Raw genomic sequence first — 89,222 nt, forward strand, 5'->3', positions numbered from 1 at the left:
CCCCTGTTCGTCCCGAACCTGTGGTGGGTTTGGGTCCTTCCGGAGCCCCCCCCCCCCCCCCCCCCGCTCCGGCTCCGGCTCCGGCTCCGGCTCCGGCTCCGGCTCCGGCTCCGGCTCCGGCTCCGGGGCAGGGTCGGTCAGAAGAAGACCGAGCGCCGCTGCACCAGCAGCTTGTAGAGCGTGTGCTGGATGGTCTCGCGGACCTGGTCGGTGAGGTCGAAGACCAGCATCGGGTCGTCCGCGGCCTCCTTGGGGTAGCCGTCGGTCGGGATCGGCTCGCCGAACTGGATGGTCCACTTGGTCGGCAGCGGGACCGCCCCGAGCGGGCCGAGCCAGGGGAAGGTCGGCGTGATCGGCAGGTACGGCAGGCCGAGCAGCCGGGCCAGCGTCTTGAAGTTGCCGATCATCGGGTAGGTCTCCTCGGCCCCGACGATCGAGCAGGGCACGATCGGCACCTGGGCCCGCAGCGCCGAGGCGACGAACCCGCCGCGGCCGAAGCGCTGCAGCTTGTACCGGTCGGCGAAGGGCTTGCCGATGCCCTTGAAGCCCTCGGGCCAGACCCCGACCACCTCGCCGCGTTCCAGCAGGGTCTGCGCGTCCTCGTTGCAGGCGAGGGTGTGGCCGGCCTTGCGGGCCAGCTCCCCGACCACCGGGAGGACGAAGACCAGGTCGGCGGCGAGCATCCGCAGGTGGCGCCGGGACGGGTGGTGGTCGTGCACCGCGACCTGGGTCATCAGGGCGTCCAGCGGGACGGTGCCGGAGTGGTTGGCGACGATCAGCACGCCGCCCTCGGCGGGGACGTTCTCGATGCCCCGGACCTCGATCCGGAAGTACTTCTCGGCGAGCGGCCGCAGCAGCGAGAGGAAGACCTGCTCGGTGAGCTCCTCGTCGAAGCCGAAGTCGTCCACCTCGTAGTCGCCGGTGATCCGGCGCCGCAGGAAGGACAGGCCGTCGGCGGCCCGGCCCTCCCAGCCCTTGCCGAGCAGCCGGGTGGCGGTGTCGCCGAGCGGTCCGGCCAGCGCGCCGCCGACGGCGTCGGCGAGCCGGTCGGCCAGCGCGGGGCGGCCGGCCTGCCAGCTGGGTGCGGACTCGATCGGGATGACCTTGGCCTCGCCGACGGCGTGGTTCCTGGCGGCAGTCATCGCGGCATCGGCTCCTCGGTGTGGTGGCCCGTGGTGGGGTGGTGGCCGTCCGGGCCGAGCAGGGCGGCCAGCCGGTCGGTGACGGCGGTCAGGCGTTCGGGCGGCAGCAGGCCGGCCGACTGGGCGGCGGCGAAGTCGGCGAAGGCCTGCGGGGTGGTCCGGCCGGGGGTGAAGCCGAAGGTCTCCCGGAGCTTGGCGGTGTCGACCACCCGCCCGTGGCTGAGCAGCTGGATCTGCTCGGGCGACATGTCGGCGAGCCTGGTCTGCCGGACCAGGCCGGCCACCAGGTTGAGGGCGGGCCGCAGCAGCGGCACGGTCGGCCGGCCGAGCCGGCGGGCGCACTGGGAGAGCAGCAGCACGCCGTCCCCGGCGACGTTGAAGGTGCCGGTGTTGGTGGTGCCCGGCCGGGGTTCGGCCGCGGCCAGCCGCAGGACCTCGATCGCGTCGTCCTCGTGGACGAACTGCAGCCGGGGGTCGCGGCCGAGCACGGTCGGCAGCAGCGGGAGCGCGAAGTAGGCGCTGAGCGGGGTGTCGCCGGCCGGGCCGACGATGTTCGCGAACCGCAGCACGGTGACGGCGACGTCGGGCCGGCGCCGGGAGAAGCCCCGGACGTAGCCCTCGACCTCGGCGGCGTCCCGGGCGAAGCCGCCCGGCGGCAGCTCCTTGGGCTGCATGCCCTCGGCGAAGACGGCCGGGTCGCGGGGTGCGGACCCGTACACGGCGGTGGTGGACTTCACCACCAGCCGGCGCAGGCCCGGTGCCTTCTGGCAGGCGCCGAGCAGCTGCATGGTGCCGATGACGTTGGTCTCCTTGACGGCGCTGCGGCCGCCCCCGCCCGTCGCGCTGACGTTGAGGTGGACCACCGTGTCGACCTGGTGCTCGGCGATTACCCGGGCGACCGCGGGCCGGCGCAGGTCCAGCCGGGTGAAGGCGACCCCGGGCGGCAGCTCGCCGGGCGGTGGCTGGACGTCGACCCCGACGACCCGGTCGACCCCGGGCGCGGCGGCGATCCCGGCGGCGAACCGGGCACCCAGATGGCGGGCGACTCCCGTGACGAGCACGACCTTGCCCACGTGTCCGTGTCCTCCTTCGTCCCGTCCCTGTCCGAAACCGTACCGTGCCGGGATTTCCCGGACGCCGACACGCCCGAGGGGCGAGAAGCGGCGGACCGGAAACACGACTGCCCGCCCCGGCGGAGCCGGGACGGGCAGTGCACACACCTGGTACGCGAGAGCGACCGTGGGCGGGCTGACTCCCGCGCGAAACGGGGCAAGCGCCAGCCGAGGTGTTACTTCTTGTTGCGACGCTGAACGCGAGTCCTCTTCAGAAGCTTGCGGTGCTTCTTCTTGGCCATACGCTTGCGACGCTTCTTGATGACAGAGCCCACGGAACAACCCTCGCTCACTCGGACCCACGCCCGTGAGAGACGGGAGTCCATACGACTGACGGAGGGCCTAGCCTACCCCCCGCTTCGCGTAAGCCGTAATCGTGCCCCGACCGAGGCCCTGAGCCGTGTCCGGGCTACGCGCTCTGCAGCCGGACGTAGGACTCCTTGAGGTAGTCGTGGACCTCCTTCTCGGGGACCCGGAAGGAGCGGCCGACCCTGATGGCCGGAAGCTCTCCGCTGTGCACCAGGCGGTACACCGTCATCTTCGACACCCGCATGACCGCGGCCACCTCGGCCACGGTCAGGAAGACGACATCCTGGAGGGGGCGTTCGCCGGAACTCATGACCTCACCCGACCCTTACCCGTGTGCAAGGCACCGGCTTCCCCTCCGGTGACTCCACCGGCACACGTGTATCCCCAGAGTAGTTATGGGTGGTACCAGTGGGAAGAGGGGGAAGCTCACTCCTTGTACGGTGCGAGATCCGCCCGTTGCAGTACGTAGTCGCTCAGCGGTCTGTAGCACTCGGGGGGAGATCCGTCGTCCACCGGGACCACCACCGCGACCTCGCGCTCGGCCTCGGCGACGAACGGCGCCGGGTCGTTGGAGTCGGCGATCCCGGCGGCCGGGACGCCGAGCCGGCCGGCCCCGCAGAGCCAGCCGTGGTCGCCCAGTACCAGGCCCGGCAAGGGGTGTCCGGCCCTGGCGAGTTCGTCGAGGACCAGCCGGACCGGCTGCGCGGAGTGGGTGTGCAGCAGCTCCCCGCGGCCGCGGTCGAGTCTGCCACCACGCGCCGATCCCCCGTCAAGACCCCGGACCACGGCGACCGGTCCGCGGTAGTCGAGCACGCAGCTGCGCTCGCCGTCGGGGGTGGGCTCACGGAAGCGCGTACCGCGCGCGGGAGTGAGCAGAGTGCAGCCGGCTGCTTCGAGCGCCCTGGCGATGGAGGTGTGAAACTCCGTCAGCCTGGTCGGGTGGCCGGTGCCGGCCAGGACGGTGGCCCGGCGGCGGACGGCGGTGCGCAGCAGCGCGGCCATCCGGTCGAGGGCGTCCAGGGTGAGGTCCGGGTCGATGGTGTCGGGCCCCTGGCCGCGGCCGAAGTCCGGGTCGACGCCGCACCGCTCGGCCATCAGGGCGAGCACGGCGCCGGGACCCCAGCGTCCCTGCGGGGCCAGTCCCATCAGGGCCGCGGGGTCGCCCTGGCCGAACAGCCGGTAGCTGCGGAGGTTCTTCTGCCGGCTGGTCGGGATGTTCCCGCCGGCCAGCCGGCGGTGCAGCAGGTGGGCGCGCAGCGCCGCACGGGCGGGGTCGCCGGGTGCGGGGTCGCCGGGTGCGGGGCGGGGGTTCACGGGATCAGGCCGTGGTGCGGGAGGACGGCGCGGCGGGCCGCCAGGATGGCTTGGTCGAGGCGGTCCCCGGGGTCGTAGCCGTGGTCGTGGAAGTCCCGCCAGTGCGGTTCGACGCCGTCGGTCATCCGCAGCGGGGCCTGCTGCCGGGTGCGCCGGTAGACCTCGGCGCGCCACTGCGGCGGGGTCTTTGCGGCCGGGTCGACGGGGCGGCCGGCGGCGGTGGCGACCAGGTGGGTCCAGGCCCTCGGGACCACGTCGACGACGGCGTACCCGCCGCCGCCGAGCGCCAGCCAGCGGCCGTCGGCGTGCTCGTGGGCCAGTCGGTGCAGGGCCTCGGTGACCAGGCGCTGGGCGTCCAGCGAGACCGCGAGGTGGGCGAGCGGGTCCTCGACGTGGGTGTCGGCGCCGTGCTGGGTCACCAGGACCTGCGGGCGGAAGGCGGCCAGCAGTTCGGGCACCAGGGCGTGGAAGGCGCGCAGCCAGCCGGCGTCCCCGGTGCCGGCTGGCAGCGGCAGGTTGGCGGCGGAGCCGGGGGCGTCGGGGCCGCCGGTCTCGGTGGACCAGCCGGTCTCCGGGAAGAGCGTCGCCGGGGACTCGTGCAGCGAGACGGTCAGCACCCGGGGGTCGTTCCAGAACGCGGCCTGGACGCCGTCGCCGTGGTGGACGTCGACGTCCACGTAGGCGACCCGTTCGGCGCCGAGCTCCAGCAGCCGGGCGATGGCGAGGGCCGGGTCGTTGTAGACGCAGAAGCCGGCGGCCTTGGCGGGCATGGCGTGGTGCAGGCCGCCGGCGAAGTTGACGGCGTGCGGGGTCTCGCCGCGCCAGACGGCCTCGGCGCCGGCCACCGACTGGCCGGCGATCAGCGCGGACGCCGTGTGCAGGCCGGGGAAGGCCCAGTTGTCCTCGGTGCCGAGGCCGTGCGCGGGGTCCGCGGTGCCGGGGTCGGCGGCGACCCGGCGGACCGCCTCGACGTACCCGGCGGTGTGCACCAGGCGCAGCGTGGAGTCGCCGGCGGACGGCGCGGAGCGCAGGGCGACACCCGGTCCGGCGTGCAGGCCGAAGGCCTCGACCAGGCGCATGGTGAGCGCGAGGCGGGTCGGGTCCATCGGGTGTCCCGGGCCGAAGTCGTAGCCGGTCTCGGCCTCGTCCCAGAACAACTGCAGGCCGCAAGGGGTCTCACGCTCGGCTTCGGGCATGGCCCCACGGTAGTGGGTGCGGCGGGGCGGGTCCCGGACGGCCCCCGGCCGCCGCGGGCGGGGTGTCCGGCGGGCGGGTCAGCTGTGGACGGGCTCGCTCCGGCGGGCCGCGGCCGGGGCGAAGTGGCCGGAGAGCGGGAGGATCAGCAGCACCAGGAGCATCGGCGCGAGCAGCGCCCAGCGGTAGGAGGAGGCGTCGGCGATGGCGCCGACCAGCGGGGAGCCGATCAGGAAGCCCACGTAGTTGAACAGGTTGAGCCGGGCCACCGCGGCGTCCGAGTCGTCCGGGAAGAGCCTCCCGCCGGCCGCGAAGACCTGCGGGATGATCGCGCAGATGCCGAAGCCGAGCACGGTGAAGCCGGCGATGGCCGCCCACGGTCCGGGCGAGACGGCGGCCAGCAGGAAGCCGAGCGCGGCCAGCGCGGAGCCGGCCCGGACCACCGGGACGGCGCCGAAGTGCTGCACGGCGCGGTCGCCGACGGTGCGTCCGACCAGCATCGCCAGCATGTAGCCGAGGTAGGAGAGTTTGGCGACGTCGTCGGGGCTGTCCAGGCCGTCGGTGAGGTACTTGACGCTGTAGTTGGAGACCGAGGCGTCGGCGATGTACGCGACGGCCATGGCGAGGCACAGCGGCAGCAGCGGCTTCCAGGGGATCGAGCGGGCGGCGGCCTCGGCGGCCTCCCGGACGGCGTCGCCGAGTTCGGCCCGGCCGGCGAAGCGGGTGCCGGCCAGCAGGGCGAGCGGGATCAGCACCGCGGCGGCGCCGCCGAACAGCGCGGGCAGGCCCAGGTGGTAGTGCGCGCCGAGGCCGGCGACGGCGGCGCCGATGATGCCGCCGAGGCTGAACGCGGCGTGGAACCCGATCATGATGCTGCGGCCGTAGCGGTGCTGGAGGCCGACGCCGAGCATGTTCATCGAGGCGTCCAGTGCGCCGACCAGCAGGCCGAACGCGCCGAGCGCGAGGCCCAGTTCCCACAGCGAGTCGCCGAAGCCGGTCAGTCCGAGGGTGAGGCAGACGGCGGGCTGGACGACCCGCAGCACGGCCCGCGCGCTGGTGCGCTTGACCAGGTGCTCGGAGGTGATCGAGCCGACCCCGGCGAGGATCGGGACGGCCGCCAGGAAGACCGGCAGCAGGCTGTCGCTGAGCCCGTAGCGGTCCTGGATCTCCGGGATGCAGGTGACCAGCAGGGCGAAGGTGACGCCCTGCAGCAGGAAGGCGGCGGCGAGCGCCACCCGGGCCTGCCGGAGCCGTTCGGTGACGACCGTGTCCTGCATCTGCCGACCTCGCTCAGCCTCCGGCGCTACCGGCCGGTACGACGATGTTGGCGAGAGCGTAGGTGCTGCGGGGGCTTTCCGGGAGGGGTGCGACGCGAACGGGTCCGGATCCGCCGGAACGGGTCAGGCCGGCCGGTCGAGTACCAGGCCGGGCACCCGGCCGAGGTCGGTCAGCAGACCGGTCGCCCCGGCGGCGGTGAGCCGGGCGGGGTCGGTGAGCGCCGCGTAGCCGTACACGTCCATGCCGGCGGCGCGGGCGGCGAGCACCCCGTTGGGGCTGTCCTCGATCACCAGGCAGCGGGCGGGCGCCACCCCGAGGGTCCGGGCGGCGTGCAGGAAGAGGTCGGGGGCGGGCTTGCCGACGCCGACGTCCTGGGCGCTGAAGATCCGCTCCTCGGCCAGCAGCGGGCGCAGGCCGGTGAGGTCGAGTGCGGTCCTGATCCAGGTGTGGTGGGCGGAGGAGGCCAGGCAGTACGGGACCTCGTGCTGCTGGAGGGTCTTCAGCAGCTGTTCGGCGCCGCGCACCGCGGTCAGTTCGGCGGTGAAGGCGTCGAAGACCCGGGCGTGGAACAGCTCGTCGAAACCCTCGGGGAGGGTGGCGCCGTACCGTTCGCCGATCACGTCGTGGATCTTGTGCGCGGCGCAGCCCATGTAGTCCCGGTAGGAGTCCTCGACGGTGGTGGGGAAGCCGAGTCCGGTCAGGTACTCGGCGAGCACCCGGTTGGAGATCGGCTCGCTGTCCACCAGGACGCCGTCGTTGTCGAAGATCACCAGGTCGTAGCTCACCCGCCCGAGCCTACTTGCCGCCGGAGGCCAGCTCGCGGGAGCGGTCCCGGGCGGCCTCCAGGGCGCCCAGCATGGCGGCGCGCACGCCGTGGTTCTCCAGCTCGCGGATGGCGGCGATGGTGGTGCCGGCCGGGGAGGTGACCGCCTCGCGCAGCTTGACCGGGTGCTCGCCGGAGTCCCGCAGCATGATCGAGGCGCCGATCGCGGACTGCACGATCAGGTCGTGCGCGACCGTGCGGGGCAGACCGAGCAGGATGCCGGCGTCGATCATGGCCTCGACCAGGAAGTAGAAGTACGCCGGTCCGGAGCCGGACAGCGCGGTGGCCGCGTCCTGCTGGGACTCCGGCACCCGCAGCGCCTTGCCGACCGAGCGGAAGATCTCCTCGGTGCGGGCCAGGTGCGCCTCGGTGGCGTGCGAGCCGCCGGAGATCACGCTCATCCCCTCGTCCACCAGGACGGGCGTGTTGGGCATCACCCGCACCACCGGCGTCCCGGCGGCGAGGCGGTCCTCGAACCAGGTGGTCGGGATGCCCGCCGCGGCCGACACCACCAGCCGGTCGGTGGCGACGTGCGGCGCCAGGTCGTGCAGGAGCACCCCCATGTCCTGCGGCTTGACCGCCAGGATCAGGGTGTCGGCCAGCTTGGCGGCGTCCGCGTTGGAGACGGCGGTGATGCCGTAGCGGGCGGTCAGCTCCTCGGCGCGCTCGGGGCGGCGGGCGGTCACCAGGACGTCGCCCGGGTCCTTGCCGGCCCGCAGCAGACCGGAGAGCAGGGCCTCGCCGATCTTGCCGGTGCCCAGGAAGGCGATCTTCTGTCCGGGTGCGCTGCTGCTCATGGCCGCTCCTTCGTACGGTGCTGCCGCCATCCTCGCACCGGGGCGGGCCCCGGCGGGGCGGCCGTCCACGGTGCGGATGCGCCGGGGCGTCGGGGCTCGGGCGTCGGGGGCTCAGGCGTCCGGGGTTGCGCCCGGGGGTACCGCGGTGTCGACGGTGACGCCCAGCCAGGCCAGCAGCGGACGGCACGGGCGGCAGGGGAGGTGGGCGGTGGTCCGCGGCGGCGCGCCGGTGACGTGGAGCAGGGCGAGGGTGGCGCCGGCGAGCTCCTGCGGGAGCCGTTCGGCCCGGCGGTCGGCCAGGTCCAGCCAGCCGGTGAGGACGGTCAGTTCGGGGCAGGAGCCGGCGGCGGGGCCGAGCAGCTCGACCAGCAGCGGGTGCGGCGGCGGGTGGCCGGCGGCGGACACCCAGCGGACCACCTGCGGCAGACTGCCCGGGACCCGCAGGGTGGCGATGAAGGCGGGCAGCAGGCCGCCCTCGCCGGGCCTGCGGGTGCCCGGCACCCCGGTGCGGACCGCGCGGGCCTCCCTGATCGCGGCGGACACCTCCAACGCGTTCAGTCCCCGGTTGCGGGCCACGGTTCCTCCGTCTCGGCGCGGTTCGCCCTGCTCAACTGCGCCGGCCCGGCCGAGGTCACCGTCCCGGTGCGGCCCGCGGGACTACCGTGGGGAGGATGAACCGGACCTGGGACCCCGATGCCCCCGGCGTGCTGGAGTTGCCCTCCGGACGGCTGGTGCGGGGGCGGGCGCTGAGCCGGCCGCTGCCGGGCGGCCCGGCGCCCGAGTTCGCCGTGTACCTGCTCGGCAAGCCGCCGCCGGAGGTCGTCTGGGAGGCCCGGTGGCTGCGCTGGCCGGACTTCTGGGTCCCCGCCGACCGGGCGGCGGCCCGCGCCGTCCTGCGTGAGGCGTGGGAGCGGGCCCGGGACGAACGGGTGGAGCTGGCCTGCGCGGGCGGGCACGGCCGGACCGGTACGGCGCTGGCCTGCCTGGCCGTCCTCGACGGCGTGCCCGCGGACCGGGCGGTCGCCTTCGTCCGGGAGCACTTCGACCCCCGGGCGGTCGAGACGCCGTGGCAGCGGCGCTACGTCCGCGGGTTCCCGGGCGGCCCCGCCGAGGGTGCGGCGGGCGGCCCGGCGGGCGGTGTCCCGTAGGGGGAATCTCAGGGGCCGCGGCTCTGGCGTCCGGGGGCCGGCAGGCGCACCGTGGGGGGTATGGGACACGAGGAGTTGTCGCGGCGCGAGAGCCGCCAGATCGCAGTCGCCTCGGCGACGCTGGGCCCGTGGCGGACCGCCTCGGCGGTCGGCGTCGTGGTCGCCGGGGCCGCGCTCACGGTGGATCTGATCACCGGGAGCTGGTCGTCGGACATCCTGGCCGGGCCGGTGGGGCTGGGCCTGTTCTTCTTCTTCCTGGTCGGGACGGTCGGCGGGAAGCTGCGGCGGGACACCGGGGACCGCCGGCTGCGCCGCTGGGCGGACGAGCACCCGTGGAAGTCGGCGCTGCCGGCGGCGGGTGCGCTGCTGGTGCTGAACACGCTGGCGCTGACCCTGCTGGGCAGCTGGGGTCTGATCGGGGCGGTGTTCAGCTCGCTGCTGCCGGCCGGACTGCTACTGCTGGCGGCCGGGGTGGTCGGCTCGGTGAAGCAGGCCCGCGCCAAGGGCTGACGGCCCGCCACCCCGCCCGTACGGGCCCGTCCGGAGCACCGGGCGGGCCCGGCGAAACGGCGGAAACCGGCACCGAACGCGCACCGTCGCCGCACACCGCCCCCACCCTCTCGCAAGGGTGTCCGAGGGCGTCGGCATACTGACCGCGTGCCGATAGCCGAAGACCCCTCCCAGCGCCCCGCCGGCGACTCCCCTGACGACCCGTTCGACGGTCTCGTGCTCGACGAGGACTTCGTCAAGGGCGCGACCGTGAAGGAGGCTTCGGGCCGGGCCCGGATGCTCGGCGCGAAGTGGAAGCAGCAGCCGCCGGAGGCCGTGCCGTTCCGGCACGAGGCCCAGCGGGTGCCGCAGATCCGCCGGCGCCGGTTCGGCCGCCGGGCCACCCGGGTGGACCCGTGGGGCCGCCGGCGCCGTACCGGCACCTGGCAGGCGCCGCTGTTCGTCGCCCTGGCGGTCGCGCTGACCCTGGCGGCGGTCAACACCGACCGGCTGCGCGACTGGTACCACCACGGGCAGGACGGTTCGACGGCCGACGGCCCCGCGGTGGCGACCCCGCTGCCGACGCTGCCGCCGGAGACCGCCGCCCCCACGGCCGCACCGCCCGCCGTCGACCCCGACACCCCGACCGTCGAGAACCCGTGGGCCGGCTCCCCGGCCGGGCAGTGGCCGGTCGGGGCCACGGCGTTCGCCCTGCCCGAGCCGAGCGCGGTGGGCGCCTTCAGCGCGAAGCAGGTCGGCACCCAGCTGGAGCAGGTCCGCACCTACCTCACGTACCGCAACCTGGACCCGAAGGTGATCTCCGGCGGCCGGCCGGACGCCGCGCTGGCCATGCTGAGCAAGGAGGACCGGAGCCGGCTGGAGGAGCGGCTGGCGCACCCCACCCAGGAGGAGAGCCCGGCCTGGGACTTCCCCCGCTTCGACCCGCAGAGCGCGGTGCCGGCCACCGAGGAGGTCCGGGTCCAGGGACGGATGACCTTCGAGGGTGACGGCGAGAACGGCGTCCTGGTCCACACCGACTTCACCTTCGTCTACGCACTCCGGCCCGGCCCCCACCCGGACAAGGGCGTCGGCGCGCAGGGCGGCGGCGCCAACCCCGTCTCCTGGCAGGCCGCACCGGCCGACGCCCCGGGCGCTTCCGGCCCGGTGGCCCGGACGATCGTCCGCAGCGCGGTGGACTTCCGGTTCCCCGACCCCCGGCGGTTCCGGGTCGAGGCCGGGAAGCTCTATCTGAACGGCTCCAAGGGCGAGGGCGGCAACAGCGGCTGCGACCAGTCGGACGGCTTCTTCCACCCGATGTTCCCCGTGCTGCGCAACGACGCCGGAGCGTCCCCGTCGGCGGGCGCGCCGACGGTCGACCCGTACGACCGCAGCCGGCAGCTGGACGGCGGCGACGGGCAGTGCCGGAACTCCTCCCGCACCTGACCCCGGCCGCCGGGCGTCAGCCGCGCCGCTTGCGGCCGGGGCGCCCGGCGGGGGCGGCGTCCCGGCGGCGGGCGTGCCGGGCGAGGGCGCGCTCGTACTCGGCCCGCCGCAGGCTCTCGCCCGGGGCCTCGACCAGGCTGCGGACGAAGTAGGCGGCCAGCGCGCCGACGCCGCCGATCATCCAGACCGCGCCGAGCGACCGGTCCTCGGTCATCCAGCCGGTCAGCGCGGCGCGGCCCTCGGTGAGCACCTTCCAGGTGCGGACCGCGGCCAGCGCGGAGCAGATCGCGATGGCGCCGGTCAGCAGCACGTTCACGAAGCCGCCGGCGTCGGACATGGCGACCCCGGACACGGCCAGCCGCAGCACCAGCGCGCCGGCCGCCACGCACAGCAGCGCGCCGAGCGGGACCAGCACCCGGCGCACCCGGTAGCCGGCGCCGCGCTCGACCCAGCTGGTGCCGTACCAGCGGATCGGCTCGGGTCGGGGGCCGTCGGTGCCTGGGGTGCTCCGGGTGTCGTCCACGGCTCCGATTATGGCCCGACGACGCGGCCGGACCACGAACGGAGCCGCCCCCGGTCCGGGGACGGCTCCGTCACACCGCGCGGGTGAGGGTCAGCCGAGCTTGCTGACGTCGCGGACGGCGCCCTTGTCCGCCGAGGTGGCCATCGCGGCGTACGCCTTCAGGGCCGCGCTGACCGGGCGGACCCGGCTCTTCGGGCGGTAGCCGCCCTCGGCCTCCAGCTTGAGCCGCCGCTCGTGCAGCTCCTCGAAGGAGACCTTCAGCTCGACCGAGCGGCCGGGGATGTCGATGGCGATGAGGTCGCCGTCCTCGACCAGCGCGATTGTGCCGCCGGAGGCCGCCTCGGGCGAGGCGTGGCCGATCGACAGGCCCGAGGTGCCGCCGGAGAACCGGCCGTCGGTGATCAGCGCGCAGGCCTTGCCCAGTCCCCGGCCCTTGAGGAAGGAGGTCGGGTAGAGCATCTCCTGCATACCGGGGCCGCCCTTGGGGCCCTCGTAGCGGATGACCACCACGTCGCCCTCCTTGACCCGCTTGGTGAGGATCGCGTCGACCGCGTCCTCCTGCGACTCCAGCACCACCGCCGGGCCGCTGAAGGTCCAGATCGACTCGTCGACGCCGGCGGTCTTCACGATGCAGCCGTCCTCGGCCAGGTTGCCGTACAGCACGGCCAGGCCGCCCTCGACCGAGTAGGCGTGCTCGACGCTGCGGATGCAGCCGCCGGCGGCGTCGGTGTCCAGGCTGTCCCAGCGCTCGGACTGCGAGAAGGCGGTCGCCGAGCGGACGCAGCCGGGGGCGGCGTGGAAGAGCTCGACGGCGGTCGGCGACGGCGAGCCGCCGCGGATGTCCCAGGTCTTCAGCCACTCGGCGAGCGAGTCGGAGTGCACGGTGTGCACGCCCTCGTTGAGCAGCCCGCCGCGGTACAGCTCGCCGAGGATGGCGGGGATGCCGCCGGCCCGGTGCACGTCCTCCATGTAGTAGCTGCCGTTGGGCGCCACCTTGGACAGGCACGGCACCCGGCGCGAGATGGCGTCGATGTCGCGCATGTCGAAGTCCAGCTCGGCCTCCTGGGCGGCGGCGAGCAGGTGCAGGATGGTGTTGGTCGAGCCGCCCATCGCGATGTCCAGCGCCATGGCGTTCTCGAACGCGGCGCGGGAGGCGATCGAGCGCGGCAGGACGGTGTAGTCGTCCTGGTGGTAGTGGCGCTCGGTGATGTCGACGATGGTGCGGCCGGCGTCCTCGTACAGCGCCCGGCGGGCGGTGTGGGTGGCCAGGGTCGAGCCGTTGCCGGGCAGCGACAGGCCGATCGCCTCGGTGAGGCAGTTCATCGAGTTGGCGGTGAACATGCCCGAGCAGGACCCGCAGGTCGGGCAGGCGTTCTCCTCGATGATCGCGATGTCCTCGTCCGAGACGTTCTCGTTGACGGCGTCGGAGATCGCGTTGACCAGGTCCAGCTTGCGCACGGTGCCGTCGACCAGGACCGCCTGGCCGGCCTCCATCGGGCCGCCGGAGACGAACACGGTCGGGATGTTGAGGCGCAGCGCGGCCATCAGCATGCCGGGGGTGATCTTGTCGCAGTTGGAGATGCAGATCAGCGCGTCCGCGCAGTGCGCGGAGACCATGTACTCGACCGAGTCGGCGATCAGGTCGCGCGAGGGCAGCGAGTAGAGCATGCCGTGGTGGCCCATGGCGATGCCGTCGTCGACCGCGATGGTGTTGAACTCGCGCGGGATGCCGCCCGCCTCCTTGATCGCCTCGGAGACGATCCGGCCGACCGGCTGGAGGTGGGTGTGGCCGGGGACGAACTCGGTGAACGAGTTGGCCACTGCGATGATCGGCTTCCCGAAGTCCTCGCGGGCTACGCCGGCGGCCCGAAGGAGCGCGCGGGCGCCCGCCATGTTGCGACCGTGGGTGACCGTACGGGACTTCAGCTCGGGCATTCGCGCCACTCCTTCGGAGGCTGCTGGCGGCCGCTGCTCTGGTGGGAGGGCGCAGGGCCGCTGTGGCTATCGAGCCTACGCTCCGGGCCCAGCCGGCGGACGGAGCGTCCGCGATCCGGTCAGCCGGCGGTGACGCCGACCGAGAGGGTGAGCCGCCAGGGCTGGAGCAGCGAACCGTCCGGGAACTCGGCCAGCAGCGCGGCCCGCTCGGCGGCCAGGATCCGGTCCCTGACCTCGGCCGGCAGCACCGCGAAGTGCGAGCGGGAGCCGAACTCGGCGACCAGGCCGTCCACGGTGGTGCGGCGCTCCCAGGCCAGCTCGGTCCCGGTCAGCCGCAGGCCGTGCTCGGCCAGCGGCTCGGCGGTGCTCTCGCCACGGGGCACCGGGTGGTACGGGGTGAGCGCGGCCACCAGCCGGTCGCGCGAGGCAGCCAGCCACGGGACGCTGCTGTCGGGGTGGTTCCACCACACGGCCAGCGCACCGCCGGGACGCAGCACCCGGACCGCCTCCGGGACGGCGCGGGCCGGGTCGGTCCAGTGGAAGGCCTGGGCGTAGGTGATCAGGTCGGCGGTCGAGTCGTGGAACGGCAGCTCCTCGCCGCCCGCCCGCACCAGCGGGGTGCCGGGCGCCGCCGCGAGCAGCTCGGCGGCCATCCCGGCGCTCGGTTCGACGGCCGTCACCCGGGCGCCGCGGGCCTGCAGCAGCCGGGTGGCGATGCCGGTCCCGGCACCGACGTCCAGCACGTCCGCGCCGCGCAGCGGGCGGCCGGTCAGGCGTTCCAGCTCGTCGAACAGCTCCGGCGGGTACGAGGGCCGGTGGGCCTGGTACTGGGCGGCCACCGGGCCGAAGGACATGGCGTAGTCGCGGTGCTGAAGACCTGTCATGGAACTCCCCCTCCGTATCCGGACAGCCTACGGCGCGGGCCGGTGCGGCGGGCCCGGCCGCGGGAGCCGGCCCGGGCGGGGCGGCTCAGGGACGGCGGGCCGGGGTGGCCAGGTGCAGGCGGGTGAAGGCGAGCGCCTCGGCCAGGTCGGCCTCGCGCTCGGCGGGCGAGGCGGAGCGGCGGGTGTTGACCTCCAGCACCACGTGGCCGTCGAAGCCGGTGCGGGCGAGCTGCTCCAGCAGGGCCGCGCAGGGCTGCTTGCCGCGCCCGGGGATCAGGTGCTCGTCCTTGCCGGAGCCGGCGCCGTCGGCGAGGTGGACGTGGGCCAGCCGGTCGCCCATCCGGCCCGCCATCTCCAGGGCGTCGATCCGGGAGGTGGCGGCGTGCGAGAGGTCGATGGTGAAGTGCCGGTACTCCTCCTCGGTGACGTCCCAGCCCGGCGCGTAGGCGAGCATCTCGCGGTCCCGGTAGCGCCACGGGTACATGTTCTCCACCGCGAACCTGACCTCGGTCTCGCCCGCCATCCGGTGGATGCCCTCGACGAACTCCCGGGCGTACTGGCGCTGCCAGCGGAACGGCGGGTGCACCACCACGGCGTCCGCGCCGAGCTTCTCGGCGGCCGCCCGGGCCCGGACCAGCTTGGTCCACGGGTCGGAGGTCCAGACCCGCTGGGTGATCAGCAGGCAGGGCGCGTGCACCGCCAGGATCGGGATCCGGTGGGCGTCGGAGAGCCGGCGCAGCGCCTCGACGTCCTGGCTGATCGGGTCGTTCCAGACCATCACCTCGACGCCGTCGTAGCCGAGCCGGGCGGCCAGCTCGAAGGCGGTGGCGGTGTTGGCGGGGTACACCGAGGCGGTGGACAGGGCGACCTTGGTGTCCGGGATGTGCAGGCCGGGGTGGGGCGGCAGCACCAGGCGGTCGGTGGTGCGCAGCAGCGGGGCCCGGCGGGCGGCGGCCTTGGCGGCCCGGGCGCTCTTGACGGCCTTGGCCGCCTTGGCGACCTGCGCGGCCTTGGCGGTCTTCACCGCCTTGACGGCCTTCGCGGCCCGGGCGGCGCGGGCCCCGCGGGGGCCGGGTGCGGCGCTGCCGGGCCCGCCGGCGTCGGCGGTGCCGGGGTCGGCGGGCGGTGCGGGGTCGGCGGCCGGGCGGCGGCGCGGGCGCCGTTCGGGTGCCGGCTCGGCGGTGGCCTTCGCGCGCCGCGGTCGGCCCGCCCCCGGCTGCCGCTTCCCGGCAGCGCGGTCCGGCCGGGCCCCGTCCTGGTCCGCTGGTTCCGCCACGGGCAACAGCGTAAGCGGCGGGCGGACCAAATGGGACGTGCCGGGCGTCACGCCGTCGGCCCGCGGGCGCGGCCGGCCGGCGCCCCGGCCGGGGGTCAGCCGGTCAGGGCGGTGGAGTGGAAGGGGGCGCCGTCCATCGCGTCCAGGCGGCGCAGGATGATCCCCTCGCGCAGCGCCCAGGGGCAGATGTCCAGCTCGTCGAGGCCGAACAGGTCCATCGCGGCGTCCGCGACCAGGGCGCCGGCCAGCAGCTGTCTCGCCCGGCCCTCGGACACGCCGGGGATCTGCGCCCGCTGGGCGACCGTCATCGCGCCGAGCCGCGGCAGCCACGCGGCCAGGCCAGCCCGGGTGAGCCGGCGCGGCACCCGGACGCCGGCGTCGGTGGGGGCGGCGCCGGTCATCCGGGCGAGCTGCTTGAAGGTCTTGGAGGTGGCCACCGCGTGGTCGGGCGCGCCGATCCGGGCGAACTCGCCGACCACCCGGGCGATCTCGGTGCGGATGTGGCGGCGCAGGTCCCGCAGGTCGTCCGGGTCGGCGACGTCGCCGGGCAGCCGGGCGGTCAGCCGGCCGGCGCCGAGCGGCAGCGAGCAGGCGACGTCGGGCTGCTCGTCGATGCCGCAGGCGATCTCCAGCGAACCGCCGCCGATGTCCAGGTTGAGCAGCCGGCCGGAGGACCAGCCGAACCAGCGGCGGACCGCGAGGAAGGTGAGCCGGGCCTCGTCCTGGCCGGAGAGCACCTGCAGTTCGACCCCGGTCTCGGCGGCGATCCTGGCGAGCACCTCCTCGCCGTTGGCGGCCTCCCGGACGGCGGAGGTGGCGAACGGCAGCAGGTCCACCACGCCCTTGTCCTCGGCCACCGCGAGCGAGGACGCCACCATGGCGGTCAGGCGCTCGACGCCCTCCGCGCCGATCGCCCCGTCCGCGTCCAGCAGCTCGGCCAGCCGCAGCTCCGCCTTGTGCGAGTAGGCGGGCAGCGGGGCAGCACCGGGGTGGGCGTCCACCACGAGGAAGTGGACGGTGTTGGAACCTACGTCGAGCACACCGAGTCGCATAACCGACCACGCTACGCGATCCGGCCCGCTCACCTGCCCGATTGTGCGGGTCCTCCGTTCGGACGGCCCGGGGGCGCGCGGCCCGCGGGCGGTGCCGGCGACGGTTGGCGGCCGTCCGCCCGGGGATGAATAACGATCGGACGGGGACCCATCTCTGCTCAGGGGACGTTGATATGACGATCAGTCATCGCATGGTCGGCACCGGCGGGCACCGGGTGGTGGTGCTGCACGACTGGTTCGGCACCACCCGCGGCTGGGGCCCGTTCCTCGACCACCTGGACGGCGACACCTTCAGCTACGCGCTGCTCGACTACCGCGGCTACGGCGACCGCATCGACGTGCCCGGCGACCACACCCTGGCCGAGATCGCCGGGGACGTGCTGGCGCTGGCCGACCAGCTCGGCTGGGAGCGGTTCTCGCTGGTCGGCCACTCGATGGGCGGCAAGGCGGCCCAGCGGGTGCTGGCCGAGGCCCCGCACCGGGTCGACCGGCTGGCCGGGATCACCCCGGTGCCGGCCTCCGCCTACCCGCTGGACGCCGACGCGCACGCGCTGTTCCACGGCGCGGCCCGGCGCCCGGCCAACCGCCGGGCCATCCTCGACCTGGTCACCGGGCAGCGGGCCAACGCGGTCTGGCTGGACCGGATGACCGAGCGGTCGCTCACCGACTCCCGCCCGGAGGCCTTCGCGGCCTACCTGACCGACTGGACCACCCAGGACTTCGCCGCCGAGGTCGCCGGGAACCGGCTGCCGGTGAAGGTCTTCATCGGCGAGCACGACCTCGCCCTGACCGAACCGGTCATGCAGGCCACCTGGCTCTCCCACTACCCGCAGGCGTCGCTGGAGGTGCTGGCCGGCACCGGGCACTACCCGATGCACGAGATCCCGGTCGCCTTCGCCAGCGCGCTGGAGGGCTTCCTGCGGCCGTGAGGCCCGCGCCTGCCCGCTGCCGGGCCGGGCTCGGGCCGGGCACGGCCTCGCCGGGCCGTCAGAGCTGGCCGTGCCAGAGCTGCTCGACGATCACCGACCACCAGTTCTCGGGGTCGTCGAAGACGGTCCGGTCCAGGGTGGCCAGCGCCCACTGGAACTCGGCGACGGCCGGCCCCGCGCTCTGCGGGTCGAGGCCGTGCAGCCGCGGCAGCCGGTCGGCGAGCAGGGCGAGGCAGCGGGTGAAGGCGGTCAGGTCGGCGTTGCAGTACCGGGCGGTGGCCAGGTCGGGGTCGACCGCCCTGACCCGGCCCTGGGCGGTGTCGACCGTGATCAGCGCCCAGCCGTCGGTGCCGATCAGCACCTGGCCCAGCAGCCCCTGCCGGGCGGCCGCGGTGGCCCGCGCGCCGCGGCCGAGCGCGGCCAGCCAGCCGGTCAGCTCGGGCAGCACCGGCGCGGTCCGCCCGCCGTCCTCGATCCCGTCCGGCTCGGGGTGGTGCAGGGCGAAGAACCCCTCCACCACCCTGGGCAGGCCGACCTCGGTGAGCGGCCGGGCCACCGACTCCGGCAGGTCGGCCGCGAGGACCGCGGCCGGCTCGAACCGCCGGACGCCCTCCGGGCCGAACACCGACGCCAGCCGGGCCGCCAGGTCCGCCGCCGGCTCGGGCACGGCCGGCGGCACGGCGACCGGGAAGGGCACCCGGTTCGGCCGGGGCGCGCCGGACCGGGCCGGTCCGGCGGCCGCCGCCCGGGCGCCCTCGGCGCGGTGGTCGAACCAGGGCCCGTTGGCGTGGTCGTAGCCGATCGGGGTGTCCGGCAGCTGGACGCCCAGCACGTACGCCCAGTAGCCGCCGGGCAGCATCCCGGGCCGCAGGTCGCAGTGGAGCGAGACCAGGTCGGCGGGCTGCACGCCCTGCCGGCGCAGCTGCTGCCAGCCGCGCAGCAGCGGGTGCGCGAGGCCGTGCGCGGAGTCGACCACCAGGGTGTGCTCCACCCCCTCGGCGTCCCGGTGGACCAGGGTGGCCCGCACTCCCGGGCCGGTCACCGGCGGCAGCACCGGGTCGAAGCCGCCCGCGCCGAGCCGGTCCCGGTAGCGCCGGACGACCGAGGCCACCGGGACCGACGGCCAGACGGTCAGCGCACCGGTCACCCGGTCGACCACCCCGCAGGCGGCGCCGATCTCCTCGGGGGCCCGGCGGGCGCCGGTCAGCGGGTCCACCTGGACCGGGGACGGCTCCGGCCAGACCACCCAGCCCTGCTCGAACTCGTGCGAGCGCACCGCCCGGGCGGCCTCGTCCGGGAGTTCGCCGTTGATCCAGCGGTGGGCCGTCCGGACGGCCTGCTCACGGGTGATCATCGGCGGGTGCTCCTCGGGCCTGCGGCGGGGCTGTGGTGGGCGGTGAGCCGCGAACGCGGCGGGGCGGGGGCGGGCGCGGGTGCCGGGGCGGCCACCGGCGGGGCGGCCACCGGCGCGGGGGCGGGCCCGGCGGGCGCCGGGACGGGCGCGGGCGGCGGGGTGGCGGCGGGGACCGCGACGGTGGCGGCGGACCGGACCTCGGCGAGGTCCAGCGGGCGGCCGTCCACGTCCAGCGCGATGGCCCACAGGCCCTGGTCGACGCGGTGCAGCGGCTCGGCGGACCGGCGGGCCTCCTGGTGGTCCAGGTAGTGCACCGCGCCGCCGTGGTTGACCGCGTTCCAGGTGTGCGAGCGGCCGAACTCGTCCAGCGTCAGCAGCACCGCCTGCGCGCCCGCCCCCGAGGCGAGCAGGACCTGCGCGAGGCGGGCCGCCCCGTCCGGTCCGGTGCCGAGGTCGTGGAAGCGGGTCCCGAGCTGCTGCTCCGCGCGGTCGCGGCCGCCGCGCTCCCCGGCCGGGCCATCCGGCAGCCGCGGCGCCGAGCAGGTGGGGTGGCCGAGGTAGGTGTCGACCGCCGAGAGCGCCACGTCGACGCAGTTGTTGGCGCGGCCCGGCTCGCGCGGCCCGCCGCCGTTCAGCGACTCGGTCCAGTCGTCGCGCAGGTCGAGCGCGCCGTCCTCGGGCACGGTGGTGCGGCGGACCACCTCGGCCTGGTGCGCCGGGTCGACCGGGCCGAGCCCGCCCGGCAGGCCGTACGGACGGCTGTCGGCGACGGTCCGCTCCGGCGCGGGCGCGGCCACCGTCTGCTCGGGCGCCGGGCGTCCGTAGCGGGCCAGCAGGAACACCGCGCCGATCTGACCGGGGACCACGGCCCCGAGCGGGGAGGCGCCGGACGTCCCGCTGTCCTGCCCCTCGGGGCGCCGGCGCAGCTCGTAGCCGCCCTCCGGCCCGATCCGGATCGGCGCCGCGGCACCCGGCTGGCCGGCCGGCCCGCCCGGCGCGGTACCGCTGCCGACGGCGGCGCCCGGGAGCGGCGCACCGGCCGAGGCACGCGCCCCGGTCGCGCCGCCGCCCGGTACCTGGCCGCCGACCACGGCGGCCGCGGCCCCCGGCTGTCCGGCCGCCCCGGGCTGACCGGCGGCACCCGGCTGAGCGGCGCCCGGCTGGCCCGCTCCGGGCTGGCCGGCCACCGGCTGGGTGGTCAGGGCGCCGCCCGCCGGCGCACCCGCCGCCGGGGCGCCGACCGCACCGCCGGCGGCGGCACCGGTGCCACCGGCGGGGCCGCCGATGCCGCCCGACGGCGCGCCGGGGAGCGGGCCCGCGGTGGCGGCGGACGGGGTGGGCGGGAGCGGCGCCGGGGCGGACGGCGTCCCGCCCACCGGGCCGAGCTGGAAACCGCCGCCGCCCCCGGACAGCGAGCCGCCCGCGGACAGCGGCGGCTCCGCACCGCGGTGGCCGCCACCGCCGTAACCGCCCGGGTAGCCCCCGGAGGAGTCCGGCGTGCTCAGTGGGACCACCGGCGGGTCGACCAGGACCGAGTCGGTGCGCACCGACGGCACCGCGTGGTGCACCGGCGCGGCGGACGGCCGCAGGTCGTAGCCGTCCGGCTCGGCGGCCGGCGCCGCGTACGCCTGCTGGTAGCTCTGGTGGTGCGACCCGGCGGAGGTGCGCGGGGTGAGCGGCTCGTCCCGGTAGCCGTCGAGGCCGTCGTCCGGGACGGCCGGACCGCCGCCGGCGGCCGCCGTGACGGACAGGCCGCCGGCCGCGGCGGTGACCGTCAGCGGGCCGGTGCCGGAGAGCGGTCCGGTGCCGCTGAGCGGGCCGGTGTCGGCGGTCAGCAGCGGGCGGCCGTCCCGGCCGAGCGGGCCGGCCCGGTCGTCGGCGCCCACCAGCGGGCGGCCGTCCTTCCCGAGCCGCGGGTCCCCGTCGGTGCCGGGCCCGCCGGGGAGTTCGCCGTCCGGCCCGGGCTCGACGGGCCTGCCGTCGGGCCCGAGTTCGACCGGCTTGCCGTCGGGCCCGGTCAGCAGGTGGCCGTGCCGGTCGGTGGCCAGGTCGCCGACCGGGTGGCCGTCGGGGCCGGTCACCACGGGCTTGCCGGCGGCGTCCAGCACCGGGTTCCCGTCCCGGTCGACGGCCAGGGTCAGCCCGCTGGCGCCGAGGTGGCCGTCGGCGGCCACCGTCAGGGGGCGGCCCTCGGAGTCGGTCAGCGGGCGGCCGTCCGCACCGGTGGCCAGACCGGTGACGGGCTGCCCGTCGGCGCCCAGCAGCACCGGCCGGCCGTCGTCGCCGAGGACCGGACGGCCCTGCTCGTCCGTCGCCACCGAGACGCCCTCGACGCCGGTGACCCGCTTGCCCTCGGAGTCGAGCAGCACCGGGTTGCCCGCCCGGTCGGTGAGCACCCGGCCGTCGGCGTCGACCGCCGCGGACAGCCCGCGCACCCCCGCGACCGCGGCCGCACCGCCGACCGCACCCCCGGCGGCCTTGCCGAGCGGCCCGGTGAACTGGCCCGACTCGCGGGCCGCGCTGTGCTCCCTGGCCTCACCGTGCAGACCGCGGCCGTCGGCCTGGGCGATCCGCTCCAGCGCGGTGACGGCCGGCTCCCCGATCGCGGCCCGGACGGCGTCGCGCAGTTGGCGGCCGAGCTCCTCCAGCAGTCCGGCGACCCGCCGGGCCGCCGACTCCACCGCCGCGTCCTCGCCGGCCTCGGCGAGCGCGCCCTTGACCGCGCCGACCAACTTGCCGACCATGCCTTCGAGTCCGGGACCGGCCTGCTCGACGCTCGCGGCGGCCTTCGCCTCCGCGGCGTCGGCCCGCTCGATCTGCTCGGCCAGCTCGGTCAGCACCGTGATCAGCTCGGCCTTGCAGTGCTCGGCCGCGCCGGCCGCCTTGTCGAGCGCCCCGGCCATCGCCTCGGCGGCGGCGTGCGCGTCGTCCAGGTGACCGCGGCCACCGCCGCTGAAACCACGCCAGTGCTCGGCGAACGCGTCCACCGCGGCGCCCTCGTTCTCCCCGGTGACCCGGTGCGCGGAGTCGGCACCGCGGCGGCCGAGCCGCTCGGACTCCGCGCCGAACTCCCGCCACAGGCCCGCCGCCCGGCGCAGCCCGTCCTCGTCGGCCTCGGGCCACTGGTGGCCGGTCCTCGCCAGCGCCGGGGCGAGTTCCTCCGGAAGCTTCCTGGACACGCGTGCGTCCCCCTCTGCGGTCGTGTCTCTACGGGTCGTCGGTGGCCCGGCTGTTCAGGCTCAGACCGGGTGCGGCCCGGCCGTGGTTCCCGGCCGGGTGAAGTCCGCCCGGACACCGGCCTCGTTGCGGTCCGCGTTGTCGGCCATCGCGTGCAACCCGCCGCCGACCGCGCCGAGCCGCTCGGCGAGCCCCTGCAGCCCGGCCAGCACGCCCTCGCGCGCCTCGCCGTACGCCGTGCCGAACCCGCTGCCCGGCCCGTCCTGGCCCCACGGGGTACCGAGCGCGGCCAGCCCGTCCTCCAGCTCGGCCGCGGCGCGCCCGAACTCGGCCGAGATCGACTCGAACTCCCGCCCCTCGCCGTGGACTTCCCACGGCTTGATCACTACCCTGTCCGCCATCCGACCGTCTCCCCCGTCCCCGCTGGCGCGTCGTCGCCGTTCCCCCGGCGGCCGCCATCCTAGGCCCCGGGCCCGGGGGCACCGCAGCGACGGGGCGCCGTTTTCACAGCCGTTTCACGAGCCGGGGGCGGCGAACGGCGGTGCGGCAGGCGGGCGGGCGGCGGCGTACACGGCCGGGGAGCGCCCTCGGACCGGCCGGTCCCCGCTGTTCGAGGGCCTACCCTTGCAAGGTGGCAGCAGAGACCGTGAAGAGCGCGAAGTCCGACAAGAAGTCCAAGAAGGACAGGGACAAGGACAAGCCGAAGGCCGTCAAGGCCCAGGCCGGGCCGGTCCTGGTCGACCTCGCCCCGCCGACGGTCCGGCCCGAGGTGCCGCTCGACTTCGCCCGGGCCTGGGTCGAGTTCGCCGACCCGGCCGACGAGGAGCAGGTCTTCCGCTGCGACCTCACCTGGCTGACCAGCCGCTGGGGCTGCATCTTCGGCAAGGGCTGCCACGGCATCCGGCCGGGCCGCGGCGCCTCCGACGGCTGCTGCACGCTCGGCGCGCACTACTCGGACGAGGACGACGAGCAGCGGGTCATCGGCCACGCGGCCCGGCTGACCCCCGAGACCTGGGAGAACTTCGAGCACGGCACCGACGCCAAGGGCCGGCTCAAGGTCGACGGCGGCATCACCATGCTCGACGAGGACGGCGACCGGCAGACCCGCCGGGTCAACGGTGCCTGCCTGTTCCTCAACAGCCCCGGCTTCGCCGGCGGGGCCGGCTGCGCGCTGCACACCCTCGCGCTCAAGGAGGGCAAGGAGCCGCTGGAGACCAAGCCCGACGTCTGCTGGCAGCTGCCGGTGCGGCGCACCTACGACTGGATCGACCGCCCGGACGACACCCGGTACCTCCAGGTCACCATCAGTGAGTACGACCGCCGCGGCTGGGGGCCGGGCGGGCACGACCTGCACTGGTGGTGCACCGGCAGCCCGGAGGCGCACAACGCCCCGGACCCGGTGTACGTCAGCTACCGGCCCGAGCTCACCGAGCTGATGGGGCCGGCCGGCTACCGGGAACTGGTCCGGCTCTGCGAGCAGCGGATCGCGGCCGGCGCCGACCGCAACCTGGCGCCGCACCCGGCGGACCTGGCGTAGGGGGCGCCACCGGCGGGGCGCCCTTGCGGGGTGACCCGGCGGGGGTGGCCCGGAGGAGGTGCCGCGGACCGGTGGTGGGTAGGTGCGGCACCCGGGCTTCCGAGTTCGCGCAGTTCCCCGCGCCCCTGGGGGGTGCACCAGCAGGGCGGTGCCCCGGCGCACTTGGGGTGCGTCCGGGGTTACTTGTCGATGTCGCCGACGACGAAGAACATCGAGCCGAGGATGGCGACCATGTCGGCGACCAGGGTGCCCGGGAGGAGTTCGGTGAGGGCCTGGATGTTGTTGTAGGAGGCGGAGCGGAGCTTGAGGCGCCAGGGGGTCTTGTCGCCGCGGGAGACCAGGTAGTAGCCGTTGATGCCGAGCGGGTTCTCGGTCCAGGCGTAGGTCTCGCCCTCGGGGGCCTTGAGGACCTTGGGGAGCCGCAGGTTGACCGGCCCCGGGGGCAGCTGGGCGAGCCGGTCGAGGCAGGCGTCGGCGAGGTCGAGGGAGTTGGCGGTCTGCTCCAGCAGGCACTCGAACCGGGCCAGGCAGTCGCCCTCCTCGCGGGTGACCACGGTGAGGACGTCGGCGAGCTCCCCGTACGCCAGGTACGGCTCGTCGCGCCGCAGGTCGAAGTCGACACCGCTGGCCCGGGCGATCGGCCCGCTGACGCCGTAGGCGTGCACGTGCTCGGCGGACAGCACGCCGACCCCGGCGGTGCGGCCGCGGAAGATCTCGTTGCCGAGCACCAGGTCCTCGAAGACCGGCAGCTGCGAGCGGACGGTGGCGACGGCGGCCCGGACCCGGCCGAGCCAGCCGGCCGGGAGGTCCTCCTTGAGGCCGCCGACCCGGTTGAACATGTAGTGCATCCGGCCGCCGGAGGCCTCCTCCAGCACGTGCTGGAGCTCCTCGCGGCCGTGGAAGGCGTGGAAGACCGGGGTGATCCCGCCCAGCTCCAGCGGGTACGAGCCGAGGAACATCAGGTGGTTGAGGACCCGGTTGAGCTCGGCCAGCATGGTGCGGACCCAGACCGCGCGCTCGGGCACCTCCATGCCGAGCATCCGCTCGACGGCGAGCACCACGCCGAGTTCGTTGGCGAAGGCGGAGAGCCAGTCGTGCCGGTTGGCCAGCATGATGATCTGCCGGTAGTCCCGGGCCTCGAAGAGCTTCTCGGCGCCGCGGTGCATGTAGCCGATCACCGGTTCGGCGGCGACGATCCGCTCGCCGTCCAGCACCAGCTTCAGCCGCAGCACGCCGTGCGTGGACGGGTGCTGCGGTCCGATGTTGAGCACCATGTCGCTGGTGCCCAGCTCGCTGGTGAGCTCTTGCGCGCCTGCGCCGATGCCGACCGTGGTCTCCCTCATGGGGTGAGAGTCTGCCATCCCGGCAGCCCGGCCAGGCTCTGCGGTACCGGCATCCGGACGGCCTGCGCCAGCCACCCGAAGCCGCCCAGCCCGGCGGGGTCGGTCAGCTCGGCGGCCTCGCCCGCACCGGACAGGGCGCGCAGGTAGCCGGCCGGATCGCTGGAGGCGAGCGCGAGCGGGGGGCGTGCGCCGTGCACGCCGAGCGCGTGGAGGGCTTCGCGCTGGGTCGTCCACAGGCTGTGGACACCCGGCACGGCCGCCGAGTCCAGCGCGACGTGCGCGGTCAGGTCGCAGCCGCCGTCCGGCACCGGCCGCACCTCCCGCCCGCCGCGGAACCCGGCCAGCGTGCCGAACGGCGGCCGCGCGGCCCTGGAGTGCGCGTAGTCGACGGCGACCGCCAGCCCGCGCTCCAGCCCGCCGACGGCTTCCGCCCAGGCCCGGTCCCTGGGCCCGCCCAGCTCCACCCGGTCCCCCTCGGGCCACCAGCGCGCGGCCCAGTCGGCGTCCTGCGGTGTCACCGGCGCGCCCGGCCGCTCCTCGCCCGCGGCGGAGACCTCGACGTAGCGGAGCACGCCGTCCTCGCCGCGCTCGGCGATGTCCAGCGGCACGTTGTCCAGCCACTCGTTGGCGAACAGCAGCCCCCGCACCCCCTGCGGGACCCGGTCCGTCCACACCACCGCCTCGCTCAGCCCGGCGGGGCGGCCGGCCAGCTCCACCGCGTACGGGCGCAGCCGGGACGCCAGGTCCGGCCCGGCGGCCGCCAGCACACCGGCGGTCAGCTCGCCCCGCCCGGCGCCGACGTCGACGAAGGCGAGCTCCGCGGGGTGGCCGAGCGCCTCGTCCACCCCCGCCAGCAGACGGGCCACCGCCGCGGCGTACCGGGGTGATGCGTGCACGGAGGTCCGGAAGTGGCCCGCCGGGCCCTCCGGCCTGCGGTAGAAGCCGCCGTCCACCCCGTACAGGGCCTGTTCCATGGCGGGCCGCCAGCACATCCAGTCCATGTCCGGGGACGTTACCGAAGCCGGGGGCGTCTCCACCCTGCGGAGTAGAGCGGATCGCCCTCCCGGCGGACCTGGAGCGGCCGGGCGACTCCCTAGGCTGGAATCGTGCATCGACTCAACGCCTGGCTCCGCCGACACCCCATGGTGGTGGACTCCGCCTGGGCGCTGCCGGTTCTCTTCTTCGGCGTCCTGGCGGCGGTCGAACAGGACGGTCAGGAGCTCCTGGGCGTGCTGGTCGCCCTCGCGATCCCGCTGCTGATGGTGTTCCGGCGGCGCAACCCGGACGCCACCTCGGCGCTGGCCGTCCTGCTGGGTCTGTCACAGATCGCGTTCAACATCAGTCCGAGCTTCTCCAGCATCGGCTACCTGATCTTCGCGTACACCGGCGCCGCCTTCGGCACCCCGTGGACGTCCCGGCTGATGCTGGCGGCCGGGGTCGCCGCCGGGCCGCTGACGGTGTGGCGGTTCGCCTCCGGGGCCGACCACAGCGACTCGCCGCAGGACTTCCCGCGGGCGCTGTTCCTGGCCGCGCTGATGACCACCCCGTTCATCCTGTGCTGGGCCTGGGGCCGGCTGACCCGGGTGCGGCGGGCGTACCTGATCGAGCTGGAGGACCGGGCCTCGCGGCTGGAGCGCGAGCGCGACGCCCAGTCCAAGGTGGCGGTCGCGGCGGAGCGCGCCCGGATCGCCCGCGAACTGCACGACGTGGTCGCGCACAACGTCTCGGTGATGATCGTCCAGGCCGACGGCGCCGCCTACGTGCTGGACAACTCCCCGCAGCAGGCCAAGGAGGCGCTCGGCACGATCGCCGCCACCGGCCGGCAGGCGCTGGTGGAGATGCGCCGCCTGCTGGGGGTGCTGCGCACCGCCGACACCACCGAGGAGTACGTGCCGCAGCCCGGCGTCGAGGAGCTGCCGGAGCTGCTGGAGCAGGTCAGGACCGCCGGTCTGCCGGTCGAGTTCACCGCCACCGGCGACCAGCGGGGGCTGCCGCGCGGCCTGGAGCTGACGGTGTACCGCATCGTGCAGGAGGCGCTGACCAATGTCCGCAAGCACGGCGGCCCCGGGGCCAGGGCCCGGGTGGCGGTCGACTTCCGCGAGCGGGACCTGGAGGTCCTGATCGAGGACGACGGCCGGGGGTCGACCGCCGAGCAGCTGGTCGACGGTGGTGCCGACGGCCACGGCCATGGTCTGATCGGCATGCGCGAACGGGTCGGCATGGTCAGCGGCAGCCTCGACATCGGCCCCCGGCCCGGCGGCGGCTTCCGGATCCGGGCGGTCCTCCCCCTCAAGCCGGCCAAGTAGCGTCAGGCCGGCGCAGCAGCGACGGCGACCGAGCGACAAGGAGTCTCACGTGACCATCCGGGTGATGCTGGTGGACGATCAGGAACTGCTCCGCACGGGCTTCCGGATGGTGCTCCAGTCGCAGGGCGACATCGAGATCGCGGCCGAGGCCGGCGACGGCGCCCAGGCCCTGGAGCTGCTGCGGACCACCCAGGTGGACGTGATCCTGATGGACGTCCGGATGCCCCGGCTGGACGGTGTCCAGGCGACCCGCCGGATCTGCCTGGGCGAGGACGGCACGCCGGTCGAGGGCGCCCCGCACGTGCTCATCCTGACCACCTTCGACCTGGACGAGTACGCCTTCGCCGCGCTCAAGGCCGGGGCCAGCGGCTTCCTGCTCAAGGACGTCCCGCCGACCGAGCTGGTGGCGGCGATCCGGTCGGTGCACGCCGGTGACGCGGTGGTCGCGCCGACCACCACCCGGCGCATGATCGACCGCTTCGCGGAGGTGCTCCCCACCCCGGCCTCCGCGCCCGGCCCCACCACGCTCGGCCCGCTCACCGAGCGCGAGCGCGAGGTCTTCCTGCTGGTCGCCCAGGGCCTGTCCAACGGCGAGATCGCCGCCCGGCTGGTGCTGTCCGAGGCCACCGTGAAGACCCACGTCGGCCGGATCCTCGCCAAGCTCGGCCTGCGCGACCGCGTCCAGGCCGTCGTCCTCGCCTACGAGGCCGGCCTGATCCGGGCGGGCGCCACCGACTGAGCCGCCACCGACCGAGCCACCGACCGCGCCGCCACCGACCGCGCCGAGGTCGCGCGGCGCACCCGACGGAACGGCTCCCGCCCTGCCCCGCCACGCTCCCGGGAACGGCCCGGACACCGGGTCCCCGAGTGGTTCCGCCGCCCTCGGCCCATCGTGGCAGCGGCCGCCGCGGCGGGGAAGGGCCGGCGCCACGAGCCACCGCTCCGGGTGACCGGGCAGTGCCCGGGCGGTCGCCGGGGCGGCCGTAGAATGACGCGGTACGTCTGGTACCCGCAGAGGACCGGAACGGAAGTTAAGGACGAGGGCCGAGCCGTGAGCACGTCCGACCACGCAGGTTTCCCCGCCGCGGCCGACCCGTTCGGCGACCCGCTGGACCCGGGGAACCGCCCCGCCCGCCTCGCCGTAGGCGTGGTCGGGACGGGCCGGGTCGGTCCCGCACTGGGTGCGGCGCTCCAGCTGGCGGGCCACCGGGTGGTGGCCGCGTCCGGGGTGTCGGCGGCCTCGCGGCGCCGGGCCGAGGCGCTGCTGCCGGGGGTCCGGCTGGTCTCCCCGCCGCAGGTGCTGGCCGCCGCCGACCTGGTCCTGCTGACGGTGCCGGACGACGCGCTCGCGGACCTGGTGGCCGGGCTGGCCGCCACCGGCGCGGTGCGGCCCGGGCAGATCGTGGTGCACACCTCGGGCGCGCACGGGGTCGCCGTCCTGGAGCCGGCCACCCGGGCCGGCGGGCTGCCGCTGGCGCTGCACCCGGCGATGACCTTCACCGGCACCTCGGTGGACGTGGCCCGGCTGGCCGGCTGCCCGTTCGGGGTGACCGCGCCCGAGGAGCTGCGGCCGGTGGCCGAGGCCCTGGTGGTGGAGATGGGCGGCGAGCCGGAGTGGGTGCCGGAGCAGGTCCGGGCGCTCTACCACACGGCGCTCGCGCACGGGGCGAACCACCTGGTCACCCTGGTCGCGCAGGCGATGGAGCTGCTGCGCTCGGCCGGGGTGGCCGAGCCCGGGCAGTTGCTGGGCCCGCTGCTCGGCGCGGCCCTGGACAACACCCTGCGGGCCGGCGACGCGGCCCTGACCGGCCCGGTCGCCCGCGGTGACGTCGGCACCGTGCGCCGGCACCTGGACCAGCTCGCTACGGTGGCCCCGGACATCGGGCAGGCGTACCGCGCGATGGCCCGGGCCACCGCGCAGCGGGCGGTCCGCGGCGGGTCTCTGGCAGCAGAGCCGGCGGCGGCCCTGCTGGACGTACTGAACGAGGAGAAGCACTGATGGCGGGCAAGAACCAGCGCGGCGGCAAGCCGGCGCCCAAGGTCCACAAGGCCGAGCTCACGCACACCGTGGCGGACTTCGAGGCGGCCTTCTGGCCGGACGAGCAGCCGGTGGACAACGCGGTGGTGATGACCATGGGCGCACTGCACGAGGGCCACGCCGCGCTGATCCGGGCCGCCCGCAAGCAGGTCGGCCGGGACGGCCGGGTCGCGGTGACGGTCTTCGTCAACCCGCTCCAGTTCGGCGCCGGCGAGGACCTGGAGCGCTATCCGCGCAACCTGGCCGCCGACCTGCGGCTGGCCGAACAGGCGGGCGCGGACGTGGTGTTCGCGCCGACCACCGAGGAGATGTACCCGAACGGCGAGCCGCTGGTGCGGCTGGCCGCGGGCCCGATGGGCGAGCGGTTCGAGGGCGCGTCCCGCCCCGGGCACTTCGACGGCATGCTGACCGTGGTCGCCAAGCTGCTGCACATCACCGACCCGGACTTCGCGTTCTTCGGCGAGAAGGACGCACAGCAGCTGGCGATCGTCCAGCGGATGGTGGCCGACCTGGACTTCGACGTGGAGATCGTCGGCGTGCCGACCGTCCGGGAGGAGGACGGCCTGGCACTGTCCTCGCGCAACCGGTTCCTGTCCGAGTCCGAGCGCGGGCAGGCGCTGGCGCTGTCCCGGGCGCTGTTCGCCGGGCGGGACGCCGGTGCGCAGGGCCCGAAGGCCGTCCGCGAGGCCGCGGCGGCCGCCCTCGACACCGCCGACGGTGTCGACCTCGACTACCTCGCCCTGATCGACCCGGACACCTTCACCGAGGCGCCGGACGACTTCCAGGGCGAGGCGGTGCTGGCCGTGGCCGCGAAGGTGGGGTCCACCCGCCTGATCGACAACGTCCGCATCATCGTCCGCTAGGACCCCGCCAGCAGTCCCCGACTGCGGCTCCCCCACCCCGTAGCCGAAGTAGGCATGCACTCACAGGAGGCGTGACCAGATGCTCCGCACCATGCTCAAGTCCAAGATCCACCGGGCCACCGTGACCCAGGCCGACCTGCACTACGTCGGCTCGGTCACGGTGGACGAGGACCTGCTCGACGCGGCCGACCTGCTGCCCGGCGAGCTGGTCCACATCGTCGACGTGACCAACGGCGCCCGGCTGGAGACGTACACCATCGCCGGCCCGCGCGGCTCCGGCGTCATAGGCATCAACGGCGCCGCCGCCCACCTGGTGCACCCCGGCGACCTGGTGATCCTGATCGCCTACGGGCAGATGGACACCGCCGAGGCCAAGGCGTACCTGCCGAAGGTGGTGTTCGTGGACGCCGCCAACCGGGTCACCTCCATCGGGCCGGACGCCGCCGACGCCCCCGAGGGCAGCGGCCTGCTGCGCGGGGACCTGGGGGCCCCCGCGTCGCCGGGCCCGGGCGCGTACCGTGATGCCGACGGCGCGGCCCCGACCGCCGCGCACTGAAGGAGCAAGTGAAGCCATGTCGTCGTACCGCCTGACCGCTCCCGCCCCCGGCTGGACCACGACCACCGACGTCGTCGTGGTCGGCTCCGGGGTGGCCGGCCTCACCGTCGCGCTCAACGCCCGCAAGGCCGGCCTGCGGGCCATGGTGGTCACCAAGGCGATGCTCGACGACGGCTCCACCCGCTGGGCCCAGGGCGGCATCGCCGCCGCCCTGGGGCCCGGCGACACCCCCGAGCAGCACCTCGCCGACACCCTGGTGGCCGGTGCCGGGCTCTGCAACGAGGAGGCCGTGCGCACCCTGGTCACCGAGGGCCCGGACGCGGTCCGGCACCTGATCGCCACCGGTGCGGCCTTCGACAAGGACGACGAGGGCGAGATCCTGCTGACCCGCGAGGGCGGCCACCACCGCCGCCGGATCGCGCACGCCGGCGGCGACGCCACCGGCGCGGAGATATCGCGGGCGCTGGTCGAGGCGGTGCGCTCCGACCCGGGCGTCGAGCTGATCGAGCACGCGCTGGTGCTCGACCTGCTGACCGACGCGGCGGGCCACGCGGCCGGCCTGACCCTGCACGTGATGGGCGAGGGCCAGCGCGACGGCGTCGGCGCGATCCGCGCCCGGGCGGTGGTGCTGGCCACCGGCGGCATGGGCCAGGTGTTCTCCGCCACCACCAACCCGGCCGTCTCCACCGGGGACGGCGTGGCGCTGGCGCTGCGCGCCGGGGCCGAGGTGACCGACCTGGAGTTCGTCCAGTTCCACCCGACCGTGCTGTGGCTGGGCCCGGACGCCGAGGGCCAGCAGCCGCTGGTCTCCGAGGCGGTCCGCGGCGAGGGCGCGTACCTGGTGGACGCCGACGGCGTGCGCTTCATGGTCGGGCAGCACGAGCTGAACGAGCTGGCGCCCCGGGACATCGTCGCCAAGGCGATCACCCGGCGGATGGAGCTCACCGGTGCCGAGCACATGTACCTGGACGGGCGCCACTTCGGCGCCGCGATGTGGGCCGAGCGCTTCCCGACCATCCTGGCGTCCTGCCGCTCGCACGGCATCGACCCGGTCACCGACCTGATCCCGGTCGCACCCGCCGCGCACTACGCCTCCGGCGGCATCCGCACCGACCTGCACGGCCGCACCACCGTCCCGGGCCTGTACGCCTGCGGCGAGGTGGCCTGCACCGGCGTTCACGGCGCCAACCGGCTGGCCTCCAACTCACTGCTGGAGGGCCTGGTCTTCGCCGAGCGGATCGCCGCCGACCTGGCCGCCCGGCACCACGCCGGCGAGCTGCCCGAGCGGGCCGTCGACGTGGCGGGCGCCCGCGCCGCGCACCCGGTGCCGCTGCTCGCGCCCGAGGCGCGGGCCGACATCCAGCGGCTGATGTCCCGGGGCGCCGGCGTGCTGCGCTCGGCCGCCTCGATGGCTGCCACCGCCGCCGGGCTGACCGCCCTGGCCGGGGCCGCCCTGGCGCACGCCGCCGAGGAGAAGCCCGCCGACCCGCGGGTGGAGACCTGGGAGGCCACCAACCTGCACCTGGTCGCGACCGCCCTGGTCGCCGCCGCCGCGCAGCGCGCGGAGACCCGCGGCTGCCACTGGCGGGAGGACTTCCCCGAGCGCGACGACGCGCACTGGCAGCGCCACCTGGTGACCGTCCTCGCCGCCGACGGCACCCCCGTCAGCACCGTCGAGCCCCAGTAACCCCCTCGCCTTCCGCCCGGCCGCCGCCGGCGAACCCCCGCAAGGAGCACCCGATGACCCACGACCACGACCACGAGCACGCCGACCTCCCGCTGGCCGACCAGGGCTGCGGCGACGGCTGCGCCTGCGGCGACGGCGAGGCGTACGAGACCGGGCTGGACCCGGCGCTGGCCGAGCTGCTGGAGGAGGCCGGCCTGGACCCGGTCGAGGTGGAGGACATCGCCTCGCTGGCGCTGGCCGAGGACCTGGCCGGCGGCGAGGACGTCACCTCGGTCGCCACCGTGCCCGCCGACGCGGTCGCCACCGCCGACTTCACGGCCCGTCAGGCCGGTGTGGTGGCGGGCCTGCGGGTCGCCGAGGCCGTGGTCTCGCTGGTCTGCGAGGAGGAGTTCGAGGTCGAGCGGCACGTCGAGGACGGCGCCGCCGTCGAGGCCGGCCAGGTGCTGCTCTCGGTACGCAGCCGCACCCGCGACCTGCTCACCGCCGAGCGCTCGGCGCTCAACCTGCTCTGCCACCTGTCCGGCATCGCCACCGCCACCCGGGCCTGGGCCGACGCCCTGGAGGGCACCTCGGCGGTGGTCCGCGACACCCGCAAGACCACCCCGGGCCTGCGCTCGCTGGAGAAGTACGCGGTGCGCTGCGGCGGCGGGGCCAACCACCGGATGGCGCTCTCGGACGCGGCGCTGGTCAAGGACAACCACGTGGTGGCGGCCGGCGGGGTGGCCGAGGCGTTCAAGGCCGTCAAGGCGCTCTACCCGGAGCTGCCGGTCGAGGTGGAGGTCGACACCGTCGAGCAGATCCAGCCGGTGCTGGACGCCGGGGCGGAGCTGATCCTGCTGGACAACTTCACCGTGGCGCAGCTGAAGCAGGCCGTCGCACTGGTGGCCGGCAAGGCGAAGCTGGAAGCCTCCGGCGGTCTGACCCTGGCCACCGCGCGCGAGGTCGCCGACACTGGTGTCGACTACCTCGCCGTCGGCGCCCTGACCCACTCCTCGCCGATCCTGGACATCGGCCTGGACCTCCGCGCCTGACCTTTCGCCCGAGCCAGAAAGCACCCCATGCTCCTCACGATCGACGTCGGAAACACCCAGACCACGCTCGGCCTGTTCGACGGTGAGGAGATCGTCGAGCACTGGCGGATCTCGACCGACCCGCGCCGCACCGCGGACGAACTCGCGGTGCTGATGCAGGGCCTGATGGGTGCGCACCCCATCGTCTCCGCCTCGGACCGGGTGGAGGGGCTGGCGATCTGCTCCTCGGTGCCCGCCGTGCTCCACGAGCTCCGCGAGGTGACCCGCCGGTACTACGGCGACGTCCCCGCGGTGATCGTGGAGCCGGGGGTGAAGACCGGGGTGCACGTGCTGATGGACAACCCCAAGGAGGTCGGCGCGGACCGGATCGTCAACGCGCTGGCGGCCAACCACCTCTACGGCGGCCCGTGCATCGTGGTCGACTTCGGCACCGCGACCACCTTCGACGCCGTCAACGAGCGCGGCGACTACGTCGGCGGGGCGATCGCCCCCGGGATCGAGATCTCGGTCGAGGCGCTCGGCATGCGCGGTGCCCAGCTGCGCAAGATCGAGCTGGCCCGGCCGCGCAACGTGATCGGCAAGAACACCGTCGAGGGGATGCAGTCGGGCATCCTCTACGGCTTCGCCGGCCAGGTCGACGGCCTGGTCAACCGGATGGCCCGGGAGCTGTCCAAGGACCCGGACGACGTCCAGGTGATCGCCACCGGCGGGCTGGCCCCGCTGGTGCTCGGCGAGGCCGAGACCATCGACGTGCACGAGCCCTGGCTCACCCTGATCGGCCTGCGGCTGATCTTCGAGCGCAACCGCCCGGCCACCGCGGCCTGACGGCGCTCCGGCGTCCGCTCCGGCCGCGGGCCGCCGGGCCGGTGGTTCGGAGGCTGCCGGTCCGGACGGGAGCGGCCGTCCGCCGGGCTGCGGGGCCCCGGGACGGGCACCCGGGCGGACGTCGGGCCAAACGTGGGTTCTTGATCCGACACTCCCGACAAATCGGATATTCGTCACGTAGGGTCAGCGCATGCCTACGCCTCACGGATCGCGCGGCGGCATGGCGTTCAGCGCCGACGAAGTCCGCGTGCTGCGCCGCGCCCTCGCCCAAGCCCTCCACCCGGCCATGCCCGACCGCCTCCGGCCGCCCGCGCCGGTGCCCGAACTCTGGGCCGAGGACGTCCAGGAGGCCCTGCACCTCACCGAGGCGATCGACGAGGCCGTCGCGGAGGGCGGCCGGCTGCGGGCGTTCCTGCTCGCGGACCTCGCCCGCTACCGGGCCGCCCTGCCCGGCAGCGCGGCCGGCTACCTGGAACGGCTGGAGGAGGCCGTCGCGGACGGCTACCTGCCGTCCCCCGACGACCTCGCGGCGCTGCGCTCCCTCACCCGCAGGCCCTGCGGTCCGGCCGAGCGCTCCCGCCGGTCCCGGCTGGCCGGGCGCTGCCACGCGCTCGCCGAGGCCGAGGTCCGCGAGCGGCTCTCGCTCGGCACCGGTGCGCGCCACCTGACGGCGGTGCCCGACCAGGCCGCCGCACCCTTCGTCGCACCCACCTTCGCCGCGGCCCCCGACACCGCGGACCACCCAGTTGGAGGACGGATCCCGATGAGCAACTCCGCCCAGTCCGCCCGGATCACCACCGCCGGCCGCCCCCAGCCGGGCCGGCCCGCCGCCCAGGGCAAGCCGGGTCCGCACGACAAGCAGACCCACCAGCCGCGCCGGATGCCCACCCCCGCCGAACTGTTCGGCCGCCGCCCGCGCCCGGCGGACCGGACCGCGCCGCAGGAGGAGACCGAGCTGGCCACCGGCACCGGCTGAGCCGCCCGCACCCGGCCGCCCGGGGAGGTCCGGTCCACCGGGCCTCCCCCGCGCACGTCCGGGGCCGCCCGGCCGGCCCCGGGCCCCGCCCGCCGGGCCGGTGCGACGCGGCCGGGGCGGTGCCCCATCCCCTGACGGGAGCGGCCGTTCGGCTGGCTACCCTTGTGGGGTGACCGATCAGAGCACTGTCCCCGCGACCGACGACCTTCCCGAGCAGATGCGCGTCCGGCGCGAAAAGCTGGAGCGGCTCCGGGCGGCCGGCGTCGACCCGTACCCGGTCGGCTTCCCCCGCACCACCACCATCGCGGACCTCCGCGCCGCCCACCCCGACCTGGAGCCGGACACCGCGACCGGCGAGCGGGCCGGCGTGACCGGCCGGGTGGTCCTGGCCCGCACCGGCGGCAAGCTCTGCTTCGCCACCCTGCGGGACGGCTCCGGCGACCTCCAGGTGATGTTCTCCCTGGACAAGCTGGGCCCGGAGCGGCTGGCGGCCTGGAAGTCCGACATCGACCTGGGCGACCAGGTGGGCGTCGAGGGCGAGGTGATCACCTCCAAGCGCGGCGAGCTGTCCGTGATGGTCGACCGCTGGGAGCTCACCGCCAAGTGCCTGCGTCCGCTGCCGGACAAGCACAAGGGCCTGACCGACCCGGAGGCCCGGGTCCGCCAGCGGTACGTCGACCTGATCGTCAACCCCGAGGCGCGCGAGATCCTCCACCTGCGCAGCAAGGTGGTCCGCTCGATCCGCCGCACCTACGAGGAGCGCGGCTACATCGAGGTCGAGACCCCGATGCTGCAGCCGGTGCACGGCGGCGCCAACGCCCGCCCGTTCACCACCCACATCAACGCGTACGACATCGACCTCTTCCTGCGGATCGCCCCCGAGCTGTACCTCAAGCGGCTGGTGGTCGGCGGCGCCGAGAAGGTCTTCGAGATCAACCGCAACTTCCGCAACGAGGGCGCGGACTCCACCCACAACCCGGAGTTCACCTCGCTGGAGTCGTACGAGGCCTACGGCGACTACGACACCCAGGCCGAGCTGATCCGGGCGACCATCGTGAACGCCGCCCGCGACGCCCTCGGCACCACCGTGGTCCGGGGCATCGGCCCCGACGGCACCGAGCACGAGATCGACCTGGCCGAGCCGTGGGCCGAGGTCAGCGTCTACCCCGGCATCTCGGCCCGCCTGGGCAGCGAGATCACCCCCGACACCTCCGTCGAGGAGCTGCGCAAGCTCGCCGACGAGGCCGGCGTGCCCTACGAGAAGGAGTGGGGCCACGGCCAGATCGTGCTGGAGATGATCGAGCGGCTGCTGGAGCACAACGCGATCAAGCCGACCTTCATCCGGGACTACCCCACCGAGGTCTCGCCGCTGACCCGCCAGCACCGCTCGATCCCGGGCGTGGCCGAGAAGTGGGACCTGGTGATCTTCGGTACCGAGATCGGCACCGCCTACTCCGAGCTGATCGACCCGGTCGAGCAGCGGGCCCGGCTGACCGCCCAGTCCCTGCTGGCGGCCGGCGGCGACGTCGAGGCGATGCAGGTGGACGAGGACTTCCTGCGCGCCCTGGAGTACGCGATGCCCCCCACCGGCGGCCTGGGCCTCGGGGTGGACCGCCTGATCATGCTGCTCACCGGCAAGAACATCCGGGAGACGGTGCTCTTCCCGATCGTGAAGCCCGAAGCCAAGCAGGCGGCCGCGGCCGCCGCCGAGGAGGAGTGACCTGATGGACTACGTCAGCGCGATCGTGCCGCCGCTGGTCATGGCGATCGGCTTCGGCTTCCTGGTGCGGGCGATCATCCGCAGCCAGGGCGGGGCCCAGCGGGCCAAGGAGGACGCCGCCGCCGACGCCCTCGCCGCCCGTTCCACCGCGGGCGAATAGCAGCCGCGACCGGCGCGCCGTCACCCCAGCGGGTGGCGGCGCGCCGGTGTCGTTTCCGCCGGGGCCGATTCTGTCCGAAACACCCCTATCCTGGCCGGACTATGGTGCGGCAACTCGGAGAACTCGAGAACGACATCATGACCAGGGTGTGGCAGTGGAACCGCCCGGTCACGGTTCGCGAGGTTCTGCTGGATCTGCAGGCGGAACGCGAAATCGCGTACACGACGGTGATGACCGTGCTCGACAAGCTGTACCGAAAGGGCTGGCTGCGGCGGGAGCAGGCGGGCCGGGCGTATCGATATGAGCCGGTCTCGTCCCGCGAGGCATACACCGCCGCGCTGATGAACGACGCGTGGGCGACCAGTGACAATCCGGCCGCGGCGCTGGTGCACTTCTTCGGCCTGATGTCGCCCGAGCAGCGCGACGCCCTCCGGGACGCGCTGCGGGTGGCGGGCCCGTTCCCGGATACCGCGCCGGTCGATACGCCCCCGACCGATAGCCCGCCGAGCGATACGCCGCCGCCCGATACCGCGCCGGCCGATACGCCGGTGGCCGATACCGGGCGCCCCGATACGCCGCCGGGCGATACCGGGGAGACCCCTCGGCCGCCCGCACGATAACGTCCCGCCATGGAGGTCACCATCCGCCGGGCGCGGACCACCGATGTGCGGGCCGTGCGAGGGCTCATCGACGCCTACTCGCGGGACGGGATTCTGCTGGACAAGCCCACAGTCACATTGTTCGAATCGGTGCAGGAGTTCTGGGTCGCCGAACGCGACGACACCGGCACGGTGGTCGCCTGCGGCGCCCTGCACGTGATGTGGGAGGACCTGGCCGAGGTGCGCACCCTGGCGGTGGACCCGGCCTGCAAGGGCCACGGCCTCGGCCACCTGGTGCTGGACAAGCTGCTGCAGACCGCACGCTGGCTGGGAGTCCGTCGGATTTTCTGCTTGACGTTCGAGGTCGACTTCTTCGCGAAACACGGTTTCGTCGAGATCGGTGAAACCGACGATCGTACGTCAGACCCGACCGCCGTCGCCACGGAAGTCTATGAAGAACTCCTGCGCTCGTACGATGAAGGTGTCGCGGAGTTCCTGGACCTGGAGCGGGTGAAGCCGAACACCCTCGGCAACTCCCGCATGCTGCTGCGACTCTACTGAGTCCGGGCGCGCGCCGAGTGCCTTGTCGCGCATGTCGCACACCCCCGGGGCCGCCCGGGGGTTTGTGTTTTCCGGGAAAAGGCGGTTTCCTTTCTCCAGGCAATGAGTTGTTGACACGGAAAGGGAAGCCCGTGGCACAGAGGGTTCAGGTCATTCTGGAAGACGATCTCGACGGCGGCTCGGCGGACGAGACGGTCACGTTCGCGCTGGACGGTGTTGCCTACGAGATCGACCTGAAGAGCGACAACGCGGAGAAGCTGCGCGGCCTGCTGGCCCCGTACGTCGAGAAGGGCCGCAAGCAGAGCGGGCGGCTCAGCGCCCCCCGCCGCAGCAGCGGCCGGGCGGCCGGCCGGTCCTCCGCGGGCCAGCCGGACACCGCGAAGATCCGGAACTGGGCGAAGGAGAACGGCTACCAGGTCAACGACCGCGGCCGGGTGCCCAGCAACGTGCGCGAGGACTACGAGAAGGCGCACGCCTCCTGACCCCACCGGGGTCATCCAGGGCGTCGGCGCCGGGACCGGCAGGTCACGGGCGCGGGCGTCCGCCAGGCCGTCGCACAGCCGCCGCAGACCGGGCGGGCCCAGGTTCAGGGCCGGGCCGCCCGTTCCCGGCCGCGGCCGGACCGCAGCGCGGCCCGGCGCCGTCGGGCGCCCGCACGGCGGCGGCCGCAGTTCCGCCCGGGCACGGCCCGCCGGGGCGCGGGCCGGAGCGTCCGCCGTCCGGACCGGGACGGTCCACGAGCGGCGGGACGGTCCCGGGCTGTGCAACGCTGTAAGGGCGAAGCGGTCACGCGGACGGCACCTGATCGGGTGGCCGGCCGATCCGGCGCCGGTCGTCCGGCCGCCGCGGCGGACCCCACCCGGGTCGAGTGCGGCTCGCGGGCCGGCCGAGCCGTCGTCAGCTCGGCGGCCGGGCCGGACGGATCGGCCGCCGGACTTCTCGCCAGGCGAACACCGCCACCCGGGAAACTGCGCGAAACTCGCCGGAATACCGGGTATGAATGCAGGCGGGAGGGGTCGAACGGCCCCGACCGCTGGCAGGATGCGAGACCGGCCGCCCCGCCCTCGGCAGTGCTTGTTCGCCGATGGCGTAGCGGTATCGGGTGCATCGGGCCCACCTGTGGGAACACCGTCTCCCAGCATCAGGTTGGGACTGGTGTCGGCTGGTCGCGCTGCATGATTCCCCACGCGAGTGGGGTTGACTCTTCTCGTCCGGCGACGGGCGGGAGAGGCCCATGGCCGCGCCGCTGAGCGGGACTAGCATGCGGAAGGACAGGGCGGGGACGGACCCCGAACTGACCGACCGCTCTGAGGAGCGATTAACGATGTTCGAGAGGTTCACCGACCGCGCGCGGCGGGTTGTCGTCCTGGCTCAGGAAGAAGCCCGGATGCTCAACCACAACTACATCGGCACCGAGCACATTCTCCTGGGCCTGATCCACGAGGGCGAGGGTGTCGCCGCCAAGGCGCTGGAGAGCCTCGGGATCTCGCTCGAGGCGGTCCGCCAGCAGGTCGAGGAGATCATCGGGCAGGGCCAGCAGGCACCGTCCGGTCACATTCCCTTCACCCCCCGGGCGAAGAAGGTCCTGGAGCTGTCGCTCCGCGAGGCCCTCCAGCTCGGCCACAACTACATCGGCACCGAGCACATCCTGCTCGGCCTGATCCGCGAGGGCGAGGGCGTCGCCGCCCAGGTCCTGGTGAAGCTGGGCGCCGACCTCAACCGGGTGCGCCAGCAGGTCATCCAGCTGCTCTCGGGTTACCAGGGCAGCAAGGAGTCGGCCCCGGCCGGCGGCCCCGCCGAGGGCACCCCCTCCACCTCGCTGGTCCTCGACCAGTTCGGGCGCAACCTCACCCAGGCCGCCCGCGAGGCCAAGCTCGACCCGGTGATCGGGCGCGAGAAGGAGATCGAGCGGGTCATGCAGGTGCTGTCCCGCCGCACCAAGAACAACCCCGTGCTGATCGGTGAGCCCGGCGTCGGCAAGACCGCCGTCGTCGAGGGCCTGGCCCAGGCGATCGTCAAGGGCGAGGTCCCGGAGACGCTCAAGGACAAGCAGCTGTACACGCTGGACCTGGGCGCCCTGGTGGCCGGTTCGCGGTACCGCGGTGACTTCGAGGAGCGCCTGAAGAAGGTGCTCAAGGAGATCCGCACCCGCGGCGACATCATCCTGTTCATCGACGAGCTGCACACCCTGGTCGGCGCGGGCGCCGCCGAGGGCGCGATCGACGCCGCGTCGATCCTCAAGCCGATGCTGGCCCGCGGTGAGCTCCAGACCATCGGTGCCACCACGCTCGACGAGTACCGCAAGCACCTGGAGAAGGACGCCGCGCTGGAGCGCCGCTTCCAGCCGATCCAGGTCGCGGAGCCGTCTCTGCCGCACACCATCGAGATCCTCAAGGGCCTGCGGGACCGCTACGAGGCGCACCACCGGGTGTCCATCACGGACGCCGCGCTGGTGGCCGCCGCGACCCTGGCCGACCGGTACATCTCGGACCGCTTCCTGCCGGACAAGGCGATCGACCTGATCGACGAGGCCGGCTCCCGGATGCGCATCCGCCGGATGACCGCGCCGCCGGACCTCCGCGAGTTCGACGAGAAGATCGCCGACGTGCGCCGCGAGAAGGAGAGCGCGATCGACGCGCAGGACTTCGAGAAGGCCGCGTCCCTGCGCGACAACGAGAAGCAGCTCCTGCAGGCCAAGGCCAAGCGGGAGAAGGAGTGGAAGGCCGGCGACATGGACGTCGTCGCCGAGGTGGACGAGGAGCTGATCGCCGAGGTGCTGGCGACGGCCACCGGCATCCCGGTCTTCAAGCTCACCGAGGAGGAGTCCTCCCGGCTGCTGCGCATGGAGGACGAGCTGCACAAGCGCGTCATCGGCCAGAAGGACGCCATCAAGGCGCTCTCGCAGGCCATCCGGCGCACCCGGGCGGGCCTCAAGGACCCGAAGCGCCCCGGTGGCTCGTTCATCTTCGCCGGCCCGTCCGGTGTCGGTAAGACCGAGCTGTCCAAGACGCTGGCGGAGTTCCTGTTCGGCGACGAGGACGCGCTGATCGCGCTCGACATGTCCGAGTTCTCCGAGAAGCACACGGTCTCCCGGCTGTTCGGCTCCCCGCCCGGCTACGTGGGCTACGAGGAGGGCGGCCAGCTGACCGAGAAGGTCCGCCGCAAGCCGTTCTCGGTGGTGCTGTTCGACGAGGTCGAGAAGGCGCACCCGGACATCTTCAACTCGCTGCTGCAGATCCTGGAGGACGGTCGCCTGACCGACTCCCAGGGCCGGGTGGTCGACTTCAAGAACACGGTCATCATCATGACCACCAACCTCGGCACCCGGGACATCTCCAAGGGCTTCAACCTCGGCTTCGCGGCCACGGGTGACGCCCAGACCGGGTACGAGCGGATGAAGGCCAAGGTCAGCGAGGAGCTCAAGCAGCACTTCCGGCCCGAGTTCCTGAACCGTGTCGACGACATCGTGGTCTTCCACCAGCTGTCCGAGGAAGACATCATCCAGATCGTCGACCTGATGATCGACAAGGTGGACGGCCGGCTGAAGGACCGCGACATGGGCCTGGAGCTCAGCGTCGAGGCCAAGAAGCTGCTCGCCAAGCGCGGCTACGACCCGCTGCTCGGTGCCCGTCCGCTGCGCCGGACCATCCAGCGCGAGATCGAGGACCACCTCTCCGAGAAGATCCTCTTCGGTGAGCTGCGGGCCGGTCAGATCGTGGTGGTCGGCACGGAGGGTGAGGGCAAGGAGGCCAAGTTCACCTTCCGCGGCGAGGAGAAGTCGGCGGTGGCCGACACCCCGGCCGCGGTGAGCACCGCGGGTCCGGATCTCACCAAGTAGTAACCTCGACCGAATAGCGCCGCGGCCCCGACCCAGTGTCGGGGCCGCGGCGTTTTCAGTTGCAAAACTGTTTACGGATCCAATTGCTGTGAAAATCCAGACTTTTCACCCTTGGAGCACGATCCGGGCGGTCCTACGGATACGAACGGGGCCCTGACGGCGGGGCTTAGCAACCGATTTGACTGACTATCAGCTGATCCGGGCGGCCGGGAGGATAGCGGCGTGGCCATGCCATGGTCAAGGTCTTTCTTTTTTACTAGCTCTTGGATCAAATGTCGTCCACCTGTCTTTCATTGGTTCACCGGCTGGCCAAGAGCTGTGCCGGTAAGGGGAGGACGTCACCACGTTGAAGATATCCAGGAAGGCCGCCGCGGCCGCCGCTGCCGTCGCGGCCGTCGCCGCGCTCGGCGCGGGGATGCTCCCGGGAACGGCCGTCGCCGCCCCGAACGCTGTCCCCCGTGACCCGGCCGACGCAGCCCTGAGCACCAAGCTCGACGACTCGCTTCCCGGCCCGCTCTCCGGGAAGGTCGAGGCCGAGCAGAAGGCGGCCGTCGACCAGCTGGTCAACGGCACCGCCACCATCGAGTCGCACGGCGGTGGCACCAGCATCAAGCTGGGCCGTGACAAGTACGTGGAGCTCGGTCGCGAGCGCACGGACAAGATTTTCACCATCCTCGTCGACTTCAGCGACCAGGTGGACAACACCACCAAGCTGCCCGACGGCACCGTCAAGTACGGCGGCACCCCCGGCCCGGCGCACAACCAGATCGCCGCGCCGGACCGGGCGACCAACAACTCGACCGCCTGGCAGGCTGATTACAACCAGCAGCACTACCAGGACCTGTACTTCTCGAAGACCGGCGACTCGCTGAAGACCTTCTACGAGCGTCAGTCCTCGGGCCGGTACTCGGTCGACGGCCAGGTCACCGACTGGGTCAAGGTGCCGTGGAACGAGGCCCGTTACGGCTCGGACTACTGCGGCCAGCACGTCTGCAACAACGCGCAGGACCTGATCCGCGACGGCATCAACGCCTGGGTCGCCGACCAGAAGGCCAAGGGCCAGACGGACGCGCAGATCAAGGCCACGATCGCCGGCTACGACCAGTGGGACCGGTACGACTACGACCACGACGGCAACTTCAACGAGCCCGACGGTTACATCGACCACTTCCAGATCGTGCACGCCGGTGAGGACCAGTCGGCCGGCGGCGGCGCCCAGGGCACCAACGCCCTGTGGGCCCACCGCTCGTACGTCTACGGCGCGCTGTCCGGCCAGGCCGGCCCGGACAACAACAAGCTCGGCGGCACCCCGGTCGGCACCTCCGGCATCTGGGTCGGCGACTACACCATGCAGCCCGAGAACGGCGGCCTCGGTGTCTTCGCGCACGAGTACGGCCACGACCTCGGTCTGCCGGACCTCTACGACACCTCCGGCTCCGGCAACGACAACTCGGTCGGCTTCTGGTCGCTGATGTCGTCCGGTTCCTGGCTCGGCACCGGCAAGAACGAGATCGGCGACAAGCCCGCCGACCTCGACGTCTGGAGCAAGCTGCAGCTCGGCTGGCTGAAGTTCGACAAGGCCCAGGCCGGCAAGGACTCGCTGCACTGGCTCGGCCCGGTGGAGTACAACACGAAGCGGCCGCAGGCCATCGTGATGGACCTGCCGAAGAAGACCGTCACCACCGAGATCAACACCCCGTTCGCGGGCGGCAACGAGTGGTGGAGCGGTAGCGCGGACGACCTGAACGTCTCGCTGACCCGCACCATCGACCTCACCGGCAAGACCTCGGCCAGCCTGTCGGCCAAGGCCTGGTACGAGCTCGAGACCGACTACGACTACGCCTACGGCGAGGTCTCCACCGACGGCGGCAAGAACTGGACCGCCGTCGCCGGTACCTTCAACGGCGCGGCGCTGCCGGTCGACGGTGCGAACCACCCGGCGATCAACGGCACCACCAACAACACCTGGGGCGACCTGGTCTTCCCGCTCGACGCCTACGCGGGCAAGAGCATCCAGTTCCGCTTCCACAACGTCACCGACGGCGGTGTCCACCTCAAGGGCCTCGCGATCGACGACGTGAAGGTCACCGCCGACAACGCGGCCGTCTTCACCGACGGTGCCGAGAACGGCGACAACGGCTGGACCGCGGCCGGCTTCTCCCGCATCACGGGCAAGTTCTCCAAGGACTACGCCCAGCACTACCTGGTGGAGAACCGTCAGTACGTCTCGTACGACACCATGCTGAAGACCGGCCCGTACGTCTTCGGTTCGGCCGCCAAGCCGAACATGGTCGAGCACTACGCCAACCAGAACGGTGTTCTGATCTGGCTGTGGGACGAGTCGCAGTCCGACAACAACGTCACCAACCACCCGGGCCAGGGTCTGATCCTCCCGATCGACTCGCACCCGGCCCCGCTGAAGTGGGCCGACGGCACCTACATGCGTCCGCGCCTGCAGGGCTACGACTCCACCTTCGGCTTCGAGCGCACCGACGGCCTGAAGCTCGACAAGGCCGACGTGCTCACGAAGATCCCGTCGTCGAAGGCCGTCAGCTCCTTCAACGACCACACCACCAAGTACTACGACCCTGCTACGCCGTTCAGCAGCGTCCAGGTTCCGGACACCCACACCCGGATCGACGTGCTGTGGCAGAGCTGGAACAACCTGGAGACCATCATCCGGGTCCACCCGGTGAAGTGACCTCGGGTCAGCTGATGCTGATGCAGTGAACAGCTGCGGCCCCGGCGGGTTCCCCCCGCCGGGGCCGCGGTGCGTTCCGGGCGAACGGTGGGACCGGCCCCCGGGACCGGCCCTAGACCTGGGCGAGTTCCAGGAAGAGGGCGACCGCCTCGGTGATCTCCCTGGGCGTCCAGTCCAGCGCGGCCGCGGAGGCCGTGATCTCGGTCATCGAGAAGCCCGGCAGCACCCCCGGCTCGTCCCAGCCGCCGAACAGGCCGACCCCCTGCAGCTCGGCGAGCCGGATGTTGGCCCGGTTCAGCGCGTGCGCCGGGTACGGCAGCCAGAACTGGAACTGGTGGGTGTGCGGCGGATCCGGGTTGACCCGGCCCCCGGGCGTCGCCGCCAGCGCCGCGGCCACCTCCTTGGCGTTGGCCACGTAGGCGTCCAGCCGCGGCAGTTCGGTGTCCAGCCCGGACAGCGCGGTGAGCACCGCGGGCCACTGCTGGAACAGCCGGCCCCCGTACCGGTGCCGCCAGACCCGCACGCCCCGCGCGAACTCCTCGTCGCCCGCCACCAGCGCGCCACTGGTCGCACCGAGCGTCTTGTAGCAGGAGACGTAGACCGAGTTGGCGAGCGCGGCGATCTCCGGCAGCGTCCGGCCGAAGTGCGGCCCCGTCTCCCAGAGCCGGGCGCCGTCCAGGTGGACGTACGCGCCCAGCTCCCGGGCCGCCTCGACCAGCGCGGTCAGCTCCGGCCAGCTGGGCAGCACGAACCCGGCGTCCCGCAGCGGCAGTTCGAGCATCAGCGTGGTGAAGGGCTCGCCGAGCGCCCGCAGCTCCGCCGGGGTGGGCAGCCGCGGCGCCCGGGTCGGCCAGACCGTCCGCAGCCCGCTCAGCACCGAGTACGCGCGCTGCTCGTGCACCTCGGGGTGGGCCAGCGGGTGCATGGCGACCGTCCGGCCCTCGCCGTCCGCCCAGTACTGCAGGGCCGCCTGCTGGGCCATCGTGCCGGTCGGGAAGTAGACGGCGTCCGCCAGTCCGAGCAGGCCCGCCACCCGCCCCTCCAGGGCCCGTACGATGCCGCTGCCGTAGAAGTCCACGGCCTCGTCCAGGTCGTACAGCTCCTCCGCGCCCGCCGGGCCCTCCCCGCCGCCGGACAGGGCGGCCAGTGCGGCCAGCCGCTCCCGGATGGTCCGCGGCCGGGCCCCGGACAGGATCCGGTCGCACCCGCGCAGGGCCGCGAACCTGCGGGCGGGGTCGGTGGGCGGGGGGACGTCACCGGGCGGGCGGGCAGCTGCGCTCATGCCCCGATCATCGCCGATCCGCTGCCGCCCGGGCCGCTGTGACGCAGGCCCCTTGCCCGCGACGAGCGGGGGCGGGGCGCGCGAGCGGGCGGGTGAGTGGGCGCGTGAGCGGGCGCGCGAGCGGGTGGGTGAACCGCCGAGGGCGGGCGAGATCGGCCGAGATTCTCTGATTTGAGGTGGTTTGGCGGGGCCCCGCCGGTGGTACTGGTCACAGCCTGTCACCTCGGTACGAGGGCGGGTAGTAGGTCGTGCGGAGCGCGACCGGCCGGTGACCGCAGCTTCCCGCCGCCCCGCCCGCGGAACGATCGGGCCCCCGGCCCGGCGGCCCGCGCCGAAGATCGTCGCCCGCCCGGAGGGCCGCCGGAGCGCCGTCGGAGCGCCCCGCTCACTAGCGGCCGTAGTACGTCACACCGTTTGGGGCTGCTCAGGGTGACGGTTACACCTGAGTGGTCCCCACCGGTACGCCGGGCCGACCCGGCCCTGCCGCGTGCTGCTCCCCCCGACCGCGAGGTACGTCACCGATGCTTTCCTTCCCCCGCACCGGCCGCAAGCTGCTCACCGCCGTCGGGTCCGCCGCGGCCCAGCGCGGTATCCCCGCCATCCAGTCCCTGAACGGCATCAAGGGCCTCGACGGCCTCAAGGGCCTGAACGGACTGAACGGCGGCGCGGTGCTCGGCCGGCTGCAGGACCGCCGCGCAAGCGTGGCGTGGGGCGGCGCCGCCGTACTGGCCGTCAGCGCGATGCTGATCCCGGCGGGCTCCGCACACGCCATGACCGTGCACCCGACCACCCCGGGCAGCTCGGCGTTCACCGCGGCCGCCGCACCGGCCGACCCGGCCGCGGTCGTCCAGATCTCCGCCCCGGCCGCCTACAAGGTGCCGAAGTCGGCCTCCTCCCAGGCCGCCGTGGCGGTGGCGAGCAACCTCGACGCCACCCCGGCCCCGGAGGCCGCCCCGGCCGCCCCCGCTGCCCCCGCCGAGGCGCCCCCCGCCGAGGCCCCGGCTGCCGAGGCGCCCGCCGCAGCTCCCGCCCCGGAGGCGGCCCCGGCCCCGGCCCCGGCGCCCGCTCCGGCTCCGGCTCCGGCTCCCGAGTGGTCCGTCCCGGTGGCGAGCGGCGCGCACAGCAACCCGTTCGGCAAGATCAACCACTCCTACGCCGCCGGGTACCACACCGGCGAGGACTACGCCGTGAAGGTCGGCACCCCGCTGCTGGCGGTCGGCAACGCCACCGTCGTCTCGGCCAAGCTCGACGGCGCGTACGGCAACGAGATCGTGCTGAAGCTCGCGGACGGCAAGTTCGCCCAGTACGCCCACATGTCCAAGCTCGGCGTGCACGCCGGCCAGAAGGTGTCCGCGGGCCAGCAGATCGGCCTGTCCGGCAACACCGGCAACTCCACCGGCCCGCACCTGCACTTCGAGATCCGCACCGCCAACAAGTACGGCGCCGTGATCGACCCGGTCCAGTACCTGCGCTCGCACGGTGCCGCCGGGGCCTGAGCCCCGTAGCGGGCGGGGTCAGGGGCGGCCCCCGGAGGGGTCAGCCCCGGGCCGGGGTCGGAGCAGTCAGCCCTGGGCCGGGATCGGCTCGCCCGGCCCGGTCGGCTCGATCCGCCCGGAGATCTCCAGGGCGACCTCCAGGGCCGCCGCCATGGCCTCCTCCAGCGTCCCGGCGCGGGGGTGGCCGGAGCCGCCCGGACCGCACTGCTCGCCGTCGTCCTGCTTGAGCAGGAACAGCGCCGAGTTGATCGAGAACAGCGCCATGGTGGCGCGCAGCCGGTCGTGGAAGGTGGCGTCCGGGCCGTGCACCAGCCGGATCATCGCGACCATCCGCTCCTTGAACTCCAGCCCGGCCTCCGACTCCCGGAGGGCGGGCTGGTTCTCGTGGAAGAACCGCAGCAGCGGCGCCCGCTCGACCATCCCGGCGGCGAACCTGCGGACCAGCTCGTCCCGCAGCTCCGGCGACCACGGCTTGCCCTCGCCGAAGGCGATGGCCTCGTCGATCGGCGCCGCCATGCTCCGGACGATGCCGCGGACGATGTCGTCCTTGGTCTTGAAGTGGTAGTAGAGCGCGGCCTTCGTGACGCCGAGGCGGTCCGCGATCTCCCGCAGCGAGGTCTTCTCGTACCCCTGTGCCGCGAAGAGCTCCAACGCCACGTCGAGGATCCGCGCACGGGTGTCGCTGCGGGGGCTCTGGGTCGTGCTCATGACTGGCGGCCTGCCTCGTGACGGCGGTGGTGGGCGGCTCGCTCCGGTGTTCGGGCGGCCTCGTGGTGCATTCTCCCTGCCCACGGGGTTCGCGCCGAAACTGGCTTGACGCCCGGCTGGGGAACAACTTACCGTGCGAGCCGACGATTCACTAGCCGGTCGTCAAGTAAGTGAGCCGCGGGAGACGCGGCCCAGCCACGTTTCCGGGAGTCACACCATGTCACAACAGCAGGTCGAGGCCGCGGCGGACCAACCGCCGGCCGCGGGGGCGACCGAGCCCGCGCCGAAGTCGGCACGCGAGATCCGCGTGGTGATGATCGGCCTGGTGATCGCCATGCTGCTGGCGATGCTCGACAACCTGATCATCGGAACGGCGATGCCGACCATCGTCGGCGAGCTCGGCGGCTCGGAGCACCTCGCCTGGGTGGTCACCGCGTACACCCTGGCGACCGCCGTCTCCACCCCGATCTGGGGCAAGCTCGGCGACCTCTACGGCCGCAAGGGCACCTTCCTCACGTCGATCGTGATCTTCCTGGTCGGCTCGGCGCTGTGCGGCGTGTCCGACTCGATGACCCAGCTGATCGCCTTCCGCGCCCTCCAGGGCCTCGGCGCCGGCGGTCTGATGGTCGGCGTGATGTCGATCATGGGTGCGCTGGTCCCGCCGCGTGACCGCGGCAAGTACCAGGGCATGTTCGCCGCCGTCATGGCCCTCGCCACCGTCGGCGGCCCGCTGATCGGCGGGTTCCTCACCGACCACCTGAGCTGGCGCTGGACGTTCTACGTCAACCTGCCGCTCGGCGCGGTGGCGCTGGCCTTCATCGTGCTCACCCTGCACCTGCCGAAGATGCGCTCCAAGGCGAAGATCGACTACCTGGGTGCGCTGCTGCTCACCGCGGGCATCACCTCGATGGTCCTGATCACCACCTGGGGCGGCCAGCAGTACGACTGGGGCTCGAAGCAGATCCTGGGCCTCGCCGCGCTCGGCGCCGCCTCGCTGATCGGCTTCTGCTACGTCGAGCAGCGCGCCGAGGAGCCGGTGATCCCGCTCGCCCTGTTCAAGATCCGCAACTTCACGATGGTCTCGATCATCGGCTTCATCGTCGGCTTCGCGATGTTCGGTGCGGTCGCCTACCTGCCGCTGTACCAGCAGATCGTGCAGGGCGCCTCGGCGACCAACTCCGGCCTGCTGCTGATGCCGATGATGTTCGGCATGCTCGCCGTCTCGCTGGTGGTCGGCCAGGCCGTCTCCAAGACCGGCAAGTACCGGATCTACCCGATCATCGGAACGGCCGTGATGGCGGGTGGCTCGCTGCTGCTCTCCACCCTCGGCACCGACACCGGCCGGTTCGCCTCCTCCTGCTACATGGTGGTGCTCGGCGCCGGCATGGGCTTCCTGATGCAGATCACCATGCTGGTCGCCCAGAACAGCGTGGAGCTCAAGGACATGGGCGTCGCGAGCTCCTCCGCGACCCTGTTCCGCACCATCGGCGGCTCCTTCGGCGTGGCCCTGTTCGGCGCCCTGTTCAACAACCGGGTCAAGGACACCCTGACCGAGGCGGCCGCCAAGTCCGGCCAGGCCGGCCAGGGCGCGGGTGGCGGCGCTGCCGCCGACAGCGGGCAGCAGGCGCTCGACCCGGCCACCCTGAAGTCGGCTCCGGCCGCCGTCCAGGACCTGGCGCACCACGCCGTCTCCAACGGCATGCACACCGTGTTCCTCTGGGGTGCCGTGGTCAGCCTGATCGCCGTCGCCGCGGCGATCTTCCTGCGGGAGATCCCGCTGCGCGGCGCCGGGCAGAAGCCCGAGGCGCAGCTCGAGGCGGTCTGACCACGCAGTCCGACCACTGCCGGCGGCGGTACCCGCGCACCGTCTCGCGCGGGTACCTGAGCACCGAGCCGGTCCCGTTCAACGCCCGAAGGGCCCGTCCGGATCTCCGGGCGGGCCCTTCGGGCGTCGGGCGGGACGTTCAGGCGTCGGGCGGAGTCGGGGTCCGCTCAGGGTCAGGGCCGGAGAGGCCGGAATCGGCTCGACCCGGATGCTGGTCGGCCCGGAGCCCGGCGGGGCCGGCGGGGCCGGGGTCGGACGGTGGTCAGACCGGCAGTCGGTAGATACCGGGGGCCACCGGCTCCACCAGCCCGTCCGCGACCAATCCGTCCAAGGCCCGGGCCCGCTGCACGGGTTCGGGCCACACCGCGTCCAGCCGCGCCTGCGGCACCTCGCCGTGCGCCTCGCGGAGCACGGCCAGCAGCTTGCCGCGCACCTGCCGGTCGGTGCCCTCGTACGTCTGCCCGCGCCGGGCCGGGCCCTCGTACGGCGGGCGGCCGGCCCGCTGCCATGCGCACTGCCTGAGCAACGGGCACTCGGTGCACTCCGGGCTTCTGGCGGTGCAGACCAGTGCGCCGAGTTCCATGACTGCGACGGCCCAGGTGGCGGCGGTCTCGGCGGTGTGCGGCAGCAGTTCGGTGGCGGTCCGGCGTTCGGCGGCCGTGGTCGCCTGCGCCGGGTACTCGACCCCGGTCACCGCGCGGGCGAACACCCGGCGCACGTTGGTGTCCAGCACCGCATGCCGCTGCCGGAAGGCGAAGGAGGCCACCGCAGCGGCCGTGTACTCGCCCACCCCGGGCAGGGCCAGCAGCGCGGAGTGGTCCTGCGGCACGCGGCCGCCGTGCTGTTCGGTGATCGCCACCGCGGCGGCGTGCAGCCGCAGCGCCCGGCGCGGGTAGCCGAGGCGCCCCCACATCCGGACGGCCTCGCCGGGTGCGTCCGCGGCCAGGTCGGCAGGGGTGGGCCAGCGTTCCAGCCAGGCCGCGTAGGCGGGGAGCACCCGCTTGACCGGAGTCTGCTGGAGCATGAACTCGCTGACCATGACGGCCCACGGTGAGGCGTCCGGGGTCCGCCAGGGCAGGTCGCGGGCGTTGGCCTCGTACCAGTCGATGACGGTGGTGTGGAGCAGCGGGGCCGGGATGACGGCGGTGATGGCAACCATGGCCCTTCGATCCTCCCACGGCCGGGCGGGGCGCCGAACCGGACGGTGCTCGCTCGGGCGCCGGGGTCGCCGGGGGCGCCGGGGCGCTCGGCCCCTCGGGCGCTGGGGTCGCTCGGGTGCCCGGCTACGGGGGCGCTCGGCCACCGGGGCGCGAGCGCGTCCGGGGGGCAAGCGCGTCCGGGGTCAGAGGCCGAGGTCGTCCAGTTCCTTGAGCAGGGCGGCGCGGGGGCTGGGGGCAGCCTGGGCCGGTGCACCGGCGCCGGTCCCGGGCGTCGTCGTACCGGGAGCGGTGACGGTGGCTGCGGCCGTGGCCGTCGGGTCCGCCGGTGACACCGTGGCCGCGCGGCGGGCGCGGTCACGGACAAGGACACGGTCGCGGAAGATCCACGCGCCGGCCAACCCGCCGAGCAGGCCGCCGAGATGGCCCAGCCAGCTGACCCCGGGGGTACAGGGTACCGCGTTGAGGAGGAGGTACGCGAAGGAGGCGCCCATCACGAGGCCGATCAGGCTGTCGATCAGGTTGCGGTCGAACACCCCGCGCAGCACGACGTACCCGAAGTAGCCGTACACCAGCCCGCTGGCGCCGACGGTGTAGACGTGATCACGCTCGAAGAACCAGATCATCGCGCCGCCGGTCAGCACGATCAGCACGGTCAGTCCGAGGAACTTCTTCACTCCCCGGTACGCGGCGAGGAAGCCGAAGACGAAGAGCGGGCCGGAGTTGGCCTCGATGTGCTGCCAGTTGAGGTGGAGGAACTGCGCGGTGAAGATGTCGGGCAGCCGGTCGGTCTCGCGCGGGACGATCGCGTAGTCGCGTGCGAGCTGGTTGTCGTCGGCCCAGTTGGCCAGTTGTAGCAGCCAGATGACAGCCAGGAAGGCGAACATCACGAAGAACGCCCGGCGCGCTTCGGCGATCATGCGGGCCGGATCGAGTGCGGGGCGTGGGTCCGTGGCCATGGGGCCGACTATAGGACCAGCACCCGGGCGCCGTCCGCCCCCTTTCGGCGGCGGCTTCCGGCCCCTCGCGGGCCGCCCCGCCGAACCAACTCGGCCCTCCTCGGCCCTCCTCGGCCGTCCGCGACTCTCCTTGAGTCCCTTCTGCCCTCCTCGGCCCGCCCGGGCGTACCCGGCGTTGCCGTACGGATCCGTTCCCCCGACCGGAGCAAATGGCGGATCATGTGAAGGAAGTGACCCCGGTGCAGTGTTGATGCGTCAACGGGTGCACACAGTCTCGTAGAGTTTGCCCGTGCCCTCTCTGCGTCAACCCGTGGGACCGCTGCCGGCGTCGATCTACTGGCGGCGGCGACTTGTCGTCTTCGCCGCGCTGATCGGTGTCCTCGCACTGATCTTCTGGCTGACCTCCGGCTCGGACGGCGGCAAGCAGCCCGCCCACAACGCACACCCGGCGCCCGCTCAGTCGATCACGCCCGGCGCCTCACCGACGGGTTCCGCCAACACCGGCCGCCCGGGCGGCAGCGGCGGTTCCGGTACCGGCGGCGCCGGTGGCACCGGCTCCGGCAGCGTCTCCGGCGGCAGCGGCGGCGACGTGAGCCTGACCGGCGGCGGCACCGGCAGCGGGGACACCACCGGTACGGGCGGCGCGGGCACCACGGGCGCGGGCGCGGGTGCCGGTTCGGGCGGCAGCGCAGGCGGTACGGGCGGCACGGGTACCGGCAGCGGCGGTTCCGGTACGGGCGGCGCCGGTGGCGCTGGTGGCACCGGCGGACCGCAGGTAAACACCGCCGAGGTGCTCGCCCTGCCGGTCTGCACCGCCTCGCAGATCACCCTGGAACTGGCCAGCGCGCAGCCCTCGTACCAGCCGAAGGACAAGCCGCGGGTCACCCTGACCGTCCGCAACACCTCCGGTCCGAACTGCCGCGTCGACCTCGGCCGGGCCGCCTCGACCATCACCGTGACGGCCAGCAGTGGCGAGCGGTTCTGGTCGTCCGGCGACTGCCCGACAGACCGTCAGAGCACCTGGGTGCAGGTGTCCTCGGGCAGCGGCCTGACCGAGACCTTCAGCTGGGACCGCAGCCGCAGCAAGCCGCAGTGCGCCTCCACCGACGGCGGGGCGGCCACCCCGGACACCTACCGGGTCCAGGCCGACCTGACCGGTCCGGCCGGCGGCCCCTTGGTGGCCCGTACCTCGATCCGCCTGGACGCCTCCTGACGGTCGGCCCCGTGCCCGTCCCCGGGTGCAGGGCGCGAACCGGGCTACCGGGTCGCTGTCGCTGACAGCCGCCGGCCGCCCGGAGCCCCCGCCGTTCAGATGGTGAGGACGAGCTTGCCGCGGACCCGGCCGCCCGCGCTGATCCGGTGCGCGTCGGCCGCCCGGTCGAGCGACAGCACCTGCTGGACCTCCACCCGGACCGCCCCGGCCGCGATCAGCTCGCCGATGCGGGACAGCGCCGCGCCGTCCGGGGACACCACCACCCGGCGCGCGTCGATGCCGGGCCGACGGTGGGTCTCGTCGAGCGGTTCGGGCAGCGTGATCAGCGTCCCGCCGGCCCGCAACAGCCCCCAGGAGTCCCGCTGGACCCGCCCGCCCACGGCGTCGATCACCACGTCGACCGGGTCGATCGCGGCGAGGTCACCTCCGGTGTGGTCGATCGCCTCGTCCACGCCCAGATCGCGCAGGAATTCGAGGTTGCGGCCGGAGGCCGTGGCCAGCACCCGGGCCCCGCGCGCCTTGGCCAGCTGAACGGCGAAGTGGCCGACCCCGCCGGCACCACCCTGGACCAGGACCCGCTCGCCGCCCTTCACCCCCGCCGCGTCCAGCGCCTGCCAGGCGGTCAGCGCCGCCAGCGGCACGGCCGCCGCCTGCTCGAAGGTCAGCCCCGCGGGCTTCGGCGCCAGCGCGGCCGCCGGAACGGTGGTGAACTCCTGGTAGGCCGAGCCGTACGGGAGCGGCAGCATGCCGTACACCTCGTCCCCGACCGCCGGGCCCTCCGGCGCAGCGGAGTCGACGACCACGCCCGCCACGTCCCAGCCGAGGCCCAGCGGGAACGGCCGTCCGGTGCCCACCCAGCCCTCACGGGCCTTCCAGTCCACCGGGTTGACCCCGGCGGCACGGACCTGCACCAGCACCTCACCCTGCGCCGGACGAGGCACCGGCAACTCGGCCGACTCCAACACGCTCTCATCACCGAACCGCGAGAACACCACTGCACGCATCGCCAACACTCCTGAACCTCAACGCACTTCGAACCCCGCCCGGCCAGGGGCAGCCGGACGCACGGACGGACAGACGGCGGTGCAGGCCGCCGGACTGCCGAGCCGCGCTCGGACGACGCCGGCGGTCCACACCGGGCCTTGCACCCGGCCCTGCACCGGGAACCACCTTCGTCCTCCGCCCGGCGGCCGGCCATTCCCCTGCCAGTACCACCCGGGGCCGGGTGGGTGGTACTGACAGGGACAGTCGGAGGCCCTGCCATCCGGGGCCCGGCCTGCTCATACTTGACCGACATGGACAGCACCCACGAGCTCGGCTCGTTCCTGCGCTCCCGGCGGGCCCGGCTGACACCGGAGGACGTCGGCCTGCCCGAGTACGGCCCGCGCCGCGTACCGGGGTTGCGCCGGGAAGAGGTGGCCGCCCTCGCCGGGGTCAGCGCCGTCTACTACATGCGTCTGGAGCAGGGCCGGGCGGCCAACCCGTCCGAGGCCGTACTCGACGCCCTGGCCCGGGTCCTGCGGCTGGACCGTACCGAGCGCACCCACCTCTACGACCTCGCCCGGCCCCCGGCCCGCCCGGCCGGCCAACCCCGTTCGGGCACCGGGCCGTACGGCGTCGCACCGCGGGTGCGGCCCGGCCTGCTCAGGCTGCTCGACGCGGTGGGGGCGGTACCGGCGTACGTGATGAGCCCGGACATGGAGGTCCTGGCCGCCAACCACCTCGCCGTCGCGATCATCATGAACGCGGCCGAGTCGCCCGACCAGAACGACCCGACCGACCCGGCTGGCCCGGCTGGCCCGGCTGGCCGGACCACCCCGTCACCTCCGGCCTCCGGCCTGCCCGGTGGGCGGCTCAACCTGGCCCGGCACATCCTGCTCGATCCGGTGGCACGCGAGCTGTACCCGGAGTGGGAACAGGTCGCCCGGCAGACCGTCGGCTACCTGCGGTTCACGGCCGGCCGGTTCGGTGACCTCCCGCGCTTCGCCGCCCTGATCGCCGAACTCGAAGCCGGTTGCGACGAGTTCCCCGCACTCTGGGCCGAACGCCAGGTCCGGGACAAGACGTACGGCACCAAGCGCTTCAGGCACCGCCTGGTCGGCGAGTTCGAACTGCACTACGAGACCGTGGCCCTACCCGGCGACGAGGGCCAGGCCTTGGTCGTCCTCGCCGCCGACGCCGGCACCCCGGACGACACCGCCCTCCGGCTCCTGGGCAGTTGGACCGCAGCCACCCCGACCACCCCGCCCCGGGGCGCGGACTCCGGCGCCGGTACGGCCTGACGGGCCTTCGAGCACGTGGACCTTCCGGTGCCGCACCGGACGGCACTCACCCCTGCAGTCGGTGGGCCCTTCGGGCGGTGAGAGGATCGCCGGTGATCGGGAGGGCCGAGGCGGTGCGCTTCCGGCAGTGGCCAAGCCGACGGGGGGTCGATGCTGATGTCCGATGGGCCTTGGACGGGTGACGACGGACGCCACAACGCCGCGTGCCATACGCGCTGGAGAGCGTCGTTCAACCGGTCGACCGGCGACGCGGACTACCGGGACGAGTGGTACGACACCCAGTGCGGGGGATGCCGGTTCTGGGTCGCGCTCACCGGCGAGTTCGGACGCGACTACGGAGCCTGCACCAACCCGAGGTCACCGCTCGACGGACGGGTGCGCTTCGAGTACGACGGCTGCGAATGCTTCACCGCCCGCGAGGACGGCTCGTTCGGATAACTGATGGCCGGGCGGCGCCGGCTCGGGGTCCTGGTACCCGATCCCCGGGTCGGGCAGCCCGGTGCCCCGATCCCCGGGTCGGGGCAGCTCGGTGCCCCGTCAGGCGGGCCACTGCGCCGCGCGCAGGGCGCGGCTGCAGGTGGGCGCCACCAGCGCGACGGCCAGCAGAGCGGCGAACAGGTACAGCGTGGCGCCGGGCGCGAGGTGGTCGAGCAGCACACCGGACCCGAAGGTCCCGGCCGGGATGCCGAGCATGAAGACCGTCATGGTGGCCGCGATCACCCGGCCGCGCAGCTCCTCGGGAACCTGCTGGAAGATCAGCACGTCGACCATCACCCGTAGCGACGGCACCCCGAGCATGATCGCGGCGAGCGTCCCGAACACCGCCACCGGCCCGCCCAGCACGGCGGGGACGATGAAGAGCGGCACGGACACCCAGGCAACCGAGAGCAGCAACCGCCCCGGCCCCATCAGCCCGTGCAGCCGCCGCACCAGCAGCGCGCCGAGCAGCCCGCCCACCGCCTCACCGGCGATCGCGAACCCGATCCCGCCGCTCGACGTCCCCCCGTCGCGCAGCAGCACCATGACCGGCAGCACCATCGCGGACCCCGCCAGGTTGAGCAGGAACGGCACCAGCAGGGTCATCCGCAACTGCTGGTCGGCGAGCAGGTGGCGCAGACCGTCCAGCGCCCCACCGGAACGGCCGGTCCCGGCGGCATCCGGCTTCGGGCGGCTGTCGAAGCGGACGCTCCACGCCGCGGTCAGCGCGAGCAGCGAGGCCACCACGGTGCCGAGGAACGGGACCGACCGGCCGAGTCCGAGCAGGAAGCCGGCCAGCGGCGGCCCGATCAGGCTCGCCCCACCGACCCGCAACTCGTCCTGCGCGAGCGCCTGCCGCAACTGCTCCGGCGGCACCACCGCCCTGAGCACCAGCATCCGGACCGGGCCGGAGTACGCCATGGTGGCCCCCAGCACCGCACCGACCAGCAGGGTGTGCACCACCGTCAGGCGATGCAGGTGGAGCGCGACCGGGATGCTCAGCGCCGCGAGCAACCGCGCCGAGTCGGCCACCAGCAGGATCCGGCGGCGGTCGTAGCGGTCGGCAACCGCGCCGCCGTGGATGCCGAGCAACAGCGAGGCGGTGAACTGGACCGCCCCGAAGGCCCCCGCCGTCGAAGCCGACCCGGTCATCGCCAGCAGGAGAAGCGGGTACGCGGTGTCCGCGATGCAGGTACCGAGCATCGCGGAGGCCGCACCGCCCCAGAGCACCTGGAAGCGCCAGTTACGGCGCAGCGGTACGGGCGCGGCGGGCGCTGACCCGGGCGCTGACCCGGATCCGGACCCGGAGGCGGCCTTCGACCCGGGCTCGGGGTTGGGCCCGGACTCGGCGTTGGGCGCCGGCGGTGTCGACGACGGCTCTGCGGCGGCGGACACCGTACGGGCGGACGCCGTGAGTGCGGACACCGCGGGGGCGGATGGTTGGTCGGCGGGGGCGTGCGTCGGGTCGGCGAGCGCTTCCCAGCGGTCTGCGGCTGCGGCTGCGGCTGCGGGGTGGGAGTCGGCCGGTGGGGACTGTTGCGGTCCCTCCCTCCGCTCAATCGGCCGTACCGGAGGAGCGGCGTGCGGGCCGCCCGCACCCCTCGGCCCGGTCGGCGTCGTCCCGTGTGCCTGGTCCGTCTTCATGGCCCCCGCCTTTCACCCGAACGTAGATGCTCACGCGATCGTGGATGCTCACGCATCTGCAACCATTCACGCTTGCGTGAATGGTTGCAGATGCGAGAATAATTGCGCAAGCGTTGACGTTCTGAGAAGGTGACAACGTGTCTGATCAGGTGAAAGAGCGCGAGGTCAAGGACGTCCAGACCCTGAAGGCCCTGGCGGACCCGGTCCGGTTGGCCATCCTGAACGCCCTCTACAAGCGCGACCCCGGGGCGCTCTCCGTCAAGGAGATCGCCACGGAGCTCGGCGACACCCCGACCAAGCTGTACCGGCACATCAAGCAGCTGGAGCAGGCCGGCCTGATCATGGTCGCCGAGACCCGGCTCGTCTCCGGCATCGTCGAGAGCCGGTACCGGACCGCCCAGCGCTGGCTCCGGCTGTCACCCGAGGTCTTCGCCTCCGGCAGCTCGGAACGTCCGGAGGCACTCGCCGCACTCCTCGCCGCGATGGACATGGTCCGGTCCGACTTCCAGAGCAAGTACCTCAGCCAGGAGCTGGAGCCGATCTTCGCCCCGGACGGGACGCCCCGGTACTCGAAGTTCAGCCACTTCGGCATGCGGATCCGCCCCGAGCGGCTGGTCCGGCTGCGGAACCAGCTCGGCGGGATCCTGGACGAACTGGCGGAGGAGGGTGACTGCACGGACGAGGACGCCGTCGACATCACCCTGTTCACCCTGCTCTACGCCGCCCGTCCGGCCGGGGACAGCACCCCCACCCGCCGGACCACCTGAGCGGCCCACACGACCCGGGCGCCCCCACTCACACCCACCGGCCGTCCGGCCCGCAGCCCCACCGGTCCGCGCAACCCACCGGGCCCGCAGCCCCGCCCGGCCATCCAGTCGTCGAGCCCGCGCCCCATCAGCCCTCCGGCCACCCACCCGGCCCGCCGGCTACCCGGCCCGCCGACCGTCGAGCCGTCCGGCCCGCCGGATCAGACGTAGCGCTCGAGGATGGACGATTCTGCGAGCCGGGACAGCCCCTCGCGTACGGAGCGCGCCCGGGTCTCGCCGACGCCCTCCACCGTCTGCAGGTCGTCGATGCTGGCCGCGAGCAGCTTCTGCAGGCCGCCGAAGTGCTCGACCAGCCGCTCGATGACGGTGTTGGGCAGCCGGGGAACCTTGGCCAGCAGGCGGTACCCGCGCGGCGAGACGGCCGAGTCCAGCGACTCCGGCGTGCCGGTGTACCCGAGCGCCTTGGCCACGGTCTGCAGGTCGAGCAGCTCGGCGTGGGTGAGCGCCTCCAGGTCGGCCAGCACCTCGGTGACGGTGCGGCCCTTCTTGGCGGCGCGCTCGGGGAAGTAGTCCCGGGCGACCAGTTCGCGCTCCGGCTCGACACCCGCAATCAGCTCGTCCAGCTGGAGCGAGAGCAGGCGGCCGTCGGTACCGAGCTCGAGCACGTAGCCGGCGATCTCGGCCGCGATCAGGCGGACCATCTCCAGCCGCTGGACCACCGCGGAGACGTCCCGCACGGTCACCAGGTCCTCGATCTCCAGCGCGGAGAGCGTGCCGGCCACCTCGTCGAGGCGCAGCTTGTAGCGCTCCAGCGTGGCCAGCGCCTGGTTGGCGCGGGACAGCACGGTGGTGGAGTCCTCCAGCACGCGGCGGCTGCCGTTGACGTACATCGCGATCAGCCGCATCGAGTGCGAGACGGCGACCACCGGGTAGCCGGTCTGGCGGTTGACGCGCTCCGCGGTGCGGTGGCGGGTGCCGGTCTCGTCGGTGGGGATGTTGGCGTCCGGCATCAGGTGGACGCCGGCCCGGACGATCTTGGTGCTGTCCTTGTCGAGGATCACCGCGCCGTCGAGCTTGCACAGCTCGCGCAGGCGGGTGGCGGTGAACTCGACGTCGAGCACGAACCCGCCCGTGCTCAGGGCTTCGACGCTCTTGTCGAAGCCGAGTACCACCAGTCCGCCGGTGTTGGCGCGCAGGACCCGCTCCAGGCCGTCCCGCAGCGCCGTGCCCGGCGCGATCGCGCTGAGGGAGGCCCGCAGCAGGGTCTCCTCGCGGGAGGACTTGTCCGCCCGGTCGCTGCCTGCCACGTGACTCCTCCGGCCGCCCCGGACCGTGTGGCACGGCGCCCGACGGTCTGTCGCTTGGTCTTCGCTCGGTCTTCGCTGGTCTGTCTGCACGGCTCGCCGTACCGCGCGCCCTCGGGCCCGCCGTACCGCTCGTCACCGCTCGTCGATTCCGGAAATAGGCGCAGTACTGCACTTATTGCCAATTAGACAGGGCAAAGTCTAACTGCGTGCGGCATTAACGGGGCATGAGTCAGCGCAGTTCGTCGGAGTCGACCGGCTCCCAGCCCTCCATCAGCTCCTCCGGATAGGCCGGAACGACCGCCGGCACCCCGGCCGGGGACCCCGCCGAGCGGCCCGTCCGGGACACCCCGGCGGCCGTGCGGGAGCCTGCGGCGGCGGTCCGCGCGGCCCCGGTGGCGGTCGCGCCGGCGGGTGCCTTGGCGTCCTCGGTGCGCGGCTTGGCCGGTCCCCGGCGGCGGCCCGGGATGGCGCGCAGGGCCTCGCCGATGTCCGCGACCTCGACCACCGTCATCCCCGGCGGCACCTTGCCCGGGTCCGGCGGGACGAGCGCGTGGGTGAAGCCGAGCCGGTGAGCCTCCGCCAGCCGCCGCTGCACCCCGGTGACCCGGCGGACCTCGCCGGCCAGGCCGACCTCGCCGATCGCGACCAGGTTGCTCGGCAGCGGGGTGTCGGAGGAGGAGCTGGCAACCGCGAGCGCGATGGCCAGGTCGGCGGACGGCTCGCTGAGCTTCACGCCGCCGACCGTCGCCGTGTAGATGTCCTGCTTGCCGAGCTTGACGCCGCCGTGCCGCTCGACGACGGCGAGGATCATCGCGATCCGGGGCGACTCCAGCCCGGAGGTGGTCCGCCGGGGCGAGGGGATCTGCGAGTCCACCATCAGGGCCTGCACCTCGGCGACCAGCGGCCGCCGTCCCTCCAGGGTGACGGTCAGGCAGGTGCCGGGCACCGGCTTGTCACGCCTGGTCAGGAACAGGCCGGACGGGTCGGCCAGCCCCTCGATCCCCTCGTCGTGCAGCTCGAAGCAGCCGACCTCGTCGGTGGCGCCGTAGCGGTTCTTGACGCCGCGGATGATGCGCAGCCGGGCGTGCCGGTCGCCCTCGAAGCTGAGCACCACGTCGACCAGGTGCTCCAGCAGGCGGGGGCCGGCGATCTGGCCGTCCTTGGTGACGTGGCCGACCAGCAGCGTGGCCATGCCGCGCTCCTTGGACGCCCGGATCAGCGCCCCCGCCACCTCTCGGACCTGGGCCGGGCCGCCGGGGGCACCGTCGAGTTCGGCGGAGGCGATGGTCTGCACCGAGTCGAGGATCAGCAGTCCGGGGTTGACGGCCTCGATGTGCCCGAGCACCGCGCCGAGGTCGGACTCGGCGGCCAGGTAGAGGTGGTCGGAGAGCGCGTTGATCCGGTCGGCCCGGAGCCGGACCTGCCCGGCCGACTCCTCGCCGGTGACGTACAGGGTGCGGTGCCGGTCGCTGGCGGCCTTGGCGGCGACGTCCAGCAGGAGTGTCGACTTGCCGACACCGGGCTCGCCCGCGAGCAGCACCACCGCGCCGGGGACGATGCCGCCGCCGAGCACCCGGTCCAGCTCGGGCACCCCGGTGGTCCTGGCCGTGGCGACCTGGCCGTCGACCTGCCCGATCGGCTTGGCCGGGGAGCTGACCGGTCCGGCGGCGGTGGTCCGGATCGGGACGGCGCCGTACTCCTCGACGGTGCCCCAGGCGTTGCACTCGGGGCACCGGCCGACCCATTTCGGGAGCTGGTTGCCGCACTCGGTGCAGCGGTACGCCGGGCGGGGCTTGGCGGTGGTCTTGGTGCGGGCAGCCATGCGGCCAACCGTAGCGGGTGGGTACGACAACCCGGCCCGGTCCGGCCCGGCCCGCGGGCCCGTCCGCACCGCCCGTCCTCCTTCCCGCGCCGCCGGTCCTCCCGCACCGCCCGCGGGCCCGGCGGGTCCCGCTGCCGGGCGTCCCGCGGCCCCGGCGCCGGAGCGGGCCGGGCCCCGGACGCACGGTGCGGCGTGCGCACGACAGCCGTCGGGAGCGGACCGGCCGGTGTCCCGTACACGGCGATCCTGTTACCCGAAAGAAGTACAAGCGCCGGGATTCCGGGGGCCGGCCGGGCTGCTCTCTCTACCGTCGGAACGTGACCACCAGGTTTGCCTCCCCCACCTCCGCCGGTTCCCCGGCGGCCGGCAGCTCCCCCACCCTGCGGGCCTACGGGCGCTGTGTCGACGGGCTTTTCACCTACTGCCTGTCCGTCCTGTGCGACCACGACGCCGCGCTCGCCGCCGTCGCCGAGGTCCGGGACCTCGCGCTGCGGCACGACGGCCGCCTGGCCGACCCCGACCTCGGGCGGGCCTGGCTGTACGCGCTGGCCCGGCACTGCTGCCTGGAACAGCTGGAACGCGGATCCGGCTCGCCCGCCGAGCCGCCCGGCACCGAACTGGCCGAGCGGCGACGCCGGGAACTGGCCTCACTCGCCTGGCCCGAGGCGGCCGGTACCGAACCGGAGCAGCGCGAGGCGCTGGAACTGGCCGTCCGGCACAAGCTCTCCCCCGAGGAGGTGGCGGCGGTGCTCGGACGGTCCGGTGCCGCCGTGGCAGAACTGCTGGCCACGGCCGGTGCCGAGGTGGGCAGGACCAGGACGGCGCTGCTGGTGCTCGGCGTGGGCAGCTGTCCGGTGCTGGCGCGGCTCGGCGGGGTCGGCGCGGAGAGCTGGCGCGGCTGGGTGCTGGGCCCCGCGCTGCGCCGGGAGCTGGTGCAGCACGTGGTGGACTGCCCGACCTGCCGGGGTACCGCCGAACGGGTGGCCGGGGAGCTGGGTACCGGACTGGCCGGGCTGCCGGGCCTGCCCCTGCTGACCGCGCCGGTGCCGGTGCGGCTGGGCGGCACGGCGGCGCAGCTGCCGGACGGGGCGGCGGGGGCGGCGTTCCTCGCGGGCGCGGCGGCCGGGCGTCGGGCGACGGCGCCGTTCCGCGGCGGTGCCCGCCAAGGCGCGGGAGCGCGTACGGGCGGGCGCGGCGGGGGAAGCGGGCGCGGCGGGGGCGCGGACTGCGGCGACGCGGCGGATTATCTGGAGCCGCGCTTCGACCATCAGGGCTTCCCGCGCCACCGGGCGCCGGCCGCCGGCCGTTCGCTGGCGGTGCGTCAGCGGGTGGTGACCACAGGCGTGCTGGCGGCCGTACTGACTGCCCCGGTGGTGGCGCTCTGGGCCGCCCAGCGGGACGGCGGCGGCACGGACTCCGCAGCGGCGATCTCGTCGGTACGGGTCGGCTCCTCGCCCGTCGGGGGTGCGGCGCTGCCCGCGGTGCCGGTACCACCGGTGGTGGTGCCCGCCGTCCCGGGCTCGGTGGCCGCTGAGCTGCAGTTGGCCGGTGTGGTGACTGCAGAAACGTCCCTCCCCACGGTTCGGGGAGTCGCGGTGCCCGTACCGCCCAGGGTCCCCGCGACGGGTGCCTTGACGCCCTGGTCGGCCGTCACCGACGCCTCCGACGCCTCCGGCACCGCCGACCAGCAGCAGACCGGCCGGCTCACCGTGGACGCCCGGGAGTACGGCAGCCGGACCGTCCTCACCCTGACCAACTCGGGCAGCAGCACGATCACCTGGCACGCCGTGCTGGACGCGGACTGGCTGCGCCTCAGCCGCGACTCGGGCACGCTGGCGCCCGGCCAGCGGATCACGGTGACGGTCACGGTCGACGAGGCCCGGGTGCCGGCCGGGCCGTGGACGGCGCGGATCGCGCTGCCGCCCTCCGAGGCGGTGGTCACCCTGGAGGGCGGCCCGCGGAGCCCCGGCGGGGACGGGCAGGCCACTGATCCCGCTCCCACGGATCCGTCCCCGACCACCCCCACCGACGGCCCGTCGCCCGATCCTTCCTCCCCCGCGACCCCGGCCCCCACGTCGACGCCGAACCCGACGCCCACACCGACACCCACCCCGTCCGGTCCGTCCGGTCCCGCCACCACGCCGTCCTCGCCACCCCCGGCCACGTCGCCGCCACCCGGGCAGCACGCCCCGGGCCCGGCCGGGCCGTCCCAGGCGGGCGGCGGGACGCCCGGGCCCTGACGGCGGCCCGCTGCCTGGAATGCGGCTGCCCCAGCGAGGCCACCAGCACGGGCGACAAGGCCTGGCGGACGTCATCGGGGTGAAACGGTCGAGGGCCTGCATCCATCCGGTGGCACGGTGACGTCCCGGGGCGTGGCCGCGCATGCGACTGGCGGACACCGAACAGCCCGAACAGCACGCCGGCGGCCGGCCTGACCCACCTCGGCCGCAGTGCCTCGGGCCGACGGGCCGGACAGGTCAGCTGGGCCGGACAGGTCAGCTGGGCCCGGTGGGCCGATCCGGGTCGCTGTGGTTGGTGCGGCCCGCAGCGTCGGTGGGGTCCGTGGGGTCCGTGGGGTCTGCCGTTTCCGTCGGGTCCGTGGGGCGGATGGGTGGCAGTCGGTACGAGCCGTCGAGGACGGCCGGGCCCGGCTGGTACATCCGGAGCATCGGCCGGAACTCGCCCTCCGGGGTGGGCAGCCAGTTCGCGGCGTCGGCGGGGTCGGTCGGCCGTTCGTGCTGCAGCGTCAGGGTCAGCGAGCCGTCCGCGCCGTGGACCAGCCCGGGGGTGCGGTCCCCCACCGAGTACCGCCCGGCCGGGTTGCGGACCAGGTAGTAGTCCTGGGCGTCGTACATGGTGACCGACCAGAACGCGTCCACCGGCGGCGGCGCGTCGAACCTCAGGGTGTACGAGCGGGCGCCGGTCAGCAGCACGCCCTCGGCATCGTGGTGGACGGACGAGTACGCGGCCTCGTAGGCGTGGTTGCCCCAGAGCCCGATCCTGGCCGCCACGGCCCGGGTCAGGTAGGCGGCCCGGCGGTCGGGGATCCGCCACTGCGGGTCGTCGAGGGTGCCGGGGCCGAAGTGGTCCAGGTTGTAGTCGAAGAGGTGCAGGTTCCCGGTCCACTCACCGGTGTTGTGGCTCTCCGGCGGGCGGCTGGCCGCCTCCAGCCTGGCCCTGCCCGCCGCCAGCCCCTTGATCAGGGCCTGGGTCCATCCGGGGGCCGCGGCGAGGTACGGCGAGTGTCCTTCGTCCAGCAGCCCCAGCGCGGCGAACCGCTGCTGGTACTCGACGTCCGGTGCGGCCGGTGGGAAGGCCGCCATCCAGACCCGCAGCTGTTCGAGGAAGCGCAGCTCGTCCGGTACGCCGGGATCCGGGGCGGGGAGGCCTGCGTACACGCCGCCGGGCTCCAGGGGAGTGAGCGTCAGCTGCTGCTGGAGGGCGCGCACACGCGGCATGTCGTCCTCGCCGGCGCAGGCGTTGCGGCCGACGATGGTGGCGACCATGGTCGGGGAGACCACCGCGCGGACGCCCTCCGGCGGGGTCCCGTGCCAGCCGGGCGGGGTGATCAACCAGGTCCGGGCGGCGGTGCCGGTGGCCCGTCGTCCGAGGTAGGCGAAGTTGTTGGTCCATGCGTCGACGAACTGCAGCACGTAGTAGGCGCCGTCGGTGTCGGGCACCTGCAGCACCAGCGGACCACCGGAGAGGTCCAGCTGGGCGATCGAGTACACGGTGTCGTTGTTGACGGAGACGAACTCGGCATCGGGACCCGCCAGCACATCGGCGTGGCCGAACCGGTTGAACCCGGTGGCGGGCAGCGAGGCCATGCCGGCGGTCAGGAAGGCGTCGACCTTGGCGAGGGAGGCGACCAGCGGGTAGCCGTAGATGAAGGCATCGGCGGCCAGGGTCTCCGGGGCCGGCTGGGACATGGCGTTCCTCTCCTTCGGGGCGTCGGGTGGGACAGCGGGTCGGGGCGGCAGATCGCGGGTACTGGGGGGCGGCGGGCGGTCAGGGCCGGACGGTCAGCCGCGGGGGTCTCCAGCGGCCGGCCGGTACGGCGGGGTCCGGGCCGTACAGCCGGAGCACCGCCGCGAACGGCCCGTCCGGCACGGGCAGCCAGTTGGCGGCGGCCGCCGCGTCGGCCGGACGGTCCCGCCGGAGGTGCAGGGTCAGGCCGCCATCGGGGTCCCGGACCAGGCCGGGGGTTCGGTCGCCGATCGCGTACCGGTCGATCGGGTTGGCGACCGGCAGCCGGGTGGGCACCCCGTGGACGGCCACCGACCAGAAGTGCCGGACCGGCGGGAGCTCGCCCGGCGCGAAGCGGAGAGCGAAGTCACGTCCGCGCACGTCGGCCGTCCGCCCACTCCCACCGACCGTGCCGGGGTCCACGTCGAGGTCCACGCACCAGGCCTGGTCGGGCGGCAGCGCGTACGGGTCGCGGAGCACCGCGGCCGCCCAGGACGACGGGTCACCGCGGCCGGCGCGCGACGCGTCGCCGTCGGCGCGGGCTTGGGCGTTGGCGTGGGCGTCGGCGCGGACGTCACCGCGGGCGCCCAGTGGGCCGGTGGCCCTCGCCCCGGCCAGCTCCGCGCGGCCGTCCCCGATGCCCAGCGTCATCGCCTCGCGCAGCTGGACAGGGAGGGCGGCCGGTTCGAAGTCGCCTGCGCCGACGCCCAGTTCGGCCAGCCTGCCACGCAGCTCGGCCTCGGCCGGGCGCAGCGGCAGGAAACCGAGCAGGAAGTCGAGGTACGAGAAGAAGTCCAGGCCCTCGCGGGCCTCCTCGCGCCAGACCGGCCAGTGCGGCTCGGGCGGGCTGCTCGGCGGCTGTCCGCCGAGGTAGGCGCTGAGCGGCGTCAGCCGGTACCCGTTCTGGCTCTCCCGCAGCGCCGCCAGGTCCTGCGGTCCCGCCAGGTGCGTGCGGGCGACGACGGCGACCAGGTCGCTCCCCGCCCGCAGGATCCCGCCGAAGCCGGGCGGGACGGCGCCGGTGAACCCTGGGCCGCCCACCAGGCGACGGCCGGCGCTCTCGGTCGCGGATCCCGGGCCGTCGGTGGGGCCCGGCTCGGCGGAACCGATGCAGTCGATGCAGCCGATGCAGCGGGTGTCCAGATCGTGCAGCGAGACCACCCGGTAGCGGCGGTCAGGGCCGGTCGGCTCCGGCACCTCGACAACCCACGGTTCGGCCCTCAGGTCCAGCCAGGCCCGGGAACAGAGGATGTCGGGGTCGCCACCCGGGGTGACCTGGTCCGGGTCGGCCGGGGTGATCGGCCGCGCCCGGTGGCCGAAGACGCCGAACCCGCCGACGTACCGCGGGTCCGCGTCATCGACGGCCCGGGGGTACAGCGTCCGGTAGTTCTCGGTGAGCGGGAGGCCCCAGATCCAGGCATCGGCCGCGGTCCTGCGCACGGTGTCCGGGTCGACCAGCACCGGGTTGCCCATGCCGAGCACTCCTCTGGGTGGCGGGCCGAACCAACGAACTAGACATACCAGGACATACCAGACGTCGGTGGCCATCGGCCCGGACGGCGTGTCGACCCGCCCCGCCACGCCGCGGCTAACGGGGGCCACCCCACCCCACCCCGCAGCGGGGACGGCGAGGCTATGCGGTCGCGCAGTCCAGGACCCGGCCGCCCGCTATCCGCCTCTCACGCTCAGCCAGGAGTGAACGCAGGGGTAGCGCCGCCACTCCTCGGAGAGGCTCACCACATGAAGATCCTCATACTCGGCGGCTCGAAGTTCCTCGGTCGGGCCTACGTCCTGGAGGCGCTCGCCCGCGGCCACGAGGTCACCACCTTCAACCGCGGCGTCAGCCGGGCCGACCAGCCCGGTGTCGAGGCCGTGCACGGCGACCGCACCAGCCAGGCCGACCTCGAGAAGCTGGTCGCCGGACGCCGCTGGGACGCGGTGGTGGACACCTCCGGCCAGCAGCCGCACGACGTGGCCCGGGCCGCCGGGCTGCTGCGCGACCACGCCGACCACTACACGTTCGTCTCCTCGATCCATGCCTTCTCCGACTGGCCCGCCGCGCCGGTCGACGAATCCTCCCCGACCCACCCCTGCCCCGCGGACACCCCGCCCGACCAGCCGCCCGGCAACCCCCTCAAGGCCGGTTGCGAACGTGCCCTGCTCACCGAGTTCGGCGCCCGGACCCTGCTGCTCAACTGCGGTCTGCTGATCGGCCCGCACGAGCCCGTCGGCCGACTGCCCTGGTGGCTGGAACGGATCGCCGCCGGCGGCCGGGTGCTGGCCCCCGGCAACCCGGACCGCCCGATGCAGCTGATCGACGTCCGGGACTTCGCCGCCTTCGGCCTCGACCTGTTGGAACGCGGCGAGACCGGCCGCTACATCACCACCGGCCCGACAGGACGTGACACCTACGGCGACTTCCTCGGCCACTGCATCCGCGCCACCGGCTCCGACGCCGAACTGGTCTGGACGGACGACAACACCCTGCTCGCCTCCGACGTCGGCCCCTGGGTCGAGCTCCCGCTCTGGACACCCGACCTGCCCGACTGGCACGGCACCTGGCAGGCCGACAGCTCCCGCGCCCTCGCGGCGGGCCTGACCAGCCGCCCGCTCGCCGAGACCGTCCGCGACACCTGGGCCTGGCTCCAGGAGACCGGTCCCGACGAGGAGTCCTGGGCCCAGGGCGACCTCCCGCTCGGGATCGCCCCCGACAAGGAGCGGAAGATCCTCGACCAGGCCGGGTGACACCGGGATCCGGCCGCCGCGACCGACGGACCGCTCCGACAGGCCGCTCCGACCGGTTGGCGGACCGATGTCCGTCGGCCGGTCGGCCCGCTCTCGGCGGGCGCGCCCCGAGGCCCGCGCGCCCTGTGTCTCCCGCGGCCCGCGCACCGCGCGTACACCCCGCACCGCGCCGGGCAAGGTGGCTGTGCGCTGTACGCCGCCCGGAACCTAGTGCGACCGCCGGGTGACCAGTTCCGCCAGTGCCAGCAACTCGTCGGCCGCGGCCGGCGCCGACACCGCCGTCGCCAGGTGGCCGATCGCCGCGGCCATCCGCTCGCAGGACTCGCCCTGCGCCCAACTGCGGCCGCCTGCCCGCTCCACCGCCTGCGCCGCGCGTTCCAGCTCGGCCGGGGTCAGCGGGCGGTCGATGGCGTAGAGCGCGGCCAGTTCCTCCCCCGCTTCCGTGCCGGAGCCGAGCGCGAACACCACCGGAAGGGACTTCTTGCGGGCGACGAGGTCGGCGCCGACCGGCTTGCCGGTCACCGCCGGATCGCCCCAGATCCCGATCAGGTCGTCGATCAGCTGGAAGGCCAACCCGATCTCCCGGCCGAAGGCGTCCATCGCGTCGACGGCCGGCTGCCCGGCCCCCGCGTACAGCGCGCCGACCGCGCAGGCGCAGCCCAGCAGGGCACCCGTCTTGGCCTCGGCCATGGTCAGGCACTCGGCCAGCGAAACGTCACTGCGCTGCTCGAAGGCGCAGTCCGCCTGCTGGCCGGCGCACAGCTCGACCACGCAGTCGGCGAGCCGGCGCACGGCGCCCGGCGCGGCGGGGTGCACGTCCTCGGCGAGGATCCGCAGGGCCAGTGAGTGCATGGCGTCGCCGGCGAGGATCGCCTCGGTCGTCCCGAAGACCCGCCAGGCCGTCGGCCGGTGACGCCTGGTCTGGTCGCGGTCGATCACGTCGTCGTGCAGCAGGGTGAAGTTGTGCACCAGCTCCACCGCGGCGGCGGGCCGGACCGCCGCCGCTGCCGGACCGCCGACGGCCTGGGTGGCGGCCAGCACCAGGGCGGGCCGGATGGCCTTGCCCGAGCCGGCGGCCAGCGCCGGTGCGCCGTCCGGTTCCCACCAGCCGAAGTGGTAGCCGGCGATCCTGCGCATCGACTCCGGCAGGGTGTCGACAGCCGCCCGCAGGGCCGGGTCCACCATGGCCTTGGTCCTCGACAGGACCTCGGCGGCCTCGTTGCCCTCCCTGTGATCACGCTCCAGCGCGAAGATACTCATCCTGGTCCCTCCCCCAACTCGGGCCGGCGGCACACCGGACCTCCGGCTGCACCGCCGGGAGCCCCACCGCACCGCCGTACGGCCGACCCGGGCCGGGTCGGCATGGCTCCGGACGGGACCACGCTCTCCCGCCGGCACATTCGCTCTGCCGTTCGCTCTGCTGCTCCTGCTGCCGTTCGTGCTGCCGCTCTGCCGCTCCTGCTGTCACGCCCGTGCTGCCGCGCCTGTGCTAATGCTCCTGCGCTACTGCTCCTGCCACTCGCCACCGGGCTGCCGCTCCGGCCGCAGGTCAGCCCCTTCCACCAGCCCCGGGGGCGGCCTGCTGCCCGCCGGCCGGGCTGCCTCCCCGCGCCGGAACGGCGATATCGTTCTCGGCCGACATCCGGGCCCGCCCCCTCCCCCTCAAACCCTTTTCGAAGCACGCACGCAATGCGGCATCCCGCCGCACCACTCATGCTGAGGCCATTAGAGGGAAGTCCGCAATCACTCATACGAGTGATCAATAGGTCTGGATAAATAGGACGACAAGCACATTCAGCCGATTACCATTCGATCATTCACTCGAATCCGGATCCGGCCACTTCCGCCATAGTCATGCCCACATCAGCTCGCCGCCCGCGGCACCCCGAACGGGCCTTCGCCACACCCCGCCACCGCTCGCCGCGGCACGAGCGACGGCGTGCGGGCCACGCCCCGCGCAGCCCCCGCACTCCGGCCGCCGGAAATTCACACCCCCGCAACCTTCGCCCCTGCCCGCCACGCGCTCGTAACACATCCAGAACTCAAGCTTCCCCCAGGCGAGTTGACACCCCATCCGAAGTGATCCAGGCGCTCCGGACGCCGCCCCGCCGACGCTCCGCCCCCGCCGTCCCGAACAGCCCCCGACCCCCCGTTCACCGGGGGCCGCGCGCCCGCTAAGGTGCCACCTCAAGGGCCCGGCAGAGGCGAACGGCCGGCCGGTGCCCTGCTGCCTCCCCTCCCCCCTGCTGTGCCCTTGTCCAGGGAGATCCCCGTGAGTGCCCCCGTACGCGTCTGGCTGAACCGCACCTACTCCGAGAACGTCTTCTTCATCGATCAGCTGCGCTCCGCGCCGCGCCCGATCGAGATCCATGCCACGCATACGGACCCGGACTCACCGGTACTGGCCGCCGCCGACTTCGGCTCTCTCGAACCGGACCGCCTCACCCCCGAGGCTTATGTGGAATTCGCGCTCGAATTCTGCGCCCGGCGCCGGATCGACGTCTTCGTCCCGCGCCTCGGCCAGCTCGCCGTGGCGGTCCGCCGACGCGACTTCGAGGCGGTCGGCACCGCCCTGGTCTGCCCCTCCGCCGCCGCCATCGCGGTCTTCGAGAGCAAGACCGACGGCTACGCCGCGATGGACACGCTGGGACTGCCCACCCCGATGTGGCGTCATGTCCGCACCGCCGAGGAGCTGCTGGCCGCGGTCGAGGAGATCGAGGCGGACGGCGGACGCGCCTGCCTCAAGCCCGCCACCGGCGCCGGCGGCGAAGGCTTCCGGATACTCACCCGCGAGCCGTTCGCCCTGCGCCGGCTGGCCGGGTTCCCGGACGGCACGATCCAGCTCGACCAGGTGCTGGCCGCGCTGGCCGCCGCCGCCGAACCGGCCGACCTGCTGGTGATGCCGTACCTGGAAGGCCCCGAGGTCTCGGTCGACTGCCTCGCCGCGCCGGACGGCCGGCTGCTGACCGCCGTCGGCCGGGCCAAGCAGGGCCGCCGCCGCTACTTCACCACCGACCCGGCCTACCTGGAGCCGACCCGCCGGCTGGTGGAGAACTTCGGCGTCTCGTACCTGTCCAACGTGCAGTTCCGCCACCACCGCGGCCGCCCGGTCGTGCTGGACGTCAACACCCGGCCGTCCGGCGGCCTGCACCAGCTCCGGCTGTGCGGGCTGAACCTGCCCTGGGCCGCCGTCCAGCTGGCCCTCGGCGAGGCCCCCTCGCACGCGGCCGAGCTCGAACTCCTCGGGGCGGACTACACCCTGGTGTCCGGCGTGCAGCCGGTCCTGCCGCGCCAGAGCCTGCTGCCCCGCCAGGCTGCGGCTCCCGTCCTGGAGCACACGCCGGCACCGGTCCTCGGCCTGGTCTGAGCCCCACGGCCCCGGCCACGCCGACGCCCGCCCCCCTGCCGAACCAGGCCACTCCGAGTCCGGCAGTCCGGAGACCGGCAGTCCGGAGCCCGGCAGCGGGCGGACCGGCGCGACGGATCGAGCCGGCCGAGGATCAGTCCCCGGTCGGCCCGTTCCAGTCGAGCGTCGGTGGCAGGACGCCCTCCAGCGTCAGCAGCCAGCGTTTGGTCTCCATCCCGGACGGTCCGCCGCCGAACCCGCCGAGCCCGTCCGCCGCCACCACCCGGTGGCACGGGACGAGCAGCGCCAGCGGGTTGGCGCCCATCATCTGGCCGACCGTCCGGGCGGCCAGCCCCGGTTCCGCCACGTCCTCGAACACGCCACTGCGGGAGGCGAGTTCGCCGTACGTGATGGTGCGCCCGTAGCCGACGTCCGACAGCAGCCGCTGCAGCACGGTCCGGTGCGGCCCGGAGGCGAACCGCCAGTCGATCGGCAGCCCGAACTCCCGGCACCGACCGGCGAAGTACTCCGCCAGCCGGCCCTGGACGGCCTCGACCTTGCGCGGGTCGGTGCAGCGCGGCACCCCGATCGGCAGCCCGGCGAACGACTCACCGGCGTACGAGGCCGCCGCCACCCCGAGCGGGGTCACCGCCAGCTGCATCGGTCCGGTCGGCAGCGGCGTCGCGACGGCCACCCAGGAGATCTCCATACCCGCAAACTACTCCCGGGGACCGACGGCCACGGCCGCAGCCGGAACACTCCGCGAACCGGACAGGCCGACGGCCGGGGCCGCAGACTCCGATCGGACCGCGGCCCCGGCCGAACCCGCCGCAGCGACCGGCACCGCCGGCCGCCTTCGCGCCGAAGGGGCGCGCGTGCAGCAGTGGGCGTTCAGCAGTGCGCGTTCAACAGTGGGCGTTCAGAGATGCGCGTTCAGGTACTGCGACAGGTTCCGGCACCACTCGGTGAGCTCGCCGCGGTTCTCCATCCGCCCCTCGCAGAGCTCCGTCACCTGCGCCTCGGTGAGCCGGTTGGGACCGGACGCCTCCAGCATCGACGACATCTGCCGCAGCATCGTGGTCAGCCGCTCCGCGTCCGGGTGGCTGAGCAGTACCAGTGCCTCGGCGTGGCCGATCGTGACAGATCCAGGCATAGCGACCTCCTCCTCAGGGGCCCCCGGTCCACCGTACGACCGCCCCCGGCGGCCCGCCCCTCCACACCCCGTGCCCCAGGCCGGCGCCCGCTACAGGCCGGGGACCAGCTGCCGGCGGCCGGCGATCTGCTCGAAGATCAGGTTGGTGCGGGTCTGCGCCACCGCGGGATGGGTGGTGAGGTGGTCCACCACGAAGTCGCGCAGCGCGTCGGGGTGGGCGAGCGCGACATGGAGCAGGTAGTCGTCGGACCCGGCCATGTGGAACACGGCGACGACGCCGGGCATGTCGGGGGCGGTGTCGCGGAAGCTCTCGTTCTGCTCCCGGGTGTGGGCCCGGAGCCGGACCGAGATCATCGCCTGCAGGGGCAGCCCGATCGCGGCGGGGGCGATCTCCGCGCGGAAGGCGCGGATGACCCCGCGCTCGCGCAGCGACCGCACCCGGGCCAGGCAGGTCGAAGGGGCGATGCCCACCGCGTCCGCCAGAGCGTTGTTCGGGGTGCGGGCGTTGTCGGCGAGGATCCGCAGGATCGCCCGGTCCACGTCGTCGATGGGCGCCTGGCGGGCGTGAGGATTATTCGGCACGCTCCCCAGCGTCCCGCTCCGAACCGATGATTCGCAAGGTTTTCGGAGGTGATTCCGAATCTTCTGCGGATTGCTTCCCCTCGGGGAGTCACAGGTTCCATTCTGGCTCCCGATCGGATCGGCCATCGCCAACCCCCGGACGCAGCCGGCGGGACCTCCGACCCCAGCGACCCGGGAGAGCCCTGCCATGCGCCGAACCGACACCCTGACCCTTGACCTGGGCCACGGCCACGGCGCCCCTGCCCGGTCGGACGCCCGGACGTCCCCCCTCGGCGTGCCCGCGCAGGCGTCCGCCTCCGTCGCCGCACCCGCCCTCGCGCCCGCCACCGGCGGCCCGCAGGCACCGGCCGAGGAGCCGGCCCTGTGCGACTTCCTGCTCCCGGCCGACGGCCTGGACGACGAGCAGCGCCTGCGCGCCCTGGACACGATGGACGCCTACCTGACGGGCAAGCGCCGCTACCTGCTCGGGTACCAGGCCACCCAGGAGATGGGCGGCAGCGCCTTCGACCTCGGCCGGTTCATGCACCACAACATCAACAACCTCGGCGACCCGTTCCAGAGCGGCGGCTACAAGCCCAACACCAAGGTCGTCGAGCGCGCGGTGCTCGACTACTACGCCGCGCTGTGGCACGCCGACGGTCCGTACGACGCGGCCGACCCGCAGTCGTACTGGGGCTACGTGCTGTCCATGGGCTCCACCGAGGGCAACATGTACGCGCTCTGGAACGCCCGGGACTACCTGAGCGGCAAGGCCCTGATCCAGCCGCCGACGGGTCCGTCCGGCGGCGCTCGGTACGTCAAGGCCCCGGCCGAACCGGGCAACCCCAACGCCTACCGCCCGGTGGCGTTCTACTCCGAGGACACCCACTACTCGTTCGCCAAGGCCGTCCACGTGCTGGGTGTCGAGACCTTCCACGCGGTGGGCACGGAGCAGTACCCGGACGAGTGCCCGCTGCCCGCCGCCGCGGGCGGTGCGGCGGCGGCAGCGGGGGCGGAGGCCGGGGCGACGGCGGGGCCGCGCGCATGGCCGGCCGAGGTGCCCTCCCGCAGCGGACCCTCGGGTCACTCCTGGGACGGCACCGGCGAGATAGACGTCGACGCCCTGGCGGTGCTGGTCGAGTTCTTCGCCGCCAAAGGGCACCCGATCTTCGTCAGCCTCAACCTCGGCAGCACCTTCAAGGGCGCGCACGACGACGTCCGCGGGGTGTGCGAGCGCCTGCTGCCGATCTTCGAGAAGTACGGGCTGATCCAGGGCGAGGTGGCGTACGGCAAGGACCCGCGGACCGGCGAGCCGCTGGTCGATCTGCGCCGGCGCTTCTGGATCCACGTGGACGGCGCCCTCGGCGCCGGGTACGCGCCCTTCCTGCGGATGGCCGCCGACGACCCGGCCGGGTTCGGCTGGGACCCCGACACCCGCCTCCCGGAGTTCGACTTCGGCATCACGCTGCCCACCCGGGAGTTCGGCGACCTCGACATGGTCTCCTCGATCGCGATGAGCGGGCACAAGTGGCCCGGCGCGCCGTGGCCGTGCGGGATCTACATGACGAAGGTCAAGTACCAGATCGCCCCGCCGTCCCAGCCGGACTACATCGGCGCCCCGGACACCACCTTCGCCGGCTCGCGCAACGGCTTCTCCCCGCTCATCCTCTGGGACCACCTCTCCCGGCACTCCTACCAGGACCAGGTCGACCGGATCCGCCGGGCCCAGGACCTGGCCGCCTACCTGGAGCAGCAACTGCGCCTGCTGGAGCTGGAGAAGGACGTCGACCTGTGGCCGGCCCGCACGCCGGGCGCCATCACGGTGCGGTTTCGCAAGCCCAGCCCCGAGCTGGTGGCGAAGTGGTCACTGTCCTCGCAGGACGTACTGATGGTCCCGGGCGACGAGTCCACCCGGCGCAGCTACGTGCACGTCTTCCTGATGTCCTCGGTCGACCGCGCCAAACTGGACGCCCTGCTCGCGGACCTCGGCGACGACCCCGTCATCCTCCGGCGTCCCTGACCGGCGACCACGAGGCGCCGCCAGCGGCCCGGCAGCAGGTGCGACCGCTGATCGCTGATCCGTTCCGCCAGGTCCGCGTCGGCACAGTGGATCAGAGGGTGGCAGCGCGCAGCACGATCAGGGCGACGGAGGCCAGTGTGAGGACCGCCGCCGGAGCGGCGCCCTTGCGGTCGCCGACGCGCAGGTGGAAGGCGACCGCCCCGGCGAAATAGAGCGTCAGGCCGATCGCGGCGGCGATTGCGACAGGCCCCCACCAGAGTCCGGCGATCGAACCCGCCGCGCCGGCGACCTGAGCGCCGATCAGGAACGCCATCATCCTCTGCGGCACTCCGAGGGTGGACATCTGCTCGGTGATGTGCCGCGTGCGCAGAGACTTGGCCCCGGCCGATATGAGAAGAAGAGCCGACATGACCACGGTGACGACGGCAAGGGAGACGAACACAGCTGAACCTCAATCATGCGAGTTGCGAGTAGAGGGGTGTGCGCACCTCGATGACGATAGGCGGCCGATAGGTACCTCCAGGTAACGTTCGGGCATGAGCCTGCGACCCGGGATTTCCTTCCTCGCCGACTGCCCTGCCCTGCTGGCCCTGGAGATCATCGCCAGCAAGTGGTCCATGGCCACGCTCTTCGCCCTGACCGACGGCCCTTTGCGCCACGGCGAGTTGGTCGAGCTCAGCGGTGGCATCTCACGCAAGGTACTGACGCAGACGTTGCGCCGGCTCCAAGCCAACGGGCTCGTCGAGCGGCACGCGTACGCCGAGGCGCCGCCGCGCGTGGAGTACTGCCTGACCGATCTCGGGCGCACCCTGGAGGAACCCATCAGGATGCTCACCGCATGGGCACGGGAGAACGGCGAGGCAGTCGTCACCTTCCGGGAAGCATCCGAGGCTGCCCTGGTCACCGAGCTGGACCGGGCGCCCTTGGTGAAGACCTCTCCTGCGGACGAGAGCCGAACCGCTTGATCGGTAGTGGTAGGCGTCGCGGTAGGCGACTGCCGCATCGTCGCCGGCCTCCGGGACGACGCGGACGAACCAGTGGCACGCCGACGACCACGGCGCGCCCACGCGCACCCTGGCCGGACCGCCCCGCTCGGGCGACGGCGAAGGGCCAGTCTCCGAGGATCTCCCTCGTGAGCTGGCCCTTCCGGTGTTCCTGGTGCTGAGCCCCCTGTCGGGTTCGAACCGACGACCCCCGCTTTACAAGCTAGCCTCATATGTCGCGCGAGCTGCTTGAGCCAGTGGGACCTCGCGGTCGGCAATCTCACAGCGCCCGAGGAGCTCCGGCACTGTTCGGCACTGTTGATGTCAGGGGCGGATGTCGGCGACGGTCACCACGCGAGTGGCTGCGAGCGCAGCTGGCGCTGGCGGGCCCCGACCTCACTCCCTGCTGCCACGACGGTTGATAGAACGCTCGTAGACGAGCAGGAAAGGCCCGATGTAACCGGAGGCCTCAGGAGGCGTGGCCTGGCCACTACAGATCAGGACAATCCCGGCCACAAGGGCCAGGCCGTACATGAGGCCACTCTGCCACGGAGGCGGGCCAGGAGTTGCGCCCTGAGGACTGCTGGGTACTGTCATGTTTGGCCTCTTCTGCATGTCGACGGAGATGGTCCGAGACGGCTCCCGCTGCAACGGGGGCCGTCTTCATTTGACGGCCACGTCTCGCCTGGGGACCAGCACAGTTGATCGCTTGTCAGCTCCCCAAGCCTGCCCACACCTGAGGCCGCCAGGGAACCCCTACGTGCGGGTAGGCGCGCGCTTTCGGGCGGCCACCAGAGCCGTGTCAGGCAGTGGAAATGGCGCCGTCTCGGACAGTTCACGCAGAGGGTTGGTACGTCGGCGGAGGGGAGCGCCGCAAGTGTGGATCCGGTCGGGACGGCTTCGGCTGTCAGCCTGGTGCCGTTGTCCGTCACCTCGGACGGCCCAGAACACTGCGCGAGCGACTCCACCGCCATGAGCGATCGGCACTCGACATCGCCTCTGCGACCCGTTCCCTGATGCAGCATCAGACCTAAGTAGAAAGTGGTTGCGCAGATCTTTCGATGTAGGTAGATTCTTCAGCGTGACTCCACCACGGATGACGGTGAACACTCAGTCAGTCCTGCGTGTCCTGCTTGGGCGCATGCCTGACGGAGCGAGGCGGACTGCCGCGCTGACGGAAGGTCTCTACGGCCTTGAGCTAGTCGATTTGACGGGCATGCCAACCGGTACGCTCTTCCCCCTGCTTGAACGCCTGGTGAAGGCGGACTGGGTCGAGCGGCACTGGGAGGAAGACGCACTAGCCGAGTCGGAAGGCCGACCGCGTAGGCGCTACTACAGGCTGACGCCGAGGGGCCGTGAACTTGCCCCACAAGCCCTAGCCGAGGCGTCTGGAAAGCGCCCGCTGTACGGCCGCGGGACGGTCGGGCAGCCCGGACTGGCGGGTGGCCAGTGATGGTGAAGCCAGGTATCAGGCGCCTTCTGTCGCAAGGCCGCACTGCGAGTAGGCACGCCATTTCCACACCCGCGACAACTGTCTCAGAAGTGCCGGCAGACATCACGCTGAGCGAGATCGAAATCAATGTTCAACCCCACACGCGCACTCGCCTTCCAGTGGACCAAATAACACAACGATTGGGGCGACTGAACCGATTTCGTTCATACGAGGAAGAGCCGACGCCAGCCCCGTTTGCCTCGCCCTTTATCCGCCTTTTCTCGCACGCACTTCCTTTGAGCGTGCGTGGAGAGTGGATGGAAGAGCACTTGGGTTACTTGCTGGACACTTGTGGCCGATGGAAGCGGATTCGACTGCTGGCGGGAACACTACGGGGGCTTCCATCCATGGCCTACCTGACCCGAGACGGCGAATGGCGGAAGAACGCATGACGGCCCCGCGACCAAAGCAGCAGGATCCCGACGTCACCATATCGGCCTTGTTGAAGAAATGGTTTGATCCAACAACCGCCCGAGGCGTAATTCTTGCGACCGTAGCCTCCGGCTCGCTTCTGTGGTTCATTACCAACGTTCTCGCCGTGCACCTCGTGATCGAATGGCGGTAGACCACATCGGGTAGATGCGACCGCTTCAAGTCCCCGGCCAAGCAAGGTGACCGCTACACTTCGCCCGAACTCTCAATGGCATCAATTATCTCGGCAATGCTCCAATGGCCAGCCGCCCCCGGGCGGCCGCTGAGATAAGCGGCGGCTTGCTTCACTGTCCATCCGTGTGCCTCGGCGAGGCCAGATGCAAAATTGCGGAGGTAGGCCGCGGCCGGCCGATTCAGCTCGGCTTCCGCCCGACGCCACGGAGCCGTAAAAGTCAATACGGGCAGATCATCAATGAAGCCTGGACAAACAAGCGTTTCGTATCGCCCTGGGCCAAGCTGATCCCGGCCAGACGAGAGGACCACCCCGAGGTCCACATCCGCTCCCGGCTCCTCATACATCTCCTGCGCAGCGATATCGGAAAACTGCTCTGCGGTCACCAGATAGGCGCGCGCGGGCATTTCGCCATGGTCGTCCGGGTCGTAGAAACCCATGCCTCCGGTCCAGGCCATCGACTCCAGTGCGAAGTAGAGCTGTCCCGGCAACATGACCGGGATCGTCTGGATAGGCAGCCGAGGATCACGGCAGCCAGGGTATGCGCGGGCTCCACCGGGCGGGCGCCCACCCTGGATGTAGTACGACAGGCGGTCACGATGCATGTTCGAGCCGTAAGCGGCGTACCAGACGCGGTCCGGCGGGTCGCAGTCGACAAGTAGGGGCTCCGGGCGGCGCGGGCGCGCTGCCATGCCCATCAGTCGGCCGCCACGTCGTAGTGGATGATGTGGCGGTCACCCGGAAGAGTAGTGATCATTACTCGAAGCGGCTTTCCGTCCTTGTCATAGCCGGTTCGCCGATGGATCGCGACTGGTGTGGCGGCAGGCAGCGCCAATCGCTCCATCTCGTCACGCGTGGGCATCCGGACAGTGATTTCGTCGCTGTAGCGCATCTGGACCAGCCCGGCACTGACGAGCACACCGCCGGGGGCGGACACGTCCTCCGGCAACATCAGCGGGGTGTTGCGCACCAGCTCTTCCGGGAAGTAGGAGTCGGCCAGCGCGTATGGCTCGTCGTCGACGTAGCGGATGCGCTCGCGAACAACGGTCAGCGCTGTAGCGAGGTCGAGACCCAGCTGTTCGGCTACCTCAGCCGGGGGGCGCCGGATCGATACCCGAACCTCCTGACGCGGGGTGTCGCCGCTGGACGCTATGACGGCGGCCCACTGGTCGCCGGCCGTGTGGTTGGCCTCATGCAGCGACCGTGACTCCAGCTCGGACCAGTTCCACACGGCCTGCTTGTACCGCTCTCGCACGAAGCTGCCCCGACCCTGCGCCGAGACGATGAGCCCTTCCTCCGTCAGCCGCCCGAGCGCCAAGCGCGCCGTGTTGCGGCTGACTTCGTAGTGGGTCGTCAGCTCCTCCTCCGTCGGGAGCTTCTGCCCGGGAGCCAGCTCTCCCCGCTCGATCTGAAGCCGCAGGTCATCGGCGATCGCGTGATAGCGCGGCGTCTGCCTGGCCATGTCTGCACTCCCTGACTTGGATGCCTTGTTCCAACAACATACGCCGAACTGCTTGACGGGGCCAGCTTCAAGGGCACATGCTCATCCCAGAAGTTGTTGGAACAAGGCATCCAATTGGTCCAACACCTCTTGCATGACTCGCAGGACCTTATTTGGGCTGCGCTGACCTGCGTAATCGCGCCCCGCCTTGCTCGTGATGCTCCACCTGTCGACTCAGGAGGCTTCGCCATGCCCGCTACCTCGTCCCCTAAGGCTGCTCCGGTTCTGACCGGCCGTGCGTACGCCCGTCGTGTGGCGTCGCTGACCGGCGGTGCCCGCCGTACGGCATCGGGGGTGTGGGTGGCGGAGGCGCGGGGTGTGGAGCGTCGGCGTCGGGCGGTGGTCTGCCGGCTCGGTCGGCTGACCGGGACCCGGGCGCCGCGGTGGGGTGCCGAGATCGGTGAGCGGGAGTGGCAGTCGGTCCTTGCGGCTGGCACGGACGCCCTGCTGGCGCTGGCGGACGCGGAGAAGCTCCCGGCCGGATCGGACCTGGTCGCCACGGCGCGGGAGTTCGCGCGGGAGGCGGCCGGGCCGGATGGCGACACGGTGGTGGACCGCACCCGCAGCAGCCGGGTCGAGGCGCTGGTGAACGACCTGCTCGCGGCCCGCTCCGAGGACGCATCGAGCGGCCAGTCCAGTCGGGCGGAGCGGGAGGCGGTGGAGCGGTGGAGCCCGTTCCGGTCGGGCCCGCGTTTCGTGTGCCGCTCCGGCCGTTACGGCGACGGCACCCCCGCCCCACAGCACTAACCCGAAACACCAACCACGACCGGCCCGACAACGCGAAGGACGGCTTCCCCTTTTCCTTGGCCGGAAGAGAAGCCGTCCCCACCCGGGCCCTCACAAAGGAGAAAGACCCGTGCGAGACATCATCGCAGGACAGCACGCCATGAACCCCGGCGAGTTCGCGGAGCTGGCGTTGGGTGTGGATGAGGAGTTGTTCGTCGGCGTGCCGGGAGAGTCGGCGGTCGAGCGGCAGGCCCGGTTGGACGCGGCGGGCGACATCCTTGCGGACCTGCGCCGGGAGGACCCGGAGCTGTTCGCCTACGCGGCGCGGCTGCTGAGCATGGCGCCGGTGCCGCTGCGGCGCCCGGCCGTCACCGCCCGCACGGCGGGCACGGGGCGGGTGGCCGCGTGACCGGGACCCGTGCGCTCACCGCGCTCACGGCCGCTCACCGCTCGCTCACGGCACGCCCCGTGCCCACCCGGTGGTGGTCGCGGTGAGGGTGGCGATGAGTCAGGAGCAGATCAGTTCGGCGGAGCGGGCGTTGGCGGTGGGGACGTGGACGATCACGCTGGGCGCGGTCCTCTACAGCGTGCTCACGGTGACGCCGCTGATGTCCGGGCACACCCCGCCGGGGTGGCGGTGGACGGCGCCGATCCTGCCGCTGGTGGTGGACGCGGCGGTGGTGATCGTGGTCCGGATGGACAGCACGCTCGCCCGCCTCGGGGGCGACGGTGGCCGGTGGCCGACGGTGCTGCGCTGGATGACCGGTGTGATGACGGTGCTGCTCAACGTGGGCCTGTCCGCGTTGGACCGGGACGCGGTGGGGGTGGCGGTGCATGCGGTGGCGCCGCTGCTGCTGATCGTCACGGCGGAGACCTCGCTGGCCTACCGGCGGGCGATCGCCGACGCGCTGGCCGCCCGGGAGGCCCGTGAGCGCGATGAGCGGGCCGAGCGGGAGCGGCTCGCCGAGCAGCGCCGCCGGCAGGCCCGCGAGGAGCGGTTGGCGGAGTACGACCGGGCGGAGCGGGCCGAGCGTGAGCGCCGTGAGCACGAGGAGCGCATCGCCCGCGAGCAGCGTGAGCACGCCGACCGTGTCGCCCGCGAGGAGCGGGACGAGCGGGCCCGCCGTGTGGCTGCCGAGCGCGACGAACAGCAGCACCGGGAAGCCGCGGCGCGGGCGGAGCGTGAGCGTCGTGAGCGGGAGGCGGCCGAGCGTGAGCGCCGTGAGCGTGAGCGTGAGCGGCAGGCGGAGCAGGCGGTGGAGCGGCTTCGGCAGGAACTGGCGACCGCCCCGGCGGTGGCCGAGCGGGTGCCGGAGGACCGGGCGCGGCTGACGGTCGAGAGCGCCGTGGCGCTCGGTCTGCCGCAGCGCCGGGCGGTGGAGCTGACCGGCTGGTCGGCCGGCTGGGTCGCCGCCCGCTACCAGGAACTGCGCGGCACCCGCCCGGAGCTGCCCGCCCTGCACGCCGTCCCCATCAGCGAGGAGAAGGCATCGTGAGCACCCGTACCGCGTCCGATCAGGTCACCGCCGTCGCCGCGATGCTGGCGCTGGTCACCACCTTCGGCCACCTGCCGGCCGCCCACTTCGCGCTTCGCGAGGCCGCGGGCGCCTGGGGTGTGGCGATCAGCGTGCACCGCGGCCTCGGCACGTTCGAGCAGTGGCGCGAGGCGCTCGGCTTCGCTCCGGCCGCCGTCGATCAGGACCAGGCCGACCGGCTCGGCTGGCTGACCGTCACGGGAACCTGGGGCCCCGGCCTGCTGGTCGAGCTGACCGGCTACTTCGAGATGCCCGACACCGGGAACGGCGAGTGAGCCGCCCCCGGTTCTGGGACCCGGACGGGACCCGATTCGGGATCCCGACGTTCCCGTGGCAGATGGCCCCGGACGGGTTCCTGACCCGCCGCCAGCTCCGCGCCCGGGGGCTGCGGCCGGCCGGGCAGCCGGTCGCAGCGCAGATCCTGTGGCGCTCCCGCCGGTCCAAGGACGTCCGGGCCGCCTACCTCTACCGCCCGGAGCTGGCCGCCCCGGTCCGGGAGATGACCCCCGGCCGTTGGGCGGCGCTGGCTGCCGCGAACCGCGCCCGACGGACCTGCCCGCTGTGCGGGCGGGACGCGGGTTACGTCCTTCCCGCCCACCTGGGCACCTGCCTTCCCTGCGCCGACCCCGTCGCCACGCTGGCGGCCTGACCTGCCCGGAGGTATCCCGGCCATGTCCCAGACCTTCGCCGAACAGCCGGTCACCGCACCGGACACCACCCACCCCGCCCCGTCCACAGCTGTGCCGTCGCCGGTCCCGCCGGCCGGGGGCAAGGGCGCTTCTCCGGCCTCACACCTGCGGGGCGGCCTGCCCGCGGTGCCGCTCGCGGTCACCGGCGTCAACACCGTGATCGGACTGGCGTCCGCCGGAGTGCTGGCCGCCGGGCCGATCGCGGCGCTGGCCGCGGCGGCCAGCACCGCCGCCACCACGGCGATCGCCACCCGCACCGCCCGCACCGCCGCCACCCGCCTCGCCCGGCGCGCCACCACCGGAGCCGCCGCCCGCCGCCCCGGACACCTGTCCCTGATCAAGCCCACCAACCCGAAGCCCACCCCGGGCAGCTCGGGCAGCGCGGGCCGGAGCGTCCCCCGCCAGAACCCCGGCCGCCCGACGGCTGCGGGCTCGGCACGGACGGCCGGGGCGGGCGCGGCCCGCACCACCGCGGTGGGCGCGGCTGGCACCGCCGGGCACCGATCCGGCACCCCGACCGTGCGGCCCGCCGCGGCACCCGGCTCGGCCGGTGCCGGTGCGGCCGGGCGGCTCGCCGGGAAGGTCGGCGCGGTCAAGCAGCTCCGCCAGGCCGAGAAGGCGGCCGCGCCGTCCCGTGCGGAGCGTCGCCGGCAGCAGAGCTCGGCCCGTCACCAGGTCGCCGACGCCCGCCGCGCCGTGAAGGCGGCCGAGCGGGACCGGAAGACCGCCGCCAGGACCCCGTTGGGTAGGGCCTTGGCCAGGCCCGGCCAGGGCCTGCGGCACACGGTCGACAAGGCCCGCGGCAAGGCTCGGGCGGGGGCGGAGAAGCGTCTTGAGGCCAAGGTGGCGGACGCGCGGCTGGAGGCGCGCAAGGCCCCGGCCCGGCGGGCGGCCCGCCGCGCGCTGGTGAAGTCCGCGGCCCGCCACCACGGCCGCCGGCTGTGGGCAGCCGCGCTGGCGCTTCCGCTCGGCGTGCTGGGGATGGTGTCCACGCCGCTCGGCCGCAAGCTCGGCCTGCGCTGGCTGATGTACCCGGGCCGCCGCCTGTTCCGGCACCTGACCGGGCGGGCCGATGAGGCCCGCGCCGACCGCGACCACCGGATCCGCACCGGCCTCGCGGACACCATCGAGGCCATCGACAACACCGCCACCGACGCGGACCGGCCCGCGCCCGCACCGGTGGGCGAGGTCGTGCCGCGGGCCCCGAAGAACCACACGAACACCGACCTGGACGCCCTGGGAGGCGACGTGACCAACCCGACCGATGCCGGCTTCAACTTCTCCGAGGTCGCCTCGGAGATGTACGGCGCCGCCATGAACTACGACCCCGACGGCATGATGCACGTCCTGACCGCGATCGAGTCCCTGCCCGAGGGCCTGGAGTCCATCGCCAACACCTTCCGCGTCCTCGCCGAACGCTCCGACGACGAGTTCCCCCTCGACAAGGCCGTCGGCGAGTCCCTGAACGAGGTCTACACCCTCCTCATGCAGGCCGTCTCCGCCGCGGAGGAGGTCGGCAAGGCCTTCCGCGGCGCCCACGAGAGCGACATCGCCCGCCACGACGACCCCCGCAACGGCGAGGAGAAGTGGGACATCGGCAGCAACCAGTAACCCGCCGCCCACCCACCCGCTCCGCCTGCTCCACACCGGGCCGCCCCGCACATCGCGGGGCGGCCCGCCCCATGCCCCGCTCGCCCGCACCACCCGACCGCCTGGAGTTGCCATGGCCGAGCCACAGCACACCCTCAACCTCACCAACACACCCAAGCCCGCCCCGCGCCGCACCAAGAACCCGAAGGCCACGTGGGTGCCGCCGCTGGACTGGGCCGCCGAACACGGCCCCATCTCCGGCGCGATCTCCGCCGCCACCGGCGCCGGAGCCCTCGCCCTGCTCGGCGCCGCCACCCACATGCCCCCCGGCATCCCACTGTACGTCGGGTTGGCGGGGGCGGTCGGCCACGGCATCGGCGCGAGCATCCGGCGGCGGTTGACCGGCCGCACCATGGCCACCCGGGCCGCGTCCTGGCTGCTCGCCGGAGGCTGGACCACCTGGGCCATCGCCACCGGCCCCTTGTCCTGGGCCGCGGCCGGAACGCTCGCCACGCTCGGGGTCGGGATCGGCGCCATGGCCGCCAACGCGGCGATCCGGGAGGAGGCCGTGGAGTTGGAGCGCATGAGCGACGATGCCCGGGAGGCCGCCCGGAAGATGAACGGCGAGCGGGAGGCCATCGCCCGCGAGTGGGCCGACCGCATCCGGCGGGTTACCGGCATCGACGTGGCGGTGTTCGCGGTGGAGTTCTGGAAGACCGGCGCCGGGTTCTCCCTCGCCGTCGAACTCCCCGGCGGCAGTGCCACCTGGGACCGCATCGCCACAGCGGCCCGCGCGCTGGCGACGGACGCACGGCTGCCGCTGGGCTGCACGGTCGGGGTGGAGGAGGGGGACCGGCAGGGCCGGGTCGTCCTCGACATCGCCACCACGAACGTGATGGCCGGCGCCTACCCCTACCCCGACGACTACTCCGCCCTGTCGGTCCTGACCGGGATCCCGTGGGGGATGCTGCCCAACTCCGAACCGGTGGAGGTCTTCCTGCGGGAGGCGTGCGCGCTGATCCTCGGCCCGCCCGGATCCGGCAAGTCCACCTTCCTGGACGCGGTCCTCGCCGGGTTCGCCCGCTGCACCGACGTGCTGACCTTCGTGGTGGACCTGAAGGCCGGCGCGGTCGGCATCCCCTGGGTCCGCCCCTGGCTGGAAGCTGAGGGGCTGAAGGCGCCGAAGCCCGGCACCGACCCGGCCCCGGCCGGCACCCGCCCCGGCGTCGACTGGCTCGCCTCGACCCCGGCGGAGGCGCTGCGGATGTTCCGCGCGGTCATCGCGATCAACAAGGCCCGCCAGCAGCAGTACCAGGACCTGCTGGACGCCAACGACACCACCCTGCTGCCGGTCTCCGCGGCCCTGCCGCAGATCATGGTCGTGATGGACGAGGGCGCCGAACTGCTCTCGGCCCGCTCATTCGGCGACCCGGTCATGAAGGAACTGCAGGAGCTGGTCGGCAAGACCATGCGCACCACCCGCGCCATGGGCATCCGCCTGGTGCTGACCGCGGTGGACGGGAACGTGTCCGCGCTCGGCGACACCAGCGTGCGCAAGTTCTCCCCGGTCGGAGCCGCCCTCACCTCCGGCGAATCCTCCGGCAACAACCTCGCCAAGCTGTTCCCGTCAGCCCGGGTCGACACGCGGCAGCTCACCGCGAAGGGCTGCGGCGTGATCGGCGCCGCCGGGGCCGACGGCTTCGCCCCCACCGGGTTCAAGGGCTGGAAGACCAGCCCGAGCATGGTCCGTGAGGCGGTCCTCGCCACCAACGCCCGGCGTCCGCACCTCGACCAGGTCTCCGCCCGGGCGGCGGGCGAGGACTACGCCCACCGCTGGGATGCGGACCGCGCCGGATGGCTCTGGGAAGGCACCACCAGCGCCGACACGGGCACCGCGGGCGGTGGGGCCGCGCGGGCGGCCGGCACCGGCGGCGGGCTCAACCTCGGTGCGCTCCGCACCGGCACACCCGCCACGGCGGAGGAGGCCGGGGGCGGCCTGGCGGAGGTGATCGCGTTCCCGAACGCCCGCCCGGCCGGGCTGAACCTGTCCAGCCTCCGCACCACCCCCACCCCGGGGGCGCCGCAGGCTCCGGCCCCGGCTCCGCAGGCACAGGTCGGGCCGGAGTGGCTGGCGGAGGCGATCGAAGCGATCGAGTCCGCCGGGCACATGGGCCTGAAGGTCTCCACCGTCGCCGAGATGGTCGGCCGCGACCGCAAGACCGTCCGCAACGCACTCCAGGCCGCCGCCGACCGCGGCGATCTGGTCTACCGCGAGAACGGCCCGCTCTCGGTGTTCGTCCACCCCGACCACGTCTGAGCATCCGTCACGCGTAGCTACCGGGGAGTGGGTAGTGGGGACCGCCCCACTACCCGGCGAACCCACCCCACAGACCCCCAGAGGGGTCCCGTACTGGCGATTCCCCAGTGCCCACTACCCGGTGGACACCCCAGTACGGCCACGCTTTGTAACCGGCGCCCCGCTGTGGCGGGCGGTCCTGCGACGCATCAAGGCCCGGCGGCCCCACACAGCGAACCCGGCCGTGGCCACGACGACGACCACCCACCCCGGCACATCGAGCCATTCCAGCAGCAGTCGAAACGTGACGCTGAACGCCCTTCACCAGCAGCAAGGCCGTTTTCATGCGCGCACCCTAGCCACCCGCCGCCCCACTCCCGGCCGCGGCCCCTGTGGAAGGACCACCCATGCCCGCTCCCGCTATCCGGCCGCTCGCCGCCACCCACCTGCGCGAGGCGATGACCGCCGCCGCCGACCACGACCCGGCCGCCGCGCTGGCGGCCCTCATGCACATCGACCCCGAGTCCTGGCGGGGCATCGAACACCGCCTCGCCGCTCTCGGCACCGACCTGATCGACGTCCTCGCCACCGCCGCGAACGGAGCCGCCGCATGAGCGCCACCGACCTGATCGCTGCCGCGATCCTCTTCACCCCCGCCACCCTCGCCGGTGCTGTCATCGGCGCCACCTGGCGCGGCAGCCGCGAGCACTCCCAGACCGTACGCGCCGTCCTCGCCGACTCCGCCGCCGAACGCGCCGCCCTCGCCCAACAGCAGGAGGAGGGCGGCACCCCGCCCCCGGCCCGCGAACCCGCACCCCGACCCGCCACCGCACCGACCCCACGGCTCGCAGCCGTGATCGAGTTCCCCACCCACCGCCGCGCCGCCTGAAAGAAAGGGGACGACCGTGCCCGACACCCCCGACACGTTCGACACCGTCGACCTGTTCGCCGGCCCCGGCGGCCTCGACCTGCCCGCCCGCGCACTCGGCCTGCGTGTGGTCGGGATCGAGAAGAACCCCGACGCCTGCGCCACCCGCCGCGCCGCCGGCCTCGCCACCATCGAGGCCGACGTGCGCAGGTACGGCCCGGAGCACTTCCCCGCCGCCCGCACCCTGCTCGGCGGGCCGCCCTGCCAGACGTTCTCCACGACCGGCACCGGCACCGGCCGCCGAGACCTCGACACCGTCCTGGCCCTGGTCGACCGGATCGCCCGACACCAGCCGATCGAACACCTGCTCGAACGGCTGCTGGACGAGCGGACCGGCTTGGTCCTCCAACCCCTGATCTGGGCCGTGCGGGCCCACGACTCGGGGCGCCCGTTCCGCACGATCCTCCTCGAACAGGTCCCCGCCGTCCTCCCGGTCTGGAAGGCGTACGCCGCCGTCCTGGAGACCCTCGGGTACCGCACCGCGGCCGGGATCGTGCGGGCCGAGCAGTACGGCGTGCCGCAGAGCCGCCGCCGCGGTGCCCTGCTCGCCTCCCTCGACGGCCCCCTCGACCTGCCCGCCCCCACGCACCACCCCTACCGGCCCGGCGTGCCGGCCGCGGCGGCCGGCCCGGGCCTGCTGCCCTGGGTGTCGATGCGGGACGTCCTTCCGGGTCGGGGTCGGTTCACCGTGGTGTCGAACTACGGCACCGGCGGCGACCCGAAGGCCAGGGGCCGCCGGACCTGTGACGAACCGTCCGCCACCGTCACCGGCAAGATCTCCCGCGTCCGCGTCATCGCCCCCGACGGGACGGAGTCCCGGTTCAGCTGGGCCGAGGCCGGAGCACTCCAGAGCTTCCCCGCGGACCACCCGTGGCGCGGGCGGGACATCGGCCAGCAGATCGGCAACGCCGTCCCACCCCTGCTCGGCCGGCACCTGCTCGCCGCAGCACTCGCCCCCGCCCGCCGGCCCCAGCCCGTCCCGGCCGCCGCCTAGGGCCCCGGTCGTGGCCGCCTCCCTGGACTGGCGCGACGCGGCCCACTTCGACCGCGCCCGCACCCTGCCCTGCCGCTGGTGCGGCAGACCCACCCCGCTGCGCGACGACCAGCGCAGGCCCGCCCACAAGGTCTGCGCCGAACAACACGCCCCGGGCGCGGCCCCCCACACCACCGGGGCCGGGCCGGGGCCGGCCGACACGACGGAGGTGCTCCCGGGACCATCGTAAACAGC

General features: G+C 73.6%; 81 protein-coding genes. 44 read left to right on the forward strand and 37 right to left on the reverse strand.

Features of this window, described 5'->3' with window-relative positions; translation table 11 throughout:
* Nucleotides 1-137 precede the first annotated feature (137 nt).
* The 10 genes from AC2TEW_RS28415 to AC2TEW_RS28460 all read right to left on the reverse strand — a co-directional run bounded on the left by AC2TEW_RS28415 (nucleotide 138) and on the right by AC2TEW_RS28460 (nucleotide 8,545).
* Entirely contained in the window at nucleotides 138-1,142 is a 1,005-nt protein-coding gene (locus tag AC2TEW_RS28415; RefSeq protein ID WP_484626213.1) for a lysophospholipid acyltransferase family protein, read from the reverse strand.
* Nucleotides 1,139-2,215 (reverse strand): NAD-dependent epimerase/dehydratase family protein, encoded by a 1,077-nt coding sequence (locus AC2TEW_RS28420; protein ID WP_484626214.1) that lies wholly within the window; start codon nucleotides 2,213-2,215, stop codon nucleotides 1,139-1,141. Before AC2TEW_RS28420 ends, AC2TEW_RS28415 begins: the two co-directional genes overlap by 4 nt.
* 215 nt (nucleotides 2,216-2,430) lie before the next feature.
* Nucleotides 2,431-2,580, reverse strand: a complete 150-nt coding sequence (locus tag AC2TEW_RS28425; protein ID WP_484626215.1) for a 30S ribosomal protein bS22 — start codon at nucleotides 2,578-2,580, stop codon at nucleotides 2,431-2,433.
* Nucleotides 2,581-2,663: 83 nt separating this feature from the next.
* On the reverse strand, nucleotides 2,664-2,873 hold the full coding sequence (locus AC2TEW_RS28430; RefSeq protein WP_033825303.1) for a helix-turn-helix domain-containing protein: 210 nt from the start codon (nucleotides 2,871-2,873) through the stop codon (nucleotides 2,664-2,666).
* Between the two features lie 116 nt (nucleotides 2,874-2,989).
* Nucleotides 2,990-3,877 (reverse strand): phosphatase, encoded by an 888-nt coding sequence (locus AC2TEW_RS28435; protein ID WP_484626216.1) that lies wholly within the window; start codon nucleotides 3,875-3,877, stop codon nucleotides 2,990-2,992.
* Nucleotides 3,874-5,073, reverse strand: a complete 1,200-nt coding sequence (locus AC2TEW_RS28440) for an acetoin utilization protein AcuC (protein WP_484626217.1) — start codon at nucleotides 5,071-5,073, stop codon at nucleotides 3,874-3,876. The genes AC2TEW_RS28435 and AC2TEW_RS28440 overlap by 4 nt, the downstream gene beginning before the upstream one ends.
* A gap of 78 nt (nucleotides 5,074-5,151) precedes the next feature.
* On the reverse strand, nucleotides 5,152-6,348 hold the full coding sequence (locus AC2TEW_RS28445; RefSeq protein ID WP_484626218.1) for an MFS transporter: 1,197 nt from the start codon (nucleotides 6,346-6,348) through the stop codon (nucleotides 5,152-5,154).
* A gap of 123 nt (nucleotides 6,349-6,471) precedes the next feature.
* Entirely contained in the window at nucleotides 6,472-7,134 is a 663-nt protein-coding gene (locus tag AC2TEW_RS28450) for an HAD family hydrolase (RefSeq protein WP_484626219.1), read from the reverse strand.
* A gap of 10 nt (nucleotides 7,135-7,144) precedes the next feature.
* On the reverse strand, nucleotides 7,145-7,969 hold the full coding sequence (gene proC / locus AC2TEW_RS28455; RefSeq protein WP_484626220.1) for a pyrroline-5-carboxylate reductase: 825 nt from the start codon (nucleotides 7,967-7,969) through the stop codon (nucleotides 7,145-7,147).
* Between the two features lie 111 nt (nucleotides 7,970-8,080).
* On the reverse strand, nucleotides 8,081-8,545 hold the full coding sequence (locus tag AC2TEW_RS28460; protein ID WP_484626221.1) for a hypothetical protein: 465 nt from the start codon (nucleotides 8,543-8,545) through the stop codon (nucleotides 8,081-8,083).
* Nucleotides 8,546-8,640: 95 nt separating this feature from the next.
* Here AC2TEW_RS28460 and AC2TEW_RS28465 point away from each other — a divergent pair, with 95 nt between their 5' ends.
* The 3 genes from AC2TEW_RS28465 (at nucleotide 8,641) to AC2TEW_RS28475 (ending at nucleotide 11,049) form a co-directional block, all read left to right on the forward strand.
* Complete coding sequence (locus AC2TEW_RS28465; RefSeq protein WP_484626222.1) at nucleotides 8,641-9,117, forward strand: protein-tyrosine phosphatase family protein; 477 nt, start codon at nucleotides 8,641-8,643, stop codon at nucleotides 9,115-9,117.
* A 60-nt stretch (nucleotides 9,118-9,177) separates the two neighbouring features.
* Complete coding sequence (locus AC2TEW_RS28470; protein ID WP_484626223.1) at nucleotides 9,178-9,627, forward strand: hypothetical protein; 450 nt, start codon at nucleotides 9,178-9,180, stop codon at nucleotides 9,625-9,627.
* 147 nt (nucleotides 9,628-9,774) lie between these two features.
* Nucleotides 9,775-11,049, forward strand: a complete 1,275-nt coding sequence (locus AC2TEW_RS28475; RefSeq protein ID WP_484626224.1) for an SCO2583/SCO2584 N-terminal domain-containing protein — start codon at nucleotides 9,775-9,777, stop codon at nucleotides 11,047-11,049.
* Between the two features lie 16 nt (nucleotides 11,050-11,065).
* Here AC2TEW_RS28475 and AC2TEW_RS28480 read toward each other — a convergent pair whose 3' ends face one another.
* The 5 genes from AC2TEW_RS28480 to AC2TEW_RS28500 all read right to left on the reverse strand — a co-directional run bounded on the left by AC2TEW_RS28480 (nucleotide 11,066) and on the right by AC2TEW_RS28500 (nucleotide 16,719).
* Complete coding sequence (locus tag AC2TEW_RS28480; protein ID WP_484626225.1) at nucleotides 11,066-11,572, reverse strand: hypothetical protein; 507 nt, start codon at nucleotides 11,570-11,572, stop codon at nucleotides 11,066-11,068.
* A 90-nt stretch (nucleotides 11,573-11,662) separates the two neighbouring features.
* Complete coding sequence (gene ilvD, locus AC2TEW_RS28485; protein WP_484626226.1) at nucleotides 11,663-13,507, reverse strand: dihydroxy-acid dehydratase; 1,845 nt, start codon at nucleotides 13,505-13,507, stop codon at nucleotides 11,663-11,665.
* A gap of 119 nt (nucleotides 13,508-13,626) precedes the next feature.
* Nucleotides 13,627-14,391 (reverse strand): class I SAM-dependent methyltransferase, encoded by a 765-nt coding sequence (locus AC2TEW_RS28490; protein ID WP_484626227.1) that lies wholly within the window; start codon nucleotides 14,389-14,391, stop codon nucleotides 13,627-13,629.
* An 85-nt stretch (nucleotides 14,392-14,476) separates the two neighbouring features.
* Nucleotides 14,477-15,280 (reverse strand): sugar phosphate isomerase/epimerase family protein, encoded by an 804-nt coding sequence (locus tag AC2TEW_RS28495; protein ID WP_484626288.1) that lies wholly within the window; start codon nucleotides 15,278-15,280, stop codon nucleotides 14,477-14,479.
* A gap of 482 nt (nucleotides 15,281-15,762) precedes the next feature.
* Complete coding sequence (locus tag AC2TEW_RS28500) at nucleotides 15,763-16,719, reverse strand: Ppx/GppA family phosphatase (RefSeq protein WP_484626228.1); 957 nt, start codon at nucleotides 16,717-16,719, stop codon at nucleotides 15,763-15,765.
* A 173-nt stretch (nucleotides 16,720-16,892) separates the two neighbouring features.
* Here AC2TEW_RS28500 and AC2TEW_RS28505 point away from each other — a divergent pair, with 173 nt between their 5' ends.
* Nucleotides 16,893-17,648 (forward strand): alpha/beta fold hydrolase, encoded by a 756-nt coding sequence (locus tag AC2TEW_RS28505; RefSeq protein ID WP_484626229.1) that lies wholly within the window; start codon nucleotides 16,893-16,895, stop codon nucleotides 17,646-17,648.
* Between the two features lie 58 nt (nucleotides 17,649-17,706).
* Here the strand turns inward: AC2TEW_RS28505 and AC2TEW_RS28510 are convergent, their stop codons facing one another.
* Genes AC2TEW_RS28510 through AC2TEW_RS28520 form a run of 3 tightly spaced genes read right to left on the reverse strand, consistent with a single transcriptional unit; the run spans nucleotide 17,707 to nucleotide 22,580 of the window.
* Nucleotides 17,707-19,002, reverse strand: a complete 1,296-nt coding sequence (locus tag AC2TEW_RS28510; RefSeq protein ID WP_484626230.1) for an SUKH-4 family immunity protein — start codon at nucleotides 19,000-19,002, stop codon at nucleotides 17,707-17,709.
* Nucleotides 18,999-22,181 carry a toxin glutamine deamidase domain-containing protein gene (locus AC2TEW_RS28515; RefSeq protein WP_484626231.1) on the reverse strand — a complete coding sequence of 1,061 codons (3,183 nt, stop codon included), beginning with the start codon at nucleotides 22,179-22,181 and terminating at the stop codon, nucleotides 18,999-19,001. The genes AC2TEW_RS28510 and AC2TEW_RS28515 overlap by 4 nt, the downstream gene beginning before the upstream one ends.
* A gap of 60 nt (nucleotides 22,182-22,241) precedes the next feature.
* Nucleotides 22,242-22,580, reverse strand: coding sequence for a hypothetical protein (locus tag AC2TEW_RS28520; RefSeq protein ID WP_484626232.1), 339 nt, complete (start codon nucleotides 22,578-22,580; stop codon nucleotides 22,242-22,244).
* Nucleotides 22,581-22,810: 230 nt separating this feature from the next.
* On the opposite strand from AC2TEW_RS28520, the gene AC2TEW_RS28525 reads away from it, so the two are divergent.
* The gene (locus tag AC2TEW_RS28525) at nucleotides 22,811-23,716 is read left to right on the forward strand and encodes a DUF3109 family protein (protein ID WP_484626233.1); all 906 of its coding nucleotides are present in this window, start codon (nucleotides 22,811-22,813) and stop codon (nucleotides 23,714-23,716) included.
* Nucleotides 23,717-23,895: 179 nt separating this feature from the next.
* On the opposite strand, the gene AC2TEW_RS28530 is transcribed toward AC2TEW_RS28525, so the two are convergent.
* Both AC2TEW_RS28530 and AC2TEW_RS28535 read right to left on the reverse strand, forming a co-directional pair.
* Nucleotides 23,896-25,059, reverse strand: a complete 1,164-nt coding sequence (locus tag AC2TEW_RS28530) for an NADH-quinone oxidoreductase subunit D (protein WP_484626234.1) — start codon at nucleotides 25,057-25,059, stop codon at nucleotides 23,896-23,898.
* Complete coding sequence (locus AC2TEW_RS28535) at nucleotides 25,056-26,060, reverse strand: SAM-dependent methyltransferase (protein WP_484626235.1); 1,005 nt, start codon at nucleotides 26,058-26,060, stop codon at nucleotides 25,056-25,058. The genes AC2TEW_RS28530 and AC2TEW_RS28535 overlap by 4 nt, the downstream gene beginning before the upstream one ends.
* A gap of 105 nt (nucleotides 26,061-26,165) precedes the next feature.
* Between AC2TEW_RS28535 and AC2TEW_RS28540 the strand changes: the two genes are divergently transcribed.
* The 16 genes from AC2TEW_RS28540 (at nucleotide 26,166) to AC2TEW_RS28615 (ending at nucleotide 44,920) form a co-directional block, all read left to right on the forward strand.
* Nucleotides 26,166-27,365, forward strand: coding sequence for a sensor histidine kinase (locus AC2TEW_RS28540; RefSeq protein ID WP_484626236.1), 1,200 nt, complete (start codon nucleotides 26,166-26,168; stop codon nucleotides 27,363-27,365).
* A 49-nt stretch (nucleotides 27,366-27,414) separates the two neighbouring features.
* A complete protein-coding gene (locus AC2TEW_RS28545; protein WP_484626237.1) occupies nucleotides 27,415-28,104 on the forward strand; it encodes a response regulator in 690 nt (229 codons plus the stop codon).
* A gap of 312 nt (nucleotides 28,105-28,416) precedes the next feature.
* Complete coding sequence (locus tag AC2TEW_RS28550; protein ID WP_484626238.1) at nucleotides 28,417-29,364, forward strand: Rossmann-like and DUF2520 domain-containing protein; 948 nt, start codon at nucleotides 28,417-28,419, stop codon at nucleotides 29,362-29,364.
* Entirely contained in the window at nucleotides 29,364-30,266 is a 903-nt protein-coding gene (gene panC, locus AC2TEW_RS28555; RefSeq protein ID WP_484626239.1) for a pantoate--beta-alanine ligase, read from the forward strand. Before AC2TEW_RS28550 ends, panC begins: the two co-directional genes overlap by 1 nt.
* 79 nt (nucleotides 30,267-30,345) lie before the next feature.
* Nucleotides 30,346-30,822 (forward strand): aspartate 1-decarboxylase, encoded by a 477-nt coding sequence (gene panD / locus AC2TEW_RS28560; RefSeq protein WP_484626240.1) that lies wholly within the window; start codon nucleotides 30,346-30,348, stop codon nucleotides 30,820-30,822.
* A 16-nt stretch (nucleotides 30,823-30,838) separates the two neighbouring features.
* A complete protein-coding gene (locus tag AC2TEW_RS28565; protein ID WP_484626241.1) occupies nucleotides 30,839-32,509 on the forward strand; it encodes an L-aspartate oxidase in 1,671 nt (556 codons plus the stop codon).
* Nucleotides 32,510-32,562: 53 nt separating this feature from the next.
* Nucleotides 32,563-33,540 (forward strand): carboxylating nicotinate-nucleotide diphosphorylase, encoded by a 978-nt coding sequence (gene nadC, locus AC2TEW_RS28570; RefSeq protein WP_484626242.1) that lies wholly within the window; start codon nucleotides 32,563-32,565, stop codon nucleotides 33,538-33,540.
* Nucleotides 33,541-33,567: 27 nt separating this feature from the next.
* Entirely contained in the window at nucleotides 33,568-34,365 is a 798-nt protein-coding gene (locus AC2TEW_RS28575) for a type III pantothenate kinase (RefSeq protein WP_033821633.1), read from the forward strand.
* Between the two features lie 190 nt (nucleotides 34,366-34,555).
* Complete coding sequence (locus AC2TEW_RS28580; RefSeq protein ID WP_484626243.1) at nucleotides 34,556-35,341, forward strand: hypothetical protein; 786 nt, start codon at nucleotides 34,556-34,558, stop codon at nucleotides 35,339-35,341.
* Between the two features lie 169 nt (nucleotides 35,342-35,510).
* Nucleotides 35,511-37,061, forward strand: a complete 1,551-nt coding sequence (gene lysX, locus AC2TEW_RS28585; protein ID WP_484626244.1) for a bifunctional lysylphosphatidylglycerol synthetase/lysine--tRNA ligase LysX — start codon at nucleotides 35,511-35,513, stop codon at nucleotides 37,059-37,061.
* A gap of 4 nt (nucleotides 37,062-37,065) precedes the next feature.
* Nucleotides 37,066-37,221: a hypothetical protein gene (locus AC2TEW_RS28590; RefSeq protein ID WP_484626245.1), complete on the forward strand. Its 156-nt coding sequence runs from the start codon at nucleotides 37,066-37,068 to the stop codon at nucleotides 37,219-37,221.
* Nucleotides 37,222-37,322: 101 nt separating this feature from the next.
* On the forward strand, nucleotides 37,323-37,841 hold the full coding sequence (locus AC2TEW_RS28595) for a BlaI/MecI/CopY family transcriptional regulator (protein WP_484626246.1): 519 nt from the start codon (nucleotides 37,323-37,325) through the stop codon (nucleotides 37,839-37,841).
* A 9-nt stretch (nucleotides 37,842-37,850) separates the two neighbouring features.
* Entirely contained in the window at nucleotides 37,851-38,381 is a 531-nt protein-coding gene (locus tag AC2TEW_RS28600; RefSeq protein WP_484626247.1) for an amino-acid N-acetyltransferase, read from the forward strand.
* Between the two features lie 131 nt (nucleotides 38,382-38,512).
* Nucleotides 38,513-38,863, forward strand: coding sequence for a histone-like nucleoid-structuring protein Lsr2 (locus AC2TEW_RS28605; protein WP_033821627.1), 351 nt, complete (start codon nucleotides 38,513-38,515; stop codon nucleotides 38,861-38,863).
* Between the two features lie 842 nt (nucleotides 38,864-39,705).
* Nucleotides 39,706-42,219 (forward strand): ATP-dependent Clp protease ATP-binding subunit, encoded by a 2,514-nt coding sequence (locus tag AC2TEW_RS28610; protein ID WP_033819982.1) that lies wholly within the window; start codon nucleotides 39,706-39,708, stop codon nucleotides 42,217-42,219.
* Between the two features lie 346 nt (nucleotides 42,220-42,565).
* On the forward strand, nucleotides 42,566-44,920 hold the full coding sequence (locus AC2TEW_RS28615) for an immune inhibitor A domain-containing protein (protein WP_484626248.1): 2,355 nt from the start codon (nucleotides 42,566-42,568) through the stop codon (nucleotides 44,918-44,920).
* Between the two features lie 112 nt (nucleotides 44,921-45,032).
* Here the strand turns inward: AC2TEW_RS28615 and AC2TEW_RS28620 are convergent, their stop codons facing one another.
* On the reverse strand, nucleotides 45,033-46,202 hold the full coding sequence (locus AC2TEW_RS28620) for a threonine aldolase family protein (protein ID WP_484626249.1): 1,170 nt from the start codon (nucleotides 46,200-46,202) through the stop codon (nucleotides 45,033-45,035).
* Between the two features lie 521 nt (nucleotides 46,203-46,723).
* On the opposite strand from AC2TEW_RS28620, the gene AC2TEW_RS28625 reads away from it, so the two are divergent.
* Entirely contained in the window at nucleotides 46,724-47,698 is a 975-nt protein-coding gene (locus AC2TEW_RS28625; protein ID WP_484626250.1) for a M23 family metallopeptidase, read from the forward strand.
* Between the two features lie 66 nt (nucleotides 47,699-47,764).
* On the opposite strand, the gene AC2TEW_RS28630 is transcribed toward AC2TEW_RS28625, so the two are convergent.
* A complete protein-coding gene (locus AC2TEW_RS28630) occupies nucleotides 47,765-48,406 on the reverse strand; it encodes a TetR/AcrR family transcriptional regulator (RefSeq protein WP_484626251.1) in 642 nt (213 codons plus the stop codon).
* Nucleotides 48,407-48,623: 217 nt separating this feature from the next.
* Here AC2TEW_RS28630 and AC2TEW_RS28635 point away from each other — a divergent pair, with 217 nt between their 5' ends.
* Entirely contained in the window at nucleotides 48,624-50,231 is a 1,608-nt protein-coding gene (locus tag AC2TEW_RS28635) for an MDR family MFS transporter (RefSeq protein WP_484626252.1), read from the forward strand.
* A gap of 262 nt (nucleotides 50,232-50,493) precedes the next feature.
* On the opposite strand, the gene AC2TEW_RS28640 is transcribed toward AC2TEW_RS28635, so the two are convergent.
* Together AC2TEW_RS28640 and AC2TEW_RS28645 are read right to left on the reverse strand one after the other, a co-directional pair.
* Entirely contained in the window at nucleotides 50,494-51,390 is an 897-nt protein-coding gene (locus tag AC2TEW_RS28640; RefSeq protein ID WP_484626253.1) for an HhH-GPD family protein, read from the reverse strand.
* Nucleotides 51,391-51,573: 183 nt separating this feature from the next.
* Nucleotides 51,574-52,347 (reverse strand): rhomboid family intramembrane serine protease, encoded by a 774-nt coding sequence (locus AC2TEW_RS28645; RefSeq protein WP_484626254.1) that lies wholly within the window; start codon nucleotides 52,345-52,347, stop codon nucleotides 51,574-51,576.
* 289 nt (nucleotides 52,348-52,636) lie between these two features.
* Between AC2TEW_RS28645 and AC2TEW_RS28650 the strand changes: the two genes are divergently transcribed.
* Entirely contained in the window at nucleotides 52,637-53,560 is a 924-nt protein-coding gene (locus tag AC2TEW_RS28650) for a hypothetical protein (RefSeq protein WP_484626255.1), read from the forward strand.
* A gap of 95 nt (nucleotides 53,561-53,655) precedes the next feature.
* Here the strand turns inward: AC2TEW_RS28650 and AC2TEW_RS28655 are convergent, their stop codons facing one another.
* Nucleotides 53,656-54,564 (reverse strand): NADP-dependent oxidoreductase, encoded by a 909-nt coding sequence (locus AC2TEW_RS28655; protein ID WP_484626256.1) that lies wholly within the window; start codon nucleotides 54,562-54,564, stop codon nucleotides 53,656-53,658.
* A 291-nt stretch (nucleotides 54,565-54,855) separates the two neighbouring features.
* Here AC2TEW_RS28655 and AC2TEW_RS28660 point away from each other — a divergent pair, with 291 nt between their 5' ends.
* Both AC2TEW_RS28660 and AC2TEW_RS28665 read left to right on the forward strand, forming a co-directional pair.
* Nucleotides 54,856-55,842, forward strand: coding sequence for a helix-turn-helix transcriptional regulator (locus AC2TEW_RS28660; RefSeq protein WP_484626257.1), 987 nt, complete (start codon nucleotides 54,856-54,858; stop codon nucleotides 55,840-55,842).
* A gap of 156 nt (nucleotides 55,843-55,998) precedes the next feature.
* Nucleotides 55,999-56,280: a DUF3027 domain-containing protein gene (locus AC2TEW_RS28665; protein ID WP_484626258.1), complete on the forward strand. Its 282-nt coding sequence runs from the start codon at nucleotides 55,999-56,001 to the stop codon at nucleotides 56,278-56,280.
* Between the two features lie 99 nt (nucleotides 56,281-56,379).
* Here AC2TEW_RS28665 and AC2TEW_RS28670 read toward each other — a convergent pair whose 3' ends face one another.
* On the reverse strand, nucleotides 56,380-57,744 hold the full coding sequence (locus tag AC2TEW_RS28670; protein ID WP_484626259.1) for an MFS transporter: 1,365 nt from the start codon (nucleotides 57,742-57,744) through the stop codon (nucleotides 56,380-56,382).
* 356 nt (nucleotides 57,745-58,100) lie between these two features.
* On the opposite strand from AC2TEW_RS28670, the gene AC2TEW_RS28675 reads away from it, so the two are divergent.
* Complete coding sequence (locus AC2TEW_RS28675; protein WP_484626260.1) at nucleotides 58,101-58,730, forward strand: ArsR/SmtB family transcription factor; 630 nt, start codon at nucleotides 58,101-58,103, stop codon at nucleotides 58,728-58,730.
* Nucleotides 58,731-58,930: 200 nt separating this feature from the next.
* Here the strand turns inward: AC2TEW_RS28675 and disA are convergent, their stop codons facing one another.
* Both disA and radA read right to left on the reverse strand, forming a co-directional pair.
* Complete coding sequence (gene disA, locus AC2TEW_RS28680) at nucleotides 58,931-59,989, reverse strand: DNA integrity scanning diadenylate cyclase DisA (protein ID WP_033819993.1); 1,059 nt, start codon at nucleotides 59,987-59,989, stop codon at nucleotides 58,931-58,933.
* A gap of 277 nt (nucleotides 59,990-60,266) precedes the next feature.
* Nucleotides 60,267-61,859, reverse strand: a complete 1,593-nt coding sequence (gene radA / locus AC2TEW_RS28685; protein WP_484626261.1) for a DNA repair protein RadA — start codon at nucleotides 61,857-61,859, stop codon at nucleotides 60,267-60,269.
* Nucleotides 61,860-62,176: 317 nt separating this feature from the next.
* Here radA and AC2TEW_RS28690 point away from each other — a divergent pair, with 317 nt between their 5' ends.
* Complete coding sequence (locus tag AC2TEW_RS28690; RefSeq protein WP_484626262.1) at nucleotides 62,177-64,099, forward strand: BACON domain-containing protein; 1,923 nt, start codon at nucleotides 62,177-62,179, stop codon at nucleotides 64,097-64,099.
* Between the two features lie 255 nt (nucleotides 64,100-64,354).
* Here AC2TEW_RS28690 and AC2TEW_RS28695 read toward each other — a convergent pair whose 3' ends face one another.
* A complete protein-coding gene (locus AC2TEW_RS28695; protein ID WP_484626263.1) occupies nucleotides 64,355-65,788 on the reverse strand; it encodes a DUF1254 domain-containing protein in 1,434 nt (477 codons plus the stop codon).
* 79 nt (nucleotides 65,789-65,867) lie between these two features.
* The gene (locus tag AC2TEW_RS28700) at nucleotides 65,868-67,298 is read right to left on the reverse strand and encodes a DUF1214 domain-containing protein (RefSeq protein WP_484626264.1); all 1,431 of its coding nucleotides are present in this window, start codon (nucleotides 67,296-67,298) and stop codon (nucleotides 65,868-65,870) included.
* A 267-nt stretch (nucleotides 67,299-67,565) separates the two neighbouring features.
* Between AC2TEW_RS28700 and AC2TEW_RS28705 the strand changes: the two genes are divergently transcribed.
* Nucleotides 67,566-68,570 carry an NAD-dependent epimerase/dehydratase family protein gene (locus AC2TEW_RS28705; RefSeq protein ID WP_484626265.1) on the forward strand — a complete coding sequence of 335 codons (1,005 nt, stop codon included), beginning with the start codon at nucleotides 67,566-67,568 and terminating at the stop codon, nucleotides 68,568-68,570.
* Nucleotides 68,571-68,777: 207 nt separating this feature from the next.
* On the opposite strand, the gene AC2TEW_RS28710 is transcribed toward AC2TEW_RS28705, so the two are convergent.
* The gene (locus AC2TEW_RS28710) at nucleotides 68,778-69,830 is read right to left on the reverse strand and encodes a family 2 encapsulin nanocompartment cargo protein polyprenyl transferase (RefSeq protein ID WP_484626266.1); all 1,053 of its coding nucleotides are present in this window, start codon (nucleotides 69,828-69,830) and stop codon (nucleotides 68,778-68,780) included.
* A 1,012-nt stretch (nucleotides 69,831-70,842) separates the two neighbouring features.
* On the opposite strand from AC2TEW_RS28710, the gene AC2TEW_RS28715 reads away from it, so the two are divergent.
* Nucleotides 70,843-71,937 (forward strand): ATP-grasp domain-containing protein, encoded by a 1,095-nt coding sequence (locus AC2TEW_RS28715; protein ID WP_484626267.1) that lies wholly within the window; start codon nucleotides 70,843-70,845, stop codon nucleotides 71,935-71,937.
* A gap of 133 nt (nucleotides 71,938-72,070) precedes the next feature.
* On the opposite strand, the gene AC2TEW_RS28720 is transcribed toward AC2TEW_RS28715, so the two are convergent.
* From AC2TEW_RS28720 to AC2TEW_RS28730, 3 genes are all read right to left on the reverse strand, one after another.
* Nucleotides 72,071-72,625, reverse strand: coding sequence for a methylated-DNA--[protein]-cysteine S-methyltransferase (locus AC2TEW_RS28720; RefSeq protein ID WP_484626268.1), 555 nt, complete (start codon nucleotides 72,623-72,625; stop codon nucleotides 72,071-72,073).
* Nucleotides 72,626-72,835: 210 nt separating this feature from the next.
* The gene (locus AC2TEW_RS28725) at nucleotides 72,836-73,069 is read right to left on the reverse strand and encodes a hypothetical protein (RefSeq protein ID WP_033820413.1); all 234 of its coding nucleotides are present in this window, start codon (nucleotides 73,067-73,069) and stop codon (nucleotides 72,836-72,838) included.
* A 90-nt stretch (nucleotides 73,070-73,159) separates the two neighbouring features.
* A complete protein-coding gene (locus AC2TEW_RS28730) occupies nucleotides 73,160-73,651 on the reverse strand; it encodes an Lrp/AsnC family transcriptional regulator (protein WP_484626269.1) in 492 nt (163 codons plus the stop codon).
* A 187-nt stretch (nucleotides 73,652-73,838) separates the two neighbouring features.
* Here AC2TEW_RS28730 and AC2TEW_RS28735 point away from each other — a divergent pair, with 187 nt between their 5' ends.
* Nucleotides 73,839-75,650: a PLP-dependent aminotransferase family protein gene (locus AC2TEW_RS28735; RefSeq protein WP_484626270.1), complete on the forward strand. Its 1,812-nt coding sequence runs from the start codon at nucleotides 73,839-73,841 to the stop codon at nucleotides 75,648-75,650.
* 91 nt (nucleotides 75,651-75,741) lie between these two features.
* On the opposite strand, the gene AC2TEW_RS28740 is transcribed toward AC2TEW_RS28735, so the two are convergent.
* Entirely contained in the window at nucleotides 75,742-76,092 is a 351-nt protein-coding gene (locus tag AC2TEW_RS28740; protein ID WP_484626271.1) for a DoxX family protein, read from the reverse strand.
* A gap of 94 nt (nucleotides 76,093-76,186) precedes the next feature.
* Here AC2TEW_RS28740 and AC2TEW_RS28745 point away from each other — a divergent pair, with 94 nt between their 5' ends.
* Nucleotides 76,187-76,615, forward strand: a complete 429-nt coding sequence (locus tag AC2TEW_RS28745; RefSeq protein ID WP_484626272.1) for a winged helix-turn-helix transcriptional regulator — start codon at nucleotides 76,187-76,189, stop codon at nucleotides 76,613-76,615.
* Nucleotides 76,616-77,849: 1,234 nt separating this feature from the next.
* Nucleotides 77,850-78,086, forward strand: a complete 237-nt coding sequence (locus tag AC2TEW_RS28750; protein ID WP_484626289.1) for a PadR family transcriptional regulator — start codon at nucleotides 77,850-77,852, stop codon at nucleotides 78,084-78,086.
* Nucleotides 78,087-78,743: 657 nt separating this feature from the next.
* Here AC2TEW_RS28750 and AC2TEW_RS28755 read toward each other — a convergent pair.
* The gene (locus tag AC2TEW_RS28755; protein ID WP_484626273.1) at nucleotides 78,744-79,223 is read right to left on the reverse strand and encodes a histone deacetylase; all 480 of its coding nucleotides are present in this window, start codon (nucleotides 79,221-79,223) and stop codon (nucleotides 78,744-78,746) included.
* 203 nt (nucleotides 79,224-79,426) lie between these two features.
* Nucleotides 79,427-80,191 carry a GntR family transcriptional regulator gene (locus tag AC2TEW_RS28760; protein ID WP_484626274.1) on the reverse strand — a complete coding sequence of 255 codons (765 nt, stop codon included), beginning with the start codon at nucleotides 80,189-80,191 and terminating at the stop codon, nucleotides 79,427-79,429.
* A 357-nt stretch (nucleotides 80,192-80,548) separates the two neighbouring features.
* Here AC2TEW_RS28760 and AC2TEW_RS28765 point away from each other — a divergent pair, with 357 nt between their 5' ends.
* The 11 genes from AC2TEW_RS28765 to AC2TEW_RS28815 all read left to right on the forward strand — a co-directional run bounded on the left by AC2TEW_RS28765 (nucleotide 80,549) and on the right by AC2TEW_RS28815 (nucleotide 89,217).
* Complete coding sequence (locus AC2TEW_RS28765) at nucleotides 80,549-80,977, forward strand: hypothetical protein (protein WP_484626275.1); 429 nt, start codon at nucleotides 80,549-80,551, stop codon at nucleotides 80,975-80,977.
* A gap of 109 nt (nucleotides 80,978-81,086) precedes the next feature.
* Nucleotides 81,087-81,365, forward strand: coding sequence for a hypothetical protein (locus tag AC2TEW_RS28770; RefSeq protein ID WP_484626276.1), 279 nt, complete (start codon nucleotides 81,087-81,089; stop codon nucleotides 81,363-81,365).
* 94 nt (nucleotides 81,366-81,459) lie between these two features.
* Nucleotides 81,460-82,452, forward strand: a complete 993-nt coding sequence (locus tag AC2TEW_RS28775; RefSeq protein ID WP_484626277.1) for a DUF2637 domain-containing protein — start codon at nucleotides 81,460-81,462, stop codon at nucleotides 82,450-82,452.
* Complete coding sequence (locus AC2TEW_RS28780) at nucleotides 82,449-82,766, forward strand: hypothetical protein (protein WP_484626278.1); 318 nt, start codon at nucleotides 82,449-82,451, stop codon at nucleotides 82,764-82,766. Before AC2TEW_RS28775 ends, AC2TEW_RS28780 begins: the two co-directional genes overlap by 4 nt.
* On the forward strand, nucleotides 82,763-83,140 hold the full coding sequence (locus AC2TEW_RS28785) for an RRQRL motif-containing zinc-binding protein (RefSeq protein ID WP_484626279.1): 378 nt from the start codon (nucleotides 82,763-82,765) through the stop codon (nucleotides 83,138-83,140). The genes AC2TEW_RS28780 and AC2TEW_RS28785 overlap by 4 nt, the downstream gene beginning before the upstream one ends.
* Nucleotides 83,141-83,162: 22 nt before the next feature.
* The gene (locus AC2TEW_RS28790; RefSeq protein ID WP_484626280.1) at nucleotides 83,163-84,791 is read left to right on the forward strand and encodes a hypothetical protein; all 1,629 of its coding nucleotides are present in this window, start codon (nucleotides 83,163-83,165) and stop codon (nucleotides 84,789-84,791) included.
* A gap of 112 nt (nucleotides 84,792-84,903) precedes the next feature.
* Nucleotides 84,904-87,087 carry a P-loop NTPase family protein gene (locus AC2TEW_RS28795; protein WP_484626281.1) on the forward strand — a complete coding sequence of 728 codons (2,184 nt, stop codon included), beginning with the start codon at nucleotides 84,904-84,906 and terminating at the stop codon, nucleotides 87,085-87,087.
* Nucleotides 87,088-87,473: 386 nt separating this feature from the next.
* Nucleotides 87,474-87,680: a hypothetical protein gene (locus AC2TEW_RS28800; RefSeq protein WP_484626282.1), complete on the forward strand. Its 207-nt coding sequence runs from the start codon at nucleotides 87,474-87,476 to the stop codon at nucleotides 87,678-87,680.
* Entirely contained in the window at nucleotides 87,677-87,955 is a 279-nt protein-coding gene (locus AC2TEW_RS28805) for a hypothetical protein (RefSeq protein WP_484626283.1), read from the forward strand. Before AC2TEW_RS28800 ends, AC2TEW_RS28805 begins: the two co-directional genes overlap by 4 nt.
* Before the next feature lie 16 nt (nucleotides 87,956-87,971).
* Nucleotides 87,972-88,988: a DNA cytosine methyltransferase gene (locus AC2TEW_RS28810; RefSeq protein ID WP_484626284.1), complete on the forward strand. Its 1,017-nt coding sequence runs from the start codon at nucleotides 87,972-87,974 to the stop codon at nucleotides 88,986-88,988.
* 10 nt (nucleotides 88,989-88,998) lie between these two features.
* On the forward strand, nucleotides 88,999-89,217 hold the full coding sequence (locus AC2TEW_RS28815) for a hypothetical protein (protein WP_484626285.1): 219 nt from the start codon (nucleotides 88,999-89,001) through the stop codon (nucleotides 89,215-89,217).
* The last annotated feature ends 5 nt before the right edge of the window (nucleotides 89,218-89,222 follow it).

The sequence above is a fragment of the Kitasatospora sp. NEAU-CNBT7 genome (genome assembly GCF_057220535.1).

Coding starts and splice junctions, on each gene's coding strand:
- AC2TEW_RS28465 (WP_484626222.1), top strand. CDS start 8,641: ATGAACCGGACCTGGGACCCCGATGCCCCCGGCGTGCTGGAGTTGCCC.
- AC2TEW_RS28630 (WP_484626251.1), bottom strand. CDS start 48,406: ATGAGCACGACCCAGAGCCCCCGCAGCGACACCCGTGCGCGGATCCTC.
- AC2TEW_RS28805 (WP_484626283.1), top strand. CDS start 87,677: ATGAGCGCCACCGACCTGATCGCTGCCGCGATCCTCTTCACCCCCGCC.
- AC2TEW_RS28530 (WP_484626234.1), bottom strand. CDS start 25,059: ATGAGGGAGACCACGGTCGGCATCGGCGCAGGCGCGCAAGAGCTCACC.
- AC2TEW_RS28700 (WP_484626264.1), bottom strand. CDS start 67,298: ATGGGCAACCCGGTGCTGGTCGACCCGGACACCGTGCGCAGGACCGCG.
- AC2TEW_RS28735 (WP_484626270.1), top strand. CDS start 73,839: ATGCGCCGAACCGACACCCTGACCCTTGACCTGGGCCACGGCCACGGC.
- AC2TEW_RS28640 (WP_484626253.1), bottom strand. CDS start 51,390: ATGGTTGCCATCACCGCCGTCATCCCGGCCCCGCTGCTCCACACCACC.
- proC (WP_484626220.1), bottom strand. CDS start 7,969: ATGAGCAGCAGCGCACCCGGACAGAAGATCGCCTTCCTGGGCACCGGC.
- AC2TEW_RS28620 (WP_484626249.1), bottom strand. CDS start 46,202: ATGAGCGCAGCTGCCCGCCCGCCCGGTGACGTCCCCCCGCCCACCGAC.
- AC2TEW_RS28635 (WP_484626252.1), top strand. CDS start 48,624: ATGTCACAACAGCAGGTCGAGGCCGCGGCGGACCAACCGCCGGCCGCG.
- AC2TEW_RS28710 (WP_484626266.1), bottom strand. CDS start 69,830: ATGAGTATCTTCGCGCTGGAGCGTGATCACAGGGAGGGCAACGAGGCC.
- AC2TEW_RS28750 (WP_484626289.1), top strand. CDS start 77,850: ATGCCAACCGGTACGCTCTTCCCCCTGCTTGAACGCCTGGTGAAGGCG.
- AC2TEW_RS28520 (WP_484626232.1), bottom strand. CDS start 22,580: ATGGCGGACAGGGTAGTGATCAAGCCGTGGGAAGTCCACGGCGAGGGG.
- panD (WP_484626240.1), top strand. CDS start 30,346: ATGCTCCGCACCATGCTCAAGTCCAAGATCCACCGGGCCACCGTGACC.
- AC2TEW_RS28725 (WP_033820413.1), bottom strand. CDS start 73,069: ATGCCTGGATCTGTCACGATCGGCCACGCCGAGGCACTGGTACTGCTC.
- AC2TEW_RS28745 (WP_484626272.1), top strand. CDS start 76,187: ATGAGCCTGCGACCCGGGATTTCCTTCCTCGCCGACTGCCCTGCCCTG.
- AC2TEW_RS28760 (WP_484626274.1), bottom strand. CDS start 80,191: ATGGCCAGGCAGACGCCGCGCTATCACGCGATCGCCGATGACCTGCGG.
- AC2TEW_RS28610 (WP_033819982.1), top strand. CDS start 39,706: ATGTTCGAGAGGTTCACCGACCGCGCGCGGCGGGTTGTCGTCCTGGCT.
- AC2TEW_RS28580 (WP_484626243.1), top strand. CDS start 34,556: ATGCCTACGCCTCACGGATCGCGCGGCGGCATGGCGTTCAGCGCCGAC.
- panC (WP_484626239.1), top strand. CDS start 29,364: ATGGCGGGCAAGAACCAGCGCGGCGGCAAGCCGGCGCCCAAGGTCCAC.
- radA (WP_484626261.1), bottom strand. CDS start 61,859: ATGGCTGCCCGCACCAAGACCACCGCCAAGCCCCGCCCGGCGTACCGC.
- AC2TEW_RS28510 (WP_484626230.1), bottom strand. CDS start 19,002: ATGATCACCCGTGAGCAGGCCGTCCGGACGGCCCACCGCTGGATCAAC.
- AC2TEW_RS28645 (WP_484626254.1), bottom strand. CDS start 52,347: ATGGCCACGGACCCACGCCCCGCACTCGATCCGGCCCGCATGATCGCC.
- AC2TEW_RS28440 (WP_484626217.1), bottom strand. CDS start 5,073: ATGCCCGAAGCCGAGCGTGAGACCCCTTGCGGCCTGCAGTTGTTCTGG.
- AC2TEW_RS28575 (WP_033821633.1), top strand. CDS start 33,568: ATGCTCCTCACGATCGACGTCGGAAACACCCAGACCACGCTCGGCCTG.
- AC2TEW_RS28565 (WP_484626241.1), top strand. CDS start 30,839: ATGTCGTCGTACCGCCTGACCGCTCCCGCCCCCGGCTGGACCACGACC.
- AC2TEW_RS28595 (WP_484626246.1), top strand. CDS start 37,323: ATGGTGCGGCAACTCGGAGAACTCGAGAACGACATCATGACCAGGGTG.
- AC2TEW_RS28695 (WP_484626263.1), bottom strand. CDS start 65,788: ATGTCCCAGCCGGCCCCGGAGACCCTGGCCGCCGATGCCTTCATCTAC.
- AC2TEW_RS28535 (WP_484626235.1), bottom strand. CDS start 26,060: ATGGACTGGATGTGCTGGCGGCCCGCCATGGAACAGGCCCTGTACGGG.
- AC2TEW_RS28470 (WP_484626223.1), top strand. CDS start 9,178: ATGGGACACGAGGAGTTGTCGCGGCGCGAGAGCCGCCAGATCGCAGTC.
- AC2TEW_RS28655 (WP_484626256.1), bottom strand. CDS start 54,564: ATGCGTGCAGTGGTGTTCTCGCGGTTCGGTGATGAGAGCGTGTTGGAG.
- AC2TEW_RS28705 (WP_484626265.1), top strand. CDS start 67,566: ATGAAGATCCTCATACTCGGCGGCTCGAAGTTCCTCGGTCGGGCCTAC.
- AC2TEW_RS28720 (WP_484626268.1), bottom strand. CDS start 72,625: ATGGAGATCTCCTGGGTGGCCGTCGCGACGCCGCTGCCGACCGGACCG.
- AC2TEW_RS28500 (WP_484626228.1), bottom strand. CDS start 16,719: ATGCGACTCGGTGTGCTCGACGTAGGTTCCAACACCGTCCACTTCCTC.
- AC2TEW_RS28660 (WP_484626257.1), top strand. CDS start 54,856: ATGGACAGCACCCACGAGCTCGGCTCGTTCCTGCGCTCCCGGCGGGCC.
- AC2TEW_RS28445 (WP_484626218.1), bottom strand. CDS start 6,348: ATGCAGGACACGGTCGTCACCGAACGGCTCCGGCAGGCCCGGGTGGCG.
- AC2TEW_RS28625 (WP_484626250.1), top strand. CDS start 46,724: ATGCTTTCCTTCCCCCGCACCGGCCGCAAGCTGCTCACCGCCGTCGGG.
- AC2TEW_RS28505 (WP_484626229.1), top strand. CDS start 16,893: ATGACGATCAGTCATCGCATGGTCGGCACCGGCGGGCACCGGGTGGTG.
- AC2TEW_RS28790 (WP_484626280.1), top strand. CDS start 83,163: ATGTCCCAGACCTTCGCCGAACAGCCGGTCACCGCACCGGACACCACC.
- AC2TEW_RS28800 (WP_484626282.1), top strand. CDS start 87,474: ATGCCCGCTCCCGCTATCCGGCCGCTCGCCGCCACCCACCTGCGCGAG.
- nadC (WP_484626242.1), top strand. CDS start 32,563: ATGACCCACGACCACGACCACGAGCACGCCGACCTCCCGCTGGCCGAC.
- AC2TEW_RS28425 (WP_484626215.1), bottom strand. CDS start 2,580: ATGGACTCCCGTCTCTCACGGGCGTGGGTCCGAGTGAGCGAGGGTTGT.
- AC2TEW_RS28430 (WP_033825303.1), bottom strand. CDS start 2,873: ATGAGTTCCGGCGAACGCCCCCTCCAGGATGTCGTCTTCCTGACCGTG.
- ilvD (WP_484626226.1), bottom strand. CDS start 13,507: ATGCCCGAGCTGAAGTCCCGTACGGTCACCCACGGTCGCAACATGGCG.
- AC2TEW_RS28665 (WP_484626258.1), top strand. CDS start 55,999: ATGTCCGATGGGCCTTGGACGGGTGACGACGGACGCCACAACGCCGCG.
- AC2TEW_RS28775 (WP_484626277.1), top strand. CDS start 81,460: ATGAGTCAGGAGCAGATCAGTTCGGCGGAGCGGGCGTTGGCGGTGGGG.
- AC2TEW_RS28795 (WP_484626281.1), top strand. CDS start 84,904: ATGGCCGAGCCACAGCACACCCTCAACCTCACCAACACACCCAAGCCC.
- AC2TEW_RS28600 (WP_484626247.1), top strand. CDS start 37,851: ATGGAGGTCACCATCCGCCGGGCGCGGACCACCGATGTGCGGGCCGTG.
- AC2TEW_RS28490 (WP_484626227.1), bottom strand. CDS start 14,391: ATGACAGGTCTTCAGCACCGCGACTACGCCATGTCCTTCGGCCCGGTG.
- AC2TEW_RS28415 (WP_484626213.1), bottom strand. CDS start 1,142: ATGACTGCCGCCAGGAACCACGCCGTCGGCGAGGCCAAGGTCATCCCG.
- AC2TEW_RS28755 (WP_484626273.1), bottom strand. CDS start 79,223: ATGTTGCCGGGACAGCTCTACTTCGCACTGGAGTCGATGGCCTGGACC.
- AC2TEW_RS28590 (WP_484626245.1), top strand. CDS start 37,066: ATGGACTACGTCAGCGCGATCGTGCCGCCGCTGGTCATGGCGATCGGC.